The sequence below is a fragment of the Pseudomonas sp. SCB32 genome, from assembly GCF_009189165.1.
GTDB lineage: Bacteria > Pseudomonadota > Gammaproteobacteria > Pseudomonadales > Pseudomonadaceae > Pseudomonas.
The window spans coordinates 3,269,447-3,384,789 of record NZ_CP045118.1; the positions used below are offsets into that span (position 1 = coordinate 3,269,447).

General features: G+C 66.2%; 91 protein-coding genes and 3 pseudogenes (1 of these 94 cut by a window edge). 55 read left to right on the top strand and 39 right to left on the bottom strand.

Going from position 1 to position 115,343, the window contains the following annotated elements; genetic code table 11:
* The first annotated feature begins 3 nt into the window (after window positions 1-3).
* Both GA645_RS15075 and GA645_RS15080 read left to right on the top strand, forming a co-directional pair.
* Entirely contained in the window at window positions 4-1,437 is a 1,434-nt protein-coding gene (locus tag GA645_RS15075) for a PLP-dependent aminotransferase family protein (protein WP_152223823.1), read from the top strand.
* 527 nt (window positions 1,438-1,964) lie between these two features.
* A complete protein-coding gene (locus GA645_RS15080; RefSeq protein WP_152223824.1) occupies window positions 1,965-2,255 on the top strand; it encodes a putative quinol monooxygenase in 291 nt (96 codons plus the stop codon).
* A 1-nt stretch (window position 2,256) separates the two neighbouring features.
* Here the strand turns inward: GA645_RS15080 and GA645_RS15085 are convergent, their stop codons facing one another.
* Both GA645_RS15085 and GA645_RS15090 read right to left on the bottom strand, forming a co-directional pair.
* Window positions 2,257-3,045 (bottom strand): SDR family NAD(P)-dependent oxidoreductase, encoded by a 789-nt coding sequence (locus GA645_RS15085; RefSeq protein WP_152223825.1) that lies wholly within the window; start codon window positions 3,043-3,045, stop codon window positions 2,257-2,259.
* Between the two features lie 231 nt (window positions 3,046-3,276).
* A complete protein-coding gene (locus GA645_RS15090; RefSeq protein ID WP_152223826.1) occupies window positions 3,277-4,893 on the bottom strand; it encodes a mechanosensitive ion channel family protein in 1,617 nt (538 codons plus the stop codon).
* Between the two features lie 303 nt (window positions 4,894-5,196).
* On the opposite strand from GA645_RS15090, the gene GA645_RS15095 reads away from it, so the two are divergent.
* From GA645_RS15095 to GA645_RS28830, 6 genes are all read left to right on the top strand, one after another.
* Window positions 5,197-16,572, top strand: coding sequence for a VCBS domain-containing protein (locus GA645_RS15095; protein ID WP_152223827.1), 11,376 nt, complete (start codon window positions 5,197-5,199; stop codon window positions 16,570-16,572).
* Between the two features lie 38 nt (window positions 16,573-16,610).
* Window positions 16,611-18,161: a TolC family protein gene (locus GA645_RS15100; RefSeq protein WP_152223828.1), complete on the top strand. Its 1,551-nt coding sequence runs from the start codon at window positions 16,611-16,613 to the stop codon at window positions 18,159-18,161.
* Entirely contained in the window at window positions 18,142-18,921 is a 780-nt protein-coding gene (locus GA645_RS15105; RefSeq protein ID WP_152223829.1) for an efflux RND transporter periplasmic adaptor subunit, read from the top strand. Before GA645_RS15100 ends, GA645_RS15105 begins: the two co-directional genes overlap by 20 nt.
* Window positions 18,914-20,254 (top strand): efflux RND transporter periplasmic adaptor subunit, encoded by a 1,341-nt coding sequence (locus tag GA645_RS15110; protein ID WP_152223830.1) that lies wholly within the window; start codon window positions 18,914-18,916, stop codon window positions 20,252-20,254. The genes GA645_RS15105 and GA645_RS15110 overlap by 8 nt, the downstream gene beginning before the upstream one ends.
* A 5-nt stretch (window positions 20,255-20,259) precedes the next feature.
* The gene (locus GA645_RS15115) at window positions 20,260-22,359 is read left to right on the top strand and encodes an HlyD family efflux transporter periplasmic adaptor subunit (protein ID WP_152223831.1); all 2,100 of its coding nucleotides are present in this window, start codon (window positions 20,260-20,262) and stop codon (window positions 22,357-22,359) included.
* Window positions 22,360-23,880: 1,521 nt separating this feature from the next.
* On the top strand, window positions 23,881-24,378 hold the full coding sequence (locus GA645_RS28830) for a BRO family protein (RefSeq protein WP_178119552.1): 498 nt from the start codon (window positions 23,881-23,883) through the stop codon (window positions 24,376-24,378).
* A gap of 198 nt (window positions 24,379-24,576) precedes the next feature.
* Here the strand turns inward: GA645_RS28830 and GA645_RS15125 are convergent, their stop codons facing one another.
* From GA645_RS15125 to GA645_RS15135, 3 genes are all read right to left on the bottom strand, one after another.
* Window positions 24,577-25,758 (bottom strand): acetyl-CoA C-acetyltransferase, encoded by a 1,182-nt coding sequence (locus GA645_RS15125; RefSeq protein WP_152223833.1) that lies wholly within the window; start codon window positions 25,756-25,758, stop codon window positions 24,577-24,579.
* Between the two features lie 80 nt (window positions 25,759-25,838).
* Window positions 25,839-26,495 carry a CoA transferase subunit B gene (locus tag GA645_RS15130; RefSeq protein ID WP_152223834.1) on the bottom strand — a complete coding sequence of 219 codons (657 nt, stop codon included), beginning with the start codon at window positions 26,493-26,495 and terminating at the stop codon, window positions 25,839-25,841.
* A 26-nt stretch (window positions 26,496-26,521) separates the two neighbouring features.
* Window positions 26,522-27,220, bottom strand: a complete 699-nt coding sequence (locus tag GA645_RS15135) for a CoA transferase subunit A (RefSeq protein ID WP_152223835.1) — start codon at window positions 27,218-27,220, stop codon at window positions 26,522-26,524.
* Window positions 27,221-27,604: 384 nt separating this feature from the next.
* On the opposite strand from GA645_RS15135, the gene GA645_RS15145 reads away from it, so the two are divergent.
* On the top strand, window positions 27,605-28,507 hold the full coding sequence (locus GA645_RS15145; RefSeq protein ID WP_152223837.1) for a LysR family transcriptional regulator: 903 nt from the start codon (window positions 27,605-27,607) through the stop codon (window positions 28,505-28,507).
* Between the two features lie 285 nt (window positions 28,508-28,792).
* Here the strand turns inward: GA645_RS15145 and GA645_RS15150 are convergent, their stop codons facing one another.
* The 8 genes from GA645_RS15150 to GA645_RS15185 form a co-directional block, all read right to left on the bottom strand.
* Window positions 28,793-29,746: a PDR/VanB family oxidoreductase gene (locus GA645_RS15150; protein WP_152223838.1), complete on the bottom strand. Its 954-nt coding sequence runs from the start codon at window positions 29,744-29,746 to the stop codon at window positions 28,793-28,795.
* 200 nt (window positions 29,747-29,946) lie between these two features.
* Window positions 29,947-30,687 (bottom strand): SDR family NAD(P)-dependent oxidoreductase, encoded by a 741-nt coding sequence (locus GA645_RS15155; RefSeq protein ID WP_152223839.1) that lies wholly within the window; start codon window positions 30,685-30,687, stop codon window positions 29,947-29,949.
* A 10-nt stretch (window positions 30,688-30,697) separates the two neighbouring features.
* The gene (locus GA645_RS15160) at window positions 30,698-31,198 is read right to left on the bottom strand and encodes an aromatic-ring-hydroxylating dioxygenase subunit beta (protein ID WP_152223840.1); all 501 of its coding nucleotides are present in this window, start codon (window positions 31,196-31,198) and stop codon (window positions 30,698-30,700) included.
* Complete coding sequence (locus tag GA645_RS15165; RefSeq protein WP_152223841.1) at window positions 31,195-32,463, bottom strand: Rieske 2Fe-2S domain-containing protein; 1,269 nt, start codon at window positions 32,461-32,463, stop codon at window positions 31,195-31,197. Before GA645_RS15165 ends, GA645_RS15160 begins: the two co-directional genes overlap by 4 nt.
* A 10-nt stretch (window positions 32,464-32,473) precedes the next feature.
* Window positions 32,474-33,622: an amidase gene (locus tag GA645_RS15170; RefSeq protein ID WP_152223842.1), complete on the bottom strand. Its 1,149-nt coding sequence runs from the start codon at window positions 33,620-33,622 to the stop codon at window positions 32,474-32,476.
* The gene (locus GA645_RS15175) at window positions 33,619-34,119 is read right to left on the bottom strand and encodes a nuclear transport factor 2 family protein (RefSeq protein WP_152223843.1); all 501 of its coding nucleotides are present in this window, start codon (window positions 34,117-34,119) and stop codon (window positions 33,619-33,621) included. The genes GA645_RS15170 and GA645_RS15175 overlap by 4 nt, the downstream gene beginning before the upstream one ends.
* A gap of 3 nt (window positions 34,120-34,122) precedes the next feature.
* Complete coding sequence (locus GA645_RS15180) at window positions 34,123-34,494, bottom strand: hypothetical protein (protein WP_152223844.1); 372 nt, start codon at window positions 34,492-34,494, stop codon at window positions 34,123-34,125.
* Between the two features lie 30 nt (window positions 34,495-34,524).
* Entirely contained in the window at window positions 34,525-35,676 is a 1,152-nt protein-coding gene (locus GA645_RS15185) for an acyl-CoA dehydrogenase family protein (RefSeq protein ID WP_152223845.1), read from the bottom strand.
* A 208-nt stretch (window positions 35,677-35,884) separates the two neighbouring features.
* On the opposite strand from GA645_RS15185, the gene GA645_RS15190 reads away from it, so the two are divergent.
* Window positions 35,885-37,354, top strand: coding sequence for a PAS domain S-box protein (locus tag GA645_RS15190; protein ID WP_152223846.1), 1,470 nt, complete (start codon window positions 35,885-35,887; stop codon window positions 37,352-37,354).
* Window positions 37,355-37,988: 634 nt separating this feature from the next.
* Here the strand turns inward: GA645_RS15190 and GA645_RS15195 are convergent.
* The 6 genes from GA645_RS15195 to paaN form a co-directional block, all read right to left on the bottom strand.
* Window positions 37,989-39,479 carry an aldehyde dehydrogenase family protein gene (locus GA645_RS15195; protein WP_152223847.1) on the bottom strand — a complete coding sequence of 497 codons (1,491 nt, stop codon included), beginning with the start codon at window positions 39,477-39,479 and terminating at the stop codon, window positions 37,989-37,991.
* A gap of 50 nt (window positions 39,480-39,529) precedes the next feature.
* Entirely contained in the window at window positions 39,530-39,937 is a 408-nt protein-coding gene (locus GA645_RS15200; RefSeq protein ID WP_152223848.1) for a cytochrome c family protein, read from the bottom strand.
* 412 nt (window positions 39,938-40,349) lie between these two features.
* The gene (gene feaR, locus GA645_RS15205; protein ID WP_152223849.1) at window positions 40,350-41,264 is read right to left on the bottom strand and encodes a transcriptional regulator FeaR; all 915 of its coding nucleotides are present in this window, start codon (window positions 41,262-41,264) and stop codon (window positions 40,350-40,352) included.
* Window positions 41,265-41,403: 139 nt separating this feature from the next.
* Window positions 41,404-42,327: a phenylacetic acid degradation operon negative regulatory protein PaaX gene (gene paaX / locus GA645_RS15210; RefSeq protein WP_152223850.1), complete on the bottom strand. Its 924-nt coding sequence runs from the start codon at window positions 42,325-42,327 to the stop codon at window positions 41,404-41,406.
* Between the two features lie 77 nt (window positions 42,328-42,404).
* Window positions 42,405-43,004 (bottom strand): phenylacetic acid degradation protein PaaY, encoded by a 600-nt coding sequence (gene paaY / locus GA645_RS15215; protein WP_152228122.1) that lies wholly within the window; start codon window positions 43,002-43,004, stop codon window positions 42,405-42,407.
* 1 nt (window position 43,005) lies between these two features.
* Window positions 43,006-44,700, bottom strand: a complete 1,695-nt coding sequence (paaN, locus tag GA645_RS15220) for a phenylacetic acid degradation protein PaaN (protein ID WP_152223851.1) — start codon at window positions 44,698-44,700, stop codon at window positions 43,006-43,008.
* Between the two features lie 404 nt (window positions 44,701-45,104).
* Here paaN and paaF point away from each other — a divergent pair, with 404 nt between their 5' ends.
* The 25 genes and pseudogenes from paaF to GA645_RS29300 form a co-directional block, all read left to right on the top strand.
* Complete coding sequence (gene paaF / locus GA645_RS15225; protein ID WP_152223852.1) at window positions 45,105-45,878, top strand: 2,3-dehydroadipyl-CoA hydratase PaaF; 774 nt, start codon at window positions 45,105-45,107, stop codon at window positions 45,876-45,878.
* 44 nt (window positions 45,879-45,922) lie between these two features.
* Window positions 45,923-46,714, top strand: a complete 792-nt coding sequence (gene paaG, locus GA645_RS15230) for a 2-(1,2-epoxy-1,2-dihydrophenyl)acetyl-CoA isomerase PaaG (protein WP_152223853.1) — start codon at window positions 45,923-45,925, stop codon at window positions 46,712-46,714.
* Between the two features lie 3 nt (window positions 46,715-46,717).
* Window positions 46,718-48,235 carry a 3-hydroxyacyl-CoA dehydrogenase PaaH gene (gene paaH / locus GA645_RS15235; RefSeq protein WP_152223854.1) on the top strand — a complete coding sequence of 506 codons (1,518 nt, stop codon included), beginning with the start codon at window positions 46,718-46,720 and terminating at the stop codon, window positions 48,233-48,235.
* Window positions 48,228-48,668: a hydroxyphenylacetyl-CoA thioesterase PaaI gene (gene paaI, locus GA645_RS15240; protein ID WP_152223855.1), complete on the top strand. Its 441-nt coding sequence runs from the start codon at window positions 48,228-48,230 to the stop codon at window positions 48,666-48,668. The genes paaH and paaI overlap by 8 nt, the downstream gene beginning before the upstream one ends.
* Window positions 48,669-48,673: 5 nt before the next feature.
* Window positions 48,674-49,879 carry a 3-oxoadipyl-CoA thiolase gene (pcaF, locus tag GA645_RS15245; protein ID WP_218572380.1) on the top strand — a complete coding sequence of 402 codons (1,206 nt, stop codon included), beginning with the start codon at window positions 48,674-48,676 and terminating at the stop codon, window positions 49,877-49,879.
* 173 nt (window positions 49,880-50,052) lie between these two features.
* Window positions 50,053-51,372 carry a phenylacetate--CoA ligase PaaK gene (paaK, locus tag GA645_RS15250; RefSeq protein WP_152223857.1) on the top strand — a complete coding sequence of 440 codons (1,320 nt, stop codon included), beginning with the start codon at window positions 50,053-50,055 and terminating at the stop codon, window positions 51,370-51,372.
* Window positions 51,373-51,734: 362 nt separating this feature from the next.
* Window positions 51,735-52,088: a DUF1428 domain-containing protein gene (locus GA645_RS15255; protein WP_152223858.1), complete on the top strand. Its 354-nt coding sequence runs from the start codon at window positions 51,735-51,737 to the stop codon at window positions 52,086-52,088.
* 426 nt (window positions 52,089-52,514) lie between these two features.
* Window positions 52,515-53,507 (top strand): 1,2-phenylacetyl-CoA epoxidase subunit PaaA, encoded by a 993-nt coding sequence (gene paaA / locus GA645_RS15260; RefSeq protein WP_152223859.1) that lies wholly within the window; start codon window positions 52,515-52,517, stop codon window positions 53,505-53,507.
* Window positions 53,508-53,524: 17 nt separating this feature from the next.
* Window positions 53,525-53,806, top strand: a complete 282-nt coding sequence (gene paaB, locus GA645_RS15265) for a 1,2-phenylacetyl-CoA epoxidase subunit PaaB (protein ID WP_152223860.1) — start codon at window positions 53,525-53,527, stop codon at window positions 53,804-53,806.
* A 10-nt stretch (window positions 53,807-53,816) separates the two neighbouring features.
* Entirely contained in the window at window positions 53,817-54,578 is a 762-nt protein-coding gene (gene paaC, locus GA645_RS15270; RefSeq protein ID WP_152223861.1) for a 1,2-phenylacetyl-CoA epoxidase subunit PaaC, read from the top strand.
* Window positions 54,565-55,098, top strand: coding sequence for a 1,2-phenylacetyl-CoA epoxidase subunit PaaD (gene paaD / locus GA645_RS15275; protein ID WP_152223862.1), 534 nt, complete (start codon window positions 54,565-54,567; stop codon window positions 55,096-55,098). The genes paaC and paaD overlap by 14 nt, the downstream gene beginning before the upstream one ends.
* A gap of 25 nt (window positions 55,099-55,123) precedes the next feature.
* Entirely contained in the window at window positions 55,124-56,200 is a 1,077-nt protein-coding gene (gene paaE / locus GA645_RS15280) for a 1,2-phenylacetyl-CoA epoxidase subunit PaaE (protein ID WP_152223863.1), read from the top strand.
* Window positions 56,201-56,523: 323 nt separating this feature from the next.
* Entirely contained in the window at window positions 56,524-58,575 is a 2,052-nt protein-coding gene (gene paaZ, locus GA645_RS15285; RefSeq protein ID WP_152223864.1) for a phenylacetic acid degradation bifunctional protein PaaZ, read from the top strand.
* A gap of 708 nt (window positions 58,576-59,283) precedes the next feature.
* Window positions 59,284-60,435 carry an amine dehydrogenase large subunit gene (locus tag GA645_RS15290; protein WP_152223865.1) on the top strand — a complete coding sequence of 384 codons (1,152 nt, stop codon included), beginning with the start codon at window positions 59,284-59,286 and terminating at the stop codon, window positions 60,433-60,435.
* Between the two features lie 14 nt (window positions 60,436-60,449).
* Complete coding sequence (locus GA645_RS15295) at window positions 60,450-60,989, top strand: MauE/DoxX family redox-associated membrane protein (protein WP_152223866.1); 540 nt, start codon at window positions 60,450-60,452, stop codon at window positions 60,987-60,989.
* A gap of 3 nt (window positions 60,990-60,992) precedes the next feature.
* The gene (gene mauD, locus GA645_RS15300) at window positions 60,993-61,622 is read left to right on the top strand and encodes a methylamine dehydrogenase accessory protein MauD (RefSeq protein ID WP_152223867.1); all 630 of its coding nucleotides are present in this window, start codon (window positions 60,993-60,995) and stop codon (window positions 61,620-61,622) included.
* A gap of 21 nt (window positions 61,623-61,643) precedes the next feature.
* Window positions 61,644-62,165: a methylamine dehydrogenase light chain gene (locus tag GA645_RS15305; RefSeq protein ID WP_152223868.1), complete on the top strand. Its 522-nt coding sequence runs from the start codon at window positions 61,644-61,646 to the stop codon at window positions 62,163-62,165.
* A 7-nt stretch (window positions 62,166-62,172) separates the two neighbouring features.
* Window positions 62,173-62,697 carry a cytochrome C gene (locus GA645_RS15310; RefSeq protein WP_152223869.1) on the top strand — a complete coding sequence of 175 codons (525 nt, stop codon included), beginning with the start codon at window positions 62,173-62,175 and terminating at the stop codon, window positions 62,695-62,697.
* A 499-nt stretch (window positions 62,698-63,196) separates the two neighbouring features.
* A complete protein-coding gene (locus GA645_RS15315) occupies window positions 63,197-64,516 on the top strand; it encodes an amino acid permease (RefSeq protein ID WP_152223870.1) in 1,320 nt (439 codons plus the stop codon).
* Window positions 64,509-65,783, top strand: a complete 1,275-nt coding sequence (locus GA645_RS15320; protein ID WP_152223871.1) for an aspartate aminotransferase family protein — start codon at window positions 64,509-64,511, stop codon at window positions 65,781-65,783. Before GA645_RS15315 ends, GA645_RS15320 begins: the two co-directional genes overlap by 8 nt.
* Window positions 65,784-65,792: 9 nt before the next feature.
* A complete protein-coding gene (locus tag GA645_RS15325) occupies window positions 65,793-66,827 on the top strand; it encodes a phosphotransferase enzyme family protein (RefSeq protein ID WP_152223872.1) in 1,035 nt (344 codons plus the stop codon).
* Between the two features lie 92 nt (window positions 66,828-66,919).
* The gene (locus tag GA645_RS15330) at window positions 66,920-67,867 is read left to right on the top strand and encodes a helix-turn-helix domain-containing protein (RefSeq protein WP_152223873.1); all 948 of its coding nucleotides are present in this window, start codon (window positions 66,920-66,922) and stop codon (window positions 67,865-67,867) included.
* Between the two features lie 230 nt (window positions 67,868-68,097).
* Window positions 68,098-69,423, top strand: coding sequence for a hypothetical protein (locus GA645_RS15335; RefSeq protein ID WP_152223874.1), 1,326 nt, complete (start codon window positions 68,098-68,100; stop codon window positions 69,421-69,423).
* 222 nt (window positions 69,424-69,645) lie between these two features.
* Window positions 69,646-70,740, top strand: a pseudogene (locus tag GA645_RS29295) (chemotaxis protein); the annotation flags it as partial.
* Window positions 70,741-71,130: 390 nt separating this feature from the next.
* A pseudogene (locus GA645_RS29300) lies at window positions 71,131-71,646 on the top strand (methyl-accepting chemotaxis protein); the annotation flags it as partial.
* A 241-nt stretch (window positions 71,647-71,887) separates the two neighbouring features.
* Here GA645_RS29300 and catA read toward each other — a convergent pair.
* Genes catA through hpaC form a run of 4 tightly spaced genes read right to left on the bottom strand, consistent with a single transcriptional unit; the run spans window position 71,888 to window position 74,814 of the window.
* Window positions 71,888-72,820: a catechol 1,2-dioxygenase gene (catA, locus tag GA645_RS15345; RefSeq protein WP_152223876.1), complete on the bottom strand. Its 933-nt coding sequence runs from the start codon at window positions 72,818-72,820 to the stop codon at window positions 71,888-71,890.
* A gap of 36 nt (window positions 72,821-72,856) precedes the next feature.
* On the bottom strand, window positions 72,857-73,147 hold the full coding sequence (catC, locus tag GA645_RS15350) for a muconolactone Delta-isomerase (protein WP_152223877.1): 291 nt from the start codon (window positions 73,145-73,147) through the stop codon (window positions 72,857-72,859).
* Window positions 73,148-73,160: 13 nt separating this feature from the next.
* On the bottom strand, window positions 73,161-74,276 hold the full coding sequence (locus GA645_RS15355) for a muconate cycloisomerase family protein (RefSeq protein WP_152223878.1): 1,116 nt from the start codon (window positions 74,274-74,276) through the stop codon (window positions 73,161-73,163).
* A gap of 13 nt (window positions 74,277-74,289) precedes the next feature.
* Window positions 74,290-74,814 (bottom strand): 4-hydroxyphenylacetate 3-monooxygenase, reductase component, encoded by a 525-nt coding sequence (gene hpaC / locus GA645_RS15360; RefSeq protein WP_152223879.1) that lies wholly within the window; start codon window positions 74,812-74,814, stop codon window positions 74,290-74,292.
* A 296-nt stretch (window positions 74,815-75,110) separates the two neighbouring features.
* Between hpaC and GA645_RS15365 the strand changes: the two genes are divergently transcribed.
* Entirely contained in the window at window positions 75,111-75,752 is a 642-nt protein-coding gene (locus GA645_RS15365; protein ID WP_152223880.1) for a response regulator transcription factor, read from the top strand.
* A gap of 105 nt (window positions 75,753-75,857) precedes the next feature.
* On the opposite strand, the gene GA645_RS15370 is transcribed toward GA645_RS15365, so the two are convergent.
* Complete coding sequence (locus GA645_RS15370; protein ID WP_152223881.1) at window positions 75,858-76,598, bottom strand: IclR family transcriptional regulator; 741 nt, start codon at window positions 76,596-76,598, stop codon at window positions 75,858-75,860.
* A gap of 91 nt (window positions 76,599-76,689) precedes the next feature.
* Here GA645_RS15370 and hmgA point away from each other — a divergent pair, with 91 nt between their 5' ends.
* Both hmgA and fahA read left to right on the top strand, forming a co-directional pair.
* Complete coding sequence (gene hmgA / locus GA645_RS15375; protein ID WP_152223882.1) at window positions 76,690-77,988, top strand: homogentisate 1,2-dioxygenase; 1,299 nt, start codon at window positions 76,690-76,692, stop codon at window positions 77,986-77,988.
* Between the two features lies 1 nt (window position 77,989).
* Window positions 77,990-79,294, top strand: a complete 1,305-nt coding sequence (gene fahA, locus GA645_RS15380; protein ID WP_152223883.1) for a fumarylacetoacetase — start codon at window positions 77,990-77,992, stop codon at window positions 79,292-79,294.
* A gap of 290 nt (window positions 79,295-79,584) precedes the next feature.
* On the opposite strand, the gene GA645_RS15385 is transcribed toward fahA, so the two are convergent.
* A complete protein-coding gene (locus GA645_RS15385; RefSeq protein ID WP_152223884.1) occupies window positions 79,585-80,628 on the bottom strand; it encodes a LacI family DNA-binding transcriptional regulator in 1,044 nt (347 codons plus the stop codon).
* A gap of 230 nt (window positions 80,629-80,858) precedes the next feature.
* Here GA645_RS15385 and GA645_RS15390 point away from each other — a divergent pair, with 230 nt between their 5' ends.
* The 5 genes from GA645_RS15390 (at window position 80,859) to GA645_RS15405 (ending at window position 86,648) form a co-directional block, all read left to right on the top strand.
* Entirely contained in the window at window positions 80,859-81,380 is a 522-nt protein-coding gene (locus GA645_RS15390; protein WP_152223885.1) for a gluconokinase, read from the top strand.
* A gap of 104 nt (window positions 81,381-81,484) precedes the next feature.
* Complete coding sequence (locus GA645_RS15395) at window positions 81,485-82,837, top strand: GntP family permease (protein WP_152223886.1); 1,353 nt, start codon at window positions 81,485-81,487, stop codon at window positions 82,835-82,837.
* A 164-nt stretch (window positions 82,838-83,001) separates the two neighbouring features.
* Window positions 83,002-83,142, top strand: coding sequence for a hypothetical protein (locus GA645_RS28835; RefSeq protein ID WP_178119554.1), 141 nt, complete (start codon window positions 83,002-83,004; stop codon window positions 83,140-83,142).
* 232 nt (window positions 83,143-83,374) lie between these two features.
* Complete coding sequence (locus GA645_RS15400; protein WP_152223887.1) at window positions 83,375-85,000, top strand: NADP-dependent glyceraldehyde-3-phosphate dehydrogenase; 1,626 nt, start codon at window positions 83,375-83,377, stop codon at window positions 84,998-85,000.
* Between the two features lie 376 nt (window positions 85,001-85,376).
* A complete protein-coding gene (locus GA645_RS15405; protein WP_152223888.1) occupies window positions 85,377-86,648 on the top strand; it encodes a RidA family protein in 1,272 nt (423 codons plus the stop codon).
* Between the two features lie 105 nt (window positions 86,649-86,753).
* On the opposite strand, the gene GA645_RS15410 is transcribed toward GA645_RS15405, so the two are convergent.
* From GA645_RS15410 to GA645_RS15430, 5 genes are all read right to left on the bottom strand, one after another.
* Complete coding sequence (locus tag GA645_RS15410; RefSeq protein ID WP_152223889.1) at window positions 86,754-87,227, bottom strand: phage antirepressor; 474 nt, start codon at window positions 87,225-87,227, stop codon at window positions 86,754-86,756.
* A 178-nt stretch (window positions 87,228-87,405) separates the two neighbouring features.
* Window positions 87,406-88,215, bottom strand: coding sequence for a hypothetical protein (locus tag GA645_RS15415; protein ID WP_152223890.1), 810 nt, complete (start codon window positions 88,213-88,215; stop codon window positions 87,406-87,408).
* A gap of 688 nt (window positions 88,216-88,903) precedes the next feature.
* The gene (locus GA645_RS15420; protein WP_152223891.1) at window positions 88,904-89,344 is read right to left on the bottom strand and encodes a VapA/VapB family virulence-associated protein; all 441 of its coding nucleotides are present in this window, start codon (window positions 89,342-89,344) and stop codon (window positions 88,904-88,906) included.
* 530 nt (window positions 89,345-89,874) lie between these two features.
* Window positions 89,875-92,031, bottom strand: coding sequence for a bifunctional diguanylate cyclase/phosphodiesterase (locus tag GA645_RS15425; protein ID WP_152223892.1), 2,157 nt, complete (start codon window positions 92,029-92,031; stop codon window positions 89,875-89,877).
* Window positions 92,012-95,737, bottom strand: coding sequence for a response regulator (locus GA645_RS15430; RefSeq protein ID WP_152223893.1), 3,726 nt, complete (start codon window positions 95,735-95,737; stop codon window positions 92,012-92,014). Before GA645_RS15430 ends, GA645_RS15425 begins: the two co-directional genes overlap by 20 nt.
* 249 nt (window positions 95,738-95,986) lie before the next feature.
* Here GA645_RS15430 and GA645_RS15435 point away from each other — a divergent pair, with 249 nt between their 5' ends.
* The gene (locus GA645_RS15435) at window positions 95,987-96,199 is read left to right on the top strand and encodes a hypothetical protein (RefSeq protein WP_152223894.1); all 213 of its coding nucleotides are present in this window, start codon (window positions 95,987-95,989) and stop codon (window positions 96,197-96,199) included.
* Between the two features lie 15 nt (window positions 96,200-96,214).
* Here GA645_RS15435 and GA645_RS15440 read toward each other — a convergent pair whose 3' ends face one another.
* From GA645_RS15440 to GA645_RS29060, 3 genes and pseudogenes are all read right to left on the bottom strand, one after another.
* A complete protein-coding gene (locus GA645_RS15440) occupies window positions 96,215-97,906 on the bottom strand; it encodes a hydantoinase B/oxoprolinase family protein (protein WP_152223895.1) in 1,692 nt (563 codons plus the stop codon).
* Between the two features lie 2 nt (window positions 97,907-97,908).
* Complete coding sequence (locus tag GA645_RS29055; protein ID WP_256676190.1) at window positions 97,909-98,034, bottom strand: hypothetical protein; 126 nt, start codon at window positions 98,032-98,034, stop codon at window positions 97,909-97,911.
* Window positions 98,035-98,504: 470 nt separating this feature from the next.
* Window positions 98,505-99,107 (bottom strand): annotated as a pseudogene (locus GA645_RS29060) (hydantoinase/oxoprolinase family protein); the annotation flags it as partial.
* Window positions 99,108-99,405: 298 nt separating this feature from the next.
* Between GA645_RS29060 and GA645_RS15450 the strand changes: the two are divergent.
* From GA645_RS15450 to GA645_RS15485, 8 genes are all read left to right on the top strand, one after another.
* Window positions 99,406-100,443 carry a sterol desaturase family protein gene (locus tag GA645_RS15450; protein WP_152223896.1) on the top strand — a complete coding sequence of 346 codons (1,038 nt, stop codon included), beginning with the start codon at window positions 99,406-99,408 and terminating at the stop codon, window positions 100,441-100,443.
* A gap of 151 nt (window positions 100,444-100,594) precedes the next feature.
* Complete coding sequence (locus GA645_RS15455) at window positions 100,595-101,293, top strand: AzlC family ABC transporter permease (RefSeq protein WP_152223897.1); 699 nt, start codon at window positions 100,595-100,597, stop codon at window positions 101,291-101,293.
* Window positions 101,290-101,604 (top strand): AzlD domain-containing protein, encoded by a 315-nt coding sequence (locus GA645_RS15460; protein WP_152223898.1) that lies wholly within the window; start codon window positions 101,290-101,292, stop codon window positions 101,602-101,604. Before GA645_RS15455 ends, GA645_RS15460 begins: the two co-directional genes overlap by 4 nt.
* 120 nt (window positions 101,605-101,724) lie before the next feature.
* Window positions 101,725-102,273, top strand: coding sequence for a hypothetical protein (locus GA645_RS15465; protein ID WP_152223899.1), 549 nt, complete (start codon window positions 101,725-101,727; stop codon window positions 102,271-102,273).
* Window positions 102,274-102,345: 72 nt separating this feature from the next.
* Complete coding sequence (locus GA645_RS15470; RefSeq protein ID WP_152223900.1) at window positions 102,346-103,839, top strand: PLP-dependent aminotransferase family protein; 1,494 nt, start codon at window positions 102,346-102,348, stop codon at window positions 103,837-103,839.
* Between the two features lie 123 nt (window positions 103,840-103,962).
* Complete coding sequence (locus tag GA645_RS15475; RefSeq protein WP_372239808.1) at window positions 103,963-105,030, top strand: sugar phosphate isomerase/epimerase family protein; 1,068 nt, start codon at window positions 103,963-103,965, stop codon at window positions 105,028-105,030.
* Between the two features lie 54 nt (window positions 105,031-105,084).
* Window positions 105,085-106,356, top strand: coding sequence for an MFS transporter (locus tag GA645_RS15480; RefSeq protein ID WP_152223902.1), 1,272 nt, complete (start codon window positions 105,085-105,087; stop codon window positions 106,354-106,356).
* 224 nt (window positions 106,357-106,580) lie between these two features.
* The gene (locus GA645_RS15485) at window positions 106,581-107,426 is read left to right on the top strand and encodes a DMT family transporter (protein ID WP_152223903.1); all 846 of its coding nucleotides are present in this window, start codon (window positions 106,581-106,583) and stop codon (window positions 107,424-107,426) included.
* A gap of 11 nt (window positions 107,427-107,437) precedes the next feature.
* Here GA645_RS15485 and GA645_RS15490 read toward each other — a convergent pair whose 3' ends face one another.
* The 3 genes from GA645_RS15490 to GA645_RS15500 are packed head-to-tail and all read right to left on the bottom strand — an operon-like array spanning window position 107,438 to window position 109,274.
* Complete coding sequence (locus GA645_RS15490; RefSeq protein WP_152223904.1) at window positions 107,438-107,680, bottom strand: DUF2790 domain-containing protein; 243 nt, start codon at window positions 107,678-107,680, stop codon at window positions 107,438-107,440.
* Complete coding sequence (locus GA645_RS15495; RefSeq protein ID WP_152223905.1) at window positions 107,677-108,237, bottom strand: cytochrome b; 561 nt, start codon at window positions 108,235-108,237, stop codon at window positions 107,677-107,679. The genes GA645_RS15490 and GA645_RS15495 overlap by 4 nt, the downstream gene beginning before the upstream one ends.
* Window positions 108,237-109,274, bottom strand: a complete 1,038-nt coding sequence (locus GA645_RS15500) for a catalase family peroxidase (protein WP_152223906.1) — start codon at window positions 109,272-109,274, stop codon at window positions 108,237-108,239. Before GA645_RS15500 ends, GA645_RS15495 begins: the two co-directional genes overlap by 1 nt.
* Window positions 109,275-109,434: 160 nt before the next feature.
* On the opposite strand from GA645_RS15500, the gene GA645_RS15505 reads away from it, so the two are divergent.
* Both GA645_RS15505 and GA645_RS15510 read left to right on the top strand, forming a co-directional pair.
* Entirely contained in the window at window positions 109,435-109,944 is a 510-nt protein-coding gene (locus GA645_RS15505) for a sigma-70 family RNA polymerase sigma factor (protein ID WP_152223907.1), read from the top strand.
* Window positions 109,941-110,687 carry an anti-sigma factor gene (locus GA645_RS15510; protein ID WP_152223908.1) on the top strand — a complete coding sequence of 249 codons (747 nt, stop codon included), beginning with the start codon at window positions 109,941-109,943 and terminating at the stop codon, window positions 110,685-110,687. Before GA645_RS15505 ends, GA645_RS15510 begins: the two co-directional genes overlap by 4 nt.
* A 203-nt stretch (window positions 110,688-110,890) precedes the next feature.
* Here the strand turns inward: GA645_RS15510 and GA645_RS15515 are convergent, their stop codons facing one another.
* Both GA645_RS15515 and GA645_RS15520 read right to left on the bottom strand, forming a co-directional pair.
* Entirely contained in the window at window positions 110,891-111,883 is a 993-nt protein-coding gene (locus GA645_RS15515; protein ID WP_152223909.1) for an asparaginase, read from the bottom strand.
* Between the two features lie 103 nt (window positions 111,884-111,986).
* Window positions 111,987-113,429: a sodium:alanine symporter family protein gene (locus GA645_RS15520; RefSeq protein WP_152223910.1), complete on the bottom strand. Its 1,443-nt coding sequence runs from the start codon at window positions 113,427-113,429 to the stop codon at window positions 111,987-111,989.
* A 168-nt stretch (window positions 113,430-113,597) separates the two neighbouring features.
* On the opposite strand from GA645_RS15520, the gene GA645_RS15525 reads away from it, so the two are divergent.
* Window positions 113,598-114,416 (top strand): helix-turn-helix transcriptional regulator, encoded by an 819-nt coding sequence (locus tag GA645_RS15525; RefSeq protein ID WP_152223911.1) that lies wholly within the window; start codon window positions 113,598-113,600, stop codon window positions 114,414-114,416.
* Between the two features lie 154 nt (window positions 114,417-114,570).
* Here the strand turns inward: GA645_RS15525 and GA645_RS15530 are convergent, their stop codons facing one another.
* Window positions 114,571-115,343: the 3' portion of a DMT family transporter gene (locus tag GA645_RS15530; RefSeq protein WP_152228124.1), read on the bottom strand. 112 nt of this gene lie beyond the right edge of the window; 773 of the gene's 885 nt are visible here — the last part of the coding sequence; its start codon lies beyond the right edge, outside the window; its stop codon occupies window positions 114,571-114,573.

A 115,343-nucleotide genomic window follows, 5' to 3' on the forward strand; every position in this document is an offset into this window, starting at 1 on the left:
GCTTTGGAGCTTCACCTGATCATCCACGGCCAGAAAGACCTGGCCGGGCAACTCTATCGCCAGCTGCGCGAAGCCATCGATACCGGCCGCCTGGCCCCCGGCACCCGTTTGCCGCCCAGTCGCCTGCTGGCGGAGCAACTGGGCATCTCGCGCAAGACCATTTCCGATACCTATGCGCAGCTGACCTACGAGGGCGTGCTGGTCGGCAAGGTCGGCAGCGGCACCTTCGTCAACGCGCGGATGCCCCGCAGCGACCGGCGCCAGGACAGTTTCCGCTTTGCCAGCCAGGCCAACATCGACCATTGGGCCAGCCTCAACCCGCGCCTCAGCCATCCCGGCGCCGAAGGTACGGCCAAGGCCGACTTCATCGGCGGCGCCACCACCCAGCTGCAGTTTCCCCAGGAGGAATGGCGGCGCTGCGTGAACTACGCCATGCGCCAGATGAACACCCCGCGCGGGCACTACAGCCGCCCCGAGGGCATCGCCCCGCTGCGCGACGGCATCGCCCGGCACATCGCCTATGCCCGTGGGGTGAATTGCCAGCTGGACGACGTGATGGTCTGCAACGGCGCGCAACAGGCCCTGGACCTGCTCGCACGGGTGATGCTGCGCCCCGGCGACAAGGTCGCCATGGAAGACCCCGGCTATCCCCCGGCGCGGCTGCTGTTCCGCATGCTCGGCGCCGAGGTGGTGGGCGTGCCGGTGGACGCCGAAGGCATGCAGGTGGAGCGGATTCCCGATGGCACGCGGATGATCTACAGCACGCCTTCGCACCAGTTCCCGCTGGGCATGCCGATGAGCCCGGCGCGACGCGAGGCGCTGCTGGAGCGGGCCGTCGAGCTGGGCGCGCTGGTGATCGAGGACGACTACGACAGCGAGTTCCGCTACGAAGGCCGGCCCACCGATGCCCTGCAGCGTCTCGACCGGCACGGCGTGGTGGCCTACATCGGCACCTTCTCCAAGGTGCTGCTCCCGGAGCTGCGCCTGGGCTACCTGATCCTGCCGCCGTCGCTGTTCCCGGCGGTGATCCGTGCGCGCCAACTGTGCGACTGGCACAGCTCCACCCTGCCGCAATGGGCCCTGGCCAAGTTCATGGCCGAAGGCTACCTGCTCAAGCACATCCGCCGCTGCCACGGCATCTACGCCGGCCGCCGCGAGCGCATCCTCGCCCGGCTGGACGGCGACCTGTCGCCCTGGCTGGAGGCGGTGCCCTCGGTGGCCGGCTTCCACCTCAGCGCCCTGTTCCGCCAGCCGACCAAGGTGCCGCTGTTGACGGAGCTGGCGCGCAAGGTCGAGGTCGGCCTCTATGGGCTGGCGCCCTTCTACGACCGGGAGCCGGTGCGTGACGGGCTGGTGCTCGGCTTCGGCGCCATCGACACCCTGGACATCGACCCGGCGCTGGACAAGGTGCGCGACCTGCTGCAGCAGTTGGGGTGAGCTGGCCGCGCGGGGCCCCGTCCAGGTTCTGCCCGCTTTTGGGCGATTCGCTGCGCTCACCCTTCGGGCCGCACTGAAGTGCGTTCAGCGCAAGCGCTGTCCCGCGTTCGCGGGAGTGACGGTGTCATGTATCGCCCGCTGCACACGTCATACCCGCGAACGCGGGACGCGGCTTCATCGCGAACAGCGCTTGCGCTGGCCCGAAGGGGAATCACCCAGAAAACGAGGTAGGAGCGGACTCCGTCCGCGATAGCCAGAGCTACCTGCGTGATTCGCGGATAAGATCCGCTCCTACGGGAGCAGCACTCCGGACATGTCCCGGCGCTTGCCCTGCTTTCGTACAAGCGGACTTCTGCGCGATGCCAAGGGATTGGCCCGGTGTTTTTCCCGGGAATTGGCGGTTCAAGCCCAGGCGCGGCGCACTTAACCTTCCAGCATCAACTTTGAAAGCCGGTTCCGGCCTTTACCGGCGACCCGCTGCCCGCGCCCAATGGCCTCCCATCCCGTCCGCCGAAAGGAGCCCCGCCATGTCCCCGTCCGCCATTGCCATCCTCCGCGTGCAGGCGTTTTCCGGTCGGGCCGGCGCGCTGGGTATTCATCTGGGCCAGCTGCTGGAGCAGGTGCGCCAGCAACCCGGCTGCCAGTCCGGCGAGCTGCAGGCGCTGGATGCCGACCACTGGCAACTGCAAACCCACTGGAGCAGCCAGGCCGAGCTGGAGGCGCACCTGTCCGGCCCCAAGGCCCAGCAGTGGCTTGGTCAACTCGGCTGGAGCGACCTGGCGCTGGGTCTGGCCTTCGAGAGCCGCAGCGTCGACTGAATCAGAACGCCGAACGCACCAGCCCGCCGTCCACCCGCAGCGCCGCGCCATTGGTGGCGGACGAGGCTTCCGAGCAGACATAGACCACCAGGTTGGCAATCTCCTCCGGGCGGGCGAAGCGCTGCAGGAGCGAACCCGGCCGCGCGGTGCGGAAGAACTCCGCCTCGAACTCCTCGAACGGCTGGCCACCGGAGAGCTTGCCGACGAACTCCCCCACGCCCTCGGAGGCTGTCGGCCCCGGCAGCACCGCGTTCACCGTCACGCCGGTACCGGCGCAGCTTTCCGCCAGCCCACGGGAGAGCCCGAGCTGGGGGGTCTTGGTCACGCCGTAATGAATCATCTCCAACGGAATCTGGATGGCGCTCTCACTGCTGATGAACACCACCCGCCCCCAGTTCTTCTGCTTCATGCCCGGCAGATAGGCGCGGGACAGGCGAACGCCGGAGAGCAGGTTGACGTCGAGGAAACGCACCCAGTCCTCATCCGGGATCTCCTCGAACGACTTCGGGTCGAAGATGCCGAGGTTGTTCACCAGCACGTCCACCGCCGGGTAGCGCCGGACCAGCGCCGCGATCTGCTGGGGATCGGAAAGGTCGCCGGCGAAGCCTTCGACCTTCGCGTCGGCCTGTTGCGCGCGCAGCCGGCCCAGCGCCTCCTCCACCGACGCCTGGCTACGGCCGTTGAGGATCACCCGCGCGCCTTCCCGGGCCAGGCCCTGGGCGATGGCGAATCCGATGCCCTTGGTCGAGCCGCTGACCAGGGCGAGCTTGTCTGTCAGATGCAGGTTCATGAAAATCTCCCGCTGAAGAAGAACCAGGCCCCTGATGCCCCGGGGCACGAGACGAGGCGTGAGGACAGGCGCCATCCACAGAAACGACGATGCTCTCCGAAGAGAGCATCGTTCAGCGTCAGTCGGCCCTTTCCCATCACCGCCTGGGTGCTACGGTAGACCGCCTCCCCACAGTTGGCCCGACTGGCGACGAGCGGCCGCGCAGCCTGCACGAGGCCGGCGAGGCGCTATTCATTTCGCGACATCCTCACCGGCCGGTGGACGGGCCGGCGCGCTGTACCACTGATCCCTCGGCACCCACTTGGGATGGTTCGGATCGCCCAGGTAGTGCGGCGACATGATCTGCACGCCGTACTCGTTGAACACGTCCTGGATATTGGCATGCAGCACGCTCAGCAGCTCGGCGCGGGGCCGCGGCTCACTGGGAATGGCCTGGGCCACCAGGCGGTACTCGGGATAGAAGTCCGACAGCGCGGTCTGGAAAACACCAGGCGCGGGCTTGTCGAGAATGCCCTCGGTGCGCCGCGCCGCCTCGACCAGCATGGCCTCCACCTGGCGCCACGGGGTGTCGTAGCCGATGGTCACCACGGTATCCACCACGTAGCCCTGGCCCTGGACGATGCGCGAGTAGTTCTTGGTCACGGAGCCCGTGATCATCGAGTTGGGCAGGGTCAGTACCTCGCCCAGGCCGGTGCGGATAGTGGTGTTGAACATGCCGACTTCGGTCACCGTGCCCTCATGCTCGCCAATGCGGACGAACTCACCGGCGCGCAGGGTCCGCGAATAGGTGAGGATCAGCCCGGCGGCGGCCTGGCCAACCACGCTGGAAGCGCCGAGAGAGATCATCAGGCCGATCAGCACCGAGAGCCCCTTGAAGGCATCGGTGCCCGAGCCGGGCAGGTAGGGATAGGCCATCACCAGGGCGAACAGCCAGATCGCCAGGGAAGTCAGCCGAGTGGTCGGCTGCAGCGTTTCATCGGTCAGCCAGCCCAGGGTGCCGGGGCGCGCCAGGCGTTGCAGCAGGCGCCGGGAGAAGCCGCTGATCGCCCGCGCGATCAGCACGATGCACAGCGCCACCGCCAACCCCGGCATGGCGCCGAGTATGCCGTTGAGCAGGTAGCGCACCAGGTCGATCAGGTGCACGTTGAGGCTCTCGCCCCACGGACGGGTGTAGGGGAATTGCGACAGCACGAAGCTCAGCCACTGGTAGCTGAACAGGAACACCACCACCCAGTAGATCAGCCAGACCAACCTGCCGAACAGGTAATAGATGTACTGCACATCGAACAGCGTCGTGTGCCCGAGCTTGAACCACTGCCGGTGCTGGCTCATCAGGCGCGGCAGGCGCTCGAACAGCCGGCGCCGCCCCAGGCTTACGCCGCGCAGCAGGAGGAAATAGACCACCGTGGCCAGCGCCGAGTAGCCCAGCGCCATGAGCAGGAAGCGCAGGTTGCGCGCCTCGCCGCTCTCGCTCACCACGCGGCGCAGGTTGTCGGCTGCCTGCTCCGCCGCGACCCGTACCGAGGTGCCCGGTGGGTCGACATCCTGTGGCGTGACGATGAAGGCGCGACTGTAGCCCAGCAGCACGATGTAGCTGCTCTGGATCGGGTCGATGCTGACCGCAAGCTCTCCACCGCCCTGCAAGGCGTCTCCGATGGCAGCCCTTGCGCGGCGTGCGCGCAGCTCCGGGGTTTCGCCCAGCAGGTTGCCGCGGAAGGTCATGACCGTGCGGTTCTCGATACGCAGCTCGGCCGGCGCCGCGTCAGGAGCCGACACCGCAATGTCGCTGCCCGCCGGATCACCAAAACCCGCCAGTGGCCAGAACACCAGCGTGAACCACAGCAACATCCCGTAACGTATTCCCCGCTCTCCCCTTTCCCTGTCTGCGGCCGGCCTTTTGTTCGCGCAAAGCCTGGCCGTTCCCTGAGGCTCTAGCGTAGCCATTCGGAAAATAGCTGGAAAGCGGTAGGAAGCGTAGGCGCATCAATGCAATCCACTGTCTGAACAGTCAGAAACTGACTGTGACAATGTCGTGAAATCCACACACATATTCCTATTCGCTATCGAGAATCAGCGTCTACGCTTGCTCCTCGTATGTGCTTGAGATTGTGTTCCAAGCCGTGATCATTGACCGATCCGACGGGTACTGAAATGGATAATCAGGGCAAGGCGCGCGCCGCATTCCTTCTCCGCCCCCACACCCACGCGCTCGCTCTGGAGCAACGAATTCTCTTCGACGGCGCCGCCGCAGCGGCGGTTGACCAGCAGCACCACGACAGCCAGGCCGCAGAGGCCAAGGACAGCGCCCCGCCCGCCACCGCCGTGGAGGCACGCGCCCAGGCATCCGCCCCCGCGCCCAGCGCGCCGCGCAACCTGGTGGTGATCGACGCGCGCCTGGAGAACCGCGACCAGTTGGCCGCCAACCTGCCGGTGGGCAGCAGCGCGCTGGTCATCGACGCCGGCCAGGACGCCATCGCCACCATCAGCAATGCCCTGGCGCAGCTGGGCAAGGTCGACTCCATCCAGGTCTTCTCCCATGGCGCCACGGGCCAGTTCACCCTGGGCAACCAGACCTTCACCGCGCAGACCGTCGATCAACTCGGCGATCGCCTGAGCACCTGGCGCAGCGAACTCAGCCCCGGTGCGGACATCCAGCTGTATGGCTGCGACGTGGGTGCCGGCAGCGCCGGCCAGACCCTGGTCAACGAGCTGGCACGCTGGACCGGCGCCGATGTCGGCGCCTCCAGCAACGCCACCGGTTCCACCAGGGCCGGCGGTGACTGGAACCTGGAGGTCCGCTCCGGCGACGTGGACAAGGGCATCGCCCTCTCCGCCTCGACCCTCGATCACTTCCAGGGCCTGCTGGCCAACGCCAGCCCGACCGTGAGCGTCAGTATCCCGAGCAACAATGTCCTGCTCGGCGACCAGTTCACTTTCAACGTCGACCTGCGCAACACCTCCAGCCAGGTGGGCTACGCGCCTTATGTCGACCTGTTCCTACCCGCCACCGGCAAGGACGGCGACGACGGCATCCGCTTCGTCAGCGCCAGCTACCTGGGGCAGGCGGTCAAGTCCTTCGTCGTCACCTTCGACGCCGCCGGCAACGCCACCCACCCGCTGGCCAAGGACTCCAGTGGCAATCCGCTGGTGATCAGCGCCGCCAGCGTCGGCATGAAACCGGGCGACCAGTTCGTCGTCCTGCAGGTGCCCTATGCCAGCGTGTCCCAGGACCAGCCGGTCATCTCCCTGCAGGTCAACGCGAGCCTGAGCAACCTGGCCGATACCAGCCTGACCACCGGCAGCCCCGACCTGACCATCAATGCCCGCGGTGGCTTCGAATACGGCAACGACGCGCTGAACAACCCGACGGTCGACCCAAGTCTGGTGGAAGCCAGCCTGCACCCCCTGGTGATCCACCCAACCCTGCTCGACATCACCCAGAGCATCAACATGACCGAAGGCGAGACCGCCACCGGTCCCAACTTCGTGCATACCCAGACGGTCACCGTCACCCCCGCCGACGGCCAGACGCTGCACAACGTGGTCGTTACCCAGAGCGTGCCTGACGACGTGCGGGTAACCGCCATCACGCCCGGAGCGGGCGGCACACTGAGCTCGGTGACCCTGCGCAACGGCACGGTGCTGACCGATCCGGCACTGATCAATGCCGCCATCGCCGACCCGAATGTCTTTGTCGTTTCCTACACCATCACCTACGCGACCCTGAGCGCGCCGACCAGCGCCACCGTGGACTTCTACGTGCCGGAAATCGGGGCTGACGGCAATCCGGTACTCGACCCCACCACCGGCAATCCCGTCACCATCAGCTTCGGCCCGCCCACCGCCAGCGGCCAGTGGACCCCGCTGGACCCGCGCGACGTGACGCCCCCCGCCACCGATGTCGACTTCAGTGCCACTGGCGACGGTACCGGCGCGCGATTCGTCGCCAAGAGCATCACCCTGCAGAAGCAGGCGGTGCTGCAGAACGACACCGGCAGCACCGGCCTGAGCCCCGGCGACACGCTGCGCTATGTGCTCAACGTGGCGCTGTCGGACTACTTCGCCTTCGGCGAGAACATTCTGCGCGAGGGCCGCTTCACCATCACCGATACCCTGGCCGACGGTCAGAGCATCGTCGGCACGCCGACCATGACGATCAGCCAGAACGGCGCCAGCCAAACCATCGCCCTGGTCTATAGCGCCGTCGCCAATGCCGACGGCACCACCACCCTCACCATCGATATCGGCACATCGGTACTCAACGCCGTAGGCGGCCTGGGGGTAGGTGCGCTGTTTGGCGACCTGGCCTTCGACGACGTGCAGACTGCCGCCACCACCGCGGTCATCAGCTACAACGCGGTCATCAAGCAGGCCTATACCACCAGCCATCCGCCGCACAGCGAGATCAACGAAGGCGACAGCCTGGGCAACAACGCGACGGTGAGCGCCACCGTCCTCGAAGACATCATCAACATCGGCGGACTCCAGAGCGACGGCTCCTCGACCCTCAGCACCATTCCCACCAGCCAGGTGGATATCGACCTGCTCAGGGTCAACGGCGCCAACCCGCCCGCCGATGGCGAACTGCGCCCCGGCGACGTGGTGACCTTCCAGCTGTCCTACAACCTGGTCACCGGCGACTACGAGAACTTCAGCCTCACCGCCTACCTGCCCCTGCCGCTGCTGAACGTCAGCGGCATCGGCTGGGCCGTGGGCAATGGTGTCGGCCAATGGAGCCTCGGCCCCGGCAACAGCGACCCGGCACGCGCGATCACCGTCACCAGCGGCACCGGCAACTCGGTGGTGTTCAATTTCGGTAACTACACCGTCAACCAGACCAGCGGCGGGCGCATCGAGCTGACCTTCACCCTGCGCGTGGGCGACCAGCCCTTCGCCGACCAGCGCTCGCTGGACGTGTTGGCGCAATCCAGCCAGACCACCACCATCAACAAGACCGTGCTGGTGTCGTCCGACATCGCGGTGGTCCAGTCGATCGCCGAGCCGGTGCTCAACATCAAGCACGGTGTGGTCTCCAGCTACAACGGCACGGTTACCGGCACCACCGGTACCTGGAACAAGCCGGGGACTTCCGGCGTGCCCTTCAGCGGCAAAGTGACCGATCTCTCCGCCATCGACGGCAACATCACCGGCATCGACGGCGGCGACATGCTGCGCCTGGCCACCGCCATCGAGAACAGCGGCGGCGGCGGTGCCTTCGACGTGGTCACCAGCATCACCCTGCCGCCGGACCTGGCCTTCGTTGGCGGCAGCCTGGCGGCGGCCAACCTGCAGATCTACCGGGGCGACGGCACCCTGCTGCGCTCTGGCGTGGACTACAGCGTTTCCGGCAACCAGATCACCTTCCTCGACGCCGGCTTCGTCGCCAGCCTGCTGCCCGGACGCGCCGGTACAGCGGCGGACACAAGCGGGCAGAACATCGTCGTCATCACCTACGACGTCGTCGCCAACAACGCCATCGCGGCCGGTCGCACGCTGCAAAGCACGGCGATCCTGAGCAACTACGCCAGCGTCAACAACGGCACGGACTTCACCCCGACCGACCTCACCGACATCGCCAACCAGCAGGTGGCCGCGCCGGAAATCCGCAAGGTATTTGCCGGCGGCAGCCTGAGCGACAACGACTCCAGCGCCAGCCACACCACCGGCAACAACCTGGTGGTGGGTGAAAGCATGCTCTACGACATCGTCGTCACCCTGCCCGAAGGCACCACGCGCAACCTTTCGATCGACGACCTGATCCCCGCAGGCCTGCGCCTGGACACCAGCTTCAACGGTGGCCGGGGCTACCAGCTGATCCTCACCGCCGCAGGCAGTGGCGGCTCGCTCAGCCGCGACTTCCTCGGCAACATCGTCATCAGCGGCATGAGTGGCGTGGGCGGCACGCTGGGCGCCGACGGCGTCGATGCGCGCTTTACCTTCAGCGCCTCGAACAACGGCGTCGACAACGAGACTGGCAACAACAGCTTCGTCATCCGCGTGCAGCTGGTGGCCAGCAACGTGATGAGCAACCAGGCCACCCGCTCGCTGCAGAACGATGCGCGGCTGGTCTATCAGGACCCGGACGGCGACACCCCCAATGGCGTTACCCCGCTGGACCGCACGGTCAACCGCAGCGGCGGCGCGCCGACCGTGGTGGTGCGCGAGCCGACCCTGCAGATCACCCAGGCGATCACCTCCACCCCAGGCGTGGGCGGCTACGACCAGGGCGACCGGGTGGACTTCACCCTCACCATCAGCAATGGCAACGGCGCCAACGACTACGCGGCGTTCGACATCAACCTGCTGGACATCCTGCCCACCGAGCTGGACAACATCACCCTCACCGGCGTGCTCTACCAAGGGGGCGCCACCAACAACGGCGGCGTCGACTTCGTCATCCAGAACGGCCAGCTGATCACCGCCAACGGCGCCAACATCGACATCGCCAAAGGCGGCAGCATCACCCTGCGCCTCACTGGCGTGGTCAACGCCACGGCGGCTGGCGAGGCGACCTTCGCCAACAATGCGCGGGTGCAATGGACCAGCCTGGATGGCGCCAACGCGGGCGAACGCACCGGCGCCGACGGGGTGCTCAATGGCGGCACGCTCAACGACTACCGGCAGATTTCCGCGCTGCTCTTCCCGGTCTCCAACGGCATCCTGATCTCCCGCGTCGGCGGCCTGCCGGATACCCCGCCGCCCAGCGACGGCGGTGGCGTCATCACCTCCGCGATCAACGAGAACGTGGCCATTGGCGAGGTGATCCGCTACCGCGTGGTGGTCCTGGTGCCGGCCGGCGACAACCCCAATTACCAGGTGCGCATCGAGCTGGGCGCCGGGCTGCAGTTCCTCCCGGCCGACCTCAACAACATCCTCATCGCCCTGGTCTCGGACAACCCCAACGGCCTGACCACCGACGCCAACCTGATCAAGGGCGGCACCCTGTGGATGCAAGGCAACGAAACCAGCCCGGTGGCCGGGTACCTCATGCCCGACCTCAGTGGCGTGAACCCCACCGGCATCTTCGATGGCAACGCCACCAACTTGCGCATCACCACCAATGGCAATGGCAGCCAGACCGTCACCTTCAACCTGGGCAACGTGGTCAACCGCGAAACCGTCGACGGCAACATCGAGGGGATCGTCCTCGACTTCAACGTGCGGGTCACCAACGTCGCCAGCAACCAGGCGGGCTCGACCCTGGGTGTGAAGGCCATCGAACACGTTGGCCTGCCCGGCCAGGACGTCGACCGCGGAACCAGCGACACCCTGCTCGAACACGTGGTGGAGCCCAGCTTCGACCGCGTCTTCAAGCAGGTCATCGACATCCAGCCGGGGCCCAGCACCACCACCGCCACCGTGTCGGTGGACTTTACCCAGAACGGCGGCGTCCCCGCCTACAACGTGCACCTCCAGGACCAGTTCCCCAACGGCAGCAACTACCAGGTACAGGGCATCCTGCTCAACGGCACCGCGCTGAATCTGAACAGTCTGCCGGCTGGGGTCCGGATCAGCACCAATGGCGCCCTCTCGGTGGACTTCGACCGCCTCGCGGTGGGCGACAAGGTGCAGGTCATCTATCGCGTCACTGTGCCCAGCGCGGTAGTGGTCGACAACGCCGCCAGCTCCGCGGTACTGACCTGGACCAGCCTGCCGACCAGCTTCGAGACCAGCGGCTGGGGCGGCTCGGTGCCCGGCGCCGCCGGCACCGCCAGCGGCGAACGCACCGGCCAGGATGGCGCGGCCGGGCTGAACAACTACGTGCTCAGCGATGGCCTGGGCCTGGGCGTCGTCCAGGGTACCCTGTGGAACGATACCAATTCCGCCACCGGCAGCATCACCCCCGACGGCCCCGGCTTCGCCGGACGCACCGTGCAGTTGACCTGGGCCGGCGCCGACAACAGCTTCGGCACCGCCGACGACCGCGTGTTCAGCACCGTCACCGACGCCAACGGCCAGTACAAGTTCGCCGTACTGCCGACCGGCAACTACCTGGTGGTCATGCCGCAGTCCTTCCAGCTCGCCGCCGACAACCGTTTCAATGTCCGCATCGACACCGATACCGGCACCAGCGCCAGCGGCCTGGGCAGCGTCAGCCTGGCCCTGGGCGAAGGCGCCATGCGCAATGCCGATGCCGGCTACGTGCACCTCAACGAAGCGCCGGTGAACACCATTGCCGGGCAACACGGCCAGGAAGACACCGTGCTGCATCTGCTGGGGCTGGCCGTCGCCGACTCCGATGCCGGCAGCGGCATCCTGAGCATCACCCTGACCGTCCAGCACGGCGTCCTCTGGCAGACCGGCACGCCGCCCGCCTCCAACGCCACGCCACCGGGCGGCGCCGGGCGCACCCTGACGCTGACCGGCACCCTGGCACAGCTGAACGTGCTGCTGTCGCAGGTCTATTACAAAGGCGACCAGGACTTCAACACCTTCCGCAACGCCGAAACCCTGACCATGACCACCAATGACCGGGGGAATTTCGGCGATGCCAACGGCGACGGCATCCCCGGCCAGAACCCGGCCGACGCCCTGACCGACGTCGACCAGGTGCAGATCATCGTCGACCCGGTCAATGACCCACCCATCGCCCGCAACGACGCCGCCGATGCGGTGGAAGCCGGCGGCACCAACAACCAGACGCCGGGCAGCAACCCGTCGTTCAACGTGCTGGACAACGACAGCGACGTCGACATCGCCACCAACAACGACGTGATCCGGGTCACCAGCGTCGGCAAGCTGGGCAGCCCGGAGCTCGGCGTCTCGAACAATACCTTCAGGATCGTCAGCGGCGATTACGGCGCGCTGCTGATCTACAGCACCGGCGCGGCGATCTATCTCGTCGACAACAGCGACGCCGCCGTCCAGGCCTTGCGGCTGTCCACCGACACCCTGACGGACACCTTCACCTACACCATCACCGACCTGGCCGGCGCCACTTCCTCCGCCTCCATCACCATCACCATCCACGGCGCCAACGACGCCCCGGTGGCCGGTGACGATCTGGGCAACGCCACCGAGGCCGGCGGACGCAACAACGGTGACTACAGCCCGACCCAGGATGCCACCGGCAACGTGCTGACCAACGACACCGACGTCGACCAGAACGGCGAAACCAAGGCGGTCACCGGCATCCGCAACCTGCGCGAGCGCGTCAGCGGCCCCATCACCGATGTTCCCAGCGGCGGGTCGGTCAGTCTGGACGGTACCTATGGCCGCCTGACCATCAACGCAGACGGCAGCTACCGCTATGTGGTCGACAACACCAAGACCGCCGTGGAGCGGCTGGTGCGCGGCGATACCCTGATCGACTACTTCACCTACCGGGTGACCGACAAGGGCGGCCTCAGCGACCTGGCCGAGCTGCGCATCACCATCACCGGCAGCTACGACAACCCTGTGGCCAGCGACGATCAGGCCGTGGCCCAGGCCGCGGCCACCAACGACCCGACGCTGGAGAGCAACCCCACCGGCAACGTCATCCTCTTCCCCAGCCGCCCCGGCACTATCACCCAGCCCGGCGGCAACGGCGTGGACACCGACGTCGACCGCATCGACCGGCCCAGCTCCAAGCTCTCGGTGATCGGCATCGGCTCGATGCGCGAGGACCCATCGGCCCTGCTCAACGGCGTCGGAGCCGACACCAACTCCAGCAACGGCACGCCCGTCAATGCCACTTACGCGGAGATCAACGGCGTCGCCGTCACCGACCCCGATCCCTTCGGCACCCTGACCATCGGCGCCGATGGCTCCTTCAAGTTCGACGTCAACAGCGACAACATCACCATTCGCAACCTGCCGGCCGGCCAGGCCGTGGTGGTCTACTACACCTACGAGATTGTCGACCAGGAAGGCCTCAAGGACCGCGCGCAACTGGTCATCACCATCCGCGGCGTCAACGACCCGCCCGTGGCACAGATCATCGTCGCCACCGCCGTCGAGAAAGGTGGCGTGAGCAACGGATCAGGCGGCAGCGACCCGAGCGGCGACGTCACCACCCTGGCCTTCGACCCGGACGGCGACCCGATCAGCGTCTACTCGGTCAACGGTCAGACCTTCCCGGCCGATCTGACCCGGCCGCTGGTGGTCGCCGGCACCTACGGTACCCTGACCATCTACCGCGACGGCACCTACAGCTATGCGCTGAACAATGGCGACCCGACCGTGGAAGGCCTGCGCCTGAACACCGACCATCTGTTCGAAGGCTTCACCTACGTTCTCACCGACAACACCGACCCAACCGGCGCCACGGGGCTTTCCGACCCCTCCTTCATCCTGATCGTGATCCACGGCGCCAACGACAATCCGGTGGCCAGCGACGATGGGATGGACCCGCTGCACCCCGTGCTGGCGGTCGAGGCCGGCGGCGTCAACAACAACCATCCGGGCGTCGACCCCAGCGGTAACGTGCTGGACAACGACACCGACGTGGACTCGGTCGACTACGACGAAACCAAGTCGGTCGGCTCGGTGCGCACCGGCAGCGAATTCGCCACCGGCACCGCCGGCAGCCTGGGCGTGGAGCTGCGCGGTACTTACGGCTGGCTGACCCTCAACCCCGACGGCAGCTACCACTACCGGCTCGACAACAACGACCCGCGCGTGCAGGCGCTGCGCTCTGCCGCCGACCAGCTGACGGACGACTTCACCTATGCGGTGGTCGATACCGCCGGCGCCCAGGACCTGGCCACCCTGCGCATCACCATCCACGGCGCCAACGACACGCCGGTGGCGCAGAACGATAACGTCCTCGCCATCGAGAAAGGCGGCCGCGACAACAACCTCCCCGGCTACAACCCCAGCGGCAACGTGCTGGACAACGACCGCGACGTGGACGCCGGCGATGCGCTGGTGGTAACCGGCGTGCGCCAGGGCCTGCGCAACGGCAGCCTGGGCAGAGCGTTCGACGGTGCCTACGGCACCCTCATCCTCAACGCCGATGGCTCCTTCAGCTACGTCCTGGACAACGACAACCCCCTGGTCGAGGCCCTGCGCAACGACAACGACCGGCTGGAAGAAACCTTCACCTACAGCATCCGCGACCTGGCCGGAGCGACCTCCGTCGCCCAGTTGACTATCAGCATCCACGGCCGCAACGATGCGCCCCACGCACCCGCCCTGGCGGTATTCGCCGTCGAGGCCGGCGGCACCTTCAACGGCACCGCCGGCGTGTCGCCCACCGGCAACTCGCTCACCGATGTCCGTGACGTGGATGCCTACGGCGAAACCCGGCTGGTGAATGGCATACGCAACGGCGACATCTCCTCCAACGCCACCTTCAATGCCGTCGGCAATGGCGACACCACCCTGCTCGGCCGCTATGGCGTTCTGCACATCAAGGCCGATGGGCAGTTCCAGTACTTCATCAACAACCGCCTGCCGGAAGTGGAAGCCCTCAAGCCGGGCGAGAGCCTGGTGGAGTTCTTCTCCTACCAGGTCGTCGATGCCGATGGCGCCAGCGACATCGGCGTGCTGCGCGTCACCGTCCTCGGCGCCTGGGACGCCCCGGTCGCCCACGACGACCTCTCCCTCGCCCTGGCACAGACCCAGGACGGCGGCACCGGCTACAACCCCAGCGGCAACGTGCTGACCAACGACACCGACGTGGACGCTGGCGACGGCAAGGTCGTCAGTGGCATCCGCATCGGCGCCGAAGCGGCCGGTGGCGCGCTGGAGGCCGTCAACGCGGGCACCAGCAACGCCGACGGCACTATTGTCCAGGGGCTCTACGGGCAACTGATCATCGGCGCCGACGGCAGCTACACCTACAACGTCGACTCGGACAACCCGGCGGTGCAGGCACTCTCCCTGCTGCAGACGCTGGTCGAACACTTCACCTATGAAGTGCGCGACAACGGCGGCCTGGTCGACCTCGCCCAGCTCAGCATCATCGTCTTCGGCCGCAACGACGCGCCCCACGCCAACCCCGACTCGGCCGACGCCCAGGAGGCCGGCGGCCTGCACAACGCCACGCCGGGGCTGAACCCCAGCGGCAACGTGGTGGCCAACGACACCGATCTGGAAGGCGACACGCTCACCGTGTTCGAGATCCGCACCGGCGGCGACGGCTCCGGCCCGGCCAACGGCGTGGTCGGCACCCCGCTGCGCGGCCTGTACGGCACCCTGCTGATACAGGCGGACGGCAGCTGGTCCTATGAAGTCGACAACAACCTCGCCGCCGTGCAGGCCCTGCGCCTCTCCGGACAGACACTGACCGAAGTCTTCACCTATGGCATCCATGACAAGTTCAACGCCTCCAGCCAGGCGCGCCTGACCATCGTCATCCATGGCGCCAACGACACCCCCATCGCCAGCGATGACGCCGCCATCGCCGTGGAAGCCGGCGGCGTGAACAACGGCACGCCGGGAGTCGACCCGACCGGCAACGTGCTGGACAACGACAGCGACGTCGACAGCCCGGCCAACGGCGAAACCCGCCAGGTGGTGCAGTTCAGCGCCGAGAACGGCCACAGCGCCAGCGCCGGGCAGAGCCTGCAGGGGCTCTACGGCACCCTGGTGATCAACGCCGACGGCAGCTACCGCTACGTGGTGGACAACAGCAACCCCACCGTGCAGGCACTGCGCAGCGCTGGTGAAACCCTCACCGAGGTCTTCACCTACCGCATGCGCGACACCGCCGGGGCCACCTCCGACGCGCGTCTGACCCTGACCATCCAGGGCGCCAACGACAACCCGGTGGCGCGCGACGACAGCAACTTCGCCAGCGACCAGGTGCTGGCGCCGCACACCAGCGGCAACGTGCTGCCCAACGACAGCGACGTCGATGGCGGCGACCAGCTCAGCGTCACCGGCATCCGCACCGGCCAGGAGAACGAAAGCGGCCGCGCCGGCACCATCGGCCAGCCCATCGCCGGCCGCTACGGCACCCTCGTGCTCAATGCCGATGGCAGCTACACCTACACCATCGACCTGAGCAATCCCGAAGTGCTGGCGGCGGCCGGTCTGGGGCAGGTACTGAAGGACTACTTCACCTACACCATCAGCGACCTTGCCGGCGCCACCGACCAAGCGTTGCTGACCATCACCCTGGACATCTCGACGCCCTACATCCCGCCGGGCCCCTACGTCGGCCTCTTCGCCGGGGACGGCCGCCCGCTCGCCCCGGTGCTGGGCCTGGAGCCTGCGATCTTCGTGCAGCCGGTGGTGGAGCGCATCGACCACAACCTCTCGCTGTCCGCCTGGGGTGCGGACGGCAGCAACCTCGATATCTTCGCCACCCCGGAAATCGAGAGCCAGTCCCTCGGCGCCCAACTCGGCCAGATCAAGGGCCAGTTCGTCGCCCGCGCCGTGGGCGAAAGCCGGCGCGCCAGCGACCTGGACAAGCGCTGGGTGGACGGCCGCCACGGCGTCACCAGCCTGAGCGCCGACGGCCTGCTCCCCGACCCGTCGCTGTGGGCGCCCCTGCCCGCCGACATGGTGGCGAAACCCGACAAGACCGCGCAGACCGCACGGGGCTTCCGCGCCCAGCTGCGCGACGCCGCCCAGCGCCGGAGCGGCAACCCATGATGCGTACGCAACAATCACGGATGGACCAAGGACTCAACATGCCCGCATACGCCCTGAAATGCCTGAGCGCCACGATCGCCAGTACCGTGCTGCTGGCCGCCTGCTCGCACTTCGAACCCAAGCCTTACACCCAGGACGAGATGCGCCAGCGGGTCATCGAGGACCAGGCGCGGATGTACAAGGAACAGGAGCCGGTGAGCGGGCCGATCACCTTCTACGAAGCCTCGGCGCGTGCGTTGAAATACAACCTCGACTACCGCCTCAAGCTGCTGGAAAGCGCGCTGGCGTCCGACCTGCGCGACGTCACCAGCCACGAAATGCTGCCGCGCCTGGTGGCGTCGGCCGGCTACGCAGGGCGCAACAACGACTCGGGCGGCACCTCCATCGGCATCGAGGACCGCCAGGTCAGCCTGCGGCCGTCCACCTCCGAGGAGCGCTACCGTACCCTCTACAGCCTCGGCCTGTCCTGGAGCCTGCTGGACTTCGGCGTCGCCTATTACCGCACCCAGCAGAAGAACGACCAGATGCTGATGGCCGAGGAACGCCGCGAGAAGGTCGCGCAGAACGTCCTGCAGGACGTGCGCAACGCCTACTGGCGCGCCCTCGGCGCCCAGCGCCTGCTGCCGGAAGTGGACGGCCTGCTGATGCGTACCCACCGCGCGCTGACCGCCGCCCGCGAAGCCGAGGGCAAGGGCCTGCTGCCGCGCCAGGACATCCTCGCCTACCAGCGTGCCCTGCTCGACTCGGTGTACATGCTCACCGTGCGCCGCCAGGACCTGGAGTTCGCCCGCGCCGAACTGGCCGCGCTGATGTCGCTGCCGCCGAACACCAAGATGGTGCTCGCCGACGCCAGCGAGCAACCGCTGCCGCTGGTGAACAACAACACCGACCAGCTGGAGCGCCTGTCCCTGGAGCACCGCCCGGAAATCATGGAAGAGTGGTACCGCAAACGCGTCGACATGAACGACCTGAAGATCGCCAAGGCACAACTGTGGCCGAACGTCAGCTTCAACTACGGCTACGAGTACGATTCCAACAAGTACCTCTACAACAACGACTGGAACCAGACCGGTGTGCAGGTATCGATGAACCTGCTGCGCCTGCTGCAGTACCCGGACATCCAGGCCGCCGAAGAGAGCCAGGAGAAGACCGACGACATGCGCCGCACCGCGCTGTCCATGGCCATCCTCACCCAGGTCCGCGTTGGCCTGCTGCGCTACCAGCTGGCGCGCCAGGAAGTGGAATTCGCCGATGAAAGCCTGCGGGTGGACAAGAGCCTGCTGGACTACGCCCAGTCCGCCCGTGGCGCCGCCCTGGGCAGCGAGCTGGAGCTGATTCGCGCCGAAGGCCGCTACCTGCTCTCGCGCTACCAGCGCGAAGCCGCCTACTCCGACGCCCAGGCCGCCTGGGGCCGGCTGTACAACTCAGTGGGCTTCGAGGTGATGCCCAAGGAAGTCCAGAGCCACGACGTGAAGACCCTCGCGCGGGAAATCCAGCGCACCCTCGAACAGCAGTCCAGCACCAACCTGCTCGCCAGCAGCCTGTCCAGTACTGAAGAAGGAAGCGCCAATGCCGCACGCGTGGAATAAGCCGTACCTGTTCCTCCCGCTCTGCCTGATGTTGCTGCACCCGGCATGGGCTGACGAGGCCACCGCCGCCCTGCCGACGCCCCCGGACAACGATCCGGGCGCGATCCGCGTGCTGCTGGTCTCCGACCTGGAAACCACCCTTTCCGCGCAGATGAACGGCACCCTCGGTGCGCTCAAGGCCAGCCTCGGCGAAAAAGTCGCCAAGGACGCCCAGCTCGCCCAGCTCAACTGCACGGAAGTCAACGCCCGCGCCAAGGTCGCCGCCGCCGAATTGAACATGGCCCGTGCCAACCTCGCGGCCAAGCGCAACCTGCGCAAGCTCGACGCCGTGGGCGACCTCGAAGTGGCCATGGCCAACACCGAGGTGGAAAAGGCCGACGGCGCCCTCACCCTGGCTCGCGCCCAGGCCGGCTACTGCCTGGTGGACGCGCCCTTCTCCGGGCGCATCGCCAAGGTCTACGTCAAGCCATATCAGACCGTCTCCGCCGGCACGCCGCTGTTCGACCTGGTCAGCGACGGCGCCCTGAAAGTCCGTCTCAACGTGCCCTCCTCGCTGCTGCCACGCCTGCAAGCGGGAATGCCGCTGCAGGTGGACATCCACGAAACCGGCCAGCACTACCCGGCCAGGATCAGCGCGATCAACGCGCGGGTCGACGCGGTGGCACAGACCGTGGAACTGGAGGCCAAGCTGGACGCCAGCTACCCCGAACTGATCGCCGGCATGAGCGGGGTCGCGCGCTTCCCCGAAAACCATGAGTGAGCTGCTGCCGCCCCCTCAGCTGCTGCTGAGCCTGGCCAACGTACGCGACAAGGCACTGGCGGCCGACTCGCTGAACGCCCTGGCCTTCAGCATCGCCAACGACCTGTTCCCGCTGCTGCGTTTCCACCAGGCGCTGGTGTTCGCCTGCCACGACGCGCGCAACGAGCTGCTGGCCGTCTCCGGGCTGGCCAGGCCCACGGAAGACTCGCCCTACCTGGTGTGGCTGGAACGCGCCAGCCGCTGGGTCGCCACGCAACTGCCCGACGCCTCGCCCACCTGGCTCGCCCGCGAGGCCCTCGATCCGCCGGCGGACATCGCCGAAGGCTGGGCCGAATGGTGGCCCGCCGGACTCTGGTGCGTGCCGCTGCACGACCGCGCCGGCCAGCGCCAGGGCTTGGTGCTGCTCCTCCTCGACGAAGCCCCGGCGCGAAACCTGCAACCGCTGCTGCAAGGTATCTGGCAGACCTGGGCCCACGCCTGGGCCGCCTTCGGCCCGCGTCCGCGCCTGCGCTTCTGGCGACCGAGCAAGCGCCAGCTGCTGATCGGCGTAATCGCCCTCGCCGCGCTGCTGCTGATCCCGGTACGGCAGACCGTCCTGGCGCCGGCCGAGGTCGTCTCGCGCAACGCCCAGGTGATCAGCTCACCCATCGACGGGGTGATCGCGCAGATGCTGGTGCGGCCCAACCAGAGCGTGGAAATCGGCACGCCACTGTTCGTGCTCGACGAAACCACCCTGCGCAGCCGCGCCGAGGTGCTGGCCAAGGAAGTCGCGGTGGCCGACGCCGAACTCCTGGCCGCCAGCCAGCGCGCCTTCGACAACCCGCAGAGCAAGAGCGAACTCTCGGTACTCGACGGTCGCGCCCGCCAGCGCCGCGCCGAACTGGCCGCCGTGCAGGCGCAACTGGCGCGCACCCGGGTGCTCTCACCGCGCGCCGGGGTCGCCGTGTACAGCGACCCCAACGACTGGCTGGGCAAGCCAGTGGTGACTGGCGAACGCATCCTCCAGGTGGCCGACCCGAGCGAGCCGGGCATGCGTATCCAGTTGCCGGTGGCCGACGCCATCGCGCTGGAGCCGGGGGCGAAAGTGGCGCTGTTCCTGACGGCCTACCCGCTCGACCCGCTGCACGGGGAAATCCTCGACACCAGCTACCAGGCCAAGCCCAGCGACGAAGGTGTGGCCTCCTACCGCCTGCTGGCCAGCGTGGAAAACGCTCCGCCCCACGCCCGCCTCGGCCTGCACGGCACCGCCAAGCTCTATGGCGAGCGCGTGGTGCTCGGCTACTACCTGCTGCGCCGCCCGCTGGCCTCGCTGCGCGCCTGGACCGGCTGGTGACGGGGATGGACGTCGCCGTCGAAGACCTGCCCACCCCACCGCTGCGCGACGACCTGCGCCTGTCCGAAGCCGCGCCCGGCCCGGATGGTGAGCCGGTGTGGGTGATCCAGGACAGCGTGCTCAACCGCTTCTACCGCATCGGCTGGCTGGAGTTCGAATGCCTGCTGCGCTGGGAGCAGACGCCCCGGCAGATCAGCGAGCAGATCGCCGAGCAGACCGCGCTCAAGCCCGACGCCGAGCAGGTCCTGGGCTTCCGCCAGTTCCTCGAACACCACCAGTTGCTGCGCTCGGGCCCTGAAGCCCTGGCGCGCCTGCAGGCGCGCAGCGAAGGCAAGCAGTGGACCACCTGGAACTGGTGGCTGCACCACTACCTGTTCTTCCGCATCCCGCTGATCCGCCCGCAGCGCTTCCTGCGCGCCATTGCCGGCAGCCTGGACTGGCTGTTCAACCGCTACGTGGCGATGCTGGTGCTGCTGCTCAGCCTGGCCGGCATCGTGCTGGTGACCCACCAGTGGGATACCTTCACCCACGACGTGGTGGAGTCGTTCTCCTTCGAAGGCCTGCTCAGCTTCGCCGCCGCCCTGGCAGTGGCCAAGACGCTCCACGAGCTGGGCCACGCGTTGGTGGCGACGCGGCTGGGGCTTAAGGTCGCGCACATGGGCGTAGCCTTCGTGGTGATGTGGCCGATGCTCTACACCGACACCGGGGAAAGCTGGAAGCTGCGCAGCAACCGCCAGCGCCTGGCGATCGCCAGTGCCGGGATCATCACCGAGCTGGGCCTGGCCGGGCTCTCGACGCTGGGCTGGGCACTGGCCGATCCGGGGCCCTTCCGCAACGGCTTGCTGTATCTGGCCACCACCAGTTGGGCGCTGTCCGTGGCGCTGAACAGCAGCCCGTTCATGCGCTTCGACGGCTACTTCATCTTCTCCGACCTGCTCGACTTCCCCAACCTGCACGAACGCGCTGGCGCCCTGGCCCGCACCACGCTGCGGCGCAACCTGCTGGGGCTCGACGAGCCCTGGCCGGAGCACTTTCCCACCGGCAAGCGCCGCCTGCTGGTGGCCTTCGCCTTTGGCACCTGGGTGTACCGCCTGCTGCTGTTCCTCGGCATCGCCGTGGCGGTCTATTTCTTCTTCTTCAAACTGCTGGGGATCTTCCTGTTCGCCGTGGAAATCAGCTGGTTCATCGTTCAGCCCGTGTGGCGCGAACTCAAGGTCTGGTGGGGGCGCCGCGCGGAAGTGAAGCCGCGGCGCAAGCTGGTATTTCTCGCGGTATTCGGGGCACTGCTGCTCCTGCTCGCCATCCCCTGGCGCACCCAGGTGCACGCCATGGGCGTGGCCCGCGCGGCGCAACAGCTGCACGTCTACGCGCCCTTCCCCGCGCTGCTGCGCGACGTGCGCGCCGGTGGCGAAGTGGCCAAGGGCGAGACCCTGGCGGTGATGGAGGAACCCGACATCGCCGCCAAGGTGCGCGGCAGCGAGGCCAGCATCCGTGGCTACGAAGGCCGCCTGGCCGGCATGCTCGCCGACCCGTCGGGCCTCTCCGAGGAGGCCGTCACCCGCCAGCGCCTGGGCGTGGAATACCAGCAGGCCCGCGCGGCCCGCAACGAGATGGCCCGCCTCACCCTGCAAGCGCCCTTCGCCGGCCGCTGGATGGACGTGAGCCCGGAATGGAAAGCCGGCCAGTGGATCAACACCCGCGAGCCGATTGGCGTGCTGGTCGATCCGAGTTCCTGGCTGGTGGATGCCTACGTCAAGCAGGAGGAAGTGCAGCGCCTCACCGATGGCGGCCGCGTGCGCTTCTATCCCGAGGGCGTGCCCAGTCCCATCGCGGGCCAGGTGGTGCTGATCGGCACCACCCGCGTCAGCCAGCTGGAGCAGCCGATGCTCGCCTCGCGCTACGGCGGCCCGCTGAACGTCAACGCCCAGGGCGAGGCATTGGTGCCCAACCCGGCGCTGTTCCATGTGCTGGTGAAGCTCGATGCGCCACCGCCGAACCTGCATGAGACCCGTGGTCACCTGCAGATTGATGGGGCACGGCGCAGCTGGTTGGGTGAAGGGCTTACCCGCCTGCTGGCGGTGGCGTTGCGGGAGAGTGGGTTCTAGGTCGGATTTTCGCGGGATCGCACCGCTGCCCCTGTAGGAGCGAACTTGCTCGCGACCCGCCCTGCCGGCTGATCGCGGACGGAGTCCGCTTCTACGCTGACGATGAACTCCCGTAGGAGCGGACTTTGTCAGCGATGCTCTTGTAGGGCGGATAACGCCTCTGCCGTTATCCGCCGTTTGGGGTTTGGGTGTTCCAACGCCGCTTCGGCGTGCTCGGATGTTTCTTGTTTCGCCCCCTCGGGCGAGTCACTTTGCCAAACGACGGATGGCCGCCCCACGCAAAGTAACCAAAAGTCTCGTCCCGACATCCGGGTCTTCGCTTCGCTCAGACTTCCCTCCTTCCGGTATCGCTCCGAGGGTCGGCGTACAAGGGCCATCCCTGGCCCTTTAGCGGGGACGCCTAGTCCTCTCGCGGCATCCATGCCGCTCGCCCCTCTGCGCAATACCTCCACTCGGCCTCCTGACGGGACTCTGCGCGCGCCGGAGGCTTTGGCTGCTTCATGCTGGATGGCTCTTCGTAGGATGGCGTAGAGCGAAGCGAAACCCATCAAGGCGGATAACGCTACGCGTTATTCGCCCTACGGGTGTTCATCCTGCGACGTGGGTGCAAGGGTGAGCCTTCGCGGACAAAGGCTAGGCGCCCCCGTCTCTCCTACGAAAAGCGGTTTCCAGAGAAACCTCCGCACACGCCGGAGCGCCCCTTCAGTAGGCCGAGTGGAATCGGAGTTTCAGGGGTTGAGCGACATGGATGTCGCGAGAGCGTCGTTGGGCCAGGGATGGCCCGTCGACGCGTGCCCCTGAAACTTCGATGGAGCGAGGGAAACGGAGCGCAGCGTAGTAACAGCCGAAGGCTGGCCCGCAGGGTGAGCGAAGCGAATCAGTCCCGCGAAGTGGGACCCGGATGCAGGGGCAAGACCTTTGCCTACTTTGGGTGGGGCGGCCATCCGTCGTTTGCCAAAGTGGGTCGCCCGAGGGGGCGAAACAAGAAATCCCAGCAGACACCTGAGCGGCGCAGGAACACCTAAACCAGAAGCATCGCGGACTCCGTCCGCTCCTACAGGAGTCGTGCACCAGCACTCGAGTTGCCGCAATTCTTAGGATGGGTGGAGCGAAGCGATACCCATGCTGTCGGTGCACGATGTTGATGGGTTTCGCTTCGCTCTACGCCATCCTACAAGGGCACAAAAGACTGTTGCTCCTACAGGTTTCCCAGGTTGCCCATCGGACCATGCCCCGCTAGAGTGCGCCGGTCGCGGTCAATCCCGCGACTCGGGTTTGGCGACCCGACTCACAAGGCGCGGTAATTGCGCTGTAAGGACTATTGGCGTCTACCAGCGCCGATACGTCTACGGCTGGACGCTGCACTTTCAGGTGCCACGTCCCGCCCTCTATGGCAGACCGCGTGGGGAGACCCTCGGGTCTGCCGGGTCCTTGTGCCGGTTCGCCAACCCCGCGCGATCTGCCACCCTATGTTTGGCGACATGGGTGACAGCTCTAAACCTTCACACAAGGAGCCTCACCATGGGCGACGGTTTCTTCCCTTCAGTTTTCACCCGCCACAAACGCCCCTTACGCGCCACGCTGATCGACGACCAGGCCTGGTTCGTCCTCTCCGACTTCGCCCGCCTCATGGGTCAATTCAACGAACAACGCTTCCGCCGCCGCCTCGACGAAGACCAGTGGCGCGAGTCCTTCATCCGCACCCGCTCCGGCACCGACATCCCGGTCGAGCTGATCAGCGAATGTGCCGTCTACGCCCTGCTGATCTACTACCCCCACCCGGAGCATCGCGCTATCCGCAACTGGATCAGCCGCACCGTCGTACCCGCCCTGCGCAGCGAGTTCGACCGCCAGGTCGAATCGCCCAAGCACACCCAGTTGCACTGGGAGGCCCGGCCAATCGGCGTACTGGAATGGCAGAACACTCTCTGGCTCAACGTCGACGAACTGCCGCGCTGGATCGCATCCAGCCGGCCTCGTCCGCTGCAACGCCTGCTGTCACGCCTGGGCGTGCGCTAGAAAACAATCGCCCATAAAAAAGCCCGGCCTGCGTGGGGCCGGGCTGTGACGCAAGGACCTTGGCGGATGCCAGGGGGCATCGCCTGGCCCCTTCAGCTGTGATGCCGTCTGTCGGTGTCGCCACCTCCCATCACGCTGACCGGGCCGGTCGGGGAACCAGGCCCGGAACTCGCCAATAACCTGTTGCTCGATCGGTCGTCAGTCGCGCACCAGCGCCAGGGCAACGCCCTGGCCGCCGCCGATGCAGAGGGTCGCCAGACCTTTCTTGGCATCGCGGCGCAGCATTTCGTGGAGCAGGGTCACCAGCACGCGGCAGCCCGACGCACCGATGGGGTGACCCAGGGCGACGGCGCCGCCGTTGACGTTGACCTTCTCGGCATTCCAGCCCAGTTCCTTGCCGACCGACAGGGCCTGGGCGGCGAAGGCTTCGTTGGCTTCGATCAGCTCGACCTCGTCCAGCGACCAGCCAGCCTTTACCAGGCAGCGGCGGGTAGCGGTGACCGGGGCGATGCCCATGATCGACGGGTCGACACCGCTGCTGGCGTAGGCCTGGATGCGCGCCAGGACCGGCAGGCCCAGTTCACGAGCCTTGTCGGCGCTCATCAGCAGCACGGCGGCGGCGCCGTCGTTGAGGGTGGAGGCGTTGCCGGCAGTAACGGTGCCGTCCTTCTTGAAGGCCGGCTTGAGCTTGGCCAGGGACTCGGCGGTGGTGCCGGCGCGCGGCTGCTCGTCGGTGTCGAAGGACAGCGGATCGCCCTTGCGCTGGGGAATCAGCACGGGGGTGATCTCATCCTTGAAGCGGCCGGCTTCGATGGCCGCAGCGGCTTTCAGCTGGGACTGCGCGGAGAAGGCGTCCTGCGCCTCGCGGCTGATGCCGAACTTCTCCGCCAGGTTCTCGGCGGTGATGCCCATGTGGTAGTCGTTGAAGGCGTCGATCAGGCCGTCGCGCAGCAGGGTGTCCTGCAGCTCGGCGTGGCCCATGCGCAGGCCGGTACGGGCCTTGGGCAGTACGTAGGGCGCGAGGCTCATGCTTTCCTGGCCGCCGGCGATCACTGCCGATGCGTCGCCGCAACGGATGGCCTGGACGCCGAGGAACAGCGATTTCAGACCCGAGCCGCAGAGCTTGTTGATGGTCATCGACGGCACTTCCACCGGCAGGCCGGCGCAAATGGCGGCCTGGCGCGCGGGGTTCTGCCCAGTGCCGGCGGTGAGCACCTGGCCGAGGATGACTTCGTCGATCTGCTCGGGCTTCACGCCGCTTCGTTCGAGCAGCGAGCGGATGACCAGGCTGCCCAGCTCATGGGCGGGGATGTTCGCCAGGCTGCCCTGGAAGGCGCCGATGGCGGTACGGGTGGCGGCAACAATCACTACGTCTTGCATCTGGATACTCCGAAGCAGGCTTTTCCTGTAGGAGCGCGCCATGCGCGCGATCGCGGGCATGGCGCGCTCCTACAAGGAGATCAGAAGGTCATTTCCTTGACATCGTCCGGAACGATCAGGCGGCCGGCGGTTTTCTCGGCGATCTCGGCGATGCTCACGCCCGGCGCGGTCTCGCGCAGGATGAAGGCGCCGTCCTCGATCTCAAGGTAGGCCAGGTCGGTCAGCACTTTGCGGATACAGCCGGCGCCCGTCAACGGCAGCGAGCAACGCTCAAGCAGCTTGGACTCGCCGTCCTTGGAGGCGTGGGTCATGGTGACGATGATGTTGTCCGCGCCAGCCACCAGGTCCATGGCGCCGCCCATGCCTTTCACCAGCTTGCCGGGGATCATCCAGGAGGCGATGTTGCCCTGCACGTCCACTTCGAAGGCACCGAGCACGGTGAGGTCGACGTGGCCGCCACGGATCATCGCGAAGGATTCGGCGGAGGAGAAGATCGAGGCGCCCTTGATGGCGGTGACGGTCTGCTTGCCGGCATTGATCATGTCGGCGTCGACTTCGTCTTCGGTGGGGAACGCGCCCATGCCGAGCAGGCCGTTCTCCGATTGCAGCATCACTTCCATGCCCTCGGGCACGTAGTTCGCGACCAGGGTCGGGATGCCGATGCCCAGGTTCACGTAGAAGCCGTCCTGCAGCTCGCGCGCCACGCGCTGAGCCATTTGTTCGCGGGTCAGTGCCATGTTCTTGTCTCTCTTGTCCGGTGGGCTCAGGAACGCACGGTGCGTTTTTCGATACGCTTTTCGAAGGTTCCCTGGATGATGCGGTCGACGTAGATGCCGGGGGTGTGGATCTGGGTGGGGTCCAGTTCGCCCGGTTCGACGATCTCCTCCACCTCGACCACGGTGATGCGGCCCGCGGTGGCGACCACCGGATTGAAGTTCTGCGCGGTGTGGCGGTAGATGACGTTGCCGTAGTGGTCGGCCTTCCAGCCCTTGACGATGGCGAAGTCGCCGGTAATGGCGCGTTCCATCACGTAGTGGCGGCCTTCGAACTCGCGCACTTCCTTACCGTCGGCGACCGGGGTGCCGTAGCCGGTGGCGGTGAAGAAGGCCGGGATGCCGGCGCCGCCGGCGCGGAGTTTTTCCGCCAGGGTGCCCTGCGGGGTCAGTTCGACCTCCAGTTCACCGGACAGCAGCTGCTGCTCGAACAAGGCGTTCTCGCCGACGTAGGAGGCAATCATCTTGCGGATCTGCCGGTCTTCCAGCAGCACGCCCAGGCCGAAGCCGTCGATGCCGCAGTTGTTGGAGACCACCGTCAGACCCTTCACGCCCATCCTGCGGATCTGCGCGATGAGGTTTTCCGGGATGCCGCAGATGCCGAAGCCACCGGCCACCACCGTCATGTCGTCGGTGAGCCCGGCCAGGGCTTCCTCGTAACTGCCTACACGCTTGTCGAGTCCTGCCATGTTACTGCTGCCTCTTGTATTTGTAGGGCCTGCTCCCGCTTTGGCGTGAGCCGCGTTGCCGCGACAAATGTCGCCAGGCTAGACGCGGGACGCAGGCAATGGTGGTCCCTTGGCAAGTCCCGCAACGACGCATGGCGACATTTGCCGCGCAACCCGAAGGGACGGGCCATTTTTTGCGCGGTACTGCCGGTTCGAAGCTGCCTGGAATCACCAGCACTCTCTCCTCGCGCCCTGCCCCGCGCAGAAAATGGTTCGTCGCGGCCGCGACGAAGCGGGAGAAGGCCCTAGGTCCGACCAGCTGGTCAGAGAGCGATTGCAGCTTCACCGCTCCCAACTGATTTGTTAAGTTTGTTTTTCCAATCGATTGATCCGGTTTACTTATCAATGACAGTCAAGCAATTGCGCGCCTTCCTCGCCGTCGCCCAGACCCTGAGCTTTGCCCAGGCCTGTGAGCGCCTGCACCTGTCGCAGCCGGCGCTGAGCCTGGCGATCAAGAGCCTGGAGGAATCCCTTGGCGGCCAGCTGCTGGTGCGTACCACCCGCAGCGTGGCGCTGACGCCCGAGGGCGAAACATTGCTGCCCCTGGCCCGCAGCCTGCTGGCGGACTGGGACAACGCCGAAGAGCTGATGCGCCAGCACTTCACCCTGCAACTGGGCAAGGTCTCCATCGCCTCCATGCCCTCCTTCGCCGGCAACCTGCTGCCCGCCGTGCTGCGCACCTTCCGCGACCGCTATCCGAAGGTGAACGTGGCGGTGCACGACGTGATCAACGAGCAGGTGCTGGAGATGGTGCGCAACCGCCGCGTGGAACTGGGCATCGCCCTGGAGCCGGACAGCTTCGACGGCCTGGTGTTCACGCCCTTCTACACCGACCGCTTCGTCGCCGTGGTGCCGGCGGATTCGCCGCTGGCGCAGTGCAGCCAGGTCACCTGGGATCAGTTGCTGGAAGACAACTTCATCACCCTGCAGCGCCCGTCCGCCGTGCGTCTTCTGCTGGAGGACCGCCTGGCGGCGCGACACGGCCGGTTGCCGGTGGCGTTCGAGAGTCACCAGTTGGTGACGGTCGGGCGGATGGTGGCCGAGGGTTTGGGTGTCAGCGCCGTGCCTCGGCTGTGCCGTCAGCAGATGGAAGAACTGGGCGCGCGTTGCGTGGCGCTGCATGAACCGCGGATCGAGCGGCGTATCGGGCTGTTCTGCCTGGCGGAGCACAAGCTCTCCAGCGCGGCGCAGGCACTGAGCGACGTGCTGGTGCGGGGGACGGATTGGGCGGGGATGGAGCGGGAGTGAAGTGTCGGTCCTGGCTTTCCGCCGGCGCCACGTAGGATGGTGTGGAGCGAAGCGATACCCATCACGGCGGATAACGCTGCGCCTTTTTCCCTACGAAGAGCACGCCCTACGAAAGCAAGAGCATCGCGGACGGAGCCCGCTCCTACGTAGGCGCGATACGCCGGTATCTCCGTTGGAATGAAGCCATCCGCGATGGATTTCGCGGATAAGATCCGCTCCTACGAGAGCCGTGCCGCGATCAGATGTATCGGCGTACAGCCGCGAACGGTTGTGCGCCCTACGCAGTTACAGATCCAGCACCAACCGCGCACTCTTCGCCCGCGAAACACAGGCGCAAATCTGCTTGTTGGCCGCCTTCTCCTTGTTCGACAGGCAGTTGTCGCGATGCTCAGGCTCGCCGTCGAGCACCTCAACGATGCAGGTCCCGCAGATACCCTCGCGGCATTCTGTGTCGATGTCACAGCCATGGGCCTGCAGCACGTCGACCAGGCTGGAATCCGCCGGCACCTGCAGCACCACGCCGGAGCTGGCCAGTTCCACCTCGAACGAGCCGGCCGGCGCGGAACTCACCGCCGGATCGGCCTGGAAGTGCTCCAGGTGGATGTTGTCTTCAGGGCGTGTACGCGCAGCGACTTCCACCACCTTGTTCATGAACGGCGCCGGGCCGCAGGTGTAGACGTGCGCAGCCGTGCCGGCGCGTTCCACGCAGGCGGACAGCTCGCCATCCAGGTCCACCGGCTCGACGCCATAGTGGAACTCCACCTTGCCGGCGAAGGCCTCGCTCTCCAGCAGGCGGGCGAAGGCCGCGTGCTTCGGTGAGCGGGCGAAATAGTGCAGGCGGTACGGCTGGCCGCTGGCGTTGAGCTTGTAGGCCATGGAGAGCAGCGGCGTGACGCCAATCCCGGCGGCAAACAGCACGTGCTCGCTCGCCTCGGGGGCAATGCGGAACAGGTTGCGCGGCGCGCCCATCTCCAGCTCCATGCCCTCGCTCACCTGCTCGTGCAGGGCGCTGGAGCCGCCACGCGAGGCAACCTCCTTCTTCACCGCCACCAGGTAGGCGACGCGGTCGTCCGGCGGGCTGCACAGCGAATACTGGCGGGTTACCCCGGTGGGGCCGGTGACGTCGACATGGGCGCCCGGCTCGTAGACGTCGAACGGCTGGCCGTCACTGCGCACGAGGCGGAAGGAACGGATATCCAGGGCTTCATCGACGATGCTTTCGATTCTTACCTTCATCATTGCATCACCTTCAAACAGGCTTTTTTGGATCACACGTGCGACGTTCGGGATTTATTGGATCACTCGCAGAGCTCGCCCTTCGGGCCGCACTGAAGTGCGTTCAGCGCAAGCGCTGTCCCGCGTTCGCGGGAAAGACGGTGTAACGCGATACCGCCTCACTTCCGTCATCCCCGCGAACGCGGGGATCCAGAAAACAGCGCTCAGCGCATGAACAACCCGCCATTGATGTCCCAGCAGGCCCCGGTCACCGAAGCCGCGTTGTCGGAAACCAGCAGCAGCACCGTATCGGCGATGTACTCGGGCGAGCCGAGGCTGCCCACCGGGATCATCTGCAGGATCTGCTCCAGCCGCTCCGGTGCCACGGTCTCGCGCACCACCGGCAGGTCCAGCGGGCCCGGGGAGATGCTGTTGACCGTCACCCCGCGCCCGGCCAGCTCGCGGGCGAAGACCTTGGTCAGGGTCGACACGCCGCCCTTGGCCGCTGCGTAATGCGCGCCGGTGGCGGTGCCGCCGTTCTGCCCGGCCAGCGAGGCGATGTTGACGATGCGGCCGAAGCCGCGCTCGGCGAAGTGCGCGCCGAACACCTGGGAGGCGACGAAGGTGCCGCGCAGGTTGACCGCCATCGAGGCGTCGAACTCTTCCGGGGAGATCTCCATCAGCGGCGCGACCTTCGACACCCCGGCGTTGTTCACCAGGATGTCGCAGCCGCCCCAGCGCTCCGCGAGCAGGTCGCGGGCACGCTGGAAGTCGGCCTTCTCACGCACGTCCAGCTCGACGGCCAGGGCCGTTGCGCCGGACGGATCGAGCAGGTCGGCGTTGCGCTGCACGGCGTCGAGCCGCACATCGGCCAGCGCCACGCGGTAACCGGCGGCGTGCAGGCGGCGGGCGATGCACTCGCCCAACCCACGGGATGCGCCGGTAATCAGTGCAACTCGGGACATGCGTCTCTCCTTACAGCAGGAAGCCGAGTGCGCCGAGCGCATCGGTGGAGTTGATCAGGCGCACCACCTTCTGCTCCAGGCGGGCGACGCCGTTGCTGAAGCGGATACGGTGGGTCAGGTCGGCCACGAACGGGGTGTGCACGCCGCGCTTGTAGGCGTAGAGGATCTGCGCGGAGTTCACTTCCACCACGTCGCCGGCCGCCTCCACCAGGCGGAAGCGCGAGACGCCGCGCACGGTCTTCGCCGCATCCACCGCCGAGGGCGAATGGCCGGATGTCAGGCGCTCGATGCGCAGGCCGCGCATGCGGGCGTCGTCGTAGGCGTAGTTGAGGCTGGCGGCGAAGTCGGTGGTGTCCGGGTCGATCGGCACCACGTAGATGCCCTCCTCGCTCCACAGCGACGCCCACTCGGCGTAGGCCTTGCGGTCCAGCAGCTCGGCCTCGCGCCAGATGAATTCGATGGCCTGGGCCAGCGGGCCGGACAGACCGTTCAGGGTGTCGAGAGTGCTCATTGGCTCATCATCCTTTTCCACATCTGGTACGCCTCGCGCATGCCGCCTTCGTCGGTGGCGTGGGAGACCTTGTCGCCGTTCTCGGCAATCACTTCGCGGTTCAAGCCGCGGTTGACCAGGATCGGTGCATCCGGGCCGGCCTGTGCGCCGCGCTGCACACGGTCCCAGGCTTCGGCGTCATCCGGGCTGCCGAAGCCGAACGGGCCCTGGAAGTGCTCGTGGATGCGCATCCGCTCGCGGTTTGCGATTTCCGGACCGCCGTCCATGCCCAGGGCCACGTGGCGGATTTCCGTCTCGGTGACCGAGATCGGCCGCAGCACGCGGAAGAACGACATCGACATGGCGACGTTGGGGAACAGGTTGAGGTTGAAGCCGGCGCCGTGCAGCGAACGCACGATGCGGCGCACCTGCTCGGGCGACAGGGTCTTCGACAGTTCCTCGGTGACGTGGGCGAAGCGCTCCTGCAGCTGCTCGATGCCGTCGTCGTGGTCGAGGTCGACGTGCTCGGGCACCATCACCATCACGCTGTGGCCATTACCCAGGGCGTGGGTCACCGCCTGCTCGTCGCTCATGAACGAGAGCATCTCTTCGGTCTCTTCATCCACCGAGGACATGAACGACTTGTGCACGATGGGGAAGTGGTAGCCATCGGTGGTGTTTTCCAGCTGGATCTTCCAGTTGCCCTTGAAGGTGAACTTGTGTTCGCCCTGGGTCTTGATCGGGTAGCCAGCGCCCTGCTTCATGAACAGGTCCATCCAGTGCTTGGCGCCGCCGAGGAAGTCTTCCAGCGGCTCGATCTCGTCGTTGTAGGTGGCGAACACCATGCCGGCGTAGCTCTCCACCCGCAGGCTGGTCAGCGGCAGCTCGGACTTGTCGAGGATGTCCTCGTAGCCGTCCGGGTACGGCAGCGCACGCAGCTTACCGTCCAGCGCGTAGGACCAGCTGTGGTACGGGCAGGTGAAGCCGGTGGCATTGCCCTTGTGCTTCTCGCACACGGTGGCGCCCCGGTGGCGGCAGCGGTTCTCCAGGACGTTGATGTTGCCCTTCTTGTCGCGCACCACGATCACCGGGCGGCGACCGACGCTGGTTGTCTTGAAGTCGCCAGCGTTGCGCACTTCACTTTCGTGGGCGACCCACACCCAGGTGCGGTAGAAGATCTTGTCCATCTCGACCTCGAACAGTGCCGGGTCGGTGTACAGCGAAACATCGACGCGGTCGCCCTGGACCAGTTCGTCGGTGCTGCGCGTCTTGGCGATAAGGTTCATGCGCTTCTCCTCAAGCCGTTTTCTTGTTGGCCGGCCGCTCGGCGGCCAGTGCTTGTTCCAGTTGCGCGCCAAAGGCGCAGATACGCTCGTCGGCGCCCTTGCGGCCGACGATCTGCAGGCCGATCTTCAGCCCGCCGCTTTCCAGTTCCACCGGCACCGTCAGCGCCGGATGGCCGCTGAGGTTGAAGGGGCGTACCAGGGAGGTCAGGCCGGCGATCATCCGTCCGCCGGCGCGGGCTTCGCGCAGCAGCGGCGGCAGGCCCGGCAGGGTCGGCAGCAGCAGCACGTCGTAGTCCTCCAGGGCCGAATCCACCGCCTGGCTGAAGCGCTGGCGCACGGTTTCCGCTTCGGCCAGCGCCAGCGCATCGGTGAGGCTGGCGGCCAGCAGGCGCTGTTCGATGTCGGCCCCCAGCAGGCCCTTGCCGGTCAGGCTGCCGAGGGCCGCCCAGTTTTCGTGATTGATGACGCTCAGACCAGCGCCGAAGGCTTCGTCGAAGCCCTCCAGGCGCAGGCTGTCGCGACGCCAGCCGGCGCGGTCGGCGGCAACGCCGATGCGCGACAGCAGGTTCGGTTCGGCAGCCACCTCCAGCAGCGCCACGCGGGCGCCGGCCTCGGGGGCGACGATGGCGCCGAAATCCGGGCAGATCACCTGCATCGCCGCGATCAGCTGCTCCATGCTCGCGGCGAACGGGCCGACGCAGTCGAGGCTGCTGGCGGCGGGATGCACGCCGGTGCGGCTGACGCGGCCATAGGTCGGTTTCAGACCGGCGACGCCGCAGCAGGCCGCCGGTACGCGCACCGAGCCACCGGTGTCGGTGCCCAGGGCGATATCGGCCAGGCCTGCGGCGACGGCGACCGCCGACCCGCTGGACGAGCCGCCCGGCACGCGTTCCGGCGCCTGCGGGTTGCCCGGCGTGCCGGTCCAGTCGTTGATGCCGGTGACGCCGAAGGCCAGCTCGTGCAGGTTGGTCTTGCCGACGATGCGCCAACCGGCGTTCAGCACGGCGTCGACCACCTCGGCGTTGCGCTCGGCCGGCGCGGCATCCGCCAGCGCGCGGCTGCCGCAGCGGGTCGGCAGGCCGGCGATATCAATGGTGTCCTTGACCGCGACGCGCAAACCGTCGCCGCCAAGCTGGAATTCACTGACGAACACACTCATGCGGATTGCTCCTCGGAAGGCGCGCCAAGCGGCTGCTGATACAGGCGCTGAGTGCGGAAATGGCTGATCAGCCAGGCGCCGTCGATACAGCGAAAATCGATGTCCAACCGTGTACCGAACAGCTCGCTATGGCCGCCCTGGTAAGTGGAAATCTGCTGCATCAGCCACTGCCCCCGCGCGCCCTCGCCTTCCACGCGAATCGATTCGCTGGTGAGGAAGTGCAGGTTCAGCGCGAAGTGCGGCGACGGCGGCAGGTAGGCGGCGACGAAGGCCGCCACATCCGCGCGGCCCTGGTGACTGCCGAAGGTCTGTGCGGTCTCGCGGCCTACACCTTCCCAGACGGCATCCTCGCTGAACAGCGCGGCCAACTCGGCCTCGCTGGCGCGGGGGCTGCGCGGCACGTCGCAGAGGTCCATGTAGCGCGCCATCAGGCGGCGTACCTGGCTCTCGGCTTCAAGCACGTCCAGGCGGCGTTGCAGGTTCGCCAGATCGCTCATGGCTCAGGTCCGCGCGGCTTCGGGAATGGTCAGCGGACGGCCGATGCGGGCTTCGACCTTGGCGTACTTCCACAGGCTGTATTCGTTCACCGGGGTGGTGCGGAACAGGTTGCAGGCGTCGATCACGGTCTGGTGACAGTCGACGTCGGCCATGATGTAGACGGTCCACGGCGAGGTGGTGGAGGCGCCGACCATCAGGCGATCGTCATCCAGCGCGCCTAGGACGGTCACGCCGGGCAGCGCGCCGAGCGAGCCCATCATCTGGCTGAAGCCCTTCCACACGGCGAGGCCTTCGCCGGTGGGCAGGTCGAAGAAGTTCTGCGTGATGCCGATGCAGAACAGTACGCGCAAGGGTTCCTGGGTGGTTTGGGTCATGCTGAAAATCCTTGATCTTGTAGTAGGCGATTACAGGTAACCGGGGATCGGCGGCACGCCGAGGAACACCGCGCCGGCGCCGTCGTACATGCCGTCGCTGAGGAAGGCGTGCTGGGTGACCACCATGGAGTCGCGCAGGTAGCGCTGCAGCGGGTTGCCGAGGTAGATCGCCGAGGTGCCGGCCAGGCCGTAGGCGCGCTGCACGGCGGCGGCACCGGCGCGGGACACGTGCACGGCGGCCAGGCGCAGCAGGCTGACCTGCTCGGGGGTGACCGGGTTGCCGGCGAGGATCGATGCCCAGACTTCCTCGGTGGCGTCGTAGAAGAAACTGCGGGCACCGCGCAGGTCGGCTTCCGCCTTGCCCACTTCGATGCGCACGTAGGCGCGGTCGGCCAGTTTCGGCGCGCCGGTGATGCCACCGCCGGAGGCCATGCGGGTCACTTCGTCGAGCGCGGCGCGACCCAGGCCGAGGTTGACCACGGCGAGTACCTGGGCGGCGTAGGCAATGGTCGGGTAGCGGTAGAGCGGCTCGTCGATGGTCGCTTCGCCGCCACGGATGAAGGTCCAGCGGTCCTCGACGAAGGCTCCGTCGAGACGCAGGTCATGGCTGCCGGTGCCCTTGAGGCCGACCACATCCCAGTTCTCGACGATTTCCACCTGGCTGGCCGGCAGCAGCGCGGTACGCGGGCGCCCGCCAGGGCCGGCGGCGCCGATACCGACACCGAGCACGTCGGCGCCCTTGCAACCGCTGGCGAATTTCCAGGTGCCGGTGACCTTCCAGCCGCCTTCCACCTGCTCGGCCGGTTGCAGCGGGAACAGGCCGCCGGCGAACACCAGGTCCGGGCCCTTGGCGTACAGCACGGCCTGGCTTTCCTTGGGCAGTGCTGCGAGGTAGGTGCTGGCGCTGCCGAAGCTGGCGACCCAGCCGGCGGAGCCATCCGCTTCCGAGATGCGCTCGATCAGGCGCAGGAAATCGGTCGGCGGCATGGCGGAACCACCGAAACATCTCGGGGTGGCGGCGCGATAGATGCCGACCTCCTTGAAGCGCTCGATCATGTCGCGCGGAACGTGGCTGCGCAGGTCGAATTCCTGGCGGCGCTGACGCACCTCGTCGAGGACCTGCTCGAAGTCCGCGACGGCTTCGCGGGGCGCTTCTTGTGCGGCGACGGCTGGGCTCAGCATGGGCGTCATCTCCGTTGTTGTTCTTCGTTCGGGCCATACCGCTTGGGCGGCGAGTGGGGCCAGTGTAGGGAGGGCAGCCAAAGCCCCTCTATTGGGGCGTGCAGCCCGACCACTAAGGGATTCCCCTAGCCCCGCGCTGGTAAATTCCAAGCGTCGCCGGATGCCCACTCGGGTATAACGGGCAGGTACACCGCAAGAGCCACGCCACATGCAGCCCGCCGAGAAAGACTTCCAGCAACTGATCGAAGCCATGCCGCTGTGCATCCTCCTGCACGACGCACAGACCAAGGAGATCCTCTGGGCCAACCGCGCCGCCCTGACGGTGCTGGGCTTTACCCTGGAGGAGCTGATCCCGCTGAAGGCGCCGGACATGACCAAGCACGCGCCGCAGTACCGCCGTTCGGTCGGTCTGCGCTGGCTGGAAGGCGCGGCGCGCACCGGCCAGCGCGCCATCGAGTGGTGCTATCGCTCCAAGCAGGGCGAGGAAATCCTCGCCGAGGCGGTCGCTACCCTGGTGCACCTGGCCGAGCGCGACGTGCTGATGGTGCAGTTCCGCGACATCTCCCGCGAGGAACAGGTCAAGCGCGACCTGAAGCGCACCGAGAGCCGCCTGCGCGCCTTCATGCAGGACCTGGCCGAGGGCGTGGTAGTGCTCGGCCCGAACGGCGACATCCGCTTCCTCAGCGAGTCGGCGGCGCGCCTGCTGGAAGGCGACGAACAGGCCCTGCTGGGCGAGAACTTCCTCGCCTGGTGCGACGAGCCCTCCCGCGAGCGCCTCGCCCCGCGCCTGGCGCTGGACCCATCCGATCGCGCGCCCTACAGCGTCTACTACCACCTGCAGCGGCGCGACGGCGAATGGCGCTGGCACCATGCGACCTGCCGCTACATCGAGATCGAGGACGACCTGGAAGGCCACCTGCTGCTGTTCCGCGACGTCACCGAACAGGTACGCGCCGAGGAGTCGCGCCGGCAGAGCGAACGCAAGCTGGAGTACCTGGCACGCTACAACGCCATGGGCGAGATGGCCGTCGCCATCGCCCACGAGCTGAGCCAGCCGCTGGCCGCGACACGCAACTTCATCGAGGGCACCCGCATCCGCCTCGCCCAGAAAGGCGAGATCGAGCCGTCGGTGGCCTGGGGCCTGGACAGCGCGGTGCGGCAGATCGAGCACGCCTCGGTGATCATCAAGAGCGTGCGCGAATACGTGGTGAAGCTGGAGCAGGCGGAACAGGTGGTCGACCTCAACGACCTGCTACACGAGACCCGCTACTTTATCAGCCTCAAGGCACAGGACGCCGGGGTGCGCCTGGAGGTGGAGCCCAGCGCCGAACCGCTGCGGGTGAGTTGCGAGAAGGTGCTGGTCGGCCAGGTGATCCTGAACCTGGCCTTCAACGCCATCGAGGAAATGGCCGACCTGCCGGCCGAGCGGCGCGTGCTGCGCATGCATACCCGCGTCAGCGACGGCAAGGCGCGGCTCTGCGTGGAGGACCGTGGCCGGGGTATCGACGCTGGCGCGCGGGAGAAGCTGTTCGACGGCTTCTTCAGTTCCAAGGTCAGCGGTAACGGGATTGGGCTTGCGCTGTGCAACAACATCATCGGCCGGCATCGGGGGGATATCTGGGCGGAGAACGTCGAGCCTTGCGGGACGATGTTCTGCTTTACCTTGCCGTTGGCCTGAGCGCTGCGAATTCCCTCTCCATCCGCGATGTACTTGCTTTCGTAGGGCGCATAACGCGTCAAGCGTTATCCGCCGTCTGGTTCGGAGTTCCTGCGCCGCTTCGGCGTGGGCTGAGAGAGTTTATTTCGCCCCCTCGGGCGAGTCCCTTTTGGGGCCCCAAAAGGAACCAAAAGGTCTTGCCCCTGCATCCGGTTTTTCGCTTAGGCGAAAAATTCCCTCGCTCCATCGAAGTTTCAGGGGCACGCGTCGACGGGCCATCCCTGGCCCGACGACGCTCTCGCGACATCCATGTCGCTCAACCCCTGAAACTCCGACTCCACTCGGCCTCCTGAAGGGGCGCTCCGGTGTGCACTGGGGTTTCTCTGGAAGTCTCCAGTGCAAAGCAAAAGCACAGCCTCTTGCTCCGCGCTGCTTCTGCTCTCGTAGGAGCGGAGCTTCTTCGCGAAGGCCCGCAACAGCACCCGCGTCGCAGGATGAACACCTGTAGGGCGAAGAACGCGCAGCGTTATCCGCCATGATGGGCATCGCTTCGTTCCACGCCATCCTGCGACTGCGGCTCCTACGGCTTTCATCCCCGCAAAAAAAACGGGCCCGAAGGCCCGCTGCTAAACGAGGGTGTTGCTCTCACCATCAATCAGTGCGCGATGCACACCGACTTGATCTCGGTATAGGCCTCGACCACCGCGCGGCCGAACTCGCGGCCCATGCCCGATTGCTTCACGCCGCCAAAGGGCATGCTCGGGTCGAGCAGCACGTGGGCATTGACCCACACGGTGCCGGACTCGATGCGCGGCACCAGGTTCATGGCCTTGTTCAGGTCATTGGTCCACAGGCTCGCGCCCAGGCCGTATTCGCTGTCGTTGGCCATCTCGATGGCCTCGTCGTCCTCGTCGAACGGCAGCACCGCCAGCACCGGGCCGAACACTTCGTCGCGGGCCACGGCCATCTGCATGGTCACATCGGCCAGCACGGTGGGCTGCACATAGAAGCCAGTGCCACCGACCTGCTCGCCACCACAGACGATGCGGGCGCCCTGCTCGCCGGCACGGGCAATGTGGTTGAGCACGCTGCGCTGCTGCTTGGCGGACACCAGCGGGTTGATCTGCGCGGTCGGGTCCATGCCCTCGCCCAGGCTCATGCCGGCGACCGCAGCAGCCAGCTTCTCGACGAACTCGTCGTAGCGCGAACGGTGCACGTAGAAGCGCGAGGCAGCGGCGCAGACCTGGCCGTTGTTCAGCAGGCCGCCGAGCAGCGCGCCCTGAACGGCGTTGTCGATGTTGGCGTCGGCGAGAACGACCATCGGGTTCTTGCCGCCCAGTTCCAGGGCGAAGCGGGTCATGTTCTGCACCGCGGCCAGGCCGACGCTGCGACCAACAGCGGTGGAACCGGTGAAGGACACCTTGTTCACCAGCTTGTGGCTGGCCAGGCCGCCACCGATGCGCGGGCCGTCGCCGGTGACCAGGTTGAACACCCCGGCCGGCACGCCGGCTTCGAAGGCCAGTTCGGCCAGGCGCAGGGCGGTCAGCGGGGTTTCCGAAGCAGGCTTGATCACCACGCTATTGCCGGTGGCCAGCGCCGGGATCAGCTTCCACACGGCGATCATCAGCGGGAAGTTCCACGGCACGATGCCGGCCACCACGCCCAGCGGCTCGCGGCGGGTGTAGGCGGTGAACTTGGCCCCCGGCGGCAGCGGGATGGAAACATTCAGCGACTGGCCTTCGATCTTGGTCGCCCAACCGGCCATGTAGCGCATGAACTCGACGGTGGCGCCCACGTCGAGCATGCGCGAGATGTTGATCGACTTGCCCTGGCTGAGGGTTTCCAGCTGGGCCAGCTCTTCGCCGTTCTTCTCCACCAGTTCGGCGAAGCGCAGCAGGATGCGCTCGCGGTCGGCCGGGCGCAGGTCGGCCCAGACGCGCGACTTGTAGGCCGCGTGGGCGGACTTCACCGCGCGGTCGAGCAGGTCGGTATCGATGTCGGCGACGCTGGAAATGGCATGGCCGGTGGCGGGGTTCAGCACGTCGGTGCGGGCACCCTCGGGCACCACCCAGGCACCGTCGATGAAGCAGCCATGGCGGCGGCTGAGGAATGCGCTTACCTGGGGCAGGATTTCAGTAGTGCTCATGTTCACTCCTGGCTGGAAGCGGGCCGCTGCGGCCCGTTCGGAAGAAAGGGTCAGTGCTGCTGGCTGAGCCAGCAGGTCACGGCGCGGCGCTCGGCGGCGTCGGCGAGGCCGGCGAACGGCATGTAGGTGCCGGGCACTGCGGACTGCGGCTGGGTGATGAAGGCGTCGAGGTTGTCGCGGTTCCAGGCGGCGCCTTTGGTCTTCATGGCCTCGGAATAGCTGAAGCCGGCCAGCGAGCCGGACATGCGCCCGACCACGCCATGCAGGTTGGGACCCATCATTCCGGGGCCGTCCTTCTGCGCCGAGTGGCAGACGGAGCAGTCGCGGGCGAATACGTTCTGGCCCTGCTCGGCTTCGGCGGCCGGGCAGGTATCGGCAGCAGCGACAGCGCACTGGGCGGCGGCCAGCGCCAGCAACAGTGCGCCGGCGGCGGCCTTGAGGGATTTGTGGAAGGACATCTGGCTCCACCTCGAAGCGGTCAGGCCGGCGCGGGAAACACGCCGGCACGCGCGAGGGATTCGCGCTTTTCGAGGGGGATTGTTACTGGCGCCAAAAAGGCGGGACTTTTTCTGTGTGCCAGTTGGTTTGGCGGGGGTGCCAAGAAGCGGGATATCCGGAGTCAGTCTCGGCGCCGCCATTCCCCTTGTAGGAGCGGGCCACGCCCGCGATTCGCGCGCATGGCGCGCTCCTACCCGGAAAACCAGACCGTAGGGCGCATGAAGCGGAACGCTTCATCCGCCGACAGGCGCTGACACCGAGGCTTCGGCGGATAACGCTGGCGCGTTATGCGCCCTACGGGTGCCACGCTCAAGCCTCAGCGTGGGCAATGACGCCGGTGAATCGGCGTACAACCGCGAACGGTCGTACGCCCTACTGCGCGTACCGCTTGCGGTACTCGCCCGGGGACACCCCGAAACGCGACTTGAATGCAGTGGAGAAGTAGCTGGAGTCCGAGAAGCCCCACGCATACCCCAGCGCCGACAGCTTCTGCTCGAAGTGCGCGTTGCGCAGCGACTCGGCGCAGAAGTCCAGGCGGCGGTTCTTGATGTACTGGGCGACGACCATGCCCTTCTTCGAGAACATCCGGTACAGGCCGCGCACGGAAACGCCGACCTCGCGGGCGATCAGTTCCGGGCAGAGTTCCTCGGCGCTGATGTGCTCGTCGATGAACGACACCGATTTGCGGAACATCCGCTCATGGCTGTCGCACTCGCTTTCCTGGGCACTGATCGCTGGGCGCAGCAGGCTGACCAGGGCGTCCAGGGTGGCCTCGCTTTCCTGCATGCCGATGCCATCGTGGCGGCTGACCTCGCCGACCATGCCGCTGGCCAGCGCGGCGATCGGTGCGCTGCCGGGAATGCGCGTCGCGCAGTTCACCGAGTTGATCCGCGCGCGCTCGAAGACCTGGCGCGGCAGGATCAGCGAGACCTGCCGGGCTTTCTCCAGGTAGGTCATGTTGCTCGGCAGGCTGGCGTCGATCAGGGTGATGTCGCCGCGCGAAAGCTCCACGCGGTTGTCGCCCTGCTCCAGGCGCGAGCGACCCTCCAGCTGGAACACGGCGTAATAGTTGTTGCTGCCACCGGCCGCGATTTCCTTGCTGGTCCGGTACAGGCTGATCTGCTCCAGTTCGACCTGGCTCAGCTTGATGGCGCCGCCCTGAAATTCCTTGAGCTCGCTACTGAATTCCGGCCCCAGGGGATGCGCGGCGAAACGCCCGCATGCCTGGTTGATCCGCGCCAGCCATGCCTCGAAGGCATCGCCGCGCACTTGGGTTGAGGTATTCATGACCAGCAAAGCCTCGCGCGTTCTTGTTGTTATCAGCGTCCGCCTCGATGGGCGGATCGACGTTGATCGATGTCAGGATCGATCACTTACCCTGCGCCGCCGATCGGTGACCCAGGGTAAGGCACTTTTCAGGCCAACATCACTTCAAGCCGCCGAAGCGACGGTAGAAGCTCTCGCCCACGTCCGGCAGCGGGCCGTCGGCGGTTTCCAGATTGCTGTTCAGCCACTCTTCCGCCTTGGCGAAGATCAGCCGGTAGATATTGCGACACAGCTGTCTCGCTGCACGCCCTTCCCAGTCGCCGGGCAGCAACTCATCCGGCAGCTGCGGGTCACGCAGCAGCAGCCGGCGGTATTCGTGGATCAGCAGGATGCGCGCCAGGAAGCAGTCCGACGGCTGCAGGTTGTCCTGCTCGCGCAATATCTGCCAGAGCGGGCGGAACAGGCGGATGAACTCGCTGTAGTGGCTCGCCAGCTCGTCGATGTTCCAGCTCTCGCGCACCTGCAGGCGCATGGCGCGGGAGGCCAGCACGTCCTGGCTATGGGTGTCGAAGATGATGCTGTCGTCCAGCGCTTCCAGGTCCTGCAGGGTCGTCACCAGGTCGGCGCGGTCGCCGCGCGGACAGGCCAGCACGGTCGGGGCGATGGCGCCGAAGCCCTGCCACTCCAGTTCCTCGCGTACCTGCTTGCGCTTGTCCGCCGACAGCTGGGAGAGCATCACCAGGGTCCAGGCACCGTCCCAGGCCGGCAGGCTGGAGCTGTACACCCGCTTGAAGGCCTTCTCGAAACGCCGCCGGCCGGTGCCGGTGAGGCTGTAGTAGCTGCGCCGGCCGACCTTCTCGGCGGTCAGCCAGTCTTCCTTGGTCAGGCGGAAGATCGAGGTGCGGATCAGCCGCTCGTTGATGCCGATGGGCTCCAGCAGGTTGATCAGGCTACCCAGCCAGACGGTGCCGCCGTGGGGTTCGATGGCATCGCCATAAAGGGTGATGATCAGCGAACTGGCACGGATCGGTGTCTGTTCCTGGAAGCGGGTGATCAGCTGGTTCAGCGGTGCAAGGGCAGTCATGGTCTGGCTGGGAGCGGACAAAGGCCCGACTATACCCGCCCGCCGGGCCGCCTTGCCATTGGTGTTAACCCCAGTGATCATTGGGGTTTGTTCCCTTTGGGGCGAACCCCGGAGTCGCCCATGCGCGGGCGATCGGCCTCCACTTCCGCCAGAGGTGCGCACTCCACCAGGCTCGCCAGGCAGCGCCGCGCCAGTTCCTGGTACTCACGGGTGCCGCGTTGCTTCCAGGACACTTCCTCTTCGCTGAGCGGGCGCTTCACCACCGCCGGCGCGCCCATCAGCAGGCTCTGCGGCGGGCATTCGAAACCGGCCTTGACGAAGGCGGCGGCGGAAACGATGGAACGCTCGCCAATCCGCGCGTTGTCCATCACCACGGCGTTCATCCCTACCAGCGAATCGGCGCCGATCACACAACCGTGCAGCACCGCGCCGTGGCCGATGTGGCCATTGCGCTCGACCACGGTGTCGCTGTTCGGGAAACCGTGCATCACGCAGGTATCCTGCAGGTTCGCCCCTTCTTCGAGGATGATCCGCCCAAAATCGCCGCGCAGTGACGCCAGCGGGCCAATATAGCAGCCCGGACCGACGATCACGTCACCGATCAGTACGGCGGTCGGATGAACATAGGCGGTCGGATGCACCACGGGGGTGATTCCTTCCAGGCTGTAGCACGGCATCTCAGGCGCCCTCCAGCGGAGCATGGCGACGGCTCTGCACCACCACGAAGCGGCGCGTCACGAAGGCGTCGTCGGTGATCGATGCATTCGCCGTCGGGTTGCCGCCGGTGGCGTGGAAATCGCTGAAGGCGGCCGATTGATTGACGAATACGCCGCCGTCGAGGTTCACCGACAGCGACACGGCCATATCCTGGGCGAAAGTTTCCGCGCGGTCGAGGAATTCGCCGTCGGTGGAGTAGACGCCGAGGGTCATGGCGCCCTTCTCTTTCAGGACTTCCCCGGCCACCTGCAGGCTGTGGGCGCTGTCATCGGTGGCGATGACGAAGGCGATCGGGCCGAAGCGCTCCTCGCCGAAGGCGGCACGCTCACTGGCATCCACCTTGAGCAGCAGCGGCGTACGCACGCGGGCGCCGGGGAACTGCGGGTGTTCGCGGCTCTCGCTGTCGAGCAGGACTTCACCCAGCGCGCGGCAGGCAAGGATGCGTTCGGCGGTCGCTTCGGACTGGATCGCACCGAGCACGCCACAGGCACGCTCGTTGTCTGAGAGGAAGCCACGCACGGCACCGGCCAGCGCCTGGGCGACCTCGTCGAAGCTGACGTGCTCCTCGCCATTGCGAATGCCGCCGCGCGGCACATAGATGGCCTGGGTGGTGGTGCACATCTGCCCGGAATACAGGCTGAGGCTGAAAGCCAGGTTGCGCACCACCGCCTTGAGGTCCCGCACGCTGTCGATGATCACCGTATTGACGCCGGCCTTCTCGGTGAACACCTGGGCCTGGCGGGCGTTGTCTTCCAGCCAGTTGCCGAAGGCGCTGGAGCCGGTGAAATCGACCAGCTTCACGCGGGGATCGAGTGCCAGCGCCTGGCTGACCGGGGCCTCGGCGGCATCCACCACTAGGCTGACCAGCGTCGGATCGAAGCCCAGTTCGCCGAGCACGTCCTGAGCGATCTTGACGCTCATCGCCACCGGCAGGACTGCCGCCGGGTGCGGCTTGACCAGCACCGGGTTGCCGGTGACCAGGCTGGCGAACAGGCCCGGATAGGTGTTCCAGGTCGGGAAGGTGGCGCAGCCGATCACCAGCGCCAGGCCGCGCGGGACGATATGCCAGCGCTTGTCCATCACCAGCGGCTCGGCCTTGCCCTGGGGCTTGGTCCAGCAGGCGGTTTCCGGCACGTCGGCCATCGCGCGCCAGGCGTAGGCCAGCGCTTCCAGGGCACGGTCCTGCGCGTGGGCGCCGCCGGCCTGGAAGGCCATCATGTAGCCCTGCCCGCTGGTGTGCATCACCGCGTGGGCCATGGTCGGGCTCAACGCGGCGAGACGCTGGACGATCTCCAGGCAGGCGCCGACGCGCGCCTTCGCCCCGGCATCGCGCCAGGCCGGCAGGGCCTGTTGCTGGCGGCTCAACAATTCATTGGTGTCGTACTGGTCGTAGGTCACGCCCAGATCGAAGCCATAGGGCGAGCGCTCGGCGCCGGCGCGGCCCACGGCGTTCGGGCCCTGCAACTGGAAATGACGGTTGAGCAAACCCTCGAACGCTGCCTGGGCGCCCTTCACCGACTCCTCCGGATACTGCTTGAGGCTTTCCCCATGGGGCGACCAGTAGTCGCGGCGGGCGATGGCTTCCACGGCGCGTTCGAGGGTGGCGCGGTGATGCTCGAACAGTTCGAGGGCGGAGGCCTGGGCGGCGGACGACATGGGGCGTTCCTCTTCTAGTAGTTGTGGCGGTGCATGCAGCGCAAGAGACCAGATACTTCGCAAAGCGATTAGATTGCTTGCGAATTTTGTATCACATCATTTTAAAACAGGAAAGCACCACACGCCGTATCGCTTTCACTGATCACCCACAGCGCTGCCGACAAACGGCGACAACAGCTGAAACCCCTGTTAATACTGACCTGAGTCTTGAAGCGCGCCTTGTGGATCATCCTCATGCCGCCTCATTATAGGACACATAAATACATTTCATACTTGTTGTTCTGTATCGCTTTAGGCATATACTGCGGAAAACCCGGGAGAGCCTCGCCTACCGCGCAGGGCCTACCCGAGATTCCAACAATGAGCCGGCCACGAAGCCGTGCGTGCAGCCTGAGGACGATGCCATGCCTCGCACCCTTGCCGTTCAGATGCCTGAAGCGGGCGTCCGCCTGATCACCCTGCAGCGCCCCGAGGCGCTCAATGCACTGAACACCGAACTGCTTGGCGAACTGGCCGCCGAACTCGATGCCGCCGAGCAGGACAGCGAAACCCGCGCCGTGGTGCTGACCGGCAGTCGCAAGGCTTTTGCTGCCGGCGCCGATATCAAGGAAATGGCCGAGCGCGATCTGGTCGGCATCCTCAACGACCCCCGCGTCGGCTACTGGCAGCGCATCGCCGCCTTCTCCAAACCGCTGATCGCCGCCGTCAACGGTTTCGCCCTGGGCGGCGGCTGCGAGCTGGCGATGCACGCCGATATCCTCGTCGCCGGCGAAGACGCCCGCTTCGGCCAGCCGGAGATCAACCTCGGCATCATGCCCGGCGCTGGCGGCACCCAACGCCTGCTGCGCGCCGTGGGCAAACCGCTGGCGATGCAGATGGTGCTCACCGGCGAAGCCATCGACGCCCGCCACGCCCAGCGCGCCGGTCTGGTCAGCGAAGTCACCCAACCCGAATTCACCGTCGAGCGCGCCCTGCAGATCGCCCGCAGCATTGCCGCCAAGGCCCCGCTGGCCGTGCGTCTGGCCAAGGAAGCGCTGCTCAAGGCACAAGACACCGATCTGGCCAGCGGCCTGCGCTTCGAGCGCCACGCCTTCACCCTGCTGGCCGGCACCGCCGACCGCGACGAAGGCATCTGCGCCTTCCAGGAAAAGCGCAAGCCTGCCTATCAAGGCCGCTGAGCGTCAGCCCTCCTTTTCTGCCCATTGATGGAGCGAGTCCGCCCATGAACTTCGAGCACATCCTGTTTTCCATCGAGGACGGCGTCGCCCTCCTCAGCCTGAACCGCCCGGAGCAACTCAACAGCTTCAACGCCGCCATGCATGGCGAAGTGCGCGAGGCGCTCAAGCAGGTTCGCCAGAGCCCCGAGGCTCGTGTCCTGCTGCTGACCGGCGAAGGCCGCGGCTTCTGCGCGGGCCAGGACCTGTCCGACCGCAACGTCGCCCCCGGCGCGGAAGTGCCCGATCTCGGCCAGTCCATCGAGCAGTTCTACAACCCGCTGATCCGCACCCTGCGCGACCTGCCGCTGCCGGTGATCTGCGCGGTCAACGGCGTGGCCGCCGGCGCCGGCGCGAACATCCCGCTGGCCTGCGACCTGGTACTGGCGGCACGTTCGGCCAGCTTCATCCAGGCCTTCTGCAAGATCGGCCTGATCCCCGATTCCGGCGGCACCTGGACCCTGCCGCGCCTGGTCGGCATGGCCCGCGCCAAGGCGCTCGCGCTGCTGGGCAATCGCCTGACCGCCGAACAGGCCGAGCAATGGGGCCTGATCTACCAGGTGGTGGATGACGCCAACCTGCGTGAGGAAGCCCTCAAGCTCGCCCGCCACCTGGCCACCCAGCCGACCTACGGCCTGGCCCTGATCAAGCGCAGCCTCAACGCCAGCCTGAACAACAGCTTCGACGAGCAGCTGGAGCTGGAGCGCGACCTGCAGCGCCTGGCCGGCCGCAGCGAGGACTACCGCGAGGGCGTGTCCGCCTTCATGGAAAAACGCACCCCCAGCTTCAAGGGTCGCTGATCGATGAGCGCACTTTCGAAAGATGCAAAAGTCGCGGTGATCGGTGCCGGCGCCATGGGCGCGGGCATCGCCCAGGTCGCCGCCCAGTCCGGTCACCCGGTCAAGCTCTACGACAACCGCCCCGGCGCCGCCGCCCAGGCCATCGACGGCATCGACCGCCAGCTCGGCCGCCTGGTGGAGAAAGGCAAGCTCGACGCCGATGCCCGCAGCGCCATCGTCGCCCGCCTGCAGCCGGTGGAAGCCATCGAGGCGCTGGCCGATTCCAAGCTGGTGATCGAGGCCATCGTCGAGAACCTGGAGGTCAAGCGCAGCCTGTTCCAGCAGCTGGAAGGGCTGTGCGCCGAGGACTGCATCCTCGCCAGCAACACGTCATCGCTGTCCATCACCAGCCTGGCCGCCGGCCTCAAGCGTCCTCAGCAAGTGGTCGGCATGCACTTCTTCAACCCGGCGCCGCTGATGGCGCTGGTGGAGGTTGTCTCCGGCCTCGCCACCGATCCGGCGCTGGCCGACAGCCTGTATGCCACATCGCTGGCCTGGGGCAAGAAGCCGGTTCACACCAAGTCCACGCCCGGCTTCATCGTCAACCGCGTGGCGCGCCCCTTCTATGCTGAAAGCCTGCGCCTGCTGCAGGAAGGCGCCGCCGACTGCACCACGCTGGATGCGCTGATGCGCGACGCCGGTGGCTTCCGCATGGGCGCCTTCGAGCTGACCGACCTCATCGGCCATGACGTCAACTACGCCGTCACCTGCTCGGTGTTCGCCGCCTATTACGGCGACTTCCGCTTCCAGCCCTCGCTGATCCAGAAGGAGCTGGTGGACGCCGGCCGCCTCGGCCGCAAGAGCGGCCAGGGCTTCTATGACTACACCGAAGGCGCCGAGCGCCCGCAGCCGGCGAACCTGAGCAGCAGTGCCAGCGTCACCTCCTGCGCACTGGAAGGTGATCTGGGCGTCGCCCAGCCGCTGGTGCAGCGCCTGAAAGAAGCCGGCATCGAAATCACCCAGCGCGCCGGCAGTGGCCTGCTGCGCGTGGGCGACGCGGTGATTGCCCTGTCCGACGGCCGCCTCGCCAGCCAGCGCGCCAAGGAAGACGGCCTGCGCAATCTGGTGCTGATCGACCTCGCACTGGATTACGCCAAGGCGTCGCGCCTGGGCATCTCCGCCTCGGCGGACACCACGACCGCAGCGCTCGATCAGGTCGTCGCCCTGCTGGCCAGGGCCGGCATCGCCGCCTGCCGCCTGAGCGACACCCCCGGCCTCGCCGTGCTGCGCACCGTCGCCATGCTCGCCAACGAAGGCGCTGATGCCGTGCTGCAAGGCGTCGGCAGCGCCGGCGACATCGACCTCGCCATGCGTGCCGGGGTGAACTACCCGAAGGGCCCATTGGCCTGGGCCGGGCAGATCGGCATCGGCAACGTGCTGCGCGTGCTCGACAACCTGCAGGCCGCCTACGGCGAGGACCGTTATCGCCCGTCCCTGCTGCTGCGCCGCCTGCACGCCGAAGGAAGGACTTTCCATGAGTGACGCCACCCAGCTGGCCCGCGCCTGCGCGGAAGCCATGTACGAGCGCGATCAGGCGACCCGCCGCATGGGCATCCAGCTGCTGGACGCCGGCCCGGGCAGCGCCAAGCTGTCGATGCGCGTGCGCGAGGACATGATCCAGGGCCACGGCACCTGCCACGGCGGCTACCTGTTCGCCCTCGCCGACTCAGCGTTCGCCTTCGCCTGCAACAGCTACAACGACGCCACCGTCGCCATCGGCTGCAGCATCGATTACGTGGCACCGGCCCGCGAAGGCGACGAGCTGGTCGCCAGCGCCTTCGAGCAGAGCCGCAGCGGCCGCACCGGCAACTACGACGTGCGCATCGAGAATTCCCAGGGCCAGCTGATCGCCCTGTTCCACGGCAAATCCTACAAAGTGCGCGGCACCGTGCTGGCGCAGGAGACCTCCGCATGACCGATATGACCGACGCCCTGATCATCGACGCGGTGCGTACGCCCATCGGCCGCTACGCCGGCGCCCTGTCCGGCGTGCGCGCCGACGACCTCGCGGCGATCCCGATGAAGGCCCTGATGCAGCGCCACCCGGAGCTGGACTGGAGCGCCATCGACGACGTGATCTTCGGCTGCGCCAACCAGGCCGGCGAAGACAACCGCAACGTCGCCCACATGGCCTCGCTGCTGGCCGGCCTGCCGGTGAGCGTGCCCGGCACCACCCTCAACCGCCTGTGCGGCTCCGGCCTGGACGCCGTGGGCAGCGCCGCGCGCGCCCTGCGCTGTAACGAAGCCGGGCTGATCCTGGCCGGTGGTGTGGAATCCATGTCCCGCGCGCCTTTCGTGATGGGCAAGTCCGAGCAGGCCTTCGGCCGCAGCGCGGAGATCTTCGACACCACCATCGGCTGGCGCTTCGTCAACAAACTGATGAAGAACCAGTTCGGCATCGACTCCATGCCCGAGACGGCGGAGAACGTCGCCGAGCAGTTCAACATCAGCCGCGCCGACCAGGATGCCTTCGCCCTGCGCAGCCAGCACAAGGCCGCCGCCGCCCAGGCCAACGGCCGTCTGGCGAAGGAAATCGTCCCAGTGGAAATTCCCCAGCGCAAAGGCCCGGCCAAAGTGGTCGAGCAGGATGAGCATCCGCGCGGTGATACCACCCTGGAACAACTGGCCAAACTCGGCACGCCGTTCCTCGAAGGCGGCAGCGTCACCGCTGGCAACGCCTCGGGCGTCAACGACGGCGCCTGCGCGCTGCTGATGGCGACCCCGGCCGCCGCCGCGCGCCACGGCCTGAAGGCCCGCGCCCGCGTGGTGGCCATGGCCACCGCCGGCGTCGAGCCGCGCATCATGGGCATCGGCCCGGTGCCGGCGACCCGCAAGGTGCTGGAGCTGGCCGGCCTGTCGCTCAACGACATGGACGTGATCGAGCTGAACGAAGCCTTCGCCGCCCAGGGCCTCGCGGTCCTGCGCGAACTGGGTCTGGCGGACGACGACGCGCGGGTGAACCCCAACGGCGGCGCCATCGCCCTTGGCCATCCGCTGGGCATGAGCGGCGCGCGCCTGGTCACCACCGCCCTGCACGAACTGGAAGAACGCGGCGGCCGCTACGCCCTGTGCACCATGTGCATCGGCGTCGGCCAGGGCATCGCGCTGATCATCGAACGGATCTGAATCAACGGAAGGCTCGAACCCCGCACCGCCAGTCGCGAAACCCGCAGCCTGGCAGGCAGAGCAAAGTCTCTGACAGGGATTCGAAGCCTTCCGCGAACGGGGGCGTTATCCTGCTCCCATGACACTCGCAGCCCGCACCCGGGCTGGCGTACAAGAACAAATCGAGTGAACCCATGAACATGTACCATGATGCCGAACGTGCCCTGCTTGACCCGATGGAAACCGCCAGTGTCGACGAGCTGCGCCAGCACCAGCTGGAGCGCCTGCGCTGGAGCCTCAAGCACGCCTACGAAAACGTCCCGCTGTACCGCCAGCGTTTCGACGCGGCGGGCGTCCACCCGGACGACCTGAACTCCCTGGACGACCTGGCGAAGTTCCCCTTCACCAGCAAGAACGACCTGCGCGACAACTACCCCTACGGCATGTTCGCCGTGCCGCAGAGCGAGATCGTGCGCCTGCACGCCTCCAGCGGCACCACCGGCAAGCCCACGGTGGTCGGCTACACGCAGAACGACATCGACACCTGGGCCAACGTGGTCGCCCGCTCCATCCGCGCCGCCGGCGGCCGCAAGGGTGACAAGGTGCACGTGTCCTACGGCTACGGCCTGTTCACCGGCGGCCTGGGCGCCCACTACGGTGCCGAGCGCCTGGGCTGCACCGTGATCCCGATGTCCGGCGGCCAGACCGAGAAGCAGGTCCAGCTGATCCGCGACTTCCAGCCGGACATCATCATGGTCACCCCGTCCTACATGCTCAACATCGCCGACGAGATCGAGCGCCAGGGCGTCGACCCGCACAGCCTCAAACTGCGCCTGGGCATCTTCGGCGCCGAGCCGTGGACCGCCGAGCTGCGCCGCGCCGTGGAAGAACGCATGGGCATCACCGCCCTGGACATCTACGGCCTCTCGGAAATCATGGGTCCGGGCGTAGCCATGGAATGCGCCGAGACCAAGGACGGCCCGACCGTCTGGGAAGACCACTTCTACCCCGAGATCATCGACCCGGCGACCGGCGCCGTGCTGCCCGACGGCGAATACGGCGAGCTGGTGTTCACCTCGCTGTCCAAGGAAGCGCTGCCGATGATCCGCTACCGCACCCGCGACCTGACCCGCCTGCTGCCGGGCACCGCGCGGCCGATGCGGCGCATTGACAAGATCACCGGGCGCAGCGACGACATGCTGATCATCCGCGGGGTGAACGTGTTCCCGACGCAGATCGAGGAGCAGGTGCTGAAGATCAAGCAGCTCGCCGAGTGCTACGAGATCCACCTGCACCGCAACGGCAACCTCGACTGCATCGACGTCCACGTCGAACTGCGTCATGACCTGCAGAACCTGTCGGCGGACGAGCAGAAAGCCATCGGCAACGAGCTGGGCAAGCAGATCAAGACCCACATCGGAGTCAGCGCGCGGGTGCTGGTGCAGCCGAGCCATAGCCTCAAGCGTTCGGAAGGCAAGGCCTGCCACGTTTACGACAACCGGCCGAAAGGCTGAGGGTCTGCGTGATCGAAAAGCCCCGCTTCGGCGGGGCTTTTTGTTTTTCGTAGGAGCGTGCTTGCTCGCGAAGCCTTTTGACGCCTGCTTTGCCGGCGGATCGCGGGCGGCCCGCTCCTACAGGGGAGCTCGGGAGGTAGCGTGTAGGAGCTGGCGATGCCTTCGACAGCCCGAGCGCTGGAGTAGTGGAGTTGACCCCGGTTCGCGAGCAAGCTCGCTCCTGCATTCGCTCTCAGAACCCTACCTCTAACCGACCACCCGTCGCCCCACCACCCTTCCCTGTCGATCTCCCACCCCGCCCCTCGACTATTCCTCAAAGGCAAACGGCATCCGGCCGCACGCCCAATCGCAGGAGATGAACGATGACCTATGTCGAAGGCTTCCTCGTACCGGTACCCACCGCCCGCCGCGAGCGCTACATAGAGGTGGCGCGCAAGGCCGCGGCGCTGTTCAAGGAGCATGGCGCGCTCGGCGTCGTCGAATGCTGGGGTGACGACGTGCCCGAGGGCAAGGTGACCTCCTTCCCCATGGCGGTGAAGCTCAAGGAGGACGAGACCGTGGTGTTCTCCTGGATCACCTGGCCCAGCAAGGAAGCGCGGGACGCGGGCATGAAGAAGTTCATGGAGGACCCACGGATGAAAACCGAATTCAACGACATGCCCTTCGACGGGCAGCGCATGATCTTCGGTGGCTTCCAGGTGATAGTCCAAGCCTGACGCCCTCTGGCTTTTCGTAGGAGCGAGCTTGCTCGCGAACCGCCCAACTCCATAGCCGCCGGAAAGCATGGTTCGCGAGCAAGCTCACTCCTACAAAATCCACACAATCAACCGAACTTATTAATTAATAGAAATACATTTCCGTATCACTTCGTCGCCTTTTCAGCTCAGAACCGCCCACCGCCCACTCGCAACAACAGCACAGACAATCTCCACACGTTACCAGCACATACAAGGCAAATAGCCAACTTTATCGCTGAAAATCCGCCTTTTTACGCCAACCAAACGGCTCGAAAACCTGCCAAAGCGATACAAAATCCAATTACGACACATCATTTAGTGTTAGACATTCATTTCTGTATCATTTAAAAATACAGCCATGGCCAAGGCCGTCCCACGAACAAGACAAAAGGCTGGAGACACAGCATGTACGCACAACTGGTTGAGACCGGCGTGAAGCGCATCAAAGCGCTGGACGAGATGTCCCCCGAGGAGCGCGCCTTCCAGGAAAAGATCGACGCGGAGATCAAGATCGAGGCGAAGAACTGGATGCCCGACGCCTACCGCCAGACACTGATCCGGCAGATTTCCCAGCACGCCCACTCCGAGATCGTCGGCATGCTGCCCGAGGGCAACTGGGTGACCCGCGCACCGACCCTCAAGCGCAAGCTGCAGCTGATGGCGAAGATCCAGGACGAAGCCGGCCACGGCCTCTACCTCTACAGCGCGATGGAAACCCTGGGCGCTGACCGTGACGCCGAGATCGCCAAGCTGCATGCTGGCCGCGCCAAGTACTCGAGCATCTTCAACTACCCGACGCTGAACTGGGCCGACATGGGCGCGGTAGGCTGGCTGGTGGATGGCGCCGCCATCGTCAACCAGGTGGTGCTGCAGCGCACCTCCTACGGCCCCTACTCCCGCGCGATGATCCGCATCTGCAAGGAAGAAAGCTTCCACCAGCGCCAGGGCTACGAAATCCTCTTGACCATGATGCGCCACGGCAATCAGGCGCAGAAGGACATGGTCCAGGACGCCATCAACCGCCTCTGGTGGCCGGCCCTGATGATGTTCGGCCCGAGCGACGCCGACTCCCCCAACAGCGCCCAGTCCATGGCCTGGAAGATCAAGCGGCAGAGCAACGACGAGCTGCGCCAGCGCTTCGTCGACCAGACCGTGCCGCAGCTGGAACTGCTCGGCTGCACCGCCCCGGACCCGGACCTGAAGTGGAACGAGGAACGCGGCCACTACGACTTCGGCGACATCCAGTGGGAAGAATTCTACGAAGTGCTCAAGGGCAACGGCCCGTGCAACACCGAGCGCGTCGCCACCCGCCGCAAGGCCATCGAAGACGGCGCCTGGGTCCGCGAAGCCGCAGTCGCCTACGCCCGCAAACAACAACAGAAACGCGACGCCGCCTGAGCTGCGAGGAGAACACCATGAGTGAGTGGACCCTTTTTGAAGTTTTTGTCCGTAGCAAGCACGGCCTGAACCACAAGCACGTTGGCAGCGTCCACGCCGCCGACGCCGCCATGGCCATCAAGAACGCCCGCGAGCTGTACACCCGGCGCAACGAAGGCGTGAGCCTGTGGGTCGTGCCCTCCGCGCTGATCACTGCCTCCTCCCCCGACGAGAAGGACCCGCTGTTCGACCCGTCCCAGGACAAGGTCTACCGCCACGCCAGCTTCTACGAGCTGCCGCCCGAAGTCGGCCACATGTGAGACGCGTGCGATGAACCCGAAGAATGACAAGATCGAATACCTGCTGCGCCTCGCCGACAGCGCCCTGATCCAGGGCCAGCGCCTGTGCGAATGGTGCGGCCACGCCCCTGCGCTAGAAGAAGAACTGGCGCTGATGAACGTCGGCCTCGACCTGGTGGGCCAGGCGCGCAACTGGTACGAGTACGCCGTGGAACTGCTGGACGACGGCCGCGACGCCGACGCCCTGGCCTTCCGCCGCGACGAGCGCGCCTTCCGCAACCTGCTGCTGGTGGAGCAGCCCAACGGCGACTTCGCCGTGACCATCACCAAGCAGTTCCTCTATGACGCCTGGCACTTCCATGCACTGCACGCCCTGAGCGCCTCCAGCGACGAGCGCATCGCCGCCATCGCCGCCAAGGGCCTGAAGGAAGTCACCTACCACCTGCGCCGCTCCGCCGAGTGGATACAGCGCCTGGGCGACGGCACCGAGGAAAGCCATGCGCGCATGCTCGCGGCGGTCCCGCAGGTGTGGCGCTTCACCGTCGAACTCTGCAATGCCGACGAGATCGAGCAGCGCCTGTTCGCCGACGGCGTCGCACCGAACCCCGAAGAACTCGCCGCCGCATGGAAAGCCAAGGTCGCCGACATCTTCGCCGCCGCGACCCTGCCGCTGCCCGAGCCTGCGGTGAACTTCTACCTCAGCGGCCGTCGCGGCCTGCACACCGAGCACCTGGGCATCCTCCTGGCCGAGATGCAGTTCCTCCAGCGAGCCTACCCCGATGCGACCTGGTGAGCTGATTACCAGCGACCGCGGCGCCCGCGCCGGTACGGCTGACGACCTCAGCCACGCCTGGAGCGTGCTTGGTGCGGTGATGGACCCGGAAGTGCCGGTGGTCAGCGTGGTCGATCTGGGCATCGTGCGCGGGCTCGACTGGCAGGACGGCCACCTGCACGTGGTGGTCACCCCGACCTACTCCGGCTGCCCGGCCACCGAGGTCATCGAGCAGGACATCCAGCACGCCCTGGAGCACGCCGGCTTCGCCGCGCCGCAACTGGAGCGCCGCTTGAATCCGGCCTGGACTACCGACTGGATCAGCGACGACGGTCGCAAGGCGCTGCGCGACTACGGCATCGCCCCGCCGGCGGGCAGCACCAGCAAGCGCAGCCTGCTCGGCGAGACTCCGGAAGTGCGCTGCCCGCAATGCGGCAGCCTGCACACCGAGCAGCTCAGCCAGTTCGGCTCCACCGCCTGCAAGGCGCTGTACCGCTGCATCGATTGCCGCGAGCCATTCGATTACTTCAAGTGCATCTGAGCGGCGCCGCCGCCGGAGAAGAACAATGAGCAAATTCCATAGTTTGAAGATCAAGGAAGTGCGCGCGGAAACCCGTGACGCCGTGTCCATCGCCTTCGACGTCCCGGCGGACCTGGCCGACAGCTTCCGCTTCGAGCACGGCCAGCACCTGGTCATGCGCACCCAGCTCGACGGCGAGGAAGTGCGCCGCTCCTACTCCATCTGCAGCGGCGTCAACGACGGCGAACTGCGCGTGGCGATCAAGCGCGTGCCGGGCGGGCGTTTCTCCGCCTACGCCAACGAGGCGCTGAAGGTCGGCCACAGCCTGGAAGTCATGCCGCCGGCCGGTCACTTCAACGTCGCGCTGGACCCGGCGCGCCACGGTAACTACCTGGCAGTCGCCGCCGGCAGCGGCATCACGCCGATCCTGTCGATCGTCAAGACGACCCTGGAAATCGAGCCGCACAGCCGTGTCACCCTGCTCTACGGCAACCGTTCCAGCAACGCCGCGATGTTCCGCGAGCAGCTCGAAGACCTGAAGAACCGCTACCTGCAGCGCCTCAACCTGATCTTCGTGTTCAGCCGCGAGCAGCAGGACGTGGACCTCTACAACGGCCGCATCGACGCCGACAAGTGCGGCCAGCTGTTCAGCCGCTGGCTCGACGTGAAGAGCCTCGACGCCGCCTTCATCTGCGGCCCGCAGGCGATGACCGAGACCGTGCGCGACCAGCTCAAGGGCAACGGCATGCCGGCCGAACGCATCCACTTCGAACTGTTCGCCGCCGCGGGCAGCGAGAGCAAGCGCGAGGCCCGCCAGGCCGCCGCCGTGATCGACAGCGCGAAGAGCCAGATCACCGTGATCAGCGATGGTCGCGAGCTGTCCTTCGAGCTGGCCCGCAACAGCGTCAGCGTGCTCGACGCCGGCAACCAGCACGGCGCCGAACTGCCTTACTCCTGCAAGGCCGGCGTGTGCTCGACCTGCAAGTGCAAGGTGGTCTCCGGCGAAGTGGAGATGGACAGCAACTTCGCCCTGGAAGACTACGAAGTGGCGGCCGGCTACGTGCTGAGCTGCCAGGCCTACCCCATCAGCGACAGCGTCGTCCTGGACTTCGACCAGCTCTGAACTGGCTCTTCGTAGGATGGCGTAGAGCGAAGCGAAACCCATCGTTCCAGGGCAGCGGACTCCAGACAGCATGGGTTTCGCTCCGCTCTACCCATCCTACGCACTATAGGAACGCCCCATGGGCGCGATGGCGGGCATGGCCCGCCACCGCAGGCGAACGCCGATTTATCGAACGCTCCACCGCCAGCGGCCCACAAGGCCCCTGGCGGCCCTAATCCGGCGGCCCCGTCCCGCCACTGAACAACGCGCCGCCGACGCCCACCCGGCGCGGCGGTCACCGGCACCAGCCGGCCCCTTGCGTAGCGATCCGGAGGAAGACAACCATGGCCCAAGAGCCAATCCTGCAAAGTTTCATCGGCGGCCGCTGGGTCGGCCAGCATGGCGCCCAGGCGCTGCGTAGCGCGCTCAACGGCCAGACCGTCGCTCGCACCCACGAAGAGGCGCTGGACTTCGCCGAAGCCGTCGCCCATGCCCGCGAGCAGGGCCTGAAAGAACTGATGTCCATGGACTTCCAGCAGCGCGCCCAGCGCCTGAAGGCCCTGGCGATGTACCTGACCGAGCGCAAGGAACAGCTCTACGAGATTTCCCGCCACAGCGGCGCCACCCGCGCCGACAGCTGGATCGACATCGAAGGCGGCGCCGGCACCCTGTTCGCCTACGCCGGCGTCGGCGGCCGCGAGCTGCCGTCGGGCAACGTCGTCCACGAAGGCCCGGCCATCCCGCTGGGCAAGACCGGCAAGTTCGCCGGCAGCCACATCCTGGTGCCGCGCGGCGGCATCGCCGTACACATCAACGCCTTCAACTTCCCGATCTGGGGGATGCTGGAGAAGTTCGCGCCGAGCTTCCTCGCCGGCATGCCGTGCATCGTCAAACCGGCCACCGCCACCAGCTACATCACCGAAGCCGCCGTGCGCGTGATGCACGAATCCGGCCTGCTGCCGGCCGGCAGCCTGCAGCTGATCATCGGCGGCACCGGCGACCTGCTGGACCGCCTGCTGGGCCAGGACGTGGTGACCTTCACCGGCTCGGCCGACACCGCCGCCAAGCTGCGCGTGAACCCCAACCTGATCCGCAACTCGGTGCCGTTCAACGCCGAAGCCGACTCGCTGAACTGCGCCATCCTCGCCCCGGACGTCACCCCGGACGACGAAGAATTCGACCTCTTCGTCAAGGAAGTGGCCCGCGAGATGACCACCAAGGCCGGGCAGAAATGCACCGCCATCCGCCGCGCCATCGTTCCCGCCAAGCACATCGACGCCGTGGCCGAGCGCCTGCGTGACCGTCTGGCCAAGGTCGTGGTCGGTGACCCGTCGGTGGAAGGCGTGAAGATGGGCGCCCTGGCCTCCCACGCCCAGCAGTCCGACGTCGCCGAGCGCGTCGAAGCGCTGCTGAAATCCAGCGAACTGGTCTTCGGCGCCAAAGATGGCTTCTCCCCGCGTGGCGACAACGTCAACGAAGGCGCGTTCTTCGCCCCGACCCTGCTGCGCAGCCGCGATCCGCATGCCGAAGGTGGCGCCCACGACATCGAGGCCTTCGGCCCGGTGAGCACCCTGATGGCCTACGACGACATCGACGAAGCCATCGCCCTCGCCGCCCGCGGCAAAGGCAGCCTGGTGGCCAGCCTGATCACCCGTGATCCGCAGGTGGCGGCGAAAGTCGTCCCGGCCATGGGCGCGCTGCACGGCCGCCTGCACATCCTCGACCGCGAATCCGCCGCCGAATCCACCGGCCACGGCTCGCCGCTGCCGGTGCTCAAGCACGGCGGCCCGGGTCGCGCTGGCGGCGGTGAAGAACTGGGCGGCCTGCGCGCGGTGAAGCACTACCTGCAGCGCACCGCCGTACAGGGCTCGCCGACCATGCTGATGGCCGTCACCGGCGAGTACGTGCGCGGCGCCAAGGTCTACGAGACCGAGGTGCACCCGTTCCGCCGCCATTTCGACGACCTGAAGATCGGCGAGTCGCTGCTGACCCACCGCCGCACCGTCACCGAAGCCGACCTGGTGAACTTCGGCTGCCTGTCGGGCGACCACTTCTACATGCACTTCGACGAGCTGGCGGCGAAGGACTCGCAGTTCGGCAAGCGCATCGCCCACGGCTACTTCGTGCTCTCGGCGGCCGCCGGCCTATTCGTCTCCCCCGGCGTCGGCCCGGTGCTGGCCAACTACGGCCTGGACACCCTGCGCTTCATCAACCCAGTGGGCATCGGCGACACCATCCAGGCGCGCCTGACCTGCAAGCGGAAGATCGACCAGGGCAAGAAGAGCCCCAAGGGCGAGCCGCAGGGCGTGGTGGCCTGGGACGTGGAAGTGACCAACCAGCTTGGCGAGCTGGTGGCCAGCTACGACATCCTGACCCTGGTGCTCAAGCGCGCCTGAGGCTGGACAGTCTTATCTCCGGTGTCACCCTCGACCGGCCTTAGGGCCGGTCTTTTTTGCCTGTCGTTCGATGGAGAAAATCCTGCCTCCCCCGTAGGAGCGGGCCACGCCCGCGAAATCCATCGCGGCGGAATCCGCGTTGGTAGGTCTGCTCCGGTGTCTGCCGCCAACCTGCAGGACCAAGGGGGACGCCCAGTCCTTGCTCGCGAACCGCCCAACACCGATGCCACCGGGAAACTCCGTTCGCGAGAAAGCTCGCTCCTACAGAAGGCGCCTGCGTAGGGCGTACAACCGTTCGCGGTTGTACGCCGATACACCGTGCCCCACCGCCAACGCCAGAGCCGAACACGGAGCGCCCTGAAACCAAGGCCAAACGGCGTATAACGTCGAACGTTATACGCCCTACGCTCCTGCCCCCTCTGGCAGAAAATCAAACCCCTTCACATCACCCCGCTACAGCGCCGCAAAGATTCCCCAAGCCCCGCGCCAGCGTGCTCTACAGTCATCTAGACCAGTCGCAGCGCGCCCCGGACAGGCACGCCATTCGCCTACCCGCCAAGCGTGACCATTCAGGCGGCGGTGGCACGGCCAGACAACCGATTGGCACGCAGAACAATTCCCCCGCACCCGGTCGCGGGCAGACTTGATCCGTAGAACCCTGCCACCTCTGACGCTCCGCAATTCCAATAAATCCAGGGAGTCCACCTGATGCGAATAAACAGGATCCTCGCCAAGACAACACTGGCCCTCGGCGTGGCGCTTGCTTGCGTGCACGGCGCCTTCGCCGACCTTCCGGCCGACAAGGGCGTCGGCCAGACCACCCTTCCGTTCCCGCCCAGCCCGCACCGCGCGTATGTGGTCGATGTCGAGTTCGACAGCTTCGTTGCCGGTCGCGTGACCGTGATCGATGCCGACCAGAAGCGCCTGCTGGGCATGGTCAGCACCGGCTTCGCCGCGCCTTCGACCCTGAGCCGCGACGGCAAGCTGCTGTACAGCGCCGACCTGTTCTATTCGCGCGGCACCCGTGGCACCCGCACCGACGTGCTGACTGCCTGGAACACCTCGACCCTGTCGCCTGACTGGGAAGTGGTCATCCCGTCCAAGCGCGCCGAGTCGCTGACCCAGCGCTTCGGCATCGGCACCAGCACCGATGACCGCTTCGTCTACGTCTACAACTTCACCCCGTCCACCTCGATCACCGTGGTCGACACCAAGGCCAAGTCCGTCACCAGCGAAATCGCCATCCCCGGCTGCGTGCTCAGCTACCCGGTCGGCAAGCGCGGCATCGCCTCGCTGTGCGGCGACGGCAGCATCCAGCTGGTAACCCTCGGCGACGATGGCAAGGAAACCGCCCGCACCCGCACGCCGTTCTTCTCCCCGGACAAGGAAAAGCTCAACGAGCGCGCCGTGAACGTCGGCGACACCTACTACTTCACCACCACCACCGGCACCGTGCGTGGCATCGACCTGTCCGGCAAACAGCCCAAAGTGCTGCCCGAATGGTCGCTGGTCACCGACGAAGAGCAGAAAGCCGGCTGGGCGCCGGGTGGCTGGCAGCTGATGGCTATCGCGCCGAAGCTCGACCGCCTCTACGTGCTGATGCATGACAAGCACGAGCCGATGAAGTGGGAAGACCCGAGCCCGATCATCTGGGCCTTCGACCTGAAGACCCACAAGAAGGTCGGCACCCTGGAAGGCAAGGCGCCGATCTGGAGCCTGCAAGCCACCAGCGACGAGAACCCGCTGCTGCTGGGCATCAACGTCGAGGGCGGCGTGGACATCTTCGACCTGAAGACCGGCAAGCTCACCGGGACCATGGAGAAGCTGCAGAAAACCGCGACTCAGATCATGAGTCACTGAGCGAGGCACAGCTCATGAACATCGACCCCATCTACGTCATCGCCAGTGCCGTCTCCATCTCGGTGATCCTGGCCAACGCCGCGACCCACAAGTTGCGCGCGCCGGGCCGTTTCACCCGGCAACTGGAAGACTACCAGTTGCTGCCCAAGGCACTGCTCAAGCCAGTCGCCCGCGGCCTGCCGCTGCTGGAAATCGGCGTCGCCTTCGCCCTGCTGGTTCCGGCCAGCCGGGCGGGCGCGGCACTGGTCGCCGCCCTGCTGCTGGCGCTGTACGCCGCCGCCATCGGCTTCAACCTGTGGCGCGGCCGCCGCGACATCGATTGCGGCTGCTCCGGCCCCGACCAGGCGCAACCGCTGCGCCCGGTGCTGCTGGCACGCAACGCCATCCTGGTCGCCCTGGCACTGGCCGCCGGCCTGTCGCCGCAGGCCCGCGAACTCGGTCTGTTCGACGGCTTCGTGGTCATCGCCGCCAGCGCCACCGCCCTGCTCATCTATGCCGCCGCCGAAGGCCTGCTGTCCAACGGCCCCCGTCTGTTCAAACTTATTGGAAGGTGAACCATGGAAGCTCTGATCGTTTCCAACATCCTGCTCTGGGCACTGCTGATCGCCCTGGCCTTCGCTGTCATGGGTCTGGTTCGCCAGATCGGCGTCCTCCACTCGCGCCTGGCTCCGGCCGGCGCTCTGATGGTCGACAAGGGCGTCGCGGTCAACGAGCCCGCACCCCAGGTCACCGCGGCTGATCGCAATGGCCGTCCGGTCAACTTCGGCTACGCCGGCGGGAAAGCCCAGCTGCTGTTCTTCCTCTCGCCGACCTGCCCGATCTGCAAGTCGCTGCTGCCGGCGATCAAGTCCATCGCCAAGCAGCAGGCCGACCGCCTGGAAGTGGTCTACGTCAGCGATGGCGACATGGATGCCCAGCAGGCGCTGATCCGCGAGCACAAGCTGGAAGACGCGACCTACGTGGTAGGACCTGAAGTCGGCATGACCTACCAGATCGGCAAGCTGCCCTACGCGGCGCTGATCGATCAGAACGGCATCCTGCGCTCCAAGGGCCTGGTCAACTCCCGCGAGCACCTGGACAGCCTGTTCGAGGCCGAGCACCTGGGCAGCGCCACCCTGCAGCAATACCTGCACGGCCATGCCCACGCGCACGACCACAGCCACGACACTCCACACTCCCACGCATAACGATAACGAAAGGAGACCCCCATGAAACTCCTCGACCTCCTGTTCGAGCGCTCCGCCCGTCACGTGGCCGACACCACTTCCCGCCGCAAGCTGCTCGGCCGCCTCGGTTCGCTGATGGTCGCCGGCGCCGCCCTGCCGGTACTGCTGCCGATCGACCGCACCAGCAAGGCGCTCGCCGCCGAAGCGCCCAAGGCCGGCGATCCGGGTGACCCGAACAGCTGCGACTACTGGCGCTACTGCTCGATCGACGGTTTCCTCTGCTCCTGCTGCGGCGGTAGCGTGACCTCCTGCCCGCCGGGCACCGAGGCCTCCCAGGTGACCTGGATCGGTACCTGCCGCAACCCGTCGGACGGCAAGGACTACATCATTTCCTACAACGACTGCTGCGGTAAGCACAGCTGCAACCAGTGCGCCTGCACCCGCAACGACAGCGAGGAACCGGCCTACCGTCCGTTCAACAACAACGATGTGAACTGGTGCCTGGCCGCCAAGTCGCACATCTACCACTGCACCGTTTCGATCATCCGCGGCGTCGCGGTGTGAGGCGCCCATGCGCTCGCTACTGATCGTCGGACTGGTCTGCGCCATGGCGGCTCCGCTCGCCATGGCCCGGGCCATCCCCAACCCGAACCAGAAACACGCTCCGGGCAACGAATCGCCGCAGACTCCGATTGCCCAGGCGCACTACAGCACGGCGGTGAACTACCAGCTGCAGTGCGCCGGGTGCCACCTGGGCGATGGCGAAGGCTCGGCGGCCAACGATACGCCGCGCATGAAGGGCTTCGTCGGCAACTTCCTCAAGGTGGACGGCGGACGCCAGTTCCTCGTCCGGGTGCCGGGGATGTCGCAGTCGGCGCTCAGCAACGCGCAGCTGGCGGAGCTGATCAACTGGATCATGCGCGAGGACGGCATGGCCGGTAAGAGCATGCCGGCGAACTACCAGCCGTACACCGAGCAGGAAGTCGCGGCGATCCGCCACGAGGCCATGCTCAACCTGCCGTCGACCCGCGCCGGGCTGATCAGCCAGATGCGCGCGCAGGGCATCGTCATCGACGACGGCATCAGCAAACCCTGACTCCTTTGGTCTCTTGTAGCCCGCCTCTGGCGGGCTTTTTTTTGCGCATGCTGTATCGATGCTCCATGACCCGGTTCAAAGCAGCCTGTAGAAGCAACGTCTTTGGGGTATTCGCTGCGCTCACCCTTCGGGCCGAACTGAAGTGCGTTCAGCGCAAGCGCTGGCCCGAAGGGGGATCACCCAGAAAACAACGCAGGAGCAAGCCTGCCCGCGAACCGCCGGCAAGGCCGGCGCCACCACCGCTCCCACAAAAACCGCGCCGCGACTTTGCGCATTTCTGATATCGCCCCACCCCGCGCCCTTCGTACCTTTTCCCTGCCCGCCGCACATCACGGCAGGCGCGTGCAACCCCCATAAAACAACAAGAAGGGCCCGTTCCATGACTCCACGTATCCAACCCTCGGCACCCGCCGAACACCTCCCTTGCCCGCTGCGCTCCGGCGCGCGCGGCTGACTGCCGTTCACCACTTCGATCAATTACAGGCAAGGGACAACCACCATGCTCAAACAAGGCGTACTTCGCTGGCCCCAGATCGCCGGGCTCGGCATTTCACTGGTCATCGCCGGGCAGTTCTCCGGCTGGAACTACGGTCTGGCCAGCAGTGGCTGGGCCAACATGCTCGTCGCCACCCTGCTGATGGCCGTGCTCTGCGGCGGCCTGGCGCTCTGTGTGTGCGAACTCTCCACCGCACGGCCGCATGCCGGCGGCGTGTTCGCCTACGCGCAACTGGCCTTCGGGCCCTTCGTCGGCTACCTGGTCGGCGCCGCCTGCGCGCTCGCGCTGACCATCGGCACCGGCGCTGCCGCCAACTTCCTCGCCGCCTACATGGAGTCGGTGTTCGGCTTCGGCGGCTGGCCGGTGCGCATCGGCCTGTTCGCGTTGATCATCGGCATCCACATCATCGGCGTCGGCGAAGCCCTCGGGCTGACCCTGCTGGCCGGCGCCGTGGCGGCCATCGCGCTGCTGGCCTTCGGCGGCGCCATGCTGCCCCACGTGCACTGGGAAAACCTGCTGCCGACCGCTGGCAGCGCGCTGCCGGGCGTGAGCGTCGCCGGCGTGTTCGCCTGCGTGCCCTTCGCCATCTGGATGTTCATCTGCCTGGAGCAGGTCGCCTCCGCCGCCGAAGAAGCCGCCGACCCAGGCCGCAGCATGCCGCGCGGAATCATCGCCGCCGTCGGCACCCTGCTGCTGACCGCCCTGACCGTGGTGATCAGCGCGCCGGGCGCGGCCGGTGTGGAAGTGGTCGGCAACGCGGGTGATCCGCTCTACGCCGCCATGACCCACGGCGGGCTCTACGGCGAGCGCGACTGGCTGCCGCTGCTGGTCGGCTCCGGTGCCGTGTGCGGCCTGCTGGCGACCTTCTTCTCGGTGGTGTTCTCCGCCTCCCGCCAGCTGTTCGCCCTGGCCCGCGACGGCTTCTTCCCCGCCGCGCTGGCCCGCACCAATCGCCGTGGCGCGCCCTACGTCGCCCTGCTGGTGCTGACTGTGATCGGCCTGCCGCTGACCCTGGTGCCGCCGGAAAAACTCCTGCTGTGCATCGTCCTGCTGCTGGGCAGCTGCCACCTGGTGCTGTTCGCCGCTTACCTGCGCCTGCACCGCAGCCAGCCGGGCCTGGTGCGCCCCTTCCGCCTGCGCGGCGGCCCGGTCGTGGCAAGCGTCGGCATGCTGCTGACGCTGGTGGTGATCGCCGCCTGCTTCCAGCTGGAAGTGGCCATGCTCAGCGCACTGGCCCTGGTGGTCGCCGCGCTGATCCTCAATTACCTGCTGCGCGCCGCCACCCGCGCCGGCAAGCCTCTGGAGAATGCCGAAAATGTCTGAACCCACCCTGCTGCAACGCCGCCACCAGGTCATGGGCGACGCCTCGCCACTGTTCTACGACGAACCGCTGGAGCTGGTGAAAGGCGAAGGTGTCTGGCTGATCGACGCCGCCGGCAAGCGCTACCTGGACTGCTACAACAACGTGCCCTGCGTCGGCCACTGCCACCCCAAGGTGGTGGCGGCCATGGCCGAACAGGCGGCGACGCTGAATATCCATACCCGCTACCTCAACGAACGCGTGGTGCGCTACGCCGAGAACCTCACCGCGACCTTTGCCGAACCGCTGGACAGCCTGATGTTCACCTGCACCGGCAGCGAGGCCAACGAACTGGCCCTGCGCATGGCGCGCTTCGCCACCGGTAACAAGGGGGTGATCGTCAGCGACTACAACTACCACGGCAACACCACCAGCCTGGCGGCGGTGACCACCGCGCTGCCCAGCTCCGAGCCGTTCTCGCCCCATGCGCGGGCCGTGCCGATCCCCTGCCTCTACCATGCCGACGGCACGCCCGAGCAGGTCGCCGACTGTTACCTGGCCAAGGTCGCCGAAGCCATCGCTGAACTGCAGGCGGCAGGCGTCGGCCTCGCGGCCATGCTGATCGACACCCTGTTCGCCAACGAAGGCATCCCGCGCCTGCCGGCCGGCTACCTGGAGCGCGTCGCCAAGCTGGTGCGCGCTGCCGGCGGCCTGCTGATCACCGACGAGGTGCAATCGGGCTTCGCCCGCACCGGCGACCACATGTGGGGCCACCAGTCGCACCCGCTGGTGCCGGACATCGTCACCCTCGGCAAACCCATGGGCAACGGCTTCCCCCTGGCGGGCGTGGTGACCCACCGCGAGCGCGTGGAGACCTTCGGCCGCAGCAATATGTACTTCAACACCTTCGGCGGCTCGCCGGTGGCTGCGGCCGTCGGCCAGGCGGTGCTGGACGTGATCGCCGAGCAGGACCTGCAAGGCAACGCCCGGCGCCAGGGCGCGAAGCTCAGCGCCGAACTGCACCGCCTCGCTGAGCGCCATTCGATCATCGGCGACGTGCGCGGCCAGGGCCTGTTCTTCGCCGTGGAGCTGGTACGCGACCGCGCCAGCCGCGAGCCGGCCGGCATCGAGGCCCGCCGCATCGTCAACATCATGCGCCAGCGTGGCGTGCTGATCAGCAAGATCGGCGGCGACGACAACATCCTCAAGATCCGCCCGCCGCTGGTGTTTGAAGCCGAGCACGGCGAGCGCTTCATCGACACCCTGGACCAGGTCCTGAGCGAACTCTGAGGAGCCACCATGAACGACTTTTCCAAGGCTTGTTTCGCAGAGCTTGATCACGACCAGCAGATCGCCTGCCTGCGCGACCTGGCGCTGGATGCCCTGCGCCACTGGGACGGCGATTTCGTCGGCCTGGAACTGCTCAAGTACCGCGAGAACGCGGTGTTCTGCGCCACCCGCAGCGACGGCACGCGCAGCGCCCTGCGCGTGCATCGCGGCGGCTATCACAGCGAAGCGGCGCTGCGTTCGGAGCTGACCTGGATGGAGCAACTGGCCGCCGGCGGCATCGGCGTGCCGAGCATCATCCGCACCCGCAGCGGCGAACACCTGGCCGAGGTGCGCAGCGCCGCGCTGGAAGAGCCGCGCTTCGTCGACATGCTCGGCTGGCTCGGCGGCAGCACCCTGGGCTCCGCCGAGCAGGGCCTGAGCGCCGAGGGCGATATCGAGGCGCTGTTCCACCAGGCCGGCGCCGTGGCCGCGCGCATCCATCTGAATTCGGCCCAGTGGCGCCAGCCCAACGAGTTCACCCGGCACGCCTGGGACGAGGAAGGCCTGGTGGGCGCCAACCCGTTCTGGGGGCGCTTCTGGGAGCTCGACCTGCTCAGCGACGCGCAACGCGACCTGCTCCAGCGCGCCCGCCAGGAAGCGCGCCTGGACCTGCGCCGCTACGGCCGCGGCCTGGGCAACTTCGGCATGATCCACGCCGACCTGGTACCGGAGAACCTGCTGCTCGAAGGCGGCGAACTGCAGCTGATCGACTTCGACGACGCCGGCTTCGGCTGGCACATGTTCGAGCTGGCCACCGCGCTGTACTTCTGCCTCGATGATCCGCGCCTGGCGCAGATCCAGGCGGCGCTGCTGGCCGGCTACGACTCGGTCAAACCGCTGTCCGTCGCCGACCGCGCCGCGTTGCCGCTGTTCCTCGCCCTGCGCGGCACCACGTACCTGGGCTGGGTGCACACCCGGCGCAACAGCGAGACCGCTCGGGAACTGGCGCCCATGCTGATCGAGCGTGCCTGTACACTGGCCAGCGCCTACCTCGCCGGCCGCTGAATCTGGCAGCCAGCTGCAAGCCCCTGGCGCGCAGGGACAAGCCTGCGCGCCAGTGCTGACCGATACTCGGCGCACAACCGAGGTGAACCGCCATGACCGGCATAGCCCGCCACCAGGCAACTGACTCCGATGAACTGGCCTGCGCCCTCGCCGGCTGGAGCCAGGACTACACCCAGCTCGGCCACGGCCGCCTGCAGGCGGAGCTGCTGCATGTGCAGCTGCCCGACGCCTCGCTGATCTACGAGCACTCCAACCTGCACCTGCAGGAGAACATGGCGCCGCCCGCCGGCCACCTGGTGATCGGTATCCCCCTGCGTGCCAACGGCGATTCACGCTTTAACGGCCAGGCCCTGCACGACGACACCCTGCTGGTGCTCCAAGGCGGCCGCGAGCTGGAAATCTGCGCCGCCGGGGAAATGCACATGCTCGGCCTGACCTTCAGCCAGCCGCAGCTGGAACGCCTGCTCGGCGCCGAGGAGCGCGAGCTGTTCGAGCGCGCTCTGGAGCAGCGGCGATTGCAGCTTTCGCCGACCGGCGCGGGTGAGCTGCGGCGCAGCCTGTGCGACGCCATCGCCACTTTCGAAAGCGAGCCCTGGCGGGTGGCCGACCCACAGCAGGCCGGCCATGCCGTCGACCGGATGGTGAGCCACGTGCTGCAAGCGCTGGAGGAAATCCTCCCCGGCAGCGACCGCGAAGGTGCGCCGCGCTCACTGCAGCAACATCGCCGGCTGGTGCTGGCGGCCATCGAGCGGATGCAGGCGGACCTGTCCGAACCGCTGTCGCTGCTGGAGCTGAGCCAGAGACTGAACACCAGCCAGCGCACCCTGCAGTACTGCTTCCGGCAGATCTGCCAGAGCACGCCGCAGCAGTTCTTCCTCAGCCTGCGTCTGGCCGAGGCGCGGCGCAGGCTCAAGCAGGAGCCGCAGCAGAGCATCACCCACCTGGCGCTGGACCTGGGCTTCGCCAGCTCCAGCCATTTCTCGGCCCTGTACAAGCGTCTCTACGCCGAACAGCCGTCGCTGATCTCCCGCGCACGCTGAAGACTCTTCCTCCCTTGTAGGAGCGGGCCATGCCCGCGATCGCGCCCATGGGGCGCTCCTACAGAGTTCGCCGTCATGGGTCCTCCGACGTGGGGGACCGGGCCCCGCCGATCTGGCAATCACACACAATCACTTGGCAGACAGGAGCAACGGCGCAGGGCCACCCCTTACTTAGCATCGGCAGAAGTCACATCCCCCCAATCGACAATAACGAAACGGATGCCTTCACCATGACCCACGCCGCCGTGCTGCGCCCCACCCTGCTCGCCCTGCTCATCGCCGGGGCAGGCCCCGCCAGCGCCTACCAGCTCTACGCCGACGACGACACCCACCTGAACGCCAACCTGGAAGCGACCTTCGGCATCTTCCACAGCCAGGAGAACTATGCTCCGAGCGGCAGGCTGAGCGAGGGCTCGTCGTCCTGGCGCGAGGGCTACCTGAAGTACGGCCTGAGCTTCGACAAGGGTCTGGCCGGCGTGGGCACCACCTATGGCGCCTTCGGCCTGCTCAGCTCCGGCACCTGGGGTGATGGCGATGCCGCCGGCTTCACCGACGGCACCGAACGCACCACCAAGATCGAAGACGCCTCCCTCGGCTGGCGCTCCGGCAAGCTGTTCTCCGCCCTGGGCGACGACGGCGTGGACCTCTCCTTCGGCCGCCAGAACATCGTGGTCGGCGACGGCTTCCTGATCGACGGCGACGCACTGAACCTCGGCAAGGGTGTGGCCGATGGCGAGTTCAACCGTGGCGGCGCCTACTACCTGGCGGCGCGCAAGAACTTCGACGAAACCGCCGTGCTGCGCCTGGGTGGCAAGGAGGGCTGGCGCAGCGACCTGATGTGGCTGAAGTCGGACAACCGCGCCCAGGCCAAGTCCGAACTCTACGTCGGCACCCTGGAGCACGTGGCCAAGGAAGCCACCGTCGGCCTGACCTACATCGACGTCACCGACATCGACGAGGAATACGCCTCGCCCCTGCAGCTCGACCGCAAGGACATGAAGACCTACAGCCTGCGCGCCACCGGCAATGCCGGCGTGGAGAACCTGTTCCTCTCCGGTGAATACGCCGAGCAGGACAAGCGCCATGTCGACAACGAGAACGCGTGGTACCTGGAAGCCGGCTGGACTTTCAAGGACGTGGCCTGGACGCCCGGCGTCAGCTACCGCTACAGCCGCTTCTCGGAGAACTACGACACCCTGTTCTACGGCTTCAGCCGCGGCTACGGCACCTGGTTCCAGGGCGAGGTGGCGGGCAACTACGCAGGCCCGTTCAACAGCAACAGCAAGATCCAGCAGCTCACCTTCAAGGTCGCTCCGCTGGAGAACCTGAACCTCGGCGCCATGCTGTTCGACTTCAAGACCCTCGACAAGAACCTGGGCAACACCGACGGCCACGAATTCGACCTGTACGCCGAATGGGGCGTCACCCAGAACCTGATGGTGATGCCGCTGATCGGCCTCTACCAGCCGGACAAGAGCGCCGAGCAAGGCGGCACCCAGCTCGGCAACAACGACACCAACCTGTACAGCCAGGTGGTCTTCTCCTTCATGTACTGACCACGGTCGCGCATGACTCCACGGGGTGGTCGCCGCAAGGCGCCGCCCCGTTCCTGTTTCTGCATCAGGTGCCATCCCATGCCCCTTCCGACCCTGAATATCCAGAGCAAGATCGTCCTGCTCGCCAGCCTGTGCCTGATCCTGGTGGTCACCCTGCTGGTCGGCCTGTCGCTGTACCAGAACCAGCTGAGCACCACGCGCGTGAAGGACGCCAGCCGGCAGATGCTGGCCAGCGCCGCGCAAACCAACCTGCAGGCCCAGGGCAAGGTGCAGGCGCTGCAACTGCAACGCCTGTTCCTGCGCACCTACGACTATGGCCAGGGCCTGAGCCGCCAGCTGCTGAGCCTGCGCGCCCAGGCGGCACGCGGCGAGATCGACGCGCGAACGTTGCGCCAGCGCCTGACCCACGAGCTGCGCGACGCCATCGCCGGCAAGGCCGACCTGCTCGGCCTCTACCTGGTCTTCGAGCCACAGGCGCTGGACAAGGCCGACGCGCAGTTCCACGGCAACGCCGAGGCCGGCAGCAACGAGACCGGGCGTTTCTCGGTCTACTGGGTACGCGGCGAAGGCGGCGCGCCGACGCCGGTGATCGGCGACGAGAAGACCCTCTCCGACACCTCCCCCGGCCCCAGCGGCAAGCCCTACAACGCCTTCTACACCTGCCCGCGCGACAGCCGCCAGGCGTGCGTGCTCGACCCTTACAGCGACGATGCCTCCGGCACCCGCCGGCTGGTCACCAGCATCGCCTTCCCGCTGCTGGAAGACGGCCAGGTGATCGCCGTGGTCGGCCTCGACATCAGCCTCGACAGCCTGCAGCAGAACGCCCGGACCAGCGCCGCCAGCCTGTACGACGGCAGCGGGCGCATCAGCATCCTCAGCCCTGCGGGGGTAATTGCCGGTAACAGCCAGGACGCCGCCAGCGTCGGCAAGCGCCTGCACGACGTGCAACCGGCCAGGGCCAACGATCTGCTCGCCGCGCAGCAGCGCAACCAGCCGTTCACGCTCAGCGATGCCGAGCAGATCCAGGTGCTCGAACCGCTGGAACCGATCACCGGCGCCGCGCCCTGGGGCGTGCTGCTCAGCGTGCCGCACGCCACCCTGATGGCCCCGGCCGTCAGCCTGCAACGCGCCATGGATGACGAACGTGCCCACGGTTCGATGGTCGAGTTCGGTGTCGGCCTGCTGCTCAGCCTGCTCGGCATCGCCCTGGTCTGGCTCACCGCGCGCGGCGTCACTCGCCCGCTGCTGCGCCTGGCCGGCATGGTCGAGGACATCGCCGACGGCGACGGCGACCTCACCCGCCGCCTCGACTACAGCCGCCGCGACGAGCTCGGCCGGGTCGCGCAGGGCTTCAACCGCTTCCTCGACAAGCTGCAGCCGGTGATGGGTCAGCTGCAGGGCGCGGTGAGCGACACCCGCGCCACCGCCGACCAGTCGGCTGTAGTCGCCCGCGAAGCCAGCGACGGCATGCAGCAGCAGTTCCGCGAGATCGACCAGGTGGCCACGGCGTTGCAGGAGATGTCCGCCACCGCCCAGGACTCCGCGCGCAACGCCGCCCAGGCCGCCGCAGCCGCCAGCCAGGCCGACCACGCGGCGCGCGAAGGCCTCGACGTGATCGCCCACGCCACCCACGGCATCGGTGAACTCGCCCAGGGCATGACCGCCGCGATGAGCCAGGTGCAGGCCCTGGCCGAACGCAGCGAGCAGATCGGCCAGGTGCTGGAGGTGATCCGCTCCATCGCCGAACAGACCAACCTGCTCGCCCTCAACGCCGCCATCGAAGCCGCCCGCGCCGGCGAACAGGGCCGTGGCTTCGCCGTGGTTGCCGACGAGGTGCGCGGTCTGGCGCAGCGCACGCAGAGTTCGGTGGAGGAAATCCGCCAGGTCATCGCCAACCTGCAGAGCGGCACCCGCGAGGTCGCCCAGGCCATGCACGGCAGCCACGGCCAGGCGCAGCACAACGTCGGCCAGGTGCAGCAGGCGGTGGAGGCGCTGCAACGCATCGCCAGCTCGGTCAACCTGATCAGCGAGATGAACCTGCAGATCGCCAGCGCCGCGGAGGAACAGAGCTGCGTCGCCGAGGAGATCAACCGCAACATCGAAGCCATCCGTGACGTGACCCATTCGCTGTCGGGGCAGGCGGAGCAATCGGCGCAGGTCAGCCACCGGCTGAATGAGATGGCGGATTACCAGCGGCAGTTGATTCAGCGGTTCAGGGTTTGAGGCGCCGATAGCGCCGGCGGTTGGCAGGACGAGCTCTTGCAGGAGCGAGCCATGCCCGCGATAGCCCCGTTCACAAGAGCTTCGCGGGCATGGCCCGCTCCTACGGGTGCCTCTTTGGAGGGATTGATGAGGGGCGGCAATCGGCGGGACAAGCTTTCGTAGGAGCGGACTCCGTCCGCGATAGCCCTGGTACAAGAGCATCGCGGACGGAGTCCGCTCCTACGGGAACATCACAGCGATATCAGGCGCCTTGCACCTGCAACGCACGGGGACGCTGGCTGCGCTGTTCGGCGTCGGTACCCGCCGCCTTCTGCAGCTGGAAGCTGAACTGCAGGTCGGCATAGCGCCCCTTCACACCGCGCACGCCGTCCTCGCGGAACTCCACTTCGCCCACCAGTCCGTCACGGGTGGCGTAGGCGAAGTCATCCCACAGGTACTCATCGCCCGACAGGTTGATCTGGGTGGTCAGGTGGCGATAGCCCGGCGCCGAGATGAAGAAGTGGATATGCGCCGGGCGCTGGCCATGACGGCCAAGCAGGTTCAGGGCTTCCTGGGTGGTGCCGGTCGGCGGGCAACCGTAGCCGCTCGGCACGATGCTGCGCGCCTTGTAGCGGCCCTGGGCGTCGGTGACGATGCGGCGGCGCAGGTTGAACTGGGACTGGCTCTGGTCGAAGTAGGAGTACATGCCCTTGGTGTTGGCGTGCCACAGGTCGACGGTGGCGCCGGCGATGGGGTTGCCGTCCAGGTCCAGCACCTGGCCTTCGAGGAACATCGGAGTGGCGACGCCCTCCTCGCTGCCATCGTCCATGCGCGCTTCGCCCTGGGACAGCGGCGCGCCAGCCACGTACAGCGGGCCTTCGATGGTGCGCGGGGTGCCGCCGGTGAGGCCGGCCTGTTCGTCACGGGCGTCCTGCAGCAGGTCGAGGAAGTGCTCGAGCCCCAGACCCGCCACCAGCAGGCCGGCTTCCTGGCCGGCGCCCATGCGATTGAGGTAATCCACTGCCTTCCAGAACTCGTCGTCGGTGACCTGCATGTCCTCGATGATGCGCACGGCATCGATGAGGATGCGGTTGATCAGCGCCTTGAAGCGCGGGCTGCCCTGGTCGTTGCCATAACCCGCGGCTTCCTCGAAGAACTTCTGGATGTCGGCGGACTGGGAAATCTTCACGGTCATTCGGCTTACCTCGTCTTGTTGTTATCTGGGGTGGAGTCAACGGTCGTCGGAATGGATCGAGGACGGGTGGCGGCAGAGCCCATCCACCTCGATGTCCATGTAGGGGAACAGCGGCAACTGCATCAGGGTGTCGTGCAGTTCCTCGACGCTGGCGAGGTCGAACACGCTGTAGTTGGCGTAGTGCCCGGCGATGCGCCACAGGTGGCGCCACTTGCCCTCACGCTGCAGGCGCTGGGCCAGTTCCTTCTCGTCGGCCTTGAGCTGGGCGGCTTTTGCCGGGTCCATGTCGAGGGGCAATTTCACGGTCATCTTCACGTGGAACAGCATTGGGTTTTCTCCGTTAGTGGCGGGCGAAACGCGCCAGGCGCTCTTCGTCGAGGCTCAGGCCAAGGCCGGGCGTGCGCGGCACGTGCAACTGGAAGTCGCGGTATACCGGCGCTTCGGTGACGATTTCCTCGGTGAGCAGCAGCGGGCCGAACAGCTCGGTGGCCCAGGTGAGTTTTTCCAGGGTGAGGAAGGCGTGGGCCGAGGCCAGGGTGCCGACCGCGCCTTCCAGCATGGTTCCGCCATACAGCGCGATGCCGGCCGCCTCGGCGATCTGCGCGGTGCGCAGCACGGCGCGCGGGCCGCCGTTCTTGGCGATCTTCAGGGCGAAGATGCTGGCCGCGCCGTCGGCCGCGAGGCTGAAGGCGTCGGCCACACTCTCGATGGATTCGTCGGCCATGATCGGCGCCGGGCTGCGCTGGTTCAGGCGCACCTGGCCGCTGCGATTGATGCGCGCGATGGGCTGCTCGATCAGGTCGATGCCGTTCTCGCCGAGCACCTGGCAGCCGCGGATGGCCTGGGATTCGTCCCAGCCCTGGTTGACGTCCACCCGCACGCTGGCGCGCTCGCCCAGGGCTTTCTTGATCGCCACCACATGCTTGAGGTCCTGCTCCAGCGGGTTGGCACCGATCTTCAGTTTGAAGATGCGATGCCGGCGCAGTTCCAGCATCTGCTCGGCTTCGGCGATGTCGCGCGCCGTGTCGCCGGAAGCCAGGGTCCAGGCCACGTCCAAGCTGTCGCGTACACGGCCGCCGAGCAGTTCGCTGACCGGCAACCCCAGGCGCTTGCCCTGGGCGTCGAGCAGCGCGGTTTCCACCGCCGAGCGGGCGAAGGTGTTGCCCTTGATCGACTTGTCCAGGCGCTGCATGCAGGCGTTGATGTTGCTGGCGTCCTGGCCGACCAGCAGCGGCGCGAAGTGCGCGTCGAGGTTGGCCTTGATGCTTTCCGGGCTCTCGTTGCCGTAGGCCAGGCCGCCGATGGTGGTGGCTTCGCCGAGGCCTTCGATGCCGTCGGAGCAACGCAGGCGCAGGATGACCAGGGTCTGCTGCTGCAGGGTGTGCATCGCCAGCTTGTGCGGGCGGATGGTCGGCAGGTCGACGATGATCGATTCGAGGCGTTCGATGCGGGTCATGCTCACTCCGGAGTCAGCGGGCGCACTGCGCCGCCGCGGCGGTGCGGTCGACGCGGTGGAACAGGCGGTTGAAGTAGACGAGGCTGTCGCCCTGCTCGCGCACGGAGACCTGGTCCAGCTCGACGAACATCACCGAGTGGGAACCCACTTCCTTGCACTCGCTGATCCGACCGCCGAGGGTCACCAGGGCATCGCGCAGTACTGGCGTCTGCGGGCAGGCGCTGTCCCACAGGTCCCAGGCGAAACGCTCTTCCATCGGCACGCGGGTCATCCCGGCGAAGTGCCGCGCCAGTTCTTCCTGCTCGCCGCGCAGCACGTTGACGCAGAGGTAGCCGTTGTCGCGGAACACGTCGTGGCTGGCGCTGTTGCGGTTGATGCAGACCAGCACGGTCGGCGGCGAATCGGTGACCGAGCACACCGCGCTGGCGGTGATGCCGCAGCGCCCGCCGGGGCCGTCGCTGGTGATGATGTTCACCGCCGCCGGCAGCTGGGCCATGGCGTTGCGGAAGTCGATCTGGGTCTGGCTAAGGTCGGCCATCTCGGCACCCTTCCTCTCGGGGGACCACACGCAAAGCGGTCCGTGGCTGATGGAACGAGAGTAAGCGCCGGGGCCAGGCGGCAATATTCAGACGATCCCCATGCCGGAGGGAGATCGCCGCTAGTCATCTAGGGGGTTTCTTTATCGTCAGCGAGGAATCCAATGGTTATCCTGCATGGCAGGCCGCTGAAAACCGCATGCATTCCAATGCCGCAGCAAGGTTTCAACGGCCCGCCAATGACGTGCCTTGCGCCCCTCGGGGTGAAAAATAATTAGAAACGCCGTGGTAGCCCGAAATGGAAACCCGTAAACCCGTTGTGTACATCGTCGACGACGACAAGGACCTGCGCACCTCGCTGGCCTGGTTGCTCGAATCGGTCAGCGTGCAGGCCCTGTGCTTCGCCGGGGCCGATGAATTCCTCGCCCATTACGATCCCGACCTTCCGGCCTGCCTGGTTGTGGACGTGCGCATGCCGGAAACCAGCGGCTTCCAGCTGCAGGAAATCCTCAACGAGCGCGGCATCGCGCTGCCGACCCTGTTCGTCTCCGCCCACGGCGACATCCCCATGTCGGTGAAGGCGATGAAGAACGGCGCCATCGATTTCGTCGAGAAGCCCTACAACCCGCAGCAGATGCTCGAACGCATCCAGGCCGCGCTGAAGGACGCCGTGCAGGTCCACGCCGGCGCCACCCAGCGCCAGCAGCTGCAGGGCAAGCTCAACCTGCTCACCGGCCGCGAACGCGAAGTACTGGGCATGGTGATCGACGGCAAGGCCAGCAAGGTCATCGCCCGCGAGCTGAACATCAGCGTGAAGACCGTCGATGTGCACCGCACCAAGATCAAGGAAAAGATGGGCGTGTCGAGCATCGCCATGCTGGTACGGGAAGTGCTCGACCTGGGTGGTAAGGATGCGCCGCCCAAGCAGGTTGGGCGGTAATTGCAGGACCGAGGGGGACGCCCAGTCCTTGCTCGCGAACAGTGACTCCCGGCGGCTCCGGAGCTGGGCGTTTCGCGAGCAAGCTCGCTCCTACGAAGAGCAGGTTCAGACCTCCCCGCCCATCCGCAAACTGATCTCCCGCGCCGCCTCCAGCAACACCCGCGCCGCCTCGCCATGGGGATCGGCCGAAAAGCTCGCCTCCGACCCCACCACGGTAATCACCCCCGCCAACTCGCGCCCGGTAGCGAACAGCGGCACCGACAGCGCATTCACCCCCGGCATCAGCAGCCCGTGGATCGAATGCAGCCCATCGGCCCGAATGCTCTCCAGCACCGCCTGATCCGCGCCCTCCTCCAGCCCCGCCCGGAACGCCGCGAACACCAATCCGGTGGACGACCCATGTACCGGCAGCACCGACCCCATCTGGGTCACCAGCGTGACCATCCCCTGCGCCGGCTCCACCTGCACCACGGTCGGCCCGTGGCTGCCCCAGATGGCCAGGAAGCAGGTCTGCCCCAGGTTGTCTCGCAGCTCGGCCAGCGCGGGACTGGCGACCTTCACCACATCCAGCCGGCGGATCGCCGCGAGCCCGACATAAAGCGCCTCGCGGCCCAGCCCATAGTGATTGGTGACCGGGTCCTGCTCGGCGAACCCACTGGCGATCAGCGCCTGCAGGTAGCGGTGGACCTTGGCCGCCGGCATCTCCAGGTACTCGCCCAGGCGCTTGAGCGAGGTGCTCGGTGCCAGGTCCGCCAGGGCCTTGAGGATCTCGGTGCCGACCTCGGCGGACTGCACCTTCTTGCCCTTCGTCGGGACGGACTCTTCCGCTTCGTTCTTGGTCTTCAACTTAAAAGGACTCCCTGGTGGGCTTGACGGCTTGCCACCATGAAATTACGTTATTCGTAATTGAATTACGAATAAAAAGAGTGAAACCACCATGACCTCCTCCCGCGCCCCGGCCTACCTGTCCGGATTCGGCAACGAATTCGCCAGCGAGGCCCTGCCCAATGCGCTGCCCGTCGGGCAGAACTCGCCGCAGCACGTGCCCTACGGCCTGTACGCCGAACTGCTTTCCGGCACCGCCTTCACCGTGCCGCGCAGCGAGGTCCGGCGCACCTGGCTGTACCGCATCCGACCGTCCGCCGCGCACCCGCGCTACGAACGCCTGACGCGGCAGATCACCGGCACCGCCCTGGGCCCCGTGACGCCCAACCGGCTGCGCTGGAACAGCTTCGAAATGCCGGAGGAGCCTACCGACTTCATCGACGGCCTGCTATGCATGGCCGCCAACGCCGAGGCGGAGGCTACCAGCGGCGTCAGCATCTATGCCTACCGCGCGAACATCTCCATGAGCCGGGCGTTCTTCAACGCCGACGGCGAGCTGCTGATCGTGCCCCAGGCCGGTCGCCTGCGCCTGGTCAGCGAACTGGGCGTGCTGGAGGTCGAACCGCTGGAGATCGCCGTGATCCCGCGCGGCATGCGTTTCCGTGTGGAACTGCTGGACCGCACCGCCGCCGGCTACGTGGCCGAGAACCACGGCGCCGTCCTGCGCCTGCCCGATCTCGGCCCCATCGGCAGCAACGGCCTGGCCAACCCGCGCGACTTCCTCACCCCGGTGGCGCACTACGAGGACGCCGAAGGCCCGGTGCAACTGGTGCAGAAATTCCTCGGCGAACTCTGGGCCACCCAGCTCGACCACTCGCCGCTGGACGTGGTCGCCTGGCACGGCAACAACGTGCCCTACAAGTACGACCTGCGCCGCTTCAACACCATCGGCACGGTGAGCTACGACCACCCCGATCCGTCCATCTTCACCGTGCTCACCTCGCCCAGCGACACCCACGGCATGGCCAACATGGACTTCGTGATTTTCCCGCCGCGCTGGATGGTGGCCGAGAGCACCTTCCGTCCGCCGTGGTTCCACCGCAACCTGATGAACGAATTCATGGGCCTGATCCAGGGCGTGTACGACGCCAAGGCCGACGGCTTCGTCCCCGGCGGCGCCTCGCTGCACAACTGCATGAGCGCCCACGGCCCGGACAACGCCACCACCCGCCAGGCGATTGCCGCCGACCTGAAACCGCACAAGATCGATCACACCATGGCCTTCATGTTCGAGACCGGCCGCGTGCTGCGCCCCAGCCGCTTCGCCCTCGACTGCCCGCAACTGCAGCGCGACTATGACGCCTGCTGGAGCGGCATGCAGAAGACCTTCGACTCTTCCCCGGAGCAATAAGATGAGCGTCTCCCACAACGCACAAAGCTGGATCGAATCGGCCAACGGCCACCCGGACTTCCCCCTGCAGAACCTGCCCCTGGGCGTGTTCAGCCCGCCGGGTGATTCGGCGCGCGGCGGCGTCGCCATCGGCGACTACATCTTCGACCTGAAGACCGCCTGCGAAGCCGGCCTCTTCCACGGCGCCGCGCACCAGGCCGCCGTGGTTGCCAGCGGCGACAGCCTCAACGCCTTCTTCGCCCTGGGCGGCACCGCCCGCCGCACCCTGCGTGAAGCGTTGATCGGCCTGCTCAGCGAAGGCAGCTCCGAGCAGAAGCGCATGGAGCACCTAGGCGCCCGGCTGCTCAAGCCCCAGGCCGCGTGCCGCCTGCACCTGCCGGCGAAAGTCGGCGACTACACCGACTTCTACGTCGGCATCCACCACGCGAAGAACGTCGGCAAGTTGTTCCGCCCGGACAATCCGCTGCTGCCCAACTACAAGTACGTGCCCATCGGCTACCACGGCCGCGCCTCCACCATCGTGCCCTCCGGCAGCGAAGTGCGCCGCCCCAACGGCCAGACCCTGCCCGCAGGCGTCGACGTACCGGTATTCGGCCCCTGCGCACGCATGGACCTGGAGCTGGAACTGGGCATCTGGATCGGCCAGGGCAACGACCAGGGCAAGGCCATCCCGATCTCCGGCGCCGCCGGGCATATCGCCGGCTTCTGCCTGCTCAACGACTGGTCCGCCCGCGACGTGCAGGCCTGGGAGTACCAGCCGCTCGGCCCCTTCCTGTCGAAAAGCTTCGCCACCACCATCTCGCCCTGGGTCGTCACCGCCGAGGCGCTGGAACCCTTCCGCACCGCCCAGCCGGCCCGCCCGGAAGGCGACCCGCAGCCGCTGCCCTACCTCCATGACGAGGCCGATCAGCAGTACGGCGCGCTGGATATCGAACTGGAAGTGTTGCTGCTCACCCCGCGCATGCGCCACGAGCACCACGCGCCGGAGCGCATCGCCCTGAGCAACACGCTGAACATGTACTGGACCGTGGCGCAGATGGTCGCCCACCACAGCGTCAACGGCTGCCGCCTGCAACCGGGCGACCTGTTCGGCTCCGGCACCCTCTCCGGCGAAACCCCGGACAGCTTCGGCAGCCTGCTGGAACTGACCACCGGCGGCAAACAGCCGGTGGTACTGGGTAACGGCGAGGAACGCCGCTTCCTCGAAGACGGCGACGAAATCATCCTGCGCGCCCGCTGCCGCCGCGACGGCTACCCGTCGATCGGCTTCGGCGAATGCCGTGGGCGGATTCTGCCGGCGCATTGATGCACCGCGCACCGTAGGATGGCGTAGAGCGTAGCGAAACCCATCGATCCCATGCACCGACCGCATGGGTTTCGCTGCGCTCTACCCATCCTACGGACTACGCACCGCTTCCCAGGCGCCGTATGCTCCCGTAGGAGCAACTGTCTTCTGGGCTCCCGCGTTCGCGGGAGTGACGGAGTTATGCACTGTCCTCCGCACCCGTCATCCCCGCGAACGCGGGGACCCAGAAAACAACGTAGGAGCGGACCTTGTCCGCGAAAAGCGCCCGCAGGGCGCTCCCGCCAACGCCCTCAACTACTCTCCCGCACCATCAACTCGAACCCCAGGTCCATCACCGGCTCGCTCACCGCCTTGTCGTTGATCAGATCCAGCAGGCGCTCCGCCGCATGGGTCCCGATGGCCTTGCGCGGCGTGCGGATGCTCGACAGGCGCGGCACCATGAACTCCGAGCTGGGCAGGTCGTTGAAGCCCAGCACCGCCACTTGTTCTGGTATCCGAATGCCGTGGCGCATGGCCTCCAGCAGCGCGCCCTGGGCCAGGTCGTCGTTGCCGAAGAAGATGCCTTCCACCTGCGGATGGCTGGACAGCAACTGGCGGAACAGTTCGCCGCCCAGGCCGACCGACGACGGGCGCGGCGTCAGCACTTCCAGCGCCGGGTCGTAGCAACCGGCCTGCTGCAAGGCACGACGGAATCCCTCTCCGCGCAGCAACGTGCGCTGGTCCAGTTGCGCGCCGATGTAGGCCAGGCGTTTGCGCCCACCCTTGAGCAGATGCCTGGCTGCCGCCTCCCCCGCACGAATCTGCGAGAAGCCCACGCAATGCAACCCCGCGCCGGGGTCCAGGTCCATCATGTACACCGCCGGCACGCCGCTGGCCTCGATCATCCGCCGGGCGCTTTCGGTGCGGTCGAAGCCGGTCAGCAGCAGGCCGCGCGGCTGGTACGCGAGGTAGTTGCGCAGCAGGTTCTCTTCTTCGTCGCGGGAGTAGTGGTAGTTGCCGATCAGCACTTCCAGCCCGCGCGGGTGCATCACCGCGTGGATGGCTTCGAGGGTCTCGATGAACAGCTGGTTGGCCAGCGAGGGCACCAGCACCACGATGTTGTGGCTCTGCTTGGAGGCCAGCGCGCGGGCGGCGGGGTTGGCCACGTAGCCCAGTTCGGCGGCGGCCTGACGGACTTTTTCCGCCAGTTCCGCGGCCACCGTGCTCACCCCGCGCAGAGCGCGCGAGGCGGTAATCGGGCTGACGCCAGCGCGACGTGCGACCTCGTCGAGAGTGGGTCGGCCGGTGGTTCGGGAGCTTCTGTCGTTCTTCTTGTCTTTGTTCTGGGCGGTCATCGGGCGGCTTGCCAAACAAAAATCGAGGCACTAAGGTAGCGCTGTCTCGCGAACAGGGCAATTGCCTGAGACCGGCCCCACCGGTCCCGCCCGCCGGCCCCTTGCTGCCCTCAGTGCAGCACCGCCGAAGCCGCCAGACAGACCGACTAGAATGACAATAATGCGGAGGCAGCCCGATGCTTTTCGTTTCGTCCACCAAAGATAGCGCTGTCTCAACGCCGAGGCCCTGCATGCTCCCCGCCATCGATGCCGTCCTCATCATGGGTGTCGCCGGATGCGGCAAATCCAGCGTCAGCGAAGCCCTGTGCCTGCGCAGCGGCGCGTTCGCCATCGAAGGCGACAGCTTCCACCCGCAAGCCAACATCCAGAAGATGAGCGCCGGCATCCCACTGACCGACGAGGACCGCGCCGGCTGGCTCGACACCCTCGCCGCGCAGCTGCAGCAAGCCATCGCCGCCGGCCAACGCCCCGTGCTCACCTGCTCCGCGCTCAAGCTCATCTATCGCGAACGCCTGCGCCGCGCCGTGCCCGGCCTGGGCGTGGTGTTCCTCGAGCTCACCCCGGAAACCGCCGCCCAGCGCGTCGCCAAGCGCCCCGGCCACTTCATGCCGGCCAGCCTGATCGACAGCCAGTTCGCCGCCCTCGAAGTGCCAACCAGCGAGCCGCTGACCCTGCGCCTGGATGCCACTCGCCCGCTCGACGAGTTGGCCGAAGCCGCGCACCTCTGGTGGCGCCAGCACTCCCACGACTGATGCGATAGCGCCTGCCCGCCAAAGATAGCGCTATCTCAACTCACCCATCTCTCTACACCCAGAGAAGAGCCGCTCCGGCAGAACGACAACAACAGGAGAGCCCCATGCTCGGCATGTCCCACGACACCTATCTGCTGCTGGATGCGGTGGTCACCATCATCGGCCTGATCCTGCTGATCACCCGGTTCAAGTTCCACCCCTTCATTGCCCTGATCATCGCCGCCGGCTTCCTCGGCCTGACCTCCGGCATGCCCGTGGCGACCATCGTCAAATCCTTCCAGGACGGCTTCGGCGGCGTGCTCGGCTTCGTCGGCATCATCCTCGCCCTGGGCACCATGCTCGGCAAGATGATGGCGGACTCCGGCGGCGCCGATCAGATCGCCCGCACCCTGATCCAGGCCTTCGGCAAGGAACGCGTGCACTGGGCGATGATGTTCGCCGCCTTCCTCGTCGGCATTCCGCTGTTCTTCGAGATCGGCTTCATCCTGCTGGTGCCGCTGGTGTTCATCGTCGCCCGCCGCAGCGGCGTGTCGCTGATCAAGATCGGCATCCCGCTGCTCGCCGGCCTCTCCGCCGTGCACGGCCTGGTGCCGCCGCACCCGGGCCCGCTGCTGGCCATCGGCGTATTCGGCGCGGACATCGGCAAGACCATCTTCTATGGCCTGCTGGTCGCCCTGCCCACCGCCGCCATCGCCGGCCCGATCTACGGCGCCTTCATCGCCCGGTACATTCCCGGCAAGCCGTCCGAGGAACTGGTAGCGCAGATCGCCCACGAGCCCGAAACCAGCGACCTGCCCAGCTTCGGCATCACCCTGGTCACCGTGCTGCTGCCGGTGTTTCTGATGCTGCTCAAGACCTTCGCCGACGTCATGCTCGCCGACGGCCATGTCGTCCGCGCCTGGCTGGACATGATCGGCCACCCGATCACAGCCCTGCTCCTGGCCCTGCTGCTGTCGCTCTACACCTTCGGCCACGCCCGTGGCTTCGACTCGAAGAAGATCCTCAAGCTGCTCGACCAGAGCCTCGCGCCCACCGCCGCCATCGTGATGATCATCGGCGCTGGCGGTGGCTTCAAACAGATGCTTGTGGCCAGCGGCGTGGGCGACGTGATCGGTCACATGGCGGTGCACGCGCAGATCTCGCCGATCCTCCTGGCCTGGCTGGTGGCCGCGGTGATCCGCATCGCCACCGGCTCCGCCACCGTCGCCACCATCACCGGCGCGGGCATCGTGGTGCCGGTCATCGACCTCATCCCCGGCGTCAACCGCGAACTGCTGGTGCTGGCCACCGGCGCAGGCTCGCTGATCCTCTCCCACGTCAACGACGCCGGCTTCTGGCTGGTGAAGCAGTACTTCAACATGAGCGTGATGGAGACCTTCAAGACCTGGACCGCCATGGAAACCATCCTCTCGGTGGTCGGCCTGGGCTTCATCCTGCTGCTGTCGCTGTTCGTCTGATACGTCAGGCGATGGGTCTCGCACGGCTCTACCCATCCTACGGACACGCTCCTCGTAGGATGGGTAGAGCGAAGCGAAACCCATCAAACCCCATCCCCAAGCACCCCGAAGAACGACCACTCAACATCGTTCACCGCCCCGGACTCCTGCACGAGGTATCGCCCGTGACTTCCGCCGCAACTCCGAAAGCCCCCGCCGCCCAACCCACCTGGCCCCGCGACTTCGAGATCCGCGCCCGCTACGCCGAGCAGCAGGAACTGCTGCAACCGCTCCCCGCGCCGAACCCCGCCCCGTCGCACCCGTAGGGCGCATGACGCGGCACGCGTTATCCGCCGCCACCCGAACGCCGATTCACATTGCCTGCCCGTCGCTTCGAGGGTGGGTTCGCAGTGCCCTGAACTCACAGTCAATCGGCGTATAACGCGGAGCGTTATACGCCCTACCCGGCCACTCGTCGCATCGCCTGCTGAATCGATTTACCCAAGCACAATCACGGACTAAAACAGACCAGTCGCCCACCGTCCCCGAGGATGAGTCATGCCCGACAACAACAAACTCGACCCTCTGTTCCCCCGCCTCACCGACATCCCCGATGCCTGGCGCCCCGACGCGCCGGTCGAACAGCGCGACTACCTGGTAAACGGCGAACTGCGCCGCTGGGACGGCCCGCTCGCCCCGGTGCGCAGCCCGATCTTCCTCGCCACCGACGAAGGCGATCAGCAGGTCATCCTCGGCAGCACCCCGCTGCTCGATGCCGACGCCGCCCTCGCTGCGCTGGGCGCCGCCGTGGCCGCCTACGACAACGGCCAGGGCCTGTGGCCGAACCTGCGCGTGGCCGAGCGCATCGCCCACGTCGAGCGCTTCCTCGCCCGCATGCGTGAACAGCGCAGCGCTGTGGTCAAGCTGCTGATGTGGGAGATCGGCAAGAACCTCAAGGACTCGGAGAAGGAGTTCGACCGCACCTGCGACTACATCGTCGACACCATCGAAGCCCTCAAGGCGCTGGACCGCCGCTCCAGCCGCTTCGAGCTGGAACAGGGCACCCTCGGGCAGATCCGCCGCGTGCCGCTGGGCGTGGCGCTGTGCATGGGCCCGTACAACTATCCGCTGAACGAGACCTTCACCACCCTGATTCCGGCGCTGATCATGGGCAATACCGTGGTCTTCAAGCCCGCCAAGTTCGGCGTGCTGCTGATCCGCCCGCTGCTCGAAGCCTTCCGCGACAGCTTCCCGCCGGGCGTCATCAACGTCATCTACGGGCGTGGCCGCGAGACCGTCAGCGCACTCATGGCCAGCGGCAAGGTCGACGTCTTCGCCTTCATCGGCACCCACTCCGGCGCCGCCGATCTGAAGAAGCTCCACCCGCGCCCGCACCGCCTGCGCGCAGCCCTCGGGCTGGACGCCAAGAACCCCGGCATCGTCCTGCCCAGCGTCGACCTCGACAACGCCGTCAGCGAAGCCATCACCGGCGCCCTCTCCTTTAACGGCCAGCGCTGCACAGCCCTGAAAATCCTCTTCGTCCACGAAGACGTGCTGCCCGGCTTCCTCGACAAGTTCAGCGCCAGGCTCGCCGAACTCAAATCCGGCATGCCCTGGGAATCGGGCGTAGCGCTGACGCCGCTGCCCGAGCCGGGCAAGGTCGACTTCCTCAATGCCTTGCTGCAGGACGCATTGGCCAAGGGCGCCAAGGTCATCAACCCCGGCGGTGGCGAAAGCCGCGAAAGCTTCTTCTACCCCGCGCTGCTCAGCCCGGTGAGCCCGGACATGCGCCTGTACAACGAGGAACAGTTCGGCCCGCTGGTGCCCGTGGTGCCCTACCGCGAGCTGGGTGAAGTGATCGACTACGTGCTGCAGTCCGACTACGGCCAGCAGCTCAGCCTGTTCGGCGACGACCCCGCACAGGTCGGCCCGCTGGTGGACGCCTTCGCCAACCAGGTCGGCCGCATCAACATCAACGCCCAGTGCCAGCGAGGCCCGGACAGCTACCCCTTCAACGGCCGCAAGAACTCCGCCGAAGGCACTCTCTCCGTGCACGACGCCCTGCGCACCTTTTCCATCCGCACCCTGGTCGCCACCCGCTTCACCGAGTCGAACAAGGAGCTGATCAGCCAGATCATCCGCGACCGCGACTCCAACTTCCTGACCACGGACTACATCTTCTGATCAGACAGACCAGCCACCCCGGCTGACTCCGTAAACCTCACCCAACGCCGAACGGCCCCCTCTCCTCCTGGGAGAGGGCTGGGCTGATGGAACGACTCTGGCACCGAGCTTCCGCGCGAAACACCTGCTCCCGCTCTCGGAAGTCCCCTTCGAACCCTCCCGACTCCGCCGGTTGCCGTTTGAAACAACCCGGTAAGGAGAGCCCATTACCCTTGCCTTAAGTCAAAGGGGTCACCCCGGAAGACTCGGTAGTCTGCGCGCCTCTCGACGAGCTTGATATCCGTCGTCTGAACGATAAGTGGCAACGACCGATATCGCATGGACGAAGCGTTTGCCACACAACCCACGGATTCCCAGCGAACCAGGGAGTACTGATATGAGTGGCTACAACGCAGTTCTGGCAAGAAATACCGACAAGGCCCCGCAAGGCTTAGGCCCCTATTCCCAAACCGTCGCCTTCTCCCACTACAACAACCTTTCCGCGCAGTTACCGGTCGACCCGAGTACCGGAAAGCTGGTGGCCGGTGGCGCCAAGGAACAAGCCGAACAGTGCTTCAGGAACCTCAAGGCCGTCGTCGAAGGCATCGGCCACACCCTGAATGACACCGTCCGCATCTCCATCTTCCTGACCGACATCGCCGACGCCGAAACCGTCGCCAAAGTGCACGCGGCCTTCTTCCCGAACTACCTGCCGACGCTCACCACCGTCGCCGTGGCGGCACTGCCTCTGGGCGCCCAGGTGCAGGTCGAAGCGCTCATCACCTGCGGCGAGGGCACCATCCCCAACGCCCCGCAGGCCGGCGACCTGATCAAGGTCGAACGCAACGCCGAGCGCGCGCCGCTGAGCCCGCTGTCCACCCAGTCCGTCGCCTTCTCCCACTACAACAACCTCAGCGCCCAGCTGCCCATCGACCCGAGGACGGGGAAACTGGTCGCCGGTGGCGTCAAGGAACAGGCCGCGCAGTGCCTGCGCAACATCAAGACTATCCTGGAAGGCATCGACGTCCCCTTCGATGACATCGTCCGGATCACCGTCTTCGTGAAGAACCTCGCCGACATCGAAGCGGTCAACCAGGTCTACACCACCTTCTTCCCCGACTCGGCCATCGCCCGCGCCGTCGGCTACCTGCCGGCACGTACTGTCGTGCAGGCAAAAGCCCTGCCGATGGATGCCCTGGTGCAGATCGAAGCCGTGGTCTCCCACGGTGACGGCACGCCCCCACAAGCGGTCGAAGACCGCCACGGCATCGTCATCAAGGCCCACAACACCGACGCCGCGCCGAAGTGCCCCTACTCCACCCAGACCGTCGCCTTCTCCCACTACAACCACATCTCCGCCCAGCTGCCGCTGGACGCCAGGACCGGTGAGCGGGTGGCAGGCGGCATCAAGGAGCAGGCCGGCCAGTGCTTCAGGAACCTCAAGGCCATCGTCGAAAGCATCCGCCACGCCATGGGCGACGTGGTCAAGGTCAACGTCTTCCTGAAGAACATCGACGACATCGCGGCGCTCGATGAGGTGTACGCCACCTACTTCCCCGGCGGCGTTCCCGCCCGCAGGACAGTGGGCGTAGCGGCGCTGCCCAAAGGCGCGCTGATCCAGATCGACGCCGTGGTCGCCAACGCCGAGGGCACGCCTCCGGCCGCGTGACCAACAAAAAGGGGCAGTCCTCTCCAGCCTGCCCCTTCCACCAGCTGTAGGAGCGGGCCATGCCCGCGAACAGCGCCGACAGGCGCTCTCCAGGAAGCTCCCCACCTACTCCCGCCGCCACCATCTCCCTCGCCACTCTTCCCGCATCAACCTCGGCACCTCCCCCATCGGCACCCACAACTCCCCCTGCCAATCCAGCACTGCAATTGGCCGACCCTCGCCCTTCGCCTGCATCCGCTTCGGCAGACCCGCCGCCACCCTGCCCTGATCCCTGAGAGTCGGCAGCACATGGCCGGTGAGCCACATCCGCAATTGCCGATGCTCCGGATCACGGAATCGCTGCAGCACATGCAAAGCGCCGTAGTCACTGACCAGCAGCACGACCTCCTCGCCGCCACCCGTCACTAGGCGCGCCTCGCGAAAGAGATCCTCATCCATTCGAAGAACATAAGCATCGACCCGCTCGCGGATCAGATAACCCAACTCACGGGCGACCAACCAGGGCTGGTTGTCGATCAACACGCCGCGCAGGGAACGGTTGTAGCGGTGGAATACGGTGGGAATGTAGATGTCGTCCATGTGCTTTTCCTAGGTAGTTTCGAGAAACCACCGCCCTGATCGTCGCCAAACGATTAGGGATCGAAAAGGGGACAGATTTATTTTATCCCTCCAACTCACGAGTCACTCCAGGGAAAAACAAACAACCCTCTTCCTCGCTTATTTACACTTGAGCTTCAGCCAACTCAAATCTGAAGCACTACTTCTGGGGGAATACCCCAAGGAGCATCTTCGCCGCCGCTGCCTCGGGCTTAGGGCACGGCGCTTGCCATCTATAGAGTATCGTGCTCTCGGCAAGGAGCTGTGAAGGCTCCCGGGTCTCAAGAGCAACCCGAAATCTATCAATCACCGTACCTGCCTGTTCAATAGGAGGAATACTATTCACACGAATAATATAATTGGAGGCCGGCTTTTCTATATCTACAATTTTAATCTCCCTGCCAGCCAACTCGTATCGCTTTAACTCTGGCAGGCAGACTCTTGCGTTCGGAACCGCTCCATTCTTGCAATGCGGGTAGCTTAAGCCGTCCCTGTATTTCCAATCAATAAAGTCAAGACTCAGACCATTGCACGATGAGTCCTTGGGGCGAGCCAGACATTCGGCCAATTTAATGTAAAGCTCAAGCTTTTCCGAGCCATCGGAATCGTCATCGACAAAAACATTTCTTGGCGGCTCAACATTGAGGGTTTTTAGTATTTTTGTAGCTTGAGGGGTGTATTGCTCACACAGACTCATATATTCATTCTCAACTGCTTTTCGACGCATACTTTGGAGTCTGGAGAGAAATGGGTCTACATACAAGGCATAAAGCAGATTCAGTGCAATCCATACGGGAAGGCTCAGTCGAATCACCCATATCACGTATCTGGCCGTTGATCCTGGGCCCGCTTTTATGAATACAGTGGTCGTACATGCGATAAACCAGATCACCACCCACAACGCCAGCATCAGGAAATCTGCAGCCATGCCCTCGCCGCCCATGGCGAGCGCATTGTGAGGCGTGCTCAACAGGGCTCCGCTAATGGCCGGGAGGAGCAGACGGGATACTGATAGGTAGCGCAGCCTTGCATTGGTTTCAGGACGGGAGTTCCTTTCGTCTAAAAGCTTCACAGTGGCCGCCTCCAGTTCCCAAGGCAACAAGAGGACAAAGACAAAGGAAGAATGGGCAAACAAGTCAATGCTTGAGAAAGTCGATCTATTACATGCCGCCTAAAGCAAACCCTGCGGCCCACGGTACTCGAGTCGGCATTCTGGGCTTCCAGCGACCATGGTGATGCGGGCACAAAACTCAAAACGCTGATCCGGAGCAACATTTCATCATCCCTAATGAACGCATGACTCTGAGTAACCCACGCAAGGTGCGTGGCATATTCATCACTCTAGCAGCATCGAATGGCTCTAAAGCAAATGGACTAAAAAAGCCCGCCCCCTTTCCACTCAAGCAAGCCCCCTGCCCCAAAGGCCACACGGCGCAGGCCCACGGGGTCACCAACAACGCCCGCCCTTGCCTCTCAAACTCCTAGCAAAAAGGGGACTAGCAAAAAGAGCAGAAAGGGGACAGATTTATTTTCCACTCCAAATCTAACGGCCAACCAGACCCAGGACACCTAACCCCAAGATCATTTGTATTCATCACAATCAAAAACAAAAAGCCCTCCCAATTTCCTGGAAGGGCTTTTTCTATTGCCGCCTTGAATCAACTCCAGCTGCCAGTACCGCCTCCAGTACCAGGCGACACGCTCAATGCGCCAGCCTGGAAGGTGCCAAGGAAGTTACTGTGACTGTCGAAGAAGTTTACGGTGAAGTAAACTCCTGAGTCGATAAACTGGAAGGAGTGTGTATCACGATACAGGCGATTGATATCGTCCGTATACACATCCCCCCAGGAGCCTCCGCCACCAGGAAGCCCAATCCCGCCGGCGTGCCCTCTGAAGGTTTTCCCGCCCGTCACACTGACGGTGATCTGCTGATAGAAAATAAATGAGGCGATTGTGCCGTTGGCAGCGTACTTCTGGGAAGCAGCTTTAATTCCGTGAACCGCACTATCCAGAAGCGTCTTGTCTGCGTACAGATCTTTCATTGTCTTATGAAAGTCGCTTGCAATTAACTCCCTGTCGAGCTTTACGATGTCATTCATGACAAATCTCCATTTCCCTAGAGGCGATGTTGCATTGACGCCGAAACTACGGCGCCCTCTGAGGGTAGATCAGCCCTCCCCCTGCGCAAGGAGCTCTCGACTTTTCCAACGGTATACTTTGTTATTTAGTACGTAACGTTGCGCTATAACGTGCAAGGATTCTAAAAATTCCTTTTTAACTCCAATTTCGGCCTGCAGGTTACGAATGGACTTTCGAAATAAGCCCGCTCCTCTTAACAGCCATTATTAATTTCTTGGCTCGCCCCCGGCCCATCCCGCCAGTCCCGGACCGCGCCCATCCTGATGGGAGCGAAAAAGGGGACCGGTTGAGTCCACAGTCAGAAACTGCCCCTTGGCTCGAACACCGGGGCGTTTGCCTCATCATCCGGCAACGTGAAAACCTAGCGATCAAGTGTCCCACTGCGGGGAGAGCGGTAGGCGAGGCAGTCGTGCTGCAACAGATCAGCCGCGCCCCGCCTGATCGCTTTCACTCAGGTGTTCATCGGCACGGATGAACGCCCCTCTCCACTTCAGGGAGAGCGGCTGGGAGTGAGGGCCGCTTCTTGCAAAGCGCGCCAGTCCACTACAAGAGGAAAGGCCCCAGCCTCGGCCACGGGCAGCCCCGGCGCCACCAGGAAACCCTGCATGTAGGTGCAGCCATGCTCCAGCAGCCAGTCGCGCTGGGCTGCGGTTTCCACACCTTCGGCGATGACTTCCAGGCCCAGGTGGCGGCTGAGGTCGATGATGGTGCTGACCACCGCGGCATCGCGCCGCGATTCCAGCATGTTGGAGATGAACAGGCGGTCGATCTTCAGGGTGTCCAGCTCGAAATGGCGCAGGTAGGCCAGGGACGAATAGCCGGTGCCGAAGTCGTCGATGGCGATGCGCACGCCCAGGGCGCGCAGTTGCCGGAGCTGTTCGCGGGTCATCTCCAGGTCCTGCATCAGTGCGCTTTCGGTGACCTCCACTTCCAGTTGCGCGGGCCGCAGGCTGAAGTTGTCCAGCACCCGCCGCAGGTCTTCCACCAGTTGCGGCATGCCGAACTGCAGCGGGCAGACGTTGAGGCTAACCACCAGGTCGTCGCCGAAGCCCTGTCTCCAGGCACTGCACTGGCTGGCCCCCTCCCGCAGCACCCAGTCGCCCAGGCGGTTGATCAGGCGGGTTTCCTCCAGCAGCGGAATGAACACATTGGGCGCCACCGTGCCGGCCACCCGGTGTTCCCAGCGCAGCAGCGCCTCGAAGCCGCGCAGGCGGCCGGTCTCGAGGTGGATCTGGGGCTGGTAAACCAGATGAAAGTCGTTTTGCTCGATGGCATTGCGCAGGCTCTCTTCCAGCATCAACCGGGAGCGGGCGCGGCCGTTCATTTCCGGCGAGTAGAAGCGGTACTGCTGGCGGCCGGCGCGCTTGGCCTCGTACATGGCGATATCCGCCGCGCGCAACAGGCCGTCCACACCCTGTCCGCACTCGGGGAAGCTGGCGATGCCGACGCTGGCGCCAATAGTGACATCGATGCCGTCGATGCGATGGCGCACCGAAACCATCTCGATCAGCTTCTCCGCCACCCGCGCGGCGTCTTCGGGGTGGTCGAGGCTGTCGAGCAGCGCAGTGAACTCGTCGCCACCCATACGCGCCAGGATGTCGTAGGGGCGCAGGCAGCTCTTCAGCTGTTCCGCTACCCGCCGCAGCACACGGTCGCCAGCCTCGTGGCCGAGGGAATCGTTGATCAGCTTGAAGCCGTCCAGGTCCAGGTAGAGCACCGCCATGCGCTTGCCATTGCGCTCGACGCGAGCCAGGGAGGCGTCCAGCGCCTTGTGGAAGCCGCGGCGGTTGAGCAGCCCAGTGAGGGCATCGGTGATGGCCTGGGATTCCAGTTGCGCGTGGAGCTGGTGCACCACCGACATATCCAGGACGATGACCACCATGGAGCGTTGCAGCCGTGGCAGGGGCGACGACGACAGCGCCACCGGCAGGCACTCGCCGCTCATGGTTTTGAGACTGGCATCGTGCAGGCGGTAGGTCTCGTTCCGCTTCCAGTGGCAGTAGAAATCCGACAGCTTCCACTCGCCGCTCATCTCCGGGTGGGCGATCAGGTTCAGCAGCGGCTTGCCCTCCAGATCCCCCACCGAGCCCTGGAACATATGCGCCGAGGCCGGGTTGGCAAAGCTGATGAGGCCGTCCTCGCCGACCACCAGGATGCCTTCGGCGGCGTTCTCCAGCAGCGAGGCGTTGAAGGCGCGGGCGCTGTCCAGTTGCTTGCTGAGTTGCAGCAGGTCGCGCCGGTTGCGTTCATGGGCCAGCAGGGACTGGATCTTGAGGCGCAGCACCTCGGGGTCGAAGGGCTTGAGGATGAAATCCACCGCCCCGGACGAATAGCCGTGCAGCACGGCATCATGGGTGTGGGCGATGGCGGAAATGAAGATGATCGGTGTATAGCGGGTCAACGGACTGCTGCGCATCAGCCGCGCCACCTCGAAACCGTCCATGCGCGGCATCTGCACATCCAGCAGCACCAGGCCGACCTCCTCCTCCAGCAGGCATTTCAGCGCCGCCTCGCCGGAATCCACTGTACGCACCTGCCATTCACCGTCGTCCAGCAACGCTTCCATGGCGATGAGGTTTTCCTGGCGGTCATCCACCACCAGCAGGGTGTCGGCCGCAGGGGCCTCCTTAAGCTGCAGGTGCGCCATGGCGAGCTCCCGGTTGTTCCAGCCAGCGGTAAAGCATGTCCAGCAATTCCTGGCGACTCACCGGTTTGGCCAGGTAATCGTCGGCGCCGGCGGTGATGCATTTCTCCCGGTCGCCCTTCATCGCATGGGCGGTCAGGGCGATGATCGGGATGCCGCAGCCGTGCTCCTGCTTGAGTATGCGGGTGGCGGTGTAGCCGTCCATGTTGGGCATGGCCATGTCCATCAGGATCAGGTCGAAGGGTTCGCGCTGGAAGCAGTCGATGGCCTCCAGGCCGTCGCGGGCGGCGGTGACGTTCATGCCGGCTTCATCTAGCAGGGCGCTGAGGGCGTATATGTTGCGCACATCATCGTCCACCAGCAGCACGCGGCCGCCTTCCAGCGGGTCCGACCACGGGCTGGTCTGCGGCTCGTGCAGGCCGGCGAGGAATCCCTGGACCGCCGAACTGAGGTTCTTGAGGTCCCCGCCCGCCTTGCGCACCACCACCGCCGAATAGCGGCGCAAGCGTTGCAGGTTCTGCTGGTTGACGTCGACACCGGTGTTGATGACCACCCGCGAACCATTCAGAGGGCGTTCGCGGTGAAGGCTGTCGAGCAGCTCGAAACCATCCTGGTCAGGCAGATCGAGGTCGATCACCAGGGCGGAGAAATTGTTCTCCGCGTAGGCCTTGCGGGCACCGTCGCCATTGGCAATGGCCACTACCTTGAAGCCCAGTTGCTCCAAGTGCTCGCGATAGTGCTCCCGCTCCACGTCCACGTCCTCCACCAGCAATAGCTTGCGCTCCGCCGGCGGGCGGCCGCCGTCCAGGTCCTGGAACACTTGCTCCAGGTCCTCGCGGGCGATGGGCTTGACCAGGTAGCGGGTAGCTTCCTCGTTCCAGTCCTGGGGCTGGGGCACGCAGGAAATGATATTCACCGGGGTCGCGCGGTGGTTCGAATGGCTGCGCAAACGCCGGTAGATCTGCCAGCCACTGACGTCCGGCAGCAAGATGTCGAGGATGACGGCAGCGAAGCGCTCGTTCTGCAGCAACTCGATAGCCTGCTTGCCGCTGCGGCAGTGGACGCTGGAGAAGCCACGGGCCTGGGCTTCCTCGGCTATCACCGAGGCGAAGTTGACGTCGTCTTCGACGATCAGCACCGCCGGCCCCTGGCCGCCACGCACCGGTTGCGCGGGGGGCTCATCGGCCTTCGGCTGGCTCGCGGCCACCGCCACCGGCAGCCGGACGCTGAAGCGCGAACCCTGCCCCGGCACGCTTTCCAGGGTGATGGTGCCGTCCAGGGCAAGCACCAGCTGGCGGGTGATGGCGAGGCCCAGGCCGGTGCCGCCGAAGCGCCGGCTGGTGGAACCATCGATTTGCTGGAAGGCCTGGAAGATGCGCTCGTGCTGGTCCTCGGGGATGCCGACACCCGTATCGCGGACGACGAAGCACAACACTTCGCGCTCATCGATCGCCGCTGCCGCGTCCAGTTCCACGGACAGATCTACCTCGCCCTGATCGGTGAACTTGAGGGCGTTGGACAGCAGGTTGCGCAGGATCTGGTGCATGCGCACCCGGTCGCTATGGATAACCCTTGGCACGCCGGCCTGGACGTGGGTGGACAGGCGCAGGCCCTTGATCTCGGCCATGGGCCGCAGGCTGCCGTCCAGCTCGGCAAGCATGTCCTGCACATTGAGTGGCTCCAGCTTGAGCTGCATACGCCCTGCCTCGACCTTGGCCAGGTCGAGCACGTCGTTGATCAATTGCAGCAGGTCACTGCCGGCGCGGTGGACGATATCGGCGTGGCGGGTCTGCTTCTCGGTGAGGTTGCCGGCCATGTTCTGCCGCAGCTGATCGCTGAGGATCAGGATGCTGTTCAGTGGCGTGCGCAGCTCATGGGACATGTTGGCGAGGAATTCCGACTTGTAGCGGTTGGCCAGCATCAGTTGCTCGGCCTGGTTACGCAGTCGCTGCTCGGCGGCCTTGCGCTCGCTGATGTCGATGATCACGGCCTGCACCAGCAGTTCGCGGCCGGCGCGGATCGGTGACAGGCCCACCTCCATGGGGATCATGCGGCCGTCCCGATGCAGGCCGAACAACTCCCGGTTGCTGCCCATGCGCCGCTGCTCGGGCTTGCGCTGGAAGCTTTCGCGCAATGCCACATGGGCCTCGCGCAGGGCCTCGGGAAGGAGCATTTCCACGGAGGACTCGAGCAGGTCGTGACGGCTATAGCCAAACAGTTGCTCGGTCTGGCGATTGACCATGGCGATCCGACCACTGGCATCCACCAGGACGATGGCGTTGGGCGAGGCTTCGACCACCAGGCGGAAACGCTCCTCGGCGCTCTTGCGCGCCTGCAGGTCCACCAGGCTGAGCAGGTAGCGCTGGTCATTGACGTGGTTGAAGGTGCTCAGGCTGAAAGCCACGGCAACTCGCTCACCATCCTCCTGCAAGGCCTCGATCTCCGTCAGGGCGGCGGGAGCCTGCCGGGCCAATAGTTGCGGCAGGTCCACCAGGCTCGGCACGAACCGGCGCAGGTTCTGCCCCACCAGGCTCTCCGCCTCGCAGGCGAACAGCTCTCCGGCGCGGGCATTGGCCATCTCGATGCGGCCATTCTCCCCGCAGGTCAGGGTGGCCACCGGCAGATGCTGCAGCAGCAGGCGGAAGCGCTCCTCGCGCTCGGTCAGTTCGGCGGTTGCGGACAGGCTGAGTTGCAGACTCCGCTCTCGCTGGTAGAGGTAGCCCCCGACCAACAGGGACAGCAACAGCGCGGCAGACAGGCCGGTCCAGAGGCTGAAGGTGATGCGGTTGTTGCTCTGCATGGCCTCGTACTCGGCCGTGCTGCCCACTCCCAGGGCCCAGGTGCGGCCGAACAGCTTCAGTTCCTCGACCTGGTGGAAGCGTGGCTGGTGACCTGTGTCGGATACCTGCAGCATGGGCTCGGAACTGCCGACATCCCTGAGATCGATGCTGTAGAGGTTGCTCTGGGCACCCAGGATGCCGGCCATCAGGTCGTTTATGCGAAAAGCACCGCAGACCATGCCGAACAGCGCGGCGCGGCGCTCTTCGACCGAGGTGCTGGGCGCGTCCGGGTGGTACACCGGCATATAGAGGATCACACCGCTCTGCGCTTGCTGCTCGGTCTCCTGCCTGAGCTTTAGCGGCCCGGTGAGACTCGCCTCGCCGGTTTCCCGGGCGAGGTCGAGAGCCGCCCGGCGTACCGGCTCGGTCAGCATGTCAAAACCCAAGGTGCGGCGGTTGCGCCAGTCCATGGGGCTGCTGTACTGCACCACGATGTACTCGTCCCGCGGCTCCGGAGGGATAATGCGGAAATCGCGGCGGCCCTGCTCCCAGACTTCGCTGACGAACTCGTTGACTTCTCCGCGCTTCAGGTAGCGCGCCCACGCCAGCGCCTGGATGCCCGGATAGCGGTCCTGCAATTGCAACTGGTCAGTGGCCCGCGCCCATTCCTCGGCCGACACCGCGTTAGTGCCGACGATCAGGCCGGACATACCGCGCAGAACCATCTCGTAGGAGCGCATCCGGTTGCTGACGCGTTGGGCGATATCCTCGGCCTCAAGCTTGAAGCGCTGCTCGTACTCGGTACGGTTGCGCGCTTCCAGATCCAGCCACTGCCAGAGCACCAGCCCCCCGAAAACGAGCATCAGGGTAAGAGTTACCAGCAATGGCAGCAGGTACTGGCGCGATGGTGGGAATTGACGTCCGTCCATGTAGTCTCCTGTCCTTTCCCTGACGGCCACGCCTCTGGGTATGTGCGAAAGAGGCTAAGGCGGGGCTCAATAAGGCCCTGCATCGCAGTCTAGACAGGATTGTGGGAAGTGGCGTTGAGCCAGTAGTCGAGCGACGAGCGGCAGGAACGAAAATGCTCTGCCTGGCGGTAATGCTGTTCGCGTAAGCATTTGAGCTGCTGCCAGGGCTCCCTGAGAATTCGATGCCAGGCTTCTGGCATCGATTTTCTTATGTCCTTCCAACAGGAACTGCTCGACCTGGGCAAGCTCCTCGTAGCGCAAGTACACCTCAAATCTGACCTGTCATTTGCTTACAACATCAGCGTGGATGGCAAGCAGATCTTCGCCGCCAGCGGGATCTGGCAGCGCAAGGGTAACGAGTTGTACTGGACCTACGCCTATAGAGTGCTGTGTCCTTCATTGCGGCGAGTGGCCGGTCGCTGACCGGCCACGCTCCGTTCAGGCCCCGACGGCACCCGGGCGATACTGCGGATACTCCGCGAGTGCCTGTTCCCGGCTCAGATAGCCGGCGGCCACGTCAGCAGCGATGTCAGCCAGCGAGCGTTCCGATGCCGGCCCCCAGCCACCGCCATTGGCCGTCACCAGGCGCAGCAGGTCGCCCTTGAGCAGCGGCACGCGGTTGGCACGGCTGAAGCGCTTGCGGCTGCCATCGGCGCCCTGTACTTCGGCGTAGTTGCAGGTGCCCTCGGCACCGCCATCGATACCCCACGGCGGTGTCACCCCACGGCCGAAGAAGGTCGATATCCAGGCCTTGTCCGAGAGGATGCGGTAGTCCAGCACGACGCCGCGTCCGCCACGCTGGCGCCCTGCCCCGCCGCCCTCTGGGTTGAAGGCGTAGCGTTCGACCAGTACGTCGTAGCAGCGCTCGGTGATCTCCACCGGGATGTTGCTGGTTTCGCCATTACCGACGCAGAACTGGCCGCTTTGGCCGTCGGCGTCCTGAGCGGCGCCCCAACCACCCACCAGCGGCTGTACCAGGAGGTACTCCTCGCCGCTGTGGCGGTGTTGGCCGTTGAGCACCATGGAACACACCGAGCCCAGCTGGCCGGCAATCAAGCGGTCCGGCAGCAGCGGCGCCAGTGCCCGGCGGATCACGTCGGAGGCGACCACCATCGTCTCGAAATAGGCCGAGACCGGCGCCGGGCGCTGCGCCGTGCAGATGGTGCCGGGCGGGCAGATCACCTCGATGGGACGGAAGCATCCGGCGTTGGCCGAAACACCCGGGCGCACCACGCCCATGAGCACTTCGCGCACCGCCGAGTGCAGGCCGGCCAGGGTGTTGTTGATCGGCCCCGGCGCCTGCAGGCTGGAGCCGCTGAAGTCGACCAGGAAGCGGCTGTCGCTGATCTCCACGCGCACCTTGACGTGGAACGGACCGTTGCCGAGGCCGTCCTCGTCGATCACGTCCTCGGCGTGGAAGACGCCCTTGGGCAGCGCCTTGAAGCTCTCCAGGGTCATTGCCTCGCCATGCTCCAGCAGGCGCTCGATGGCATCCAGCGTGGTGGCCTCGCCGTACTTGCCGACGATCGCCAGCAGACGCCGCTCGCCAACCCGCAGGGCGGCCGCGCAGGCGTGCATGTCGCCGATGGTCATCTCCGGCAGGCGCACGTTGGCGGCGATCATGTCGACCAGCGCCTGGTTGATCCGGCCCTGGTCGTAGATACGGACGGTCGGGAACTGCAGACCTTCCTGATAGATCTCGCTGGCGTCGGAGCTGAAACTGCCCGGGTCCTTGCCGCCAACCTCGGTCCAGTGCGCCTTGTTGGCGGTCCAGGCGATCAGTCGATCGCCGTGGAATACCGGCATGATCATGGAGACGTCGGACAGGTGGGTACCGCCGCCGCCATAGGGGTCGTTGGTGATGAACATGTCGCCGGGGCGGATGTCCTGTGCCGGGAATTTATCCAGCACGCTGCGCACCGCGCCATCCAGGGTGCCGATGAAGCCGGGGATGCCGTTGCCCTGGGAGATCAGTTGGCCACCGGCGTCGGTCAGGCCGATGCCGTAGTCCAGGGCTTCATAGATGATCGGGCTCATGCTGGTGCGCTTGAGGGCGATGAACATTTCCTCGCCGATGGCCACCAGGGCGTTCTTGATGATCTCTCGGGTGAACGGGTTGGCGTGCGACATCATCATGCCTCCTGTGCCTGAATATGAATGTGAAGGCCACCGTAGGCGTCGACCTCGACGCTGTCGCCCGGGCGCACCACGCTGGTGGTGGTGGCTTCCTCGATGATGGCCGGACCCGCGAAGCGCATGCCAGCCAGCAGCGCCTCGCGCTGATAGATCGGCGTCGACAGCGCCTGGCCGGGCTCGAACTCGACCAGGCGCTCGCCGTCGCGATGGGCGACTTGGGCACCTCGGCGAATGCCACCAAGTGCAGGTTGACCACCTCCACCGCGCCGTCCAGGCGGAAGGTGTAGTTCTGCCGATGGCGCTCGTGGAAGGTCTCCAGCACTTCGTCCAGGTTTCGGCTTTGCAGGGGGATCTTCACCGTGTGCTCCTGGCCCAGGTAGCGGGCGTCCAGTTGCCACTCGAAGCGAAGGCTCTGGCGAGCCAGGCCGTCGCCGGCGAACTCGGCCTCGGCGCTTTCCTGCAGCGCCTGGAAGGCCTGTTCCAGCTCGGCCAGGACGGCTTCGTCGAGCACCTGCAGGTGGGTCTGGATGTAGTCGCGGCGGACATCGAGCATGAGCATGCCCCAGGCGGAGAACACCCCGGCAAACGGCGGGATGATCACCTTCGGAATACCCAGTTCGGCAGCCAGCGCGGTAGCGTGCAATGCACCGCCGCCGCCGAAGGCCATCAGGGCGAAGTCGCGCGGGTCGTAGCCACGATTCACCGAGATCAGCTTGAGCGCGTTGACCATGTTGGCGTTGGCGATCTGCAGCACGCCGTGGGCCATCAGCCCGGCGGAAACCCCGAGGCGCTCGCCCAGTTCGGCGAAGGCCCGCTCCACGCCGTCGAGGTCCGGCTCGATCTCGCCATTGGCGAAGCGCCGCGGGTTGATGCGCCCGGTGAACAGGTTGGCGTCGGTGGTGGTCGGCGCCCGCCCGCCGCGCCCGTAGGCCACCGGACCGGGCGTGGAACCGGCGCTCTGCGGGCCGACCCGCAGGCTGCCGGCGGCGTCGACCCAGGCGACGCTGCCGCCGCCGTTGCCGATTTCGACGATGTCGACCACCGGGGTCATGATCGGGTAGCCGGAACTGGTCGGGGTCTTCTCGATCACATAGTCGTTGCTGATCTCGACACTGCCTTCGTGGATCAGCGAGCACTTGGCGGTGGTGCCACCGATGTCCAGCGCCAGCAGCTCGGTCTCGCCTTTCACACTCATGGGCGAAATCGAGCGGACGCCGCGCCTCCCACCCTGTCGAATCGACCAGCCCCTCCCGCTCCACTTTTGACATTAAGAATTATTTACAACTACCATCGCGTCCCATGCTGATGACGATGCAAGGCTGCCCCATAGGCGCCGCCCACGGGTTGCATCGTCAGGGCCCCGGCCCAGCCGGTTGGCCGATCCAAGAACAAGAGAAAGTCCATGAAATTCCTCCCCCTGATCGCAGGTTGCGCCGCTCTGCCGGCCCATTCCCTTCTCCAATCCCCTGCCCTGCGCCGAAGCCTCGCTCGTCATGGGTGATCTTGCGTTTCTCCTTGGCCACCTGACCGAGCTGGTGATCGATCCTGTCGTCCATCGCTTCGCCGGTCTTTTCGACCTGAATGGACGCGTCGGTGCGCTGTTCATCTTCCTCTCCTACGCCGTCGCCTATGGCCTGTTCCGCTTCAGAAAGTATCGCGGGCTGACAGAGGCATGGTCGTTCTGGCAGTTCCTGGGTGGCAACCGGGTGCATTTCCATCCTTCGGCGTTGCTGGATTACCGCTACTACTTCGTGCGGGGCATCCTGCATGCGGCGGTGCTGGTGCCGATCATCGGCCTGGTCGATCCCTATATCCTGAGCTCCGGCGACTACATCGCCTTCTTCACCAGGCTGTGGGGCGCGCGCCCGCAGGTAGGTGAAAACCTCGGCCTGTCGCTGCTCTATGGGCTGGGCGTGTTCCTGGTGAGCGACTTCAAGAATTACTGGGTCCACCGCGCCTTCCATTCACGCTGGCTGTGGGCGTTCCACAAGGTGCATCACTCGGCGTCGGTGCTGGTGCCAGTCACGGCCAGCCGCGTTCACTTCGTGGAGAAGCTCGCCGGGAAGCTGGCCGGGGTCGTCGCCCTGGGGGCCTATGCCGGGGTTTTCTGGTACGCCTGCGGCGGGGAGGTCAGCCGTTACACGCTGTTCGGCGTGACCTACCTGATCTTCATCTTCAATGCGCTGGCGGTGAACCTGCGGCACAGCCATGTGTGGCTGTCCTTCGGGCCGGTGGTCGAGCACGTGCTGAACAGCCCGGCCCAGCACCAGATCCACCACAGCGATGCGCCCCGGCACTTCAACAGGAATTTCGCGATCAACCTGTCGCTGTGGGACTGGATGTTCGGCACGCTCTACGTCACCAGCCGGACGCCGGAACGCATCCAGTTCGGCGCCGGGGAGCGGGACGATGACCGTTACCTGACGGTCTACAGCCTGATCGTCACGCCCTTCGTGGAAACGGTCCGCAAGATTCGCAAGGCACGCAGCGCGCAGACGATTGGGAGCGGCGCGTCCCCAAGCGCTTCGTAGCCGGTGACGCGGGCGGGTCAGCCAAGGGAAGCCTGAAGCGGCTTCCCTTTTCATTTGCGGCAGGGAAATTGTCGGGTGCAGCAAGATTGTTCAAGCCAGCGAGCGCCCGGTTCTGCCACGCTGTCAGTACGAAAGACTGCAAAGAATCGCCATGTCCCAGACCACGCTTTACTCCCGCGCCTTCCTCAAGGGCGCCATCGACATCACGCCGCTGTCCCTGGCGGTGCTGCCCTGGGGGCTGCTCGCCGGCTCGCTGGCCATCGACGCCGGGCTCTCGCCGCTGCAGGGCCAGGGGCTGTCCGCCATCGTCTTCGCTGGCGCGGCGCAGCTGGTGGCCATTGGCATGCTCAAGGGTGGCGCCGGGTTCTTCTCGATCATGATCACCACCCTGCTGCTGACCTCCCAGCACCTGCTCTACGGAATGACCATGCGCCCAGTGATCTCCGGCCTGCCCGGCCGCTGGCGCGCGGGGCTTGGCTTTCTGCTCACCGACGAATTCTTCGCCCTCACCAGCGGCCACGACCGCGAGACCTTTAACCGCTGGTACGCCCTGGGCGTGGGCCTGACCTTCTACATTGCCTGGAACCTCTTCACCCTCGCCGGCGTGCTGCTGGGCAGCAGCATTCCGGGGCTGGAGCACCTGGGCCTGGACTTCTCCATCGCCGCCACCTTCGTCGCGCTGATCGCGCCGGTGGTAAAGAACGTGCCGACCGTGGTCTGCGTCGCTGTTTCGCTGTTCTGTTCGGTGCTGTTCAGTTACTGGCAATTGGGTTCGGCGCTGGTGCTGTCGGGGCTGGCGGGGATGTTCGCCGGTTTCGTCTGCCAGAAGTTCTCGGGGGTGCGCGCATGATGGTCTGGGCAGTGATCGTCGGCATGGGCCTGATCGTGTTCTTCAACCGCTACGTGTTCCTGGAACCGCGCCTGCCGATCCGCCTGAGCAGCAACGTGCGACAGTTCCTCGGCTTCGCCGTGCCGGGGATGCTCACCGCGATCTGCGGGCCGATCGTGTTCCTCCCGGAGCACCAGTTGAATCTGAGGCCGGACAATCCCTACCTGCTTGGCGCCATCGTCGCCGTGGCGCTGGTGCTGTGGACGCGCAATGTGCTGATCAGCGTGCTGCTGAGCATGGGGGCGTTCTATCTGTTGCGGTGGTGGCTGTAGGGGATGACTGAGGACAGGCTCATTTTCCCGACAGGCAAATGAGCTTATCCTCCGGCCCTCTCGGCGATATCCCGGCCCTCGGAGGATCGCTGCGAGACTCAGACCCGCCAAGGACTCGACATGCTTATCGGACGAATCGGATTTCTCCTCTTCATCGCCAACTTCCTGGTCATCTCGTTGGTCTGGCTGGTCCCGGAGAGTGATAGCGCTGCGTTGCTTTTCAGTGCAGGAGCTCAACTGCTTTCGTCAACCTGCAGCGGCAGCGGTGGCTACTGGTTGGACGATCGCCGGGCGTTATCCCTCGCACTGGGCATCCCGCTCTCAGCGGTTGGAGTCCTGTACCTGCTGGCCTTTGGCACATACACCAGTGAAGCGCTGAAGAGGAAGCGAAACGGCGCCAGCGTCATGACCGCCTGCTGGATGGCGGCAACCGCGTGCGTCCTTTTGAGCTTCTCATTCTTCCCTTGCAATGAGTTCTACGACGACTTCGCTGAAGCAGCTGGCCTATCCGCGAATCGCACGGGCCACGCACTGAGAAATCTCCTCGCTGGCAGCTGGCCCATATTCAACGCCTTTTATGCATGCCTGTTCTGCGCTATTTCCTGGACCATCGCGCTGGGATTGAAACTGCTGATCAGAACGCCTGGGAATCGCTTGAGCGGGCAATAACCCTCCCCCAATCCCGCTCACCAAGGCACAATCCGCCCCTCTCGTCTGGCTATCGCGCAAGGCACATCCCGAATGAAAACGCCCGGCGGCATGCTGCTCACCGGCATCGAGCTGGATCGCTCGAGCCCGATTCCCCTCTATCGCCAGCTGTACCTGCAGGTGCGCAAGCAGATCCTCTCCGGCCGGCTGCCCGGCGGCACGCGGCTGCCGTCGACGCGGACCCTGTGCAAGGAGCTGGGGCTGTCGCGCATCACGCTGCTCAATGCCTTCGACCAGCTGACCGCCGAGGGCTTCCTGGCCTCGCGCACGGGCGCCGGGACCTATGTCGGCAGCGAATGGGAAGGACGCAGCGCCGCCGATGCGCCGCGCAAGCCGCCGCGCCTGTCGAACCTGAGCCAGGCGGTGCATTCGCTGCGCAGCGAGCATTTCAGCGGGGTGTCGTACAGCACCTGGGCGCCGGATTGCCCGACCTCCTTCCTGCCCAGCCACCCGGCCTATGACGCCTTCCCGATGCTGGTGTGGAAGCGCCTGATGAACCGCCATCTGCGCAAGGGCAGCAAGGATTCGCTCGGCTACGGCGAGCTGAAGGGCCTGCAACGCTTGCGCGAGGCCATCGTCGAGTATGTATTCGACGCGCGCGGCATCGAATGCAGCATCGATCAGGTGGTGATCACCTCCGGCGCGCAGCAGGCGTTCAACCTGCTCGGCATGCTGCTGCTCAACCCCGGCGACAGCGTGTGGATGGAAGACCCCGGCCATATTGCCGCGCGCATCGCCTTCCAGGCGCAAGGGTGCGATATGGTGCCGCTGCGTATCGACGACGAGGGACTGGACGTGCAGCAGGGCCTGCGCGAGCGGCCGGATGCGCGCCTGGCGTTCACCACGCCGTCGCGGCAGCACCCGCTGGGCACCACCATGAGTTATGCGCGCCGGCAGGAACTGATCGACTGGGCCAGGCGCAGCCAGGGCTGGATAGTCGAGGACGATTGCGACAGCGAGTTCCGCTACGTGGGCCGCACGCTGCCGGCGCTGTTCGCGCTGGATGCCTGGGAGCGGGTGATCTATGTCGGCACCTTCAGCAAGGTGCTCTATCCGTCGTTGCGCCTGGGCTACGTGATCCTGCCGGAGGCGCTGGTGGAGCCGTTCTGCGCCATCCGCGCGGTGATGGACCGCAGCCCGTCGACGCTGCACCAGGCGACCACGGCGGACTTCATGCGGGACGGCCACTTCCTCGGCCATATCCGCCGCATGCGCAGCCTCTACCAGGCGCGCCAGGCCAGCGTGCTGGAGGCGATGCAGCGCGAGCTCAGCGGTTTCATCACGCCGACGCCCGCCGAAGCCGGGCTGCACCTGATCGGCTGGCTGCCCGAGGGCAGCGACGACACCACCGTCGCCCGAGGCCTGGCCGAGCATGAGGTGTACACCTACGCACTGCGCGACTACTGCATCCGTAATTACCTGCCGCCGGGGCTGCTGCTGGGCTTTGCCGCGGTGCCCGAGGAGCAGGCCGGACGGCGCGTGCAGGAATTCGCCCAGGCTCTGAAGGCGATGGGCTGGACGCTCTGAGGCCGGCACAGAGCCGCCGACAAAGTGGTTATACGATCAAAACAATAATGGCTATAGCGATAGCACCATTCCGGAGCGATAAAAGCACCGCCGGCCACCCCGGCGTCGCTATCAGGAATGACAATAATGAATGCTATCCAAGCCCGATTCGCCGACTTGCTGGCGCGTAACGCCGCGCCCGCAGATACGCCCCCTCCTCTGCTGACCCCCGATCTCGCCCGCCGCCTGCTCGACCGTCTCGACAGCCTGCGCCTGTTCGCTCACGGCTACCCGCTGCTGACCAACCTGACCCAGGGCCGGGTCACGCCCGGCGACATGCTCGACTTCGCCTACCGCCACGAGCTGGATGGCCTCTCCCTGCACCTGCTGGACGGCGAGCACAACAGCCTGTCGCAGATGACTCCCGAGCAACTGGCCGCCTTCGGTGAGAAGGCCCGCGCCCTGGGCCTGGCCCTGCACGTGGAGATCAGCAGCACCCGCCCCGAGGACGTCGACCAGGCGGTGGCCGTGGCCCTGGCCATCGGCAGTCGCAATATCCGCGTCTACTCGCGCTACGAGGGTCACCTGTCGCGGGTGATGGACCTGATCGAGCTGGACCTGCGGCGCCTGGCGCAACTGGCCGACCAGCACGACCTGAACTTCGACTTCGAGCAGCACGAGGAGCTCAAGAGCGACGAGATCGCCGCGCTGCTGCGCAAGGTCGGGCATCCGCGCCTGAACGCGCTGTTCGACTTCGGCAACATGATCAACGCCTGCGAGCGGCCGCTGCCGGCGCTGGCCCACCTCGCCCCCTTCATCCGCCAGGTGCATCTGAAGGGCGTGCGCGTGGTACCCGAGGCGAATGGCTTCGGCCATTACGGCGTGCTGCAGGGCAGCGCCGAAGATCAGTTGCCCGGCGCGCGGATGCTGCTGGAGCTGCTGCTCCTCGGCGATGCTGCCCCCCAGGTGGTGGCGTTCATCCTCGAGCAGGAGAACCACTACGTCGCCCCGGCCTTCCGCCAGAGCGACGAGGCCGCCGACCCCTTCATTCCCTACCGCGAGATGAGCGAAACGCCGCTGCCGCCGGGCTACAGCCTGGAACGCATGCTGGCCGACGAGCACCGCTGGGCGAACAACCAGGTGCGCCATATGCGTGGGCTGCTGAGCGAGTTCCGCCTGCTGGCCGAACTGACCCTGGCCGACGCCGCCTGATTCCGACGGCCGCTCAGGCGGCCAACCCTTATCCGTAAACGGTGGAGAACAACAATGACAGCACAGGCTAAAGCCAAGTGGCTCCGTTTCCTCGTCCTGGTCCTGGGCGGCGGCACCATCTACAAGCTCGCCAACCTCAAGGACGCCTTCTACATCCCCATGCAGGAACACATGGGGCTGACGCACACGCAGATCGGCACCCTGCTGAGCGTCAACGCCATCGTCGCCACCGCGCTGTTCGTGGTCGGCGGCTTCCTCGCCGACCGCTTCGAAACGCGCCGCCTGATCCCCGTCGGCCTGATCAGTATCGGTGGGCTGGGTCTGTACCTGGCGACCTTCCCTGGCTACAACCAGCTGCTGATCATCTTCAGCCTGCTGGCGATCTGCGCCGACTGCATCTTCTGGCCGTCGCTGCTCAAGGCAATCCGCAACCTCGGCAATGACGACGAGCAGAGCCGCATGTTCGGCTTCCTCGAAGGCGGACGCGGGGTGGTCGACACACTGGTGGCCTTCTCCGCCCTGGGCGTGTTCGTTGCCCTGGGCTCTGGTGCGGCCGGGCTGAAGGCAGCGATCCTGTTCTACTCGGGGATCGACATCGTGGTCGGCGCGCTCACCCTGTTCCTGCTGCGCGAAGCCCCCAAGGCCAACGGCGCCGCCGCTGCCAAGGCCGAACCCCAGGGCCTCTCCGGCCTGCTGGAAGCGGTGCGCACGCCGGGGATCTGGCTGGTCAGCCTGAACGTGTTCATGGTCTATATCGTCTACTGCGGCCTGACCTACTTCATCCCCTACCTGAAGGACATGTACCAGCTGCCGGTGGCCCTGGTCGGTGCCTACGGCATCATCAACCAGTATTTCCTCAAGGTGCTGGGCGGCCCGCTGGGTGGCTACGTCGCCGACAAGCGCCTGAAGAGCCCGAGCCGTTACCTGAAGTGGGCGTTCGTCGCGCTGCTGCCGCTGATGCTGGTGATCCTCAGCATCCCCCACGGCGAGAGCTACATCTACGCTGGCATGGCCGCCACCCTGTCCTTCGCCCTTGTGGTGTTCACGATGCGCGGGGTGTTCTGGGCGCCGATGAGCGAAGTGGGCATCCCCTCGCGCATCACCGGCTCGGCCTTCGGTATCGGCTGCCTGATCGGCTACGCGCCAGGCATGTTCGCCTACATCATCTACGGCTCGCTGCTCGACCATTATCCGGGTGAACAGGGCTACACCTACGTGTTCAGCCTGATGAGCATCCTGGCGGTGGTGGGCGTGGTGGTTTCCGGCCTGCTGCAGCGGATGGTGAACAAGCGTGCGGCCGCTCCGGTGGCGGAGGCGCTGGCTTAATCTCGAAGTAGCGGACTGCCAGCCACCTCCGGGTGGCTGGTGGTTTTTCCGCCGGCAACAAAAATCGTCCCAACGGCCGGGCTGCATACGACCTTCCTCCACATCCCCTCACCCGCTGTTTCATGGCACTCTGCACGGCACCGAAGAACAATAATCGGGGCCGCCACCAGCACAACTCAGCCGGCCCCGGCGCACGCGACGCGACTCCGCGAGCCAGGACGCCCATGCCTCAACCCCGCTATCTGCTGCTGACGTTGCTCGCCATGCTGGCCTTCGCCGGCAATTCCCTGCTGTGCCGCCTCGCCTTGCGCGAGACAAGTATCGACGCCGCCAGTTTCACCGGGCTGCGCCTGGTTTCCGGGGCGATCACCCTCGCCATTCTGCTGCGCCTGCGCGACGGCGGCTGGCGCCCGGGTGGCGACTGGCGCAGTGCCTGTGCGCTGTTCGTCTATGCCGCGGCCTTTTCCCTGGCCTATGTGCAGATGAGTGCGGCCAGCGGAGCGCTGCTGTTGTTCGGCGCGGTGCAGGTGGGAATGCTGGTGGCGGGCTACCTGAACGGCGAGCGGCTGCACGGCTGGCAGTTGCCGGGGCTGGCCCTGGCGCTGGGCGGCATCGTCGTGCTGCTGTTGCCAGGAGCCAGTGCGCCGCCGGTGGGCAGTGCGGCGCTGATGATCCTCGCCGGCCTCGCCTGGGCGCTCTACAGCCTGCGCGGTCGACGGGGCGGCGATCCGCTGGCGGCCACCACCGGCAACTTCCTGCGCAGCGTGCCACTGGCCGTCGCGATGAGCCTGGCGCTGTCGATGAAACTCGACCTCGACCTGCACGGGTCGATCTACGCGGTGCTCTCCGGCGCACTGGCATCGGGCGTCGGCTATGCCATCTGGTACAGCGCATTGACGGGCCTGGGCGCGCTCCAGGCCGCGTCGGTACAACTCAGCGTGCCGGCGTTCACGGCGCTCGGCGGCGCGCTGCTGCTGGGCGAACACCTGACCCTGCGCCTGGGTCTGTCGACCCTGGCGGTGCTGGGCGGCATTGCGCTCATCCTTGCCGGCAAGCGCAAGGCTGCCTGAACGGCAACGACTCAGTTCTCGTTGGCGCAGAACAGCCCCCACACCGGGTAGCGCAGGCGATGCAGCTGCCCGGCGCTGTCTTCGTAGACCATTTCCACTTCACGAATGCCGCAGAAGCTCAGGTCCGCCGGCTGCACCACGCGCTTGATGTCGAGTGTCTGGCCGAAGTGGTAGTCCTGCGCGGGCGGGACATCCTGTGCGGCAAGCGCCGCGCAGGTGAAGGTGAAGCAACCCAGTGCGATCAGTGTTCTCATGGCCGTTCTCCGGTCGGGTCGGGAGGCATGGGCGCGCCGGTCATGCTGGGCAGGACTGCATCGCGGCGGATGAGTCCGTGGAACAGCGCGGCGGCGAGGTGCAGGAGGATGGTGAGCAGCAGGGCGTAGGCGATCACGCTGTGGGCGCCGCGCAGAATCGTGTGCAATTGCACCGAAGGCGAGACCAGCGCGGGCAGTTCGAAGCCGCCCCAGAGCACCACCGGGTAGCCGCCGGCGGACTGCATGGTCCAGCCGACCAGGGGCTGGACCAGCAACAGGCCGTAGAGCAGCAAGTGCGAAAGGTGCGCGGCGCTGCGTTGCCAGCCGGGCATGTCGCCGGGCAGCGGCGGGACGCTATGGGTAAGGCGCACGACGATGCGCAGCAGCACGAGCACCAGCAGCGCGGCACCGAGCGGTTTGTGGATGGCCACCAGCGCGGCGTGACGCGGGGAGACGCTGGCGACCATGCCCAGGCCGATCAGCAGCATGGCCAGCACCAGGGGCGCCATCAGCCAGTGGAGCACGCGCAGGGAGAGCGGGAAGTAGGTTGGCTTCATCAGTTGTTCTCCTGGGCCTGCTCACGGGTGCGGCGATTGAAGGATTCCGAGTAGGCGGCCGAGCGGGCGCTGAGCAGCGGGTCGTCGGAGGCGCGAATGCCGTCGGGGAGGATCAGCGGGTCGTAGTTGATGTCGCGGCAGTCGCCGCCGATTTCCGGTTGCAGGCGTTCGATCACCAGCTCACCGGCGTCCACCTGCCGGCGCTCCTTCGGCCAGGCCTGGGTAGCATCGGCGGTGCTGTCGCCGGGTTCACCGAGGGTGAGTTGCAAGCGCCAGCGCAGCGGACCGGCAGCGAGGCGCTGGGTCAGCTCCGCGTTGAGGAAGTTGGCCTCGCCGCGCTTGTCCGCCGCCAGCGGTTCGTAGGGCGCGACGGGCTGCACGGACCAGCGCACCGGGTGCTCGCGACCGTCCCGGTCCACCAGGTAGAAGGCATTGAGGCCGTAGTAGGCGCTATTGGCGTAGCTGGAGGACGGTGTGGAGGATTTCGCCCAGTCACGGAAGGCCTGGGTTTCCGGATGGGCCTTGAAGAAGGCGCCGGCCTTTTCCGGGTCAGGCTTGCCGGTGCCGGGTTGCGGGGCCGTTGCCTTCTGCAGGTCGTAGAAGCTGGCGACATCGCGTACCACGAAGACCGGCATGGCATTCATGCCGGTGCGCCATTCCTGGCCGTCCTTCGGCAGGAAGCGCAGCGCGAGACTGCGGATCGGCGCGGCGCCGTCACTGGCCGCCGGGTTGCCACCGGGAATAGCCAGGCGCCCCACCACGGGCACGTTGCCCGGCGCGAAGACGCTGGCTCGCGACAGTGCGGCGGCACCGCCGTTGCTCTCGAAATGACCGATCACGCACAGGCCCTTGGCGTGGTTGCGCCGGTAGCCGGGGTGGACGCCGCCGTTGGCTTCCAGGGTGTCGATCACCTTGGCCGGGGTGAGTCGCTGGGGGTCGAGCCAACCGGCCGTGTAGGCGAAGACGGCGGCCACGCCGAGCACCACGGCGCCGATGGCGGCCAGGCGCAGGGCTGCGTTGGGCGGAGTTTCTGTCATTTCCAGCTCCTCAGGCTTAGGCTGAATGCGTTGAGCCGGTACGACGCACCGCAGAACGGGTTATTCCCGAGGCCCGCGCAAAATATTTTTTCGCCCGGGCGGGAATAGATCGCCAGGGCGTTCGTCCTTACCGCTCGAATCCACCCATGCCGACGTTGCGATGCACTCACTGGACGATCACTCACTTCGCGAACTGCTGCCCCGACTGCGGCGCTTCGCGCTCTCGCTGACCCGCAGCGCGAGCAGCGCCGACGACCTGGTCCAGGCCACCCTGGAAAAGGCGCTGTCGGCCTGGACCGGCCGGCGCGCGGACGGCGACCTGCGCGCCTGGCTGTTCTCGATCCTCTACCGCCACTTCATCGACGGGCAGCGCCGCGCAAGGCGCTACGCGCGCCTGCTCAGCCTGTTCGGCGCGGACAGCGCGGTAAGCGCCTCGCCTGAGGACATCGTCAGCGCCCGCTCGACCCTGGAAGCCTTCGAGCGCCTGCCCGCCGAGCAGCGGGCGCTATTGGCGTTGGTCAGCGTCGAGGGCTTGAGCTACCGCGAGGTGGCACAGGCCCTGGATATTCCCCTGGGCACCGTCATGTCCCGCCTGTCGCGCGCGCGCCAGGCATTGCGCGCACTGAGCGAAGGACAGGCGGCGACTCCCACATTGCGGGTACTGAAATGAACGAATGCATTCCCGACGAGCATGATCTGCACGCCTACCTCGATGACCAGCTCGACCCGGCGCGCCGCCAATGGGTGGAAGCCTGGCTCGCGAGCCATGCGGAGGACGCCCGGCGCGTGGAAGGTTGGCGGCAGGATGCCCAGCAGCTGCGTGCGGCCTATGCCGGCCAGGGGCGTGGAAGGCTGCCCGAGCAGCTCGATCCGACGCGGATTCGCCGAAACCTGCTGCAGCGGCGGCGCTCGCGGCTGGCAACCGCGGCGGCCGTGCTGATCGCGCTGGGCGTTGGCGGGATGGGCGGCTGGCAAATGCGCAGCGACAGCCTGGCGCGCAGCTCGGTGCCGATGCAGGACGCGGTGCAGGCTTACCGGCTGTTCGCCGATGTCGGTCAGAACGGCCTCGACCTGCACGACGGCGGCGACCTGCGCAATTGGCTGGCCCATTACCTGAAGGACGCCCCGCCGCCGCCGGCACTGGATCGGGTCGGACTGAAGACCGTCGGCGCGCGCCTGCTCGCCACCGAACAGGGCGCGGCGGCGCTGGTGATCTACGAGGACGGCCAGGGCCGCCGCCTGACCTTCTTCATCCGTCCACCGGGCCCGCGCCACGAAATGCTGCCGCAGGGGCAGCGCACCGACGGCGAGCTGCTGACGCGCTACTGGAGCCAGGGCGGGTACAACTATGCGGTGGTGAGCCGCAGTGATGATCCGCGCGCGGGGGTTGTGGGGGAGATGGTGGGGTTTTAGCGCGGCCTGACCGGACAGGGGCGGACGTTGTCCGCCCATCGCGGGCATGGCCCGCTCCTACATTGTTTCTGGGTCCCCGCGTTCGCGGGGAAGACGATTGCGGAGCGCGGTGCACGACATCGTCACTCCCGCGAACGCGGGAGCCCAAAAGACAGTTGCTCCTACAGGTTCGTGCGTCCCCGGGAGTGGAGGCGCGCCACGGATCAGCCGTAGACGCGCTCGCCGCACAGGTCGAGGGTGAACAGACGCTCCACCTCGGATGGAGCCAAGCCACTGCCCAGCAGGCTGAACAGCTTGCCCAGCGCAGCCTCGCGGGTCATGCCGCCACCGGAAACCAGCCCCGCATCACGCAAGCGACTGCCAGCGGCATAGATATCGAAAGCCACATGCCCCTGCGGGCACTGACTGATCGCCGCCAGCACTACGCCACGGGCATGGGCCTCGCGCAGCGCGGCCAGCAGCTCCTCGTTGTCCGAAGGGCCGGTACCGCTGCCGTAGCACTCCAGCAGCAGCGCCTGCACGCCGCTGCCCAGCAGCGCGCGCAAGTGTTCGGCGCGCAGGCCGGGGAACAGCGGCAGCACGGCGAGATTCACGCTTTGGCGCGGGTGGCGGTAATCCAGTGCAGCGGGAAGCGATTCGGCACGCTCGCCGTGGCGTTCGCGCGGCAGTACGGCGAAGGCGTCGAAGGCCTCGCTGCGCAGCTTGGTGACGCGGGCGCCGTGCATCAGCTCGCCGTTGAAGTACAGCCAGACACCCTCCGGCACGCCGGCCTGCAGGGTCGCCAGCGCACCATGGAGATTGCCGCAGGCATCGCTGCCGGGCGCGTCCATGGGCTGCATGGAGCCAGTCAGCACGACGGGCACGTCCAGGCCGAGCAACAGGAAGGACAACGCAGCCGCGCTATAGGCCAGGGTGTCGGTGCCATGCAGCACCAGCACGCCGTCATGGCGGCCCTGCTCCACCGCCGAGACAATCGCGTCGCGCATGGCCAGCCAGTTGGTCTGGGTCATGTTGGCACTGTCGAGCAGCGGCTGCAGTTCAGCGAAGCGCCAGGCAAGGCTGATCGCGTCCCGGCCCTTCAGCTGCTCACGCATCCGCGCCTCGAAGCCGCCGGCCGGCGCCAGGCCTTCGGCGGTCTGCAGCATGCCGATGGTGCCACCGGTATAGAGGACGAAAAGGTTCTTCACGCAACGCATGCCAGTGCCCTTGCAGGAAAAATCTGAGGATAAACCGCAAGGCCGGGAGAAGTCCCGGCCTTGCGTATCAGACCTTGGTCCGAGGATCAGGGTCGGATGGCTTTCAGCCCTGGGCCGGCAGGCTGCCGTGGGCCGGAGCGGTGGCGTTGACCTTGTGGGCGTCGCGCCAGGCATCGTGGTCGATGTCCAGGTCGGCGAACTTGCTGGCGTCGAACACCGGACGCTCGATGCCGGCGGCGCGCTGCTCGTCGTAGTCGCGCATCACGCGCAGGCCGGTCTTGATCAGCATCGCCAGGGCCACCAGGTTGACGAAGGCCAGGCAGGTCATGGTGATGTCGGCGAAGGCGAACACGGTGCCCAGGTTCTGCATCGAGCCCCAGAGGATCAGGCCCAGCACCAGTACGCGGAAGGCGATCAGCGCGGTGCGGCTACGGCCGACGATGAACTGCAGGGCGTTCTCGCCGAGGTAGTAGTTGTAGGTGATGCAGGTGAACACGAACAGCGACAGCGCGACGCTGACGAAAATGCGGCCCCAGTCACCGACCACGGCGGCCAGCGAGTTCTGGGTCAGGGTGATGCCGTCGCCTTCGAAGCCGGGGGTGTAGAAGCCCGAAAGCAGGATCAGCAGCGCGGTGCAGGTGCAGATGACGAAGGTGTCGAGGAACACGCTGAACGCCTGGACCACGCCCTGGGACGCCGGGTGACGCACGGCGGCGACGGCGGCCACGTTCGGCGCACTGCCCAGGCCCGCTTCGTTGGCGAACACGCCACGCTTCACGCCCATCACGATGGCGCTGCCCAGCAGGCCGGCGAAGGCCGGCTCAAGGCCGAATGCGCTCTTCACGATGGTGGTCAGCATGTCCGGCACCAGCTCGATCTGGGTGACGATCACGTACAGGGTCACGGCGATGTAGGCGAGGGTCTTGACCGGCACCAGCAGGTCGGACACGGCCGCGATGCGCTGGATGCCGCCGAAGAACACGATGGCCAGCAGCACGGCCAGGCCGATGCCGGAGTACAGCACCGGGATGTGGAAGGCGTTCTGCAGCGAGTGGGTCACGGTGAAGGCTTGCAGGCCGTTGAAGGCGAAGCCGTAGGTGACCAGCAGCAGGACCGCGAAGGTCATGGCCATCCAGCGCAGCTTCAGGCCGTGCTGGATGTAGTAGGCCGGGCCGCCACGGTACAAGCCGTCGCCGTCGCTGCGCTTGTAGACCTGGGCCAGGGTGCATTCGAAGAAGCTGCTGGACATGCCCACCAGCGCGGTGACCCACATCCAGAACACGGCACCCGGACCACCCAGGGTCACGGCGATGCCGACACCGGCGATGTTACCGGCGCCCACGCGGCCGGCGAGCGACAGCATCAGGGCCTGGAAGGAGCTCAGTTGGCCAGCCTGGCCGCGGATCGATTCCTTGAACACACCGAACATGTGGCCGAAATGGCGGAACTGGACGAAGCGGGAGCGAATGGTGAAATACGCGCCGAGTCCGACGATGAGGACGATGAGGACTTTCCCGGAGAGGAAATCGTTGATCGCGTCGAGCATGTGTTGGGGCCTCGATTGTTATTGTGGGAGCACGGACCTGGGGCTGGCCCGCTCACTGGGGGCGCATGGTTGCGCTCGAAGCCTGTCGAAACAATTTCGCGGCTTGTTCCGAGTTGATGCTACCTGACGCTATAATTGCGCCAGTCGCATCAGCCTGAACTAAGCCCCATGTCCGAAAACCTCGGCCCCAACCTGAAGCTCCTGTGCAGCCACTACCGCTCTATCTCGGAGGTTTGCCGGAAGCTCGCGATCAACCGCGCGCAGTTCAACAAGTACCTCGGCGGGCAGAGCCAGCCCACCGCGTACAACCTCAAGAGAATTGGGGATTTCTTCGGCGTCGAGGATTACGAGCTGCAATTGCCGCCCGAACAGTTCGCCCGCCTGATCGGTGCGCGCGGCACGTCCCAGGCCAACATCCAGCGCGGCGATCCTCTGCTGGAAATGCTCCGCCCGCTGCGCGACCACGCGGGCAACCTGTCGCGCTACTGCGGCTACTACTTCGAATACTCCAACTGCATGTCGGTGCCCGGCTCGATCCTGCTGTCGCTGGTGCACCTGTACGAGGAGGACGGCAATTTCCTCTTCGAGCGCCAGGAACGCCAGGAGCGCTCCAGCAGCACCGACGTGCAGGCCGAGGACTGGGTCCGCTGCCGCTACCTGGGTGCGGCCTTCCAGCTGCAGGACCGGGTGTTCCTGATGGACTACGAGTCGCTCACGGTCAACGAGATGAGCCAGACCATCCTCATCCCCAGTTTCAAGAGCCGCATCAACCGCCTGAACGGGCTGAAGACGGGGGTCTCCAGCGGCGACCGCCGCACCCCGGCGTGCACCCGCGTGGTATGGGAATACCTGGGGCCGGAGATCAACCGGATCAGCGCCTACCGCCAGGTCAAGCTGTACCAGCCGGATGATCCGCGCATCGATGACGACGTGCGCCAGCGGTTGTCGGTGGGGCCGATCCGGCATGGGTTGTTCGAGATCGAGTAGCGCCGGCTTTTTGTAGGAGCGGGCCATGCCCGCGAATGCCCGAGCGCAGGAACGTCGCAGGCGGCGGGTAAGGCTGGCAATGGAGAGCTTTCGTAGGAGAGGACCTTGTCCGCGATCGCGGGCATGGCCCGCTCCTACAGGGCTTGTGCCCGCCCTACCCCTTGCGGCTCTGCAGCCAGGCCGCCGCCAGCCCGCTGCCGCAGATCACGGCAATCCCCAGCAGCGCCGAAGGCTCCGGCGCGTGACCGAAGACCACCAGGCCCAGCAACCCGGCGAAGATGATCTGGCAGTAGCTGAACGGCGCCAGCAGCGCCGGCGCGGCATGGCGGAAGGCTTGGGTCAGGGCCAGGTGCGCGGTCATCCCGCAGGTGCCCAGCGCCAGCATCAGCAACGCGTGCCCCGGACTTGGCCACTGCCAGAAGAACGGCACCAGGGCGCTGACGATCAGGGTATTGAACAGCCCAGCGAAGAAGTTGCTGGTGGTGGCGCTGTCCACCCGGCTGAGATGGCGCGTCAGCAGCTGGTAGCAGCTGAAGCACAAGGCCGAACAGAACGGCAGCAACACCGCCGGGGTGAACAGCGCGCCACCGGGGTGGACGATGATCAGCACGCCGATGAAGCCGACGACCACCGCCGCCCACTGGCCCCGGCTGACCCGCTCACCCAGCAGCGGTACGGACAACGCGGTTACCAGCAGCGGCGAGAGGAAGTTCACCGAGGTCGCCTCGGCCAGCGGGATGTACTGCAGCCCCGTGGTGAAGAAGAAACTGGTGCCCAGCAGGCACAGCGCCCGCGCGGCCTGCAACAGCGGATGACGGGTACGCAATACGCCCAGGCCCGAACGCGGCAGGAAGATGCCGGCCATCAGCAGCGTATGCACCACGTAGCGCGCCCAGACCACCATGACGATCGGGTAGATGCCGGCCA

What these genes read in the sequence shown, in the direction of transcription:
- GA645_RS15290 (WP_152223865.1), top strand. Translation starts at nt 59,284, where the DNA reads ATGCGAATAAACAGGATCCTCGCCAAGACAACACTGGCCCTCGGCGTG.
- paaI (WP_152223855.1), top strand. Translation starts at nt 48,228, where the DNA reads ATGAGTGACGCCACCCAGCTGGCCCGCGCCTGCGCGGAAGCCATGTAC.
- GA645_RS15080 (WP_152223824.1), top strand. Translation starts at nt 1,965, where the DNA reads ATGTCCCCGTCCGCCATTGCCATCCTCCGCGTGCAGGCGTTTTCCGGT.
- paaB (WP_152223860.1), top strand. Translation starts at nt 53,525, where the DNA reads ATGAGTGAGTGGACCCTTTTTGAAGTTTTTGTCCGTAGCAAGCACGGC.
- GA645_RS15400 (WP_152223887.1), top strand. Translation starts at nt 83,375, where the DNA reads ATGCCCGACAACAACAAACTCGACCCTCTGTTCCCCCGCCTCACCGAC.
- GA645_RS29055 (WP_256676190.1), bottom strand. Translation starts at nt 98,034, where the DNA reads ATGCGCTTCGCGGGTCCGGCCATCATCGAGGAAGCCACCACCACCAGC.
- GA645_RS15135 (WP_152223835.1), bottom strand. Translation starts at nt 27,220, where the DNA reads ATGGCAGGACTCGACAAGCGTGTAGGCAGTTACGAGGAAGCCCTGGCC.
- GA645_RS15100 (WP_152223828.1), top strand. Translation starts at nt 16,611, where the DNA reads ATGCCCGCATACGCCCTGAAATGCCTGAGCGCCACGATCGCCAGTACC.
- GA645_RS15110 (WP_152223830.1), top strand. Translation starts at nt 18,914, where the DNA reads ATGAGTGAGCTGCTGCCGCCCCCTCAGCTGCTGCTGAGCCTGGCCAAC.
- GA645_RS15315 (WP_152223870.1), top strand. Translation starts at nt 63,197, where the DNA reads ATGCTCAAACAAGGCGTACTTCGCTGGCCCCAGATCGCCGGGCTCGGC.
- GA645_RS15130 (WP_152223834.1), bottom strand. Translation starts at nt 26,495, where the DNA reads ATGGCACTGACCCGCGAACAAATGGCTCAGCGCGTGGCGCGCGAGCTG.
- GA645_RS15150 (WP_152223838.1), bottom strand. Translation starts at nt 29,746, where the DNA reads ATGATGAAGGTAAGAATCGAAAGCATCGTCGATGAAGCCCTGGATATC.
- hpaC (WP_152223879.1), bottom strand. Translation starts at nt 74,814, where the DNA reads ATGGCCGACCTTAGCCAGACCCAGATCGACTTCCGCAACGCCATGGCC.
- GA645_RS15330 (WP_152223873.1), top strand. Translation starts at nt 66,920, where the DNA reads ATGACCGGCATAGCCCGCCACCAGGCAACTGACTCCGATGAACTGGCC.
- GA645_RS15160 (WP_152223840.1), bottom strand. Translation starts at nt 31,198, where the DNA reads ATGAGCACTCTCGACACCCTGAACGGTCTGTCCGGCCCGCTGGCCCAG.
- GA645_RS15195 (WP_152223847.1), bottom strand. Translation starts at nt 39,479, where the DNA reads ATGAGCACTACTGAAATCCTGCCCCAGGTAAGCGCATTCCTCAGCCGC.
- GA645_RS15480 (WP_152223902.1), top strand. Translation starts at nt 105,085, where the DNA reads ATGACAGCACAGGCTAAAGCCAAGTGGCTCCGTTTCCTCGTCCTGGTC.
- GA645_RS15500 (WP_152223906.1), bottom strand. Translation starts at nt 109,274, where the DNA reads ATGACAGAAACTCCGCCCAACGCAGCCCTGCGCCTGGCCGCCATCGGC.
- GA645_RS15430 (WP_152223893.1), bottom strand. Translation starts at nt 95,737, where the DNA reads ATGGACGGACGTCAATTCCCACCATCGCGCCAGTACCTGCTGCCATTG.
- GA645_RS15125 (WP_152223833.1), bottom strand. Translation starts at nt 25,758, where the DNA reads ATGCAAGACGTAGTGATTGTTGCCGCCACCCGTACCGCCATCGGCGCC.
- GA645_RS15495 (WP_152223905.1), bottom strand. Translation starts at nt 108,237, where the DNA reads ATGAAGCCAACCTACTTCCCGCTCTCCCTGCGCGTGCTCCACTGGCTG.
- GA645_RS15165 (WP_152223841.1), bottom strand. Translation starts at nt 32,463, where the DNA reads ATGAACCTTATCGCCAAGACGCGCAGCACCGACGAACTGGTCCAGGGC.
- GA645_RS15105 (WP_152223829.1), top strand. Translation starts at nt 18,142, where the DNA reads ATGCCGCACGCGTGGAATAAGCCGTACCTGTTCCTCCCGCTCTGCCTG.
- GA645_RS15420 (WP_152223891.1), bottom strand. Translation starts at nt 89,344, where the DNA reads ATGAATGACATCGTAAAGCTCGACAGGGAGTTAATTGCAAGCGACTTT.
- GA645_RS15185 (WP_152223845.1), bottom strand. Translation starts at nt 35,676, where the DNA reads ATGCTGAGCCCAGCCGTCGCCGCACAAGAAGCGCCCCGCGAAGCCGTC.
- GA645_RS15450 (WP_152223896.1), top strand. Translation starts at nt 99,406, where the DNA reads ATGGGTGATCTTGCGTTTCTCCTTGGCCACCTGACCGAGCTGGTGATC.
- GA645_RS15490 (WP_152223904.1), bottom strand. Translation starts at nt 107,680, where the DNA reads ATGAGAACACTGATCGCACTGGGTTGCTTCACCTTCACCTGCGCGGCG.
- GA645_RS15145 (WP_152223837.1), top strand. Translation starts at nt 27,605, where the DNA reads ATGACAGTCAAGCAATTGCGCGCCTTCCTCGCCGTCGCCCAGACCCTG.
- GA645_RS15085 (WP_152223825.1), bottom strand. Translation starts at nt 3,045, where the DNA reads ATGAACCTGCATCTGACAGACAAGCTCGCCCTGGTCAGCGGCTCGACC.
- paaF (WP_152223852.1), top strand. Translation starts at nt 45,105, where the DNA reads ATGCCTCGCACCCTTGCCGTTCAGATGCCTGAAGCGGGCGTCCGCCTG.
- GA645_RS15170 (WP_152223842.1), bottom strand. Translation starts at nt 33,622, where the DNA reads ATGAGTGTGTTCGTCAGTGAATTCCAGCTTGGCGGCGACGGTTTGCGC.
- GA645_RS15200 (WP_152223848.1), bottom strand. Translation starts at nt 39,937, where the DNA reads ATGTCCTTCCACAAATCCCTCAAGGCCGCCGCCGGCGCACTGTTGCTG.
- paaN (WP_152223851.1), bottom strand. Translation starts at nt 44,700, where the DNA reads ATGTCGTCCGCCGCCCAGGCCTCCGCCCTCGAACTGTTCGAGCATCAC.
- GA645_RS15335 (WP_152223874.1), top strand. Translation starts at nt 68,098, where the DNA reads ATGACCCACGCCGCCGTGCTGCGCCCCACCCTGCTCGCCCTGCTCATC.
- GA645_RS15405 (WP_152223888.1), top strand. Translation starts at nt 85,377, where the DNA reads ATGAGTGGCTACAACGCAGTTCTGGCAAGAAATACCGACAAGGCCCCG.
- GA645_RS15435 (WP_152223894.1), top strand. Translation starts at nt 95,987, where the DNA reads ATGTCCTTCCAACAGGAACTGCTCGACCTGGGCAAGCTCCTCGTAGCG.
- GA645_RS15095 (WP_152223827.1), top strand. Translation starts at nt 5,197, where the DNA reads ATGGATAATCAGGGCAAGGCGCGCGCCGCATTCCTTCTCCGCCCCCAC.
- GA645_RS15155 (WP_152223839.1), bottom strand. Translation starts at nt 30,687, where the DNA reads ATGTCCCGAGTTGCACTGATTACCGGCGCATCCCGTGGGTTGGGCGAG.
- GA645_RS15395 (WP_152223886.1), top strand. Translation starts at nt 81,485, where the DNA reads ATGCTCGGCATGTCCCACGACACCTATCTGCTGCTGGATGCGGTGGTC.
- paaZ (WP_152223864.1), top strand. Translation starts at nt 56,524, where the DNA reads ATGGCCCAAGAGCCAATCCTGCAAAGTTTCATCGGCGGCCGCTGGGTC.
- GA645_RS15460 (WP_152223898.1), top strand. Translation starts at nt 101,290, where the DNA reads ATGATGGTCTGGGCAGTGATCGTCGGCATGGGCCTGATCGTGTTCTTC.
- hmgA (WP_152223882.1), top strand. Translation starts at nt 76,690, where the DNA reads ATGACCTCCTCCCGCGCCCCGGCCTACCTGTCCGGATTCGGCAACGAA.
- GA645_RS15115 (WP_152223831.1), top strand. Translation starts at nt 20,260, where the DNA reads ATGGACGTCGCCGTCGAAGACCTGCCCACCCCACCGCTGCGCGACGAC.
- GA645_RS15325 (WP_152223872.1), top strand. Translation starts at nt 65,793, where the DNA reads ATGAACGACTTTTCCAAGGCTTGTTTCGCAGAGCTTGATCACGACCAG.
- catA (WP_152223876.1), bottom strand. Translation starts at nt 72,820, where the DNA reads ATGACCGTGAAGATTTCCCAGTCCGCCGACATCCAGAAGTTCTTCGAG.
- paaE (WP_152223863.1), top strand. Translation starts at nt 55,124, where the DNA reads ATGAGCAAATTCCATAGTTTGAAGATCAAGGAAGTGCGCGCGGAAACC.
- fahA (WP_152223883.1), top strand. Translation starts at nt 77,990, where the DNA reads ATGAGCGTCTCCCACAACGCACAAAGCTGGATCGAATCGGCCAACGGC.
- GA645_RS15425 (WP_152223892.1), bottom strand. Translation starts at nt 92,031, where the DNA reads ATGGCGCACCTGCAGCTTAAGGAGGCCCCTGCGGCCGACACCCTGCTG.
- mauD (WP_152223867.1), top strand. Translation starts at nt 60,993, where the DNA reads ATGGAAGCTCTGATCGTTTCCAACATCCTGCTCTGGGCACTGCTGATC.
- GA645_RS15365 (WP_152223880.1), top strand. Translation starts at nt 75,111, where the DNA reads ATGGAAACCCGTAAACCCGTTGTGTACATCGTCGACGACGACAAGGAC.
- GA645_RS15295 (WP_152223866.1), top strand. Translation starts at nt 60,450, where the DNA reads ATGAACATCGACCCCATCTACGTCATCGCCAGTGCCGTCTCCATCTCG.
- GA645_RS15190 (WP_152223846.1), top strand. Translation starts at nt 35,885, where the DNA reads ATGCAGCCCGCCGAGAAAGACTTCCAGCAACTGATCGAAGCCATGCCG.
- GA645_RS15090 (WP_152223826.1), bottom strand. Translation starts at nt 4,893, where the DNA reads ATGTTGCTGTGGTTCACGCTGGTGTTCTGGCCACTGGCGGGTTTTGGT.
- GA645_RS15505 (WP_152223907.1), top strand. Translation starts at nt 109,435, where the DNA reads ATGCACTCACTGGACGATCACTCACTTCGCGAACTGCTGCCCCGACTG.
- GA645_RS15520 (WP_152223910.1), bottom strand. Translation starts at nt 113,429, where the DNA reads ATGCTCGACGCGATCAACGATTTCCTCTCCGGGAAAGTCCTCATCGTC.
- GA645_RS15410 (WP_152223889.1), bottom strand. Translation starts at nt 87,227, where the DNA reads ATGGACGACATCTACATTCCCACCGTATTCCACCGCTACAACCGTTCC.
- GA645_RS15355 (WP_152223878.1), bottom strand. Translation starts at nt 74,276, where the DNA reads ATGACCCGCATCGAACGCCTCGAATCGATCATCGTCGACCTGCCGACC.
- paaX (WP_152223850.1), bottom strand. Translation starts at nt 42,327, where the DNA reads ATGACTGCCCTTGCACCGCTGAACCAGCTGATCACCCGCTTCCAGGAA.
- paaC (WP_152223861.1), top strand. Translation starts at nt 53,817, where the DNA reads ATGAACCCGAAGAATGACAAGATCGAATACCTGCTGCGCCTCGCCGAC.
- GA645_RS15455 (WP_152223897.1), top strand. Translation starts at nt 100,595, where the DNA reads ATGTCCCAGACCACGCTTTACTCCCGCGCCTTCCTCAAGGGCGCCATC.
- paaG (WP_152223853.1), top strand. Translation starts at nt 45,923, where the DNA reads ATGAACTTCGAGCACATCCTGTTTTCCATCGAGGACGGCGTCGCCCTC.
- GA645_RS15385 (WP_152223884.1), bottom strand. Translation starts at nt 80,628, where the DNA reads ATGACCGCCCAGAACAAAGACAAGAAGAACGACAGAAGCTCCCGAACC.
- GA645_RS15175 (WP_152223843.1), bottom strand. Translation starts at nt 34,119, where the DNA reads ATGAGCGATCTGGCGAACCTGCAACGCCGCCTGGACGTGCTTGAAGCC.
- GA645_RS28830 (WP_178119552.1), top strand. Translation starts at nt 23,881, where the DNA reads ATGGGCGACGGTTTCTTCCCTTCAGTTTTCACCCGCCACAAACGCCCC.
- catC (WP_152223877.1), bottom strand. Translation starts at nt 73,147, where the DNA reads ATGCTGTTCCACGTGAAGATGACCGTGAAATTGCCCCTCGACATGGAC.
- GA645_RS15180 (WP_152223844.1), bottom strand. Translation starts at nt 34,494, where the DNA reads ATGACCCAAACCACCCAGGAACCCTTGCGCGTACTGTTCTGCATCGGC.
- GA645_RS15305 (WP_152223868.1), top strand. Translation starts at nt 61,644, where the DNA reads ATGAAACTCCTCGACCTCCTGTTCGAGCGCTCCGCCCGTCACGTGGCC.
- paaH (WP_152223854.1), top strand. Translation starts at nt 46,718, where the DNA reads ATGAGCGCACTTTCGAAAGATGCAAAAGTCGCGGTGATCGGTGCCGGC.
- GA645_RS15440 (WP_152223895.1), bottom strand. Translation starts at nt 97,906, where the DNA reads ATGTCGCACGCCAACCCGTTCACCCGAGAGATCATCAAGAACGCCCTG.
- paaD (WP_152223862.1), top strand. Translation starts at nt 54,565, where the DNA reads ATGCGACCTGGTGAGCTGATTACCAGCGACCGCGGCGCCCGCGCCGGT.
- GA645_RS15310 (WP_152223869.1), top strand. Translation starts at nt 62,173, where the DNA reads ATGCGCTCGCTACTGATCGTCGGACTGGTCTGCGCCATGGCGGCTCCG.
- feaR (WP_152223849.1), bottom strand. Translation starts at nt 41,264, where the DNA reads ATGAATACCTCAACCCAAGTGCGCGGCGATGCCTTCGAGGCATGGCTG.
- paaA (WP_152223859.1), top strand. Translation starts at nt 52,515, where the DNA reads ATGTACGCACAACTGGTTGAGACCGGCGTGAAGCGCATCAAAGCGCTG.
- GA645_RS15510 (WP_152223908.1), top strand. Translation starts at nt 109,941, where the DNA reads ATGAACGAATGCATTCCCGACGAGCATGATCTGCACGCCTACCTCGAT.
- GA645_RS15485 (WP_152223903.1), top strand. Translation starts at nt 106,581, where the DNA reads ATGCCTCAACCCCGCTATCTGCTGCTGACGTTGCTCGCCATGCTGGCC.
- GA645_RS15255 (WP_152223858.1), top strand. Translation starts at nt 51,735, where the DNA reads ATGACCTATGTCGAAGGCTTCCTCGTACCGGTACCCACCGCCCGCCGC.
- paaK (WP_152223857.1), top strand. Translation starts at nt 50,053, where the DNA reads ATGAACATGTACCATGATGCCGAACGTGCCCTGCTTGACCCGATGGAA.
- GA645_RS15320 (WP_152223871.1), top strand. Translation starts at nt 64,509, where the DNA reads ATGTCTGAACCCACCCTGCTGCAACGCCGCCACCAGGTCATGGGCGAC.
- pcaF (WP_218572380.1), top strand. Translation starts at nt 48,674, where the DNA reads ATGACCGACGCCCTGATCATCGACGCGGTGCGTACGCCCATCGGCCGC.
- GA645_RS15515 (WP_152223909.1), bottom strand. Translation starts at nt 111,883, where the DNA reads ATGCGTTGCGTGAAGAACCTTTTCGTCCTCTATACCGGTGGCACCATC.
- GA645_RS15390 (WP_152223885.1), top strand. Translation starts at nt 80,859, where the DNA reads ATGCTCCCCGCCATCGATGCCGTCCTCATCATGGGTGTCGCCGGATGC.
- GA645_RS15525 (WP_152223911.1), top strand. Translation starts at nt 113,598, where the DNA reads ATGTCCGAAAACCTCGGCCCCAACCTGAAGCTCCTGTGCAGCCACTAC.
- paaY (WP_152228122.1), bottom strand. Translation starts at nt 43,004, where the DNA reads ATGCCGTGCTACAGCCTGGAAGGAATCACCCCCGTGGTGCATCCGACC.
- GA645_RS15470 (WP_152223900.1), top strand. Translation starts at nt 102,346, where the DNA reads ATGAAAACGCCCGGCGGCATGCTGCTCACCGGCATCGAGCTGGATCGC.
- GA645_RS15465 (WP_152223899.1), top strand. Translation starts at nt 101,725, where the DNA reads ATGCTTATCGGACGAATCGGATTTCTCCTCTTCATCGCCAACTTCCTG.